99 protein-coding genes and 1 tRNA gene (1 of these 100 running past the window's edge) are annotated in these 115,343 nt (G+C 45.2%); 63 read left to right on the top strand and 37 right to left on the bottom strand.

Annotated features, from left to right (window positions below):
* Together E2R66_RS08520 and E2R66_RS08515 are read left to right on the top strand one after the other, a co-directional pair.
* A protein-coding gene (locus tag E2R66_RS08520; RefSeq protein ID WP_133228739.1) for a HEPN domain-containing protein crosses the window boundary here: on the top strand, positions 1-498 show its 3' portion. It extends 78 nt beyond the left edge of the window; 498 of the gene's 576 nt are visible here — the last part of the coding sequence; its start codon lies off the left edge, out of view; its stop codon occupies positions 496-498.
* A gap of 364 nt (positions 499-862) precedes the next feature.
* Positions 863-1,219, top strand: coding sequence for an RNA recognition motif domain-containing protein (locus E2R66_RS08515; protein ID WP_133228737.1), 357 nt, complete (start codon positions 863-865; stop codon positions 1,217-1,219).
* Between the two features lie 94 nt (positions 1,220-1,313).
* On the opposite strand, the gene E2R66_RS08510 is transcribed toward E2R66_RS08515, so the two are convergent.
* From E2R66_RS08510 to E2R66_RS08500, 3 genes are all read right to left on the bottom strand, one after another.
* Complete coding sequence (locus tag E2R66_RS08510) at positions 1,314-1,844, bottom strand: ORF6N domain-containing protein (protein ID WP_133228735.1); 531 nt, start codon at positions 1,842-1,844, stop codon at positions 1,314-1,316.
* Between the two features lie 67 nt (positions 1,845-1,911).
* Positions 1,912-3,129: a site-specific integrase gene (locus E2R66_RS08505; RefSeq protein ID WP_133228733.1), complete on the bottom strand. Its 1,218-nt coding sequence runs from the start codon at positions 3,127-3,129 to the stop codon at positions 1,912-1,914.
* A gap of 555 nt (positions 3,130-3,684) precedes the next feature.
* Positions 3,685-4,809: an Ig-like domain-containing protein gene (locus E2R66_RS08500; RefSeq protein ID WP_133228731.1), complete on the bottom strand. Its 1,125-nt coding sequence runs from the start codon at positions 4,807-4,809 to the stop codon at positions 3,685-3,687.
* 208 nt (positions 4,810-5,017) lie between these two features.
* Between E2R66_RS08500 and E2R66_RS08495 the strand changes: the two genes are divergently transcribed.
* From E2R66_RS08495 to E2R66_RS08425, 16 genes are all read left to right on the top strand, one after another.
* Positions 5,018-5,329 carry a hypothetical protein gene (locus E2R66_RS08495; RefSeq protein WP_133228729.1) on the top strand — a complete coding sequence of 104 codons (312 nt, stop codon included), beginning with the start codon at positions 5,018-5,020 and terminating at the stop codon, positions 5,327-5,329.
* A 7-nt stretch (positions 5,330-5,336) separates the two neighbouring features.
* A complete protein-coding gene (locus tag E2R66_RS28290; protein WP_158288361.1) occupies positions 5,337-5,504 on the top strand; it encodes a hypothetical protein in 168 nt (55 codons plus the stop codon).
* An 86-nt stretch (positions 5,505-5,590) separates the two neighbouring features.
* Positions 5,591-6,190, top strand: a complete 600-nt coding sequence (locus tag E2R66_RS08490) for an RNA polymerase sigma-70 factor (RefSeq protein WP_158288360.1) — start codon at positions 5,591-5,593, stop codon at positions 6,188-6,190.
* An 87-nt stretch (positions 6,191-6,277) separates the two neighbouring features.
* The gene (locus E2R66_RS08485; protein ID WP_133228725.1) at positions 6,278-7,471 is read left to right on the top strand and encodes a FecR family protein; all 1,194 of its coding nucleotides are present in this window, start codon (positions 6,278-6,280) and stop codon (positions 7,469-7,471) included.
* Between the two features lie 347 nt (positions 7,472-7,818).
* Positions 7,819-11,904, top strand: coding sequence for a SusC/RagA family TonB-linked outer membrane protein (locus E2R66_RS08480; protein WP_133228723.1), 4,086 nt, complete (start codon positions 7,819-7,821; stop codon positions 11,902-11,904).
* Between the two features lie 11 nt (positions 11,905-11,915).
* Positions 11,916-13,313 carry a RagB/SusD family nutrient uptake outer membrane protein gene (locus E2R66_RS08475; RefSeq protein ID WP_133228721.1) on the top strand — a complete coding sequence of 466 codons (1,398 nt, stop codon included), beginning with the start codon at positions 11,916-11,918 and terminating at the stop codon, positions 13,311-13,313.
* 182 nt (positions 13,314-13,495) lie between these two features.
* On the top strand, positions 13,496-14,356 hold the full coding sequence (locus tag E2R66_RS08470) for a DUF1735 domain-containing protein (RefSeq protein WP_158288359.1): 861 nt from the start codon (positions 13,496-13,498) through the stop codon (positions 14,354-14,356).
* Positions 14,357-14,388: 32 nt separating this feature from the next.
* On the top strand, positions 14,389-16,491 hold the full coding sequence (locus tag E2R66_RS08465; RefSeq protein WP_133228717.1) for a carboxy terminal-processing peptidase: 2,103 nt from the start codon (positions 14,389-14,391) through the stop codon (positions 16,489-16,491).
* A gap of 38 nt (positions 16,492-16,529) precedes the next feature.
* Positions 16,530-17,120: a TlpA family protein disulfide reductase gene (locus E2R66_RS08460; protein ID WP_133228715.1), complete on the top strand. Its 591-nt coding sequence runs from the start codon at positions 16,530-16,532 to the stop codon at positions 17,118-17,120.
* Between the two features lie 17 nt (positions 17,121-17,137).
* On the top strand, positions 17,138-18,256 hold the full coding sequence (locus E2R66_RS08455; protein WP_133228713.1) for a TlpA disulfide reductase family protein: 1,119 nt from the start codon (positions 17,138-17,140) through the stop codon (positions 18,254-18,256).
* Between the two features lie 67 nt (positions 18,257-18,323).
* Positions 18,324-19,445 carry a TlpA disulfide reductase family protein gene (locus E2R66_RS08450; RefSeq protein ID WP_240049263.1) on the top strand — a complete coding sequence of 374 codons (1,122 nt, stop codon included), beginning with the start codon at positions 18,324-18,326 and terminating at the stop codon, positions 19,443-19,445.
* Positions 19,446-19,493: 48 nt separating this feature from the next.
* Positions 19,494-20,384, top strand: a complete 891-nt coding sequence (locus E2R66_RS08445; protein ID WP_158288358.1) for a S1 family peptidase — start codon at positions 19,494-19,496, stop codon at positions 20,382-20,384.
* Positions 20,385-20,503: 119 nt separating this feature from the next.
* On the top strand, positions 20,504-21,586 hold the full coding sequence (locus tag E2R66_RS08440; RefSeq protein WP_133228709.1) for a TlpA disulfide reductase family protein: 1,083 nt from the start codon (positions 20,504-20,506) through the stop codon (positions 21,584-21,586).
* A gap of 196 nt (positions 21,587-21,782) precedes the next feature.
* Positions 21,783-23,456, top strand: a complete 1,674-nt coding sequence (locus E2R66_RS08435) for a protein-disulfide reductase DsbD family protein (RefSeq protein WP_133228707.1) — start codon at positions 21,783-21,785, stop codon at positions 23,454-23,456.
* A 622-nt stretch (positions 23,457-24,078) separates the two neighbouring features.
* Entirely contained in the window at positions 24,079-24,438 is a 360-nt protein-coding gene (locus E2R66_RS08430) for a plasmid mobilization protein (RefSeq protein ID WP_133228705.1), read from the top strand.
* Complete coding sequence (locus E2R66_RS08425) at positions 24,413-25,618, top strand: relaxase/mobilization nuclease domain-containing protein (RefSeq protein ID WP_133228703.1); 1,206 nt, start codon at positions 24,413-24,415, stop codon at positions 25,616-25,618. Before E2R66_RS08430 ends, E2R66_RS08425 begins: the two co-directional genes overlap by 26 nt.
* Before the next feature lie 76 nt (positions 25,619-25,694).
* Here the strand turns inward: E2R66_RS08425 and E2R66_RS08420 are convergent, their stop codons facing one another.
* A complete protein-coding gene (locus E2R66_RS08420) occupies positions 25,695-26,291 on the bottom strand; it encodes an RNA polymerase sigma factor (protein WP_133228701.1) in 597 nt (198 codons plus the stop codon).
* 363 nt (positions 26,292-26,654) lie between these two features.
* Between E2R66_RS08420 and E2R66_RS08415 the strand changes: the two genes are divergently transcribed.
* The 3 genes from E2R66_RS08415 (at position 26,655) to E2R66_RS08405 (ending at position 29,392) form a co-directional block, all read left to right on the top strand.
* Entirely contained in the window at positions 26,655-26,885 is a 231-nt protein-coding gene (locus E2R66_RS08415; RefSeq protein WP_133228699.1) for a helix-turn-helix domain-containing protein, read from the top strand.
* Positions 26,886-27,623: 738 nt separating this feature from the next.
* On the top strand, positions 27,624-27,815 hold the full coding sequence (locus E2R66_RS08410) for a hypothetical protein (protein WP_133228698.1): 192 nt from the start codon (positions 27,624-27,626) through the stop codon (positions 27,813-27,815).
* A gap of 11 nt (positions 27,816-27,826) precedes the next feature.
* Positions 27,827-29,392 carry a recombinase family protein gene (locus tag E2R66_RS08405; protein WP_133228914.1) on the top strand — a complete coding sequence of 522 codons (1,566 nt, stop codon included), beginning with the start codon at positions 27,827-27,829 and terminating at the stop codon, positions 29,390-29,392.
* Here the strand turns inward: E2R66_RS08405 and E2R66_RS08400 are convergent.
* A tRNA-Glu gene (locus E2R66_RS08400) sits at positions 29,355-29,426 on the bottom strand. The genes E2R66_RS08405 and E2R66_RS08400 overlap by 38 nt on opposite strands.
* 240 nt (positions 29,427-29,666) lie before the next feature.
* Here E2R66_RS08400 and E2R66_RS08395 point away from each other — a divergent pair.
* The 10 genes from E2R66_RS08395 (at position 29,667) to prfA (ending at position 39,817) form a co-directional block, all read left to right on the top strand.
* Positions 29,667-29,948: a DUF427 domain-containing protein gene (locus E2R66_RS08395; RefSeq protein ID WP_133228696.1), complete on the top strand. Its 282-nt coding sequence runs from the start codon at positions 29,667-29,669 to the stop codon at positions 29,946-29,948.
* Between the two features lies 1 nt (position 29,949).
* Positions 29,950-31,338, top strand: a complete 1,389-nt coding sequence (locus E2R66_RS08390; protein WP_133228694.1) for a mercuric reductase — start codon at positions 29,950-29,952, stop codon at positions 31,336-31,338.
* A 9-nt stretch (positions 31,339-31,347) separates the two neighbouring features.
* Complete coding sequence (locus tag E2R66_RS08385) at positions 31,348-32,310, top strand: ABC transporter ATP-binding protein (protein ID WP_133228693.1); 963 nt, start codon at positions 31,348-31,350, stop codon at positions 32,308-32,310.
* Positions 32,303-33,874, top strand: coding sequence for an ABC transporter permease/substrate-binding protein (locus E2R66_RS08380; RefSeq protein ID WP_133228691.1), 1,572 nt, complete (start codon positions 32,303-32,305; stop codon positions 33,872-33,874). Before E2R66_RS08385 ends, E2R66_RS08380 begins: the two co-directional genes overlap by 8 nt.
* A gap of 5 nt (positions 33,875-33,879) precedes the next feature.
* The gene (gene egtB, locus E2R66_RS08375; RefSeq protein WP_133228688.1) at positions 33,880-35,034 is read left to right on the top strand and encodes an ergothioneine biosynthesis protein EgtB; all 1,155 of its coding nucleotides are present in this window, start codon (positions 33,880-33,882) and stop codon (positions 35,032-35,034) included.
* Between the two features lie 6 nt (positions 35,035-35,040).
* A complete protein-coding gene (egtD, locus tag E2R66_RS08370; protein ID WP_133228686.1) occupies positions 35,041-36,030 on the top strand; it encodes an L-histidine N(alpha)-methyltransferase in 990 nt (329 codons plus the stop codon).
* A gap of 164 nt (positions 36,031-36,194) precedes the next feature.
* Positions 36,195-37,136: an SPFH domain-containing protein gene (locus E2R66_RS08365; RefSeq protein ID WP_133228684.1), complete on the top strand. Its 942-nt coding sequence runs from the start codon at positions 36,195-36,197 to the stop codon at positions 37,134-37,136.
* Positions 37,137-37,158: 22 nt separating this feature from the next.
* Positions 37,159-37,719: a DUF922 domain-containing protein gene (locus E2R66_RS08360; RefSeq protein ID WP_133228681.1), complete on the top strand. Its 561-nt coding sequence runs from the start codon at positions 37,159-37,161 to the stop codon at positions 37,717-37,719.
* A gap of 54 nt (positions 37,720-37,773) precedes the next feature.
* Positions 37,774-38,547 carry a UDP-2,3-diacylglucosamine diphosphatase gene (locus E2R66_RS08355; protein WP_133228678.1) on the top strand — a complete coding sequence of 258 codons (774 nt, stop codon included), beginning with the start codon at positions 37,774-37,776 and terminating at the stop codon, positions 38,545-38,547.
* A 196-nt stretch (positions 38,548-38,743) separates the two neighbouring features.
* Positions 38,744-39,817 (top strand): peptide chain release factor 1, encoded by a 1,074-nt coding sequence (gene prfA, locus E2R66_RS08350; RefSeq protein ID WP_133228675.1) that lies wholly within the window; start codon positions 38,744-38,746, stop codon positions 39,815-39,817.
* Here the strand turns inward: prfA and E2R66_RS08345 are convergent.
* Positions 39,814-40,932 (bottom strand): acyloxyacyl hydrolase, encoded by a 1,119-nt coding sequence (locus E2R66_RS08345; RefSeq protein ID WP_133228674.1) that lies wholly within the window; start codon positions 40,930-40,932, stop codon positions 39,814-39,816. The genes prfA and E2R66_RS08345 overlap by 4 nt on opposite strands.
* Before the next feature lie 240 nt (positions 40,933-41,172).
* On the opposite strand from E2R66_RS08345, the gene E2R66_RS08340 reads away from it, so the two are divergent.
* The 7 genes from E2R66_RS08340 (at position 41,173) to hisS (ending at position 48,107) form a co-directional block, all read left to right on the top strand.
* Complete coding sequence (locus E2R66_RS08340) at positions 41,173-42,099, top strand: FAD:protein FMN transferase (protein WP_133228671.1); 927 nt, start codon at positions 41,173-41,175, stop codon at positions 42,097-42,099.
* Positions 42,100-42,255: 156 nt separating this feature from the next.
* Complete coding sequence (locus E2R66_RS08335; protein WP_133228669.1) at positions 42,256-42,603, top strand: hypothetical protein; 348 nt, start codon at positions 42,256-42,258, stop codon at positions 42,601-42,603.
* 24 nt (positions 42,604-42,627) lie between these two features.
* Positions 42,628-43,539 carry a hypothetical protein gene (locus tag E2R66_RS08330; RefSeq protein WP_133228666.1) on the top strand — a complete coding sequence of 304 codons (912 nt, stop codon included), beginning with the start codon at positions 42,628-42,630 and terminating at the stop codon, positions 43,537-43,539.
* A 6-nt stretch (positions 43,540-43,545) separates the two neighbouring features.
* Complete coding sequence (locus E2R66_RS08325) at positions 43,546-44,229, top strand: response regulator transcription factor (protein ID WP_133228663.1); 684 nt, start codon at positions 43,546-43,548, stop codon at positions 44,227-44,229.
* A gap of 4 nt (positions 44,230-44,233) precedes the next feature.
* Entirely contained in the window at positions 44,234-45,562 is a 1,329-nt protein-coding gene (locus tag E2R66_RS08320; RefSeq protein ID WP_133228661.1) for a sensor histidine kinase, read from the top strand.
* 215 nt (positions 45,563-45,777) lie between these two features.
* Positions 45,778-46,455 (top strand): OmpA family protein, encoded by a 678-nt coding sequence (locus tag E2R66_RS08315; RefSeq protein WP_133228659.1) that lies wholly within the window; start codon positions 45,778-45,780, stop codon positions 46,453-46,455.
* A gap of 278 nt (positions 46,456-46,733) precedes the next feature.
* On the top strand, positions 46,734-48,107 hold the full coding sequence (gene hisS / locus E2R66_RS08310; RefSeq protein WP_133228657.1) for a histidine--tRNA ligase: 1,374 nt from the start codon (positions 46,734-46,736) through the stop codon (positions 48,105-48,107).
* A 375-nt stretch (positions 48,108-48,482) separates the two neighbouring features.
* On the opposite strand, the gene E2R66_RS08305 is transcribed toward hisS, so the two are convergent.
* Both E2R66_RS08305 and E2R66_RS08300 read right to left on the bottom strand, forming a co-directional pair.
* On the bottom strand, positions 48,483-49,682 hold the full coding sequence (locus E2R66_RS08305) for a DUF1501 domain-containing protein (RefSeq protein WP_133228654.1): 1,200 nt from the start codon (positions 49,680-49,682) through the stop codon (positions 48,483-48,485).
* Positions 49,683-49,791: 109 nt separating this feature from the next.
* A complete protein-coding gene (locus E2R66_RS08300) occupies positions 49,792-51,162 on the bottom strand; it encodes a DUF1800 domain-containing protein (protein WP_240049262.1) in 1,371 nt (456 codons plus the stop codon).
* 134 nt (positions 51,163-51,296) lie between these two features.
* On the opposite strand from E2R66_RS08300, the gene E2R66_RS08295 reads away from it, so the two are divergent.
* The 6 genes from E2R66_RS08295 to E2R66_RS08270 all read left to right on the top strand — a co-directional run bounded on the left by E2R66_RS08295 (position 51,297) and on the right by E2R66_RS08270 (position 60,363).
* Complete coding sequence (locus E2R66_RS08295) at positions 51,297-53,222, top strand: DUF3857 domain-containing protein (protein ID WP_133228650.1); 1,926 nt, start codon at positions 51,297-51,299, stop codon at positions 53,220-53,222.
* 1 nt (position 53,223) lies between these two features.
* On the top strand, positions 53,224-55,152 hold the full coding sequence (locus E2R66_RS08290; protein ID WP_133228648.1) for a DUF3857 domain-containing protein: 1,929 nt from the start codon (positions 53,224-53,226) through the stop codon (positions 55,150-55,152).
* A 10-nt stretch (positions 55,153-55,162) separates the two neighbouring features.
* Positions 55,163-55,801 (top strand): leucyl/phenylalanyl-tRNA--protein transferase, encoded by a 639-nt coding sequence (aat, locus tag E2R66_RS08285; protein ID WP_133228645.1) that lies wholly within the window; start codon positions 55,163-55,165, stop codon positions 55,799-55,801.
* A 236-nt stretch (positions 55,802-56,037) separates the two neighbouring features.
* Positions 56,038-56,619 (top strand): crossover junction endodeoxyribonuclease RuvC, encoded by a 582-nt coding sequence (gene ruvC, locus E2R66_RS08280; protein ID WP_133228642.1) that lies wholly within the window; start codon positions 56,038-56,040, stop codon positions 56,617-56,619.
* Between the two features lie 93 nt (positions 56,620-56,712).
* A complete protein-coding gene (locus E2R66_RS08275; RefSeq protein WP_133228639.1) occupies positions 56,713-59,184 on the top strand; it encodes a TonB-dependent receptor in 2,472 nt (823 codons plus the stop codon).
* A gap of 3 nt (positions 59,185-59,187) precedes the next feature.
* Positions 59,188-60,363, top strand: a complete 1,176-nt coding sequence (locus tag E2R66_RS08270) for a PepSY-associated TM helix domain-containing protein (protein WP_133228636.1) — start codon at positions 59,188-59,190, stop codon at positions 60,361-60,363.
* Between the two features lie 96 nt (positions 60,364-60,459).
* Here the strand turns inward: E2R66_RS08270 and E2R66_RS08265 are convergent, their stop codons facing one another.
* The 5 genes from E2R66_RS08265 to E2R66_RS08245 form a co-directional block, all read right to left on the bottom strand.
* On the bottom strand, positions 60,460-61,473 hold the full coding sequence (locus tag E2R66_RS08265) for a ferredoxin--NADP reductase (protein WP_158288357.1): 1,014 nt from the start codon (positions 61,471-61,473) through the stop codon (positions 60,460-60,462).
* 1 nt (position 61,474) lies between these two features.
* Positions 61,475-62,470, bottom strand: a complete 996-nt coding sequence (locus E2R66_RS08260) for a zinc-binding dehydrogenase (protein WP_133228631.1) — start codon at positions 62,468-62,470, stop codon at positions 61,475-61,477.
* A 5-nt stretch (positions 62,471-62,475) separates the two neighbouring features.
* A complete protein-coding gene (locus E2R66_RS08255) occupies positions 62,476-62,835 on the bottom strand; it encodes a hypothetical protein (RefSeq protein ID WP_133228629.1) in 360 nt (119 codons plus the stop codon).
* A gap of 62 nt (positions 62,836-62,897) precedes the next feature.
* Positions 62,898-63,509 (bottom strand): superoxide dismutase, encoded by a 612-nt coding sequence (locus E2R66_RS08250; RefSeq protein WP_133228626.1) that lies wholly within the window; start codon positions 63,507-63,509, stop codon positions 62,898-62,900.
* A 163-nt stretch (positions 63,510-63,672) separates the two neighbouring features.
* Positions 63,673-64,140 (bottom strand): nucleoside deaminase, encoded by a 468-nt coding sequence (locus tag E2R66_RS08245; RefSeq protein ID WP_133228624.1) that lies wholly within the window; start codon positions 64,138-64,140, stop codon positions 63,673-63,675.
* A 214-nt stretch (positions 64,141-64,354) separates the two neighbouring features.
* Between E2R66_RS08245 and E2R66_RS08240 the strand changes: the two genes are divergently transcribed.
* Positions 64,355-64,510: a lmo0937 family membrane protein gene (locus tag E2R66_RS08240; protein WP_133228622.1), complete on the top strand. Its 156-nt coding sequence runs from the start codon at positions 64,355-64,357 to the stop codon at positions 64,508-64,510.
* A 224-nt stretch (positions 64,511-64,734) separates the two neighbouring features.
* Here the strand turns inward: E2R66_RS08240 and E2R66_RS08235 are convergent, their stop codons facing one another.
* Both E2R66_RS08235 and E2R66_RS08230 read right to left on the bottom strand, forming a co-directional pair.
* A complete protein-coding gene (locus E2R66_RS08235) occupies positions 64,735-66,663 on the bottom strand; it encodes a M56 family metallopeptidase (protein ID WP_133228620.1) in 1,929 nt (642 codons plus the stop codon).
* 2 nt (positions 66,664-66,665) lie between these two features.
* Entirely contained in the window at positions 66,666-67,037 is a 372-nt protein-coding gene (locus E2R66_RS08230) for a BlaI/MecI/CopY family transcriptional regulator (protein WP_133228617.1), read from the bottom strand.
* A gap of 135 nt (positions 67,038-67,172) precedes the next feature.
* Between E2R66_RS08230 and E2R66_RS08225 the strand changes: the two genes are divergently transcribed.
* The gene (locus E2R66_RS08225) at positions 67,173-68,576 is read left to right on the top strand and encodes an MBL fold metallo-hydrolase RNA specificity domain-containing protein (protein ID WP_133228614.1); all 1,404 of its coding nucleotides are present in this window, start codon (positions 67,173-67,175) and stop codon (positions 68,574-68,576) included.
* Positions 68,577-68,804: 228 nt separating this feature from the next.
* Here the strand turns inward: E2R66_RS08225 and E2R66_RS08220 are convergent, their stop codons facing one another.
* Together E2R66_RS08220 and E2R66_RS08215 are read right to left on the bottom strand one after the other, a co-directional pair.
* On the bottom strand, positions 68,805-70,619 hold the full coding sequence (locus E2R66_RS08220) for a serine hydrolase domain-containing protein (RefSeq protein WP_133228612.1): 1,815 nt from the start codon (positions 70,617-70,619) through the stop codon (positions 68,805-68,807).
* On the bottom strand, positions 70,606-72,237 hold the full coding sequence (locus E2R66_RS08215) for an amidohydrolase (protein ID WP_133228609.1): 1,632 nt from the start codon (positions 72,235-72,237) through the stop codon (positions 70,606-70,608). Before E2R66_RS08215 ends, E2R66_RS08220 begins: the two co-directional genes overlap by 14 nt.
* A gap of 136 nt (positions 72,238-72,373) precedes the next feature.
* Here E2R66_RS08215 and mutL point away from each other — a divergent pair, with 136 nt between their 5' ends.
* The 7 genes from mutL (at position 72,374) to E2R66_RS08180 (ending at position 80,385) form a co-directional block, all read left to right on the top strand.
* Positions 72,374-74,227 carry a DNA mismatch repair endonuclease MutL gene (gene mutL / locus E2R66_RS08210; protein ID WP_133228608.1) on the top strand — a complete coding sequence of 618 codons (1,854 nt, stop codon included), beginning with the start codon at positions 72,374-72,376 and terminating at the stop codon, positions 74,225-74,227.
* Between the two features lie 32 nt (positions 74,228-74,259).
* The gene (locus E2R66_RS08205) at positions 74,260-74,976 is read left to right on the top strand and encodes a rhomboid family intramembrane serine protease (protein WP_133228605.1); all 717 of its coding nucleotides are present in this window, start codon (positions 74,260-74,262) and stop codon (positions 74,974-74,976) included.
* 37 nt (positions 74,977-75,013) lie between these two features.
* A complete protein-coding gene (locus E2R66_RS08200; protein ID WP_133228603.1) occupies positions 75,014-75,895 on the top strand; it encodes a rhomboid family intramembrane serine protease in 882 nt (293 codons plus the stop codon).
* On the top strand, positions 75,885-76,994 hold the full coding sequence (locus E2R66_RS08195) for an endonuclease/exonuclease/phosphatase family protein (protein ID WP_133228600.1): 1,110 nt from the start codon (positions 75,885-75,887) through the stop codon (positions 76,992-76,994). The genes E2R66_RS08200 and E2R66_RS08195 overlap by 11 nt, the downstream gene beginning before the upstream one ends.
* Positions 76,995-77,025: 31 nt before the next feature.
* Entirely contained in the window at positions 77,026-77,868 is an 843-nt protein-coding gene (locus E2R66_RS08190; RefSeq protein WP_133228597.1) for an NAD-dependent epimerase/dehydratase family protein, read from the top strand.
* Between the two features lie 72 nt (positions 77,869-77,940).
* Complete coding sequence (gene cysS, locus E2R66_RS08185) at positions 77,941-79,431, top strand: cysteine--tRNA ligase (protein ID WP_133228594.1); 1,491 nt, start codon at positions 77,941-77,943, stop codon at positions 79,429-79,431.
* A gap of 87 nt (positions 79,432-79,518) precedes the next feature.
* Positions 79,519-80,385, top strand: coding sequence for a hypothetical protein (locus E2R66_RS08180; protein ID WP_133228591.1), 867 nt, complete (start codon positions 79,519-79,521; stop codon positions 80,383-80,385).
* Between the two features lie 73 nt (positions 80,386-80,458).
* Here the strand turns inward: E2R66_RS08180 and E2R66_RS08175 are convergent, their stop codons facing one another.
* On the bottom strand, positions 80,459-81,421 hold the full coding sequence (locus E2R66_RS08175; RefSeq protein WP_133228589.1) for an AAA family ATPase: 963 nt from the start codon (positions 81,419-81,421) through the stop codon (positions 80,459-80,461).
* Positions 81,422-81,429: 8 nt separating this feature from the next.
* On the bottom strand, positions 81,430-82,866 hold the full coding sequence (locus E2R66_RS08170; protein WP_133228587.1) for a peptidylprolyl isomerase: 1,437 nt from the start codon (positions 82,864-82,866) through the stop codon (positions 81,430-81,432).
* Between the two features lie 152 nt (positions 82,867-83,018).
* On the opposite strand from E2R66_RS08170, the gene E2R66_RS08165 reads away from it, so the two are divergent.
* Together E2R66_RS08165 and rdgB are read left to right on the top strand one after the other, a co-directional pair.
* On the top strand, positions 83,019-83,660 hold the full coding sequence (locus E2R66_RS08165; RefSeq protein WP_133228584.1) for a hypothetical protein: 642 nt from the start codon (positions 83,019-83,021) through the stop codon (positions 83,658-83,660).
* Position 83,661: 1 nt separating this feature from the next.
* Positions 83,662-84,282, top strand: a complete 621-nt coding sequence (gene rdgB, locus E2R66_RS08160; protein ID WP_133228582.1) for an RdgB/HAM1 family non-canonical purine NTP pyrophosphatase — start codon at positions 83,662-83,664, stop codon at positions 84,280-84,282.
* Positions 84,283-84,410: 128 nt separating this feature from the next.
* Here rdgB and E2R66_RS08155 read toward each other — a convergent pair whose 3' ends face one another.
* On the bottom strand, positions 84,411-86,957 hold the full coding sequence (locus E2R66_RS08155) for an OstA-like protein (protein WP_240049260.1): 2,547 nt from the start codon (positions 86,955-86,957) through the stop codon (positions 84,411-84,413).
* Between the two features lie 51 nt (positions 86,958-87,008).
* Between E2R66_RS08155 and tilS the strand changes: the two genes are divergently transcribed.
* Complete coding sequence (gene tilS, locus E2R66_RS08150; protein WP_133228576.1) at positions 87,009-88,343, top strand: tRNA lysidine(34) synthetase TilS; 1,335 nt, start codon at positions 87,009-87,011, stop codon at positions 88,341-88,343.
* Positions 88,340-88,825: a hypothetical protein gene (locus E2R66_RS08145; protein ID WP_133228574.1), complete on the top strand. Its 486-nt coding sequence runs from the start codon at positions 88,340-88,342 to the stop codon at positions 88,823-88,825. Before tilS ends, E2R66_RS08145 begins: the two co-directional genes overlap by 4 nt.
* A 72-nt stretch (positions 88,826-88,897) precedes the next feature.
* On the opposite strand, the gene E2R66_RS08140 is transcribed toward E2R66_RS08145, so the two are convergent.
* From E2R66_RS08140 to E2R66_RS08080, 13 genes are all read right to left on the bottom strand, one after another.
* Positions 88,898-89,536 carry a hypothetical protein gene (locus E2R66_RS08140; RefSeq protein WP_133228571.1) on the bottom strand — a complete coding sequence of 213 codons (639 nt, stop codon included), beginning with the start codon at positions 89,534-89,536 and terminating at the stop codon, positions 88,898-88,900.
* A 114-nt stretch (positions 89,537-89,650) separates the two neighbouring features.
* On the bottom strand, positions 89,651-91,258 hold the full coding sequence (locus E2R66_RS08135) for a gliding motility protein RemB (RefSeq protein ID WP_133228569.1): 1,608 nt from the start codon (positions 91,256-91,258) through the stop codon (positions 89,651-89,653).
* Positions 91,259-91,282: 24 nt separating this feature from the next.
* A complete protein-coding gene (gene gmd / locus E2R66_RS08130) occupies positions 91,283-92,419 on the bottom strand; it encodes a GDP-mannose 4,6-dehydratase (protein WP_133228566.1) in 1,137 nt (378 codons plus the stop codon).
* Positions 92,420-92,511: 92 nt separating this feature from the next.
* Positions 92,512-93,075, bottom strand: a complete 564-nt coding sequence (locus E2R66_RS08125; RefSeq protein WP_133228912.1) for a DUF3109 family protein — start codon at positions 93,073-93,075, stop codon at positions 92,512-92,514.
* Positions 93,068-93,853 (bottom strand): DUF3108 domain-containing protein, encoded by a 786-nt coding sequence (locus E2R66_RS08120; RefSeq protein ID WP_133228564.1) that lies wholly within the window; start codon positions 93,851-93,853, stop codon positions 93,068-93,070. Before E2R66_RS08120 ends, E2R66_RS08125 begins: the two co-directional genes overlap by 8 nt.
* Before the next feature lie 44 nt (positions 93,854-93,897).
* A complete protein-coding gene (locus tag E2R66_RS08115; protein ID WP_133228562.1) occupies positions 93,898-94,413 on the bottom strand; it encodes a DUF2480 family protein in 516 nt (171 codons plus the stop codon).
* An 84-nt stretch (positions 94,414-94,497) separates the two neighbouring features.
* Positions 94,498-96,597: a SurA N-terminal domain-containing protein gene (locus E2R66_RS08110; protein WP_262710294.1), complete on the bottom strand. Its 2,100-nt coding sequence runs from the start codon at positions 96,595-96,597 to the stop codon at positions 94,498-94,500.
* 109 nt (positions 96,598-96,706) lie between these two features.
* Positions 96,707-97,282, bottom strand: a complete 576-nt coding sequence (gene lptC, locus E2R66_RS08105; protein WP_133228557.1) for an LPS export ABC transporter periplasmic protein LptC — start codon at positions 97,280-97,282, stop codon at positions 96,707-96,709.
* A gap of 11 nt (positions 97,283-97,293) precedes the next feature.
* Complete coding sequence (locus E2R66_RS08100; RefSeq protein WP_133228555.1) at positions 97,294-98,610, bottom strand: porin family protein; 1,317 nt, start codon at positions 98,608-98,610, stop codon at positions 97,294-97,296.
* Positions 98,603-99,346, bottom strand: a complete 744-nt coding sequence (locus E2R66_RS08095; protein ID WP_133228553.1) for a type III pantothenate kinase — start codon at positions 99,344-99,346, stop codon at positions 98,603-98,605. Before E2R66_RS08095 ends, E2R66_RS08100 begins: the two co-directional genes overlap by 8 nt.
* A 2-nt stretch (positions 99,347-99,348) precedes the next feature.
* Positions 99,349-100,041, bottom strand: coding sequence for a phosphoribosylformylglycinamidine synthase subunit PurQ (purQ, locus tag E2R66_RS08090; protein WP_133228550.1), 693 nt, complete (start codon positions 100,039-100,041; stop codon positions 99,349-99,351).
* Between the two features lie 45 nt (positions 100,042-100,086).
* Positions 100,087-101,073 (bottom strand): DUF6427 family protein, encoded by a 987-nt coding sequence (locus E2R66_RS08085; RefSeq protein ID WP_133228548.1) that lies wholly within the window; start codon positions 101,071-101,073, stop codon positions 100,087-100,089.
* A gap of 129 nt (positions 101,074-101,202) precedes the next feature.
* On the bottom strand, positions 101,203-102,186 hold the full coding sequence (locus tag E2R66_RS08080) for a glycosyltransferase family protein (RefSeq protein ID WP_133228546.1): 984 nt from the start codon (positions 102,184-102,186) through the stop codon (positions 101,203-101,205).
* A 372-nt stretch (positions 102,187-102,558) separates the two neighbouring features.
* On the opposite strand from E2R66_RS08080, the gene E2R66_RS08075 reads away from it, so the two are divergent.
* From E2R66_RS08075 to E2R66_RS08060, 4 genes are all read left to right on the top strand, one after another.
* Positions 102,559-105,333 carry a TonB-dependent receptor gene (locus E2R66_RS08075; RefSeq protein ID WP_133228543.1) on the top strand — a complete coding sequence of 925 codons (2,775 nt, stop codon included), beginning with the start codon at positions 102,559-102,561 and terminating at the stop codon, positions 105,331-105,333.
* Between the two features lie 5 nt (positions 105,334-105,338).
* The gene (locus E2R66_RS08070; protein ID WP_133228540.1) at positions 105,339-106,751 is read left to right on the top strand and encodes a hypothetical protein; all 1,413 of its coding nucleotides are present in this window, start codon (positions 105,339-105,341) and stop codon (positions 106,749-106,751) included.
* A gap of 63 nt (positions 106,752-106,814) precedes the next feature.
* Positions 106,815-107,993 carry a metallophosphoesterase family protein gene (locus tag E2R66_RS08065; RefSeq protein ID WP_133228538.1) on the top strand — a complete coding sequence of 393 codons (1,179 nt, stop codon included), beginning with the start codon at positions 106,815-106,817 and terminating at the stop codon, positions 107,991-107,993.
* 197 nt (positions 107,994-108,190) lie between these two features.
* The gene (locus E2R66_RS08060) at positions 108,191-109,423 is read left to right on the top strand and encodes an IPT/TIG domain-containing protein (RefSeq protein WP_133228536.1); all 1,233 of its coding nucleotides are present in this window, start codon (positions 108,191-108,193) and stop codon (positions 109,421-109,423) included.
* 78 nt (positions 109,424-109,501) lie between these two features.
* Here the strand turns inward: E2R66_RS08060 and msrA are convergent, their stop codons facing one another.
* The 4 genes from msrA to E2R66_RS08040 all read right to left on the bottom strand — a co-directional run bounded on the left by msrA (position 109,502) and on the right by E2R66_RS08040 (position 112,496).
* Positions 109,502-109,996, bottom strand: coding sequence for a peptide-methionine (S)-S-oxide reductase MsrA (gene msrA, locus E2R66_RS08055; RefSeq protein ID WP_133228533.1), 495 nt, complete (start codon positions 109,994-109,996; stop codon positions 109,502-109,504).
* Positions 109,997-110,194: 198 nt separating this feature from the next.
* Positions 110,195-110,695, bottom strand: a complete 501-nt coding sequence (locus tag E2R66_RS08050; RefSeq protein WP_133228530.1) for an isoprenylcysteine carboxyl methyltransferase family protein — start codon at positions 110,693-110,695, stop codon at positions 110,195-110,197.
* A gap of 2 nt (positions 110,696-110,697) precedes the next feature.
* Positions 110,698-111,840 carry a type III polyketide synthase gene (locus tag E2R66_RS08045; RefSeq protein WP_133228528.1) on the bottom strand — a complete coding sequence of 381 codons (1,143 nt, stop codon included), beginning with the start codon at positions 111,838-111,840 and terminating at the stop codon, positions 110,698-110,700.
* 86 nt (positions 111,841-111,926) lie between these two features.
* The gene (locus tag E2R66_RS08040; RefSeq protein ID WP_133228525.1) at positions 111,927-112,496 is read right to left on the bottom strand and encodes a pentapeptide repeat-containing protein; all 570 of its coding nucleotides are present in this window, start codon (positions 112,494-112,496) and stop codon (positions 111,927-111,929) included.
* A gap of 540 nt (positions 112,497-113,036) precedes the next feature.
* On the opposite strand from E2R66_RS08040, the gene E2R66_RS08035 reads away from it, so the two are divergent.
* Entirely contained in the window at positions 113,037-114,584 is a 1,548-nt protein-coding gene (locus E2R66_RS08035) for a serine hydrolase (RefSeq protein ID WP_133228522.1), read from the top strand.
* Positions 114,585-114,595: 11 nt separating this feature from the next.
* On the top strand, positions 114,596-115,192 hold the full coding sequence (locus E2R66_RS08030) for a hypothetical protein (RefSeq protein WP_133228519.1): 597 nt from the start codon (positions 114,596-114,598) through the stop codon (positions 115,190-115,192).
* The last annotated feature ends 151 nt before the right edge of the window (positions 115,193-115,343 follow it).

Raw genomic sequence — 115,343 nt, 5'->3', positions numbered from 1 at the left:
CCGGTATTACCGGAATTGTCAAAGGAAAGCATTGCAAAAAAAGCGGAACTGGATTATAAGAAATGGAGCAGTCAGGCAAATGAGTTCTGGTTGGGCGCGCAATATTATCAGGAGCGGAAAATTTATAACCTGGCGGCGTTTTGCATGCATCAAGCCATTGAAAGCGGCTTCATCGCCTTGATCAGTTCGGTATTAGGTTATAAGCTGCATGTGCACAACCTATCCCGTATGTTAAGGATCACCCTAATGTTTACGGATGAGATAAAGCAAGTATTTAGACTGGATACGCAAGAGGGCGTGCAACTCTTCGAACTTTTGCGGGAAGCTTATTCTAAAACGCGTTATAGCAGCAGTTATCAATTAGATAAAGCGGTAGTCGATAGCTTGACAAAAATTATCCCTGAATTCCTGGGCACAGCGGAAAAGGTATACAAGGATTTCATCGATAGTATAGAAGGGCAGGAGCATTTATCGCCTATACCTCCATCTGGGCTTTAAGTTTCAGGCTTTGATTTACGAAAATACTATCCATTAAATGATATTGGCAGCACCTGCGGCACGCAGCTTCATTCCACCACGCGCTGCCGCGCCGGGTTCCATTTCGCTGCAAGCCTCGGTGCGGTACGCTGATGTTCGCTGCGCTCACAACAGCGGTATTCAAAATATACGGTAACACTATCCACTGCACTGCTGCCACAAAAATAGCACCGCAGCAAGAACGTAAAGGCTATACAAGCGTGCCGCCGCTTTCAGCGGTGCACGGCCTTGACATTCTTGCTGCTTGCTGCTCTTGGTTGTTTACGCATTGCAATGGATAGGTGTGTGCTGAAAGAATACAAACCAATCTTATATTTGCAGGAGTATGGCAAAACTATTTATCGTCGGATTTCCAAGGGACATGGAAGAGATTGAACTTGTTGAATTGTTCAGCAACCACGGTATAGTTGATAACGTCACTGTTGTTACCAATCAAATTACGGGCGAAAACAAAGGTTACAGCTTTATTAGTATGGCAGGTAGGATAGGGGCTGATCGTGCTGTTGAAGCCCTTGACCAGGCTGAAATTGACGGGCGGGTAATCAGTGTTAGGTTTGCGGAAGATAAAACGCAAGCAGTTCGTTCACCGGGATACCCGGAAGTAGAAAAATCTGCGTCGGCCGGTCGATATCCGCGGCAAGCCACGCCGCGAGGGAAAAGGCCGCGCCTCCCGAAGCGATAAGAAGTCAATCGTATCGAAGTTATATATTTCCGCAACGGGTAATTTTCGGATGTTTTTAATATTTAGCTAGATGGCGTGCTGAATATATAAAGTGCTAAAATCCGTCAGGTTTAAATCCAATGGTTTTACGTGGATTCTGAATTTCTTTGTTATCAATTAATTCATCAAGATAACGGAACACGATTTCCATGCTTTTGTCTTGATTCTCAAGCTTGGACTTAATCTTTTCAATTTCCAACCGCAATTCGGTGTTATCCATTATCACTTGGCGAATATGTGTAAATATGCGTATGATTTGAACGTTTACTTTGATAGCCCTACTGCTGTTTAAAACGCTAGATAACATGGCTACACCCTGTTCTGTGAAAACCATTGGCAAGTATTTAGTATGTTCCCCTTGTTTTAAGGTGCCAATTTGGCTCCTTAAAATTTGATATTCGCCTTGTGAAAGCTCAAACATAAAGTCATCGGGGAATCGTTCAAGATTTCTTCTTACTTGTCTTTTAAGCTGTTTGGTTTCTACTTCGTACAATTTTGCCAAATCAAAATCCAACATTACTTTCTGGCCTCTTATGTAATAGATTTGATTCATGATTATTTCATCAGGTATTAATTGATTTTCCATTATTTTTTTGTCTTTTTAAAAATGATAATCTCTAAGGTCGCAAAATGTGACCTTAGAGATTATAAAACTAAATTCCAGCGTATTTCTGTTTAAGAGCGGCCATGTCCTGGCTAACTTTCAAATCCAATATTTTAGCGTAGTGCTGTGTGGTTTTAATATTCGTGTGGCCGAGCATTTTGCTAACTGTTTCAATAGGCACATTATTGGAAAGTGTAACTGTGGTAGCAAATGTGTGCCTTGCTAAGTGAAATGTTAAATGCTTAAATACATCAGATAAGTCTGCTATTTCTTTTAAATAGGCATTCATCTTTTGATTACTCAAAACAGGCAATAGTAAGCCCTGATTTTCACATTGCGGGTGCTCTTGATAGCGGTTCAAAATTTCTAACGCTGCGGGTAAAAGCGGTATCCTTGAAGATGTATCTGCCTTTTGTCGGGTGGTAAATATCCATTGCTCGCCATCCATGCCAATGCCAATTTCATTTCTTCTTAGCTTTTTAATATCAGCATAAGACAATCCGGTATAACAGCAAAAGACAAAGACATCCCTCACCTGTATTAAACGTTCAACAACAAATTTTTTATTGGCGATCGCATCCAGTTCCTGTTGTGTCAAATAAGTACGTTCTTTTGCTTTTGCAGACGATTTGAAATTGATGAATGGATTTTGTTTTAGCCAGCCATTAGCAATACAATGCTTAACTATTTTTTTAAGATGCTTAATGTATTTGGCAGCGGATACACCGGTGATTTTACAACTTGCTTTCAGGTAAAACTCAAAGTCAGTAATAAAAGCATGGTTTAATTGGCTGATCTCTATATCTGTTTTACCATATTTTTCTTGCAGGAAACCAGTAAGGTGTTTTTCAGATGTGTTATACCCTTTCAATGTATTAGGCTCAAAGCCGTTTCCTATTAATGCCTTAACTTTAGCATTGTGCTCTTTGAATAATTCCATCAGGAAACGGCTTTTTTGGTTCTTCCCTGTGAACTGATTATGCAAGTTTTCGGTTGTTACCTGCTGGTTTGAATCAATTAATACCTGGTGTGCATTCCGAAGTTTGGTTTGCAGGCTGTCGAGATAGTTGTTAAGTGACTTGATGTCTTCTTTGGTTCCAATTGCACGTCCCGCATGATTGTTCCATTTGGCCGGATCGCAATCGCGTCCTACAGATATATCCACGCGTTTGCCGCTAACAGTGATGTGCATGTAGACGGGCATCGCACCCCCTTTGTAGTTTTTTTGCTTTCTCAGGTAAAAAAGCAGATGGAAATTACTTTTCATAATTACAAGCTTAAAAGTGAAACAAAAGTAAGTTTGTAGCCTGCTATTATCAAGATGTTTAATGATTGAACATCTTGATAATCAATTAATTATGAGCAATTCGGTGCGTAGCATTTTCCCATTTAGGTACGCACCGAATTTGCGTCTTTTTTGTTGCAATTGGGTGCATAAAATGGTGTTTGATAGAAACAAAAAAACCTGCAATCATTTGATTTGCAGGTTTTTAGCATCTTTCGATATTGTTTTTCGTAGCCCGTAGGGGAAAGATATCGAACCGCTTTTTGAATGATTTGAAACGACTTGCCAGCTAAGTGAAACGTCGACGACATTAATGTCGTCAATCTTTGATCCTTTTACCTTATTGCTCATTGCTTGCAAACTATGAGGTTGAACTGGGTATCCCGGACTACTTTTCTTTTCAAAGAAAAGTAGCAAAAGAAACAGGATGAATCGCGACTTTCAATATAATGCCTTTTTCGGGTTCGAGTTGTGTTTTGCTAAGATTGGGCGAGCCTGGATTTACTTATTATATATTTAATATATTTATAGAAGTCATCAAATCCCTGTTCCACCCGTATGGAAAGAAACGGTCGGATTAGATGCATTTGATTTAATTGTAATTGGTGAATCAAAGTAACCTTTACTGGTCGGCTTAAAACTTAGGACCACGTCTACACTGCTATTTGCCGGAACTGTAACTGTCTGCTGTAATATTGAAAACGGTGAATTAACTCCAATTCCTGATACTTTTATAGGTGCCGCTCCTAAATTAACTAATGGCAATGTTATAAATTTGCTTGTATTTGTCGATAGATTGCCAAAACTTGTAACTGTTCCATTTTTTATAATCAATTGACCTGTAGGGATATTTTGGGGATTTGCTGTGACAACAAGCATACACATTTGCCCCGCATTTGGGCCTGAATTAATAATGCCCGCCAAAGTCAGGCTCTTAAAGGTATCTCCCTGAGAAATTAGTGATTGCTGAATGTTATTCAAATCCCAGTTTATGGCCGTCGCATCACTGAATAAAGTTACGCCCTGATCCAGTTTAAATACGCTGACGCTGTACCCAACTGCGCCAATATCTACCACATTGTTTAGATTGTTACGCAGCGCTGTTGACATTGGTACCCGCGCAATCACCCTTTTAGCAATTACTTTAGCAGTAGAAACCGTGATAGCGTCGACAAGTGTTGTGAAAAAAACTGGGCAAGCAATTTCAGATGATGGCGGATTGGCACAGCCAATTCCCGAAACCGTTAAAACAGATTTAGTTACCGGAGTGCTCATAGCATCATTCACGATATCCTGACCCAGCGAATTGACTAAATATGCTGCGGTGTTTATGTCAAAATTGGCAAAATTTTGCGCCCTGATGCCCAAAACCAATTGTGCCTGACTAATAGATTCTGGCGAGGCTATATTTAGTACCATCGACGCATGGCGCAGGTAATTGAAACTGGTATTTTTATAAACCGATACAGTGCTTGTCCGAGAATTGCCCCCGCTAAGATTAAAACGGAACATATAAAAGCCAGAAGTTAAAAAGGTCGGCACGTTGCTTACATAGTCGAGCATGCCTTGCGCATTAGCCCTGACCGTAGTGCAGTAACCTAAAACCGGGTCCTCGACATCAACTAACGCGTTAGGCACAACTACATTGCCTGATTTAACCACAAAGTGATGAATAAAGCTTTGACCGGTAGTGAGCGCCTTTGCCGACGACAGAGTGGCGGTTAACGTAGGTGCAGCGGTATGAGTAAGCAGCGTGATATTACGATCAGAAAATCCGGCAGCAGATCGATGAATTAAAAGATGTTGTGGCGACAGTACCGAAAGTTATCCGCGTGAAAAACAGTCATCATTTAGTGCTTGGTCAAAAAATTTGATCATTGGCCTGGTGGTTTGTTTTATAATAACGGCCGGATCAGTCGGCACGGCATTATATTTTTATCATCAAAATGATCACCTGAATCGTGAAGCCTATAATTTCTGGCTATTTAGGGCGCTTTATCCTGACGTAGCTAAGGCTATCGATACAAAGTTGGAGGAAGACCCCAAGGGATTTATAGAAAAGGCAGAAAAAGCAATGGTCAAACAGCAAGCGATTATTGCTGCCGAAGCAGTAGCAGCGCAAGCTGAAAAGGATCACAAAGAGGCTAAGCGAAAGCTTGAAAAGGTTAAGGCAAATAAGTGAAGTGTTTATGATAGAGAGGCCACTCCGCTACGGTAGGTTACTGCATTGCACCACGCGCTACGCGCCGGGTTCCATTGCGCAGCCAGCCTCGCTGCCGCAGATAGGCAAGTATTCGTTTAGTCTGGAGAGCATAAGAACCAATGAGTTAACCATGCTCGCCAGAGTTGGGTTTTGAGTAATAGCGCTCGTTCTGTTTACAAACATGCGGCCCTAAACAAAAATCACATACATTTTACATAACTTTAAAGCTTAATTGACACGGTGGCCCTAAGACCCATAAAAAATGAAGCAGATTTACTTGCATTAGTTGCAACTGGGAGCCAGCGTGCATTTACCGAACTTTTTGATGCCTACTATAAACAAATCGGTGAGTATGTTTATAAACTTACGGAATCGATTGAAGTTACTGAAGAAGTTGTACAAGATGTTTTTATAAAAATCTGGCTTAGGAAAGAAACACTCCCCGAATTGGACAACTTCTGTTATTATTTATTTATCCTGTCCAAAAATCATGCTTTAAACCAACTGCGAAAAAAAGCTAACGATACAGCAAGGCAAATGGAGTGGCTAACACAATTTGAAGAAGATACTTACACGGCCGATAATTCGTCCTTGGCAGAAGAATACCGGATATTGATTGATGATGCGGTTGAAAAACTTCCTCCTCAACAGAAAAAAATTTATAAATTGAGTAGGGAGCAGCATTTAAAGCACGAAGAAATTGCTAACCTTTTAAATATTTCTCCAAAAACGGTAAAAAAACACGTTGCATTGGCACTTCGTTTCATCAAAAATGAACTATCTCCTCAAAATGACATCGTAATTGTAGCGATTTTATCCGCGCCTTTATTTTTTTTATAAAAAAATAAAATTCAATTACTCCCATTTGCACATCAATGTGTCTTTAGTATTAAAATAGCATCAATTTAGGACGCTATTATCAATATTATGACACAGAAAAATCGCTTGGCTGATTTATTTAAGAAATATTTTGATAAAACGGCTACTGCTGAAGAGCGGATTGAGTTAATGCTTTTGATCAGTGCGTCAGATTCGGATGAGGAATTAGCGATGCTGATGGAAGATGCGTATCAGGCTTACGTGCCGGAGCAAAATCCGTTTATCCTGGGTAAAAGGGAAAAAATGCTGCAGCAAATTCAGGCGGGCATCGTTTATGCAGAACAACATGAGGCAGCTATTAAAATCCGCCATAAGAATGGTTGGCTTAAATATGCAGTAGCTGCATCAATATTAATTTTCATGACTGTAGGCGCTTATCTCTTTACCTACAAGCAAACAACCGGCACTTCAAACGCGAAAATCGATTTTACCCCAGGAGGGAACAAAGCGATGTTGACATTAAGCAACGGGTCAAAAATTATCCTTACTGATGCCAAGAACGGAAAATTGGCCAGCCAGGGAAATATCGCAGTTACCAAAACACATGATGGTGAGGTCAGCTACGACGCTTCCGCATCGACAGATCCGGAAAAAGGAACTAAGCCTTCTTACAATACCATTAACACACCAAAAGGCGGGCAATATCAGGTTTTGCTGGCTGATGGCAGTAAGGTATGGTTAAATTCAGTATCTTCTATTACTTTTCCTACCTCGTTTACAGGTAAGGAGAGGCATGTGGAAATTACCGGAGAAGTTTATTTTGAAGTTGCTAAAAATAAAACGAAACCTTTCTTTGTTAAAGCAGGTAACCAGGAAGTTGAAGTGCTGGGTACGCATTTCAATATCAATAGCTATAATGACGAACCGGATATCAAAACAACCTTACTGGAGGGTTCTGTAAAAATACGGCAACTGAATAATAGTTTTTCTGCCTTTCTTAAGCCCGGGCAGCAAGCTGTGAGTAAATTGTCTGGACCTATCCAGATTAGGGACGCGGATATCGAACAGGTAATAGCCTGGAAAAATGGCTTGTTTCAGATCAATGATGCCAGTATAGAAGCCATTATGCGCCAGGCCGCCAGGTGGTATGATGTAGATATCGAGTACGAAGGTAAAATTCCGCAAAGACAATTTTCAGGAAAGATCAAACGCAACGTAAAAGCCTCAGAATTTCTGCAAATGCTCACTTACTTCAATGTGCACTCCAGCATTGAAGGACGAAAAATCATTGTAAAAAACTAACTCAAAAGCACATCATGCTAATTAATTAAATATTCACCCTTAACAATTGAAAATGAAAAAAAATCTACATCTCAAGTAAAGATCAAAAGATCATCATCAGATTGGTTACCAAAAAAAAAACCGGGAAGTGTTGTCGCACTTACCGGTCAATGTCCTGGTTAACCATTAAAAAGCAATTTGGCAATCGAGTATTAACATTCAACCCAAACATTACAAAAGTATGAATTTAAATGGTTTGTCTAAACCCTTGCCGGGCGTATTGGTGCTCCCGGCAAAAAAAACACATTCTGCTACATATCGCTCCGAAAAATATCTTATAAAATACAAACTCAGAAAGGAGAGTTATTATGCGGATTAATTTAACAGCCCTCATAATCACCATAGGCTTTTTGATGTCAGGCATCAAAAGCTATAGCCAGATCACTATTCACGAGAAAGCGACTAATGTTCAAAAGATATTTAAATTAATTGAGCAGCAATCCAAATTTACCTTTTTGTACGATAGCCAGGACATCAAGGGAATCCCCAAAGTAACTGTCAGTATAGATAATGGGTCAATTCAGGATGTGTTAAACAAGGTATTTAAGCCTCTTCCTTTAACATATAAAATTATTGCTCAAACCATATTGGTAAAAAAAGAAACACAAAAGGCCGAGAATGCGGATCAGAACGTACCTGCGCAAAAAAAAATAGCGATACTTCTGCAAGGTAAGGTAGTAGATGAGAATGGATTGCCAATAAAAGATGTTGCGATAAAGGAGACGAAACTGGGTAATGAAACACTTTCAAACGCTAATGGCGAGTTCAAAATACAGGGTGGCAGTTCAGGTTACATCACCTTATCCACTCCTGGTTATTCCAAAAAAACTGTCGGTTATTCAGATAGCACTTATTTGGAAATTGTGATGAAAAAAGGGAACTATCAAACCATAGATCTGGAAGAGGTGAAAATTTTATCAAATGACGTTAAAGAGAATCCTACCAAATTCATCGATCTGGAAAACCGGAGTTATATGAACCTGTCGCAAGTGTTGCAAGGTACTATCCCTGGTTTAAGTTTACAAGTAGTTAACTCAAGTACCAAAACGGTAACTAGTGTGGATGCTTACGTATATAGAGATGGCAACATCCCGGTTAACGCGTTCAGGCGCTTTTCGGTAGAAGATTTTTTGATTTATAAAGGTCAAAGAGAAGGGCAGAATATTATTGATGTTCTGCTAAAGGGCACAAATGTGCCGAAATCTATCAGCGATTTTTACCATATTAATACCATTACTACGGTTAGTAATTCATTGGTGCCTGAAATAAGAGGGGCAAACAATTTTGGGAGCGGTACCTCCAATATGCTCGTGGTTATCGATGGTTTCCCTCAAGATGGGTTTCCTGCTAACTATCCAATGACCAATGTAGAGTCTATAGAAGTAATTAAGGATCCTAAAGAGCTAATCAAATGGGGCTCAAAGGCCGCCGGCGGCGCTATTCTGATCAAGTCAAAATCGGCCAAGGCAGGAAAATTACAAATTAATTACTCAGGCAGCTTTTACTATTCGCCAGCACCCAAATTTAACAGGGAAAAATTAAAATTGGCTAATACACGTACTTATTTAGATTACCTCCGGGATATTGATTCTACTTTAACCAACAGCTACGGGAGCACACAGTTTGGCCTTTCGCCGGCGAAGCAGTTACTTGGTCAAAAAAGGCTGGGTACAATTAGCGAAGAAAAATTCAATACCCAATGGGATTCCCTATCCGGGCTAAATAACGATAGTCAGTTGAACATGCTTCAACAAGATGCTTTTAATCAAACCCATAGCTTAACAGTAAGCGGCGGCAGTCAGGCTTATAAATATACTGCCATTGGCAATTACACTGGTGGGCAAGGTAACGACCTTGGCGGCAAAAACCGTACCTATTCATTTAGCCTTAATAATAGTTTCAAACTGTTAAAAAATAAGCTGCATATACGATGGCTTATCAATTATTCCGACGCAAAAACTAAATCCGGGTATAACTTTTCTCCAACCAATGTAGGGCTGGATCCATACCAGATGCTGGTGGACGGGCAAGGCAATTATGATTATGATTATACCAAGTTATCGGCTACGGGAAATCAATTGATTGAATCCCGTGGGTATAAAAATTACGGGGTAAACCTACTGGAAGACGCGAGGGTGAATAATATTTCCAATAAGGTAATAAACAAACAGTCCAATTTTAACATGAACTGGAATTTGTTACCCGGCTTAACATGGGCTTCGGCTATGGTTTACACCCATAAAGACAACACTGCCAGTAGCTTATACGGCGCGGAATCAAGCTATACAAGGCAATTGGTAGATAAGTATGGGCAATTAGGCACTAACGGTGTAAACTTTTACCTTCCTTACGGGGATATCCTAAATTCCAGCAATTCGGCATATGATAACTGGAACGTACGATCCGGCCTGTCGTACTCCAAGACTATTGGTAAGCATACTTTTAATTTGGGTATAGGAGGTGCAGCTTCCAGTGTTTCTACCAGTAGTCCATCTAATTATATATTGTATGGTTATAATCAAAAAACAAAGACAAGCACACCTGTTTATTTACCAACAAGCCCTTCAACACAATCTACGATTAATAATTTTTACTCACTCTTCACAGGGTCTTCTTCCTCTGAGTACCCCTATTCTTTAACACAACGACAGGGGGGAGATACCTCCTTAACCCGTAACCTTAACGGCAATGCGTCGCTTGAATATAGATTTTCAGACAGAATAAGAGCTACCGGCTCGTATATAGCAAATCTGAGTCCTCTGTACGGGCAATCAGCAATATACTCTGTACAATCATCCTACCAAAGTGACGTTACGGGGCGCGTGGTTAAAAACTGGAACGGCTTTTTAAAAGATGTTTTTTTATCTGTAGGTAATCAAGGCATTCAAATGCCCAATTTGCCGGCACAGTATAGCAACACAAGGTATTTGCAAAGCTATTTTAATAATTACACCATTTGGGTTAACGGCACTACGCCTACACAGCAGCAAGGACAGAGTTCAAAAAATTTATATGAAAAATTAACGCTTGCTTTCGCGGATAGTACGTTTGTTGCATACGGGGCCTTTAATACGCAAAAAACAAAAGGCGATTTATCAACTACAAACTCTAATAGTAGTATTCCAGATAAGGTTGTAACATCAAAATACCTCAGCACTGGCGTGGCTATGTTTTTGAGAAAAAAACTATTGAACTTACGCCTTAATTATGACAAATCGCCGGAAGGGAACGCTCAATATAACGGCAGTTTTAACTACTATCTGAGTAGGGAAAGTTTTTTTAAATCGAAAATTATAAGCACCCTGGAGTTTAACGCGACTTTGCAGGAAATCAGCCCATACCAAGGGTTGTCATTAATGCAGAGTACAAATATTGCAACGGATGGCTCATACAGCCAGGCTATCAATAATGATTTTACTGCGCTTCCGGCAGCAAACCGAACTTTTGAGGCGCATGGTAAAATCGGTATCAGCAATAATAAATATAATTTAGACTTGCGGTATTATGACCAAACCTCCAGCGGTTTAAGTAATAACCTGAATGTTTTAACCGATCCAAGTACTGGCTTATCAAACCATGTAAGCTATAGCAGTATAACCAACAGAGGTGTTGAATTTTTCCTAAATGCTGATCTTATCAAAAATGATAATTTCAGTTATAGTATAACCATAAATGGTGCACACAATACCAACATTGCCAGAAGTGTTCCTGTAACAAATTTTACAGCAACCAGTGATTATACAGTGGCCTTAAGGGATGGTTACGATGTAAGCAATATTTGGGCCCCGAAATGGGCGGGTCTTAACTCGAGCGGCGATCCTCAGATTTACGACAAGAACGGGGAAATAACCTCGACCCTTGACAGCGCTACTGTAGCCGGCGCCTTAGTAAAACAAGGTGTTACTAAGGCCCCCTGGACTGGGGGTTTAATACAGGAGTTCAGGCTGCACCAGTTTTTTGCCCGCGCGGCCCTGACGTTCAATTTAGGGTACGTGATGCGATATTACCGTCCTTACCCGGGAAGCGATGTGGAAAACAGCAGCCTTGTGGCCGACAGGTGGCAAAAACCAGGAGATGAAAAATTTACAGATGTTCCGAGGATAAGCGAGTCTGGTACCAACAGTTATAGGGAGTTTGTTACCCGCTATTCCAGCAATAGTATATTATCTGCCGACAACATTCGTTTGCAGGAGGTGATGATGGGCTTTAACGTACCCAATAAATACCTTAAAAAATACGGTTTAAGCTTTATGGTGGTAACCGTACAGGTACAAAACATAGCCTTTTGGGCAAGGAATAAATATCATATTGACCCGGCAACAATCAGCGCGGATGGAAGGATAGGCAATCCCCTGCCAAGGATCTACTCATGTAATATAAGTGTGAATTTTTAAGTGATATAACGATGTATAAAAGATTAGTATTTTTTGTTTTGACAATTTGTACCCTAGGGTCACTGTCTGGCTGTAAAAAGTTTTTAGATGTATCACCTTCAACAACAAGCATTAACCCCACTTCGGTTAAGGATTTTCAGGAGATGCTGAACAGCGATTCGTTGAGCAAATGCCATTTCTTTATGTTGGACGTAATGAGCGACGACCTTTTGCTTTCAGACGGACAGGTGGGTGCTTCTACCAACTACTACCTGCGAGGGTATTTATGGCAAAGCCTCATCTGGAACCCGTCTGACGTGGACGAGATGTATAATTCTACTTATTCGAGGATATTGCAAATGAATATCATTTTAGACCGGATTAACGCGGCACCTGCCGACAATTACAATACACCGGAGAATAAAAGTAATGTTATTTCAGAAGCACTCATTAACAGAGCATGGTATTATCTGCAGCTGGTTAATGCCTATGGTGCGGCTTATGATGCTACTACATCAGCCACAGACCCAGGTGTGCCGCTGGTTATTACACCTAATAATTACACCTTACTGCCCAGGGCAAGCGTAGCACAGGTTTATGCCCAGGTGATAGCCGACCTGAAAACCGCGGTCAAAAACCCATTTTTAAAAAGTAAAGGATCTGATATTATCCATCCGGGAAAGGCATCGGGTTATGCCTTATTGGCAAGAGCTTATTTATATCAGGGTGATTATACCTCGGCATCCAACTATGCGGATTCTGTTTTAGCCACGCAAAGTACTTTACAAAACTATAGCGCAAGCAGTTATGCAAGCCCCTCGCAACTACCAGATCTGATAACCAATCCAGAGATATTGTTAGGGCGGATAACTACAGACCTCGCTTTTTATTCCTTTTATACCGCTACGATTATGCCGAGTTCGGATTTAACGGCAATTTTAACCAGGTCCGATTTGAGGTACTCTAAAAAATTCATGTCCGCGTCAAGGTATACGCCGGCTTCCTATCTGGTTGCAACCGGTAATTCTATGGTATTCGACAACAGCGTTGGTGTACCTGAAGTAATGCTGATTAAAGCGGAGTGCCTGGCCCGCAGCGGCGCGGTAGACGCAGCCGGAGCATTGCTCACCACACTTAGAGCCAACAGGCTACCTACTTACGTAGACGATAGCCGTACCTACACTGCTGATAATATTTTAGGCTATGTACTGGATGAACGGAGACGTGAATTGTTTTACCACGGCGGGCTTCGGTTATTTGACCTTAAAAGACTGAATAAAGATGCCGCCTTTAAAAAGGACCTTACACGTCTTGACTATTTCGGCAATACTATTTTAGCTACGTTACCTGCGGGCTCTGGTCGCTACCTGGTACCGTTCAGTCCAACGGTTATAGCTGCTAATCCAAACATTATTCAAAATCCCAGATAATAAAGACAACTTTTAATATTCAATTAAAAAAGATCATGTTATACGAAATATATCATAATAATCACTGGCCTATGTTGAGCATAAAAGGGGCTTTGCTTCTTTGTTTGATAGGAATAGGGTTTGCTTCGTGTAAAAAAAACACGAGTGAGGTAGATACACTACAATCCAAATTAGCCAGCGGGATGGTTTCTTATGTTGAAGAAGGCAACGTATTGGCCTTAAACGGCTCTAATTATAGCTTTACACCGCACTATATTGGGGTGCCAGTGTTACTAAATAAAGCTGCAAAAACCAACGATACCGTAACCTCAGTTGTCGACCCATCATTGGTATCTCAATATAATCAAATCTATCAGGAAAAAAACCCGTCTATACCACTAGGGGCGTTCTTGGTTTCCCATAACGGGGCCTTTGCAGTAGAAAAAGGTTCTGCACAAGCCAAAGATTCGATTTATGTTTTATTGGATGACGGCAGCCAGCTGAAAGATAGCACCACTTACCTTGTGCCCGTTACCCTGGCCGCAAAAAAAGGTTCTCAGTTAAAATACTCCGTTTTCTTTTTTAAAGTATTTGTTACCAAGGGCGACCTGAAAGCCAAAATGTATGATGTAAGCACCATTGATGGAACACAAGCCAACAGGCTGGGCAGCGGGGCAATAGATGTTACTTACGATGTTGTTCCGGAGTCAGTTAATTTGAGGACAACACTCACTACCCTGTTTCCTGCCCACGATGTCAGCGTAAAGGCAACCCTGCTTACGCAAGATGAGCTCAACGATGCGATAACCAATGAATTTTTCCCTGGCATACCTATGCCCGACAATACCGCTGCGCTTAGTAAAGATCTGGTTTATGTGCCAGCAAAATCATTATTAAGCGGCGATTATTTAACGCTCCACTTTCCCAATAAGGCAAATTTACAAACCTTTCAATGGTATGTTATGGGGGTAAAAATTGTTACCTATACCGCATCGGAGTATGGGGTGCCACCTGTAGCCAACGACTCGTGCAGGGCTTATATCCGGTTTTTTCTGAGTAACTGATTTATCTGTTTCCGTAATTTAATTTATACCAAATGTTTAAAAAAATGGGCCTTGGGGCCGTAGTTTGTTTGTCCATACTATTCAATAACGTAGCTTTTTCAACAGTTAAGACATACCCGACGGGTGATATACAGCCAGGTAAGAACGAAAGTGAAATATGCCGGTTAGCTGTTAAAATGTTAATGACCAATAATTACAAAAAGGTACCTCTTAACGATTCATTGTCTGTTTTGGTTTTCAATCTGTATTTAAAAAGCCTGGACGAAAATCATAGCTATCTGTTAGCAGGGGATGTAGCCAGTTTTGAGCAATACAGAACATTGTTAGACGATGATTTGCAAAATGGTAATTTAAGTCATGTTTTTGGCATGTTCAATACCTATAAAATGAGATACGAGCAACGCCTGAAGTATGCGATTGCTCAACTCAACGCTGATTTTGATTTCACTAAAAAGGATGTTTATATATCTGATCGCCGAAAAAAGCCTTTTATAAATACTGAGGCTGAGATGGATGCGATGTGGAATAAGCGAGTAAAATATGATTTACTTGGCCTTCAATTGGGCAATTCGTCTATTGCCAAGAACAAGGAGAATCTAAAAAAGAAGTATCAAAGCCTGTTGAATCAATCAGACAAGGCGTCTAGTCAGGATGTTTTTCAATTATTTATGAATGCATTTACAGCTTCTGTTGATCCTCATGCCGCTTATTTTAACCCTTTTAATGCTTCACAATTTAGTGTTGGGGTAACGCGTGCTTTAGAAGGTATTGGCGCAACACTAATTTTGGAGAATGAATATGTAACTATTAAAGGGTTAACTGCCGGAGGTCCCGCCTACAAAACAAAGATGATTAATACGGGCGATCGTATTATAGGCATTGCTCAAGGTAAGGATGGCCAGTTTCAGGATGTTACAGGCTGGCGGCTTGATAATGCTATCGCTTTAATACGTGGGCCCAAAGGAACCGTTGTAAAGCTCAAAGTATTGGCAAAGGGTCGAAGCGACTCTGAGGAGCCCCAGATCATAGAAGTTGTTAGGGATAAGATTATTTTGGACGATCAATCGGCCAAGGAGGAGATACGTACATATAAAGCCAATGGAAAAGATGTTAAAATAGGGGTAATTGTTATACCTGCTTTTTATCTGGATTATAATGCTTACGAAGCTGGCGACCACAACTATAAAAGTACAACGCGGGATGTGAAATTATTGTTGGATACTTTGAAACAAAAAAAGGTAGACGGTATAATGATTGATTTACGCGGCAATGGCGGCGGATCTTTAAATGAGGCGATTAGTCTTACGGGGCTTTTTATATCATCCGGGCCCGTTGTACAAATACGAGAAGTGAATGAGCACATTAAAGTGAACAGCGATATAGATACTTCGACATATTATGGTGGCCCCCTTGCCGTTTTAGTTGATCGTACGAGTGCATCTGCTTCAGAGATATTCTCAGCCGCGATACAGGATTATGGACGCGGCCTGATATTAGGATCGCAAACTTATGGCAAAGGTAGTGTACAAACTCAAATTGATTTGAATAAGGTAGCTATGAAACTGGCTGCCCAAAACGGAGCTGATGAGGAGGACGAAGCGCCAATCCAGTTTGGACAATTGAACGTTACTATCGGGAAATTTTACCGCATTAACGGCAGTTCAACGCAGCATAAAGGCGTTACGCCCGATATTCAGCTTCCGTCATATATAGCTCCGTCAAAATACGGTGAAGATAACGAACCTTCAGCTATGCCATGGGATACAATAGGCAAAAGCGAGTACACCAAAGTTGGATCATTTAATAGGGTATTACCCGTGTTAACCAACCTTTACCGAAAACGTAATCAAACAAACGTAGCCTATGAAGCCTATAATAATTTGGTTAAAGCTTATCAGGAAAATGAAAAGCCTAAGCCCTTTTCGTTAAATGAAGATGAGTTTAAACGGACCCGAGATAGCAATACCCAAAAAGCATTAGATCGAGATAATAAATTACGCGTAGCAATTGGGTTTACTGCATTAAAAAAGGGGGAGGTAAAATCCCAAACTGATGACCTTGACTTCATGAAAACAGAAGCAGGCCAAATACTTACAGATTTTATTTTACTAAATAATACAACCACCGGAATTTAATATAAACAATAAGCTATTCCACTGTAAATTAAATTGATATGTTAAAGGCAACTCTAATTACTGCTGTATCTGCTATGCTATTTAGTGTTAGTGGGTATGTTAAAAATGCTACTCCACGCAATAAAAGTCAACATACAAAAACCTCATTTCAATCATTGGCTACCCCAACAAGGGCTAATAACATAGCCGATTCTGCCTTACTTAAGGTTGGCGATAAATGCCCCGAATTTGTATTCAGGGATACAAGCGGATACGACGGGCGCAATGTTAAGCTTAGCGATCTGAAAGGCAAATACGTACTTATTGATGTATGGGCCTCGTGGTGCGCACCATGCCGCGCACAGTACCCTTATATTGTTTCTTTGGAAGCGAAAATGAAAAACAAAGCGATAACCTTTGTTAGCATATCCATTGACAGCCATGTTTGGAGGTGGAAAGGGCCTAACCTAACCCAAATGGGTGGCATCCAGTGGATGGTTAGAGACGAGGTGTTTGAGAAAGCATTTGGCATTAATGCGATCCCCCGGTTTATCTTGTTGGACAAAGATGGCAACGTTTTAAACCTTAAAATGCCCCTGCCATCACATCCCGAACTTGAGCAAGAGTTAAATAAGCTTAACGGAATTTAAAATATTAATAAATTAAGATGATCAAATACATTATTATGCTACTGATTGCCTTGCCCTTAGCCGCAGTAGCACAGCAAAATTACACTATCAAGGTGAACGTTAAAAATGTTGACGCTGGGGCAAAAGTGTACCTGAATTATAAGGTAAATCAGAAAATAAACCAGGACTCTGCAACTTTAGTAAATAACCAGTTTGTTTTTAAAGGCGTGCAAATCAATAAAATGAAAGCCTTTGTTTTATTGAGCCATACCGGAACTCCGATTAAGGACATGGACGGATCGGATATGGTTGCTGTGTATCTTGAAGATGGAACGGTTACCGTTAATGCCACAGATTCATTGGTGCATGCTACCGTAAGCGGTACAAGACTTAATGACGACCAGCAGCAAATGATTGACTTGTTGGAACCCTACAAAAAAAAGGGTAAAGCTCTGGTGTCTGCATATGATAATGCTATAGGTAAGCCCGATGAGCAGGAAAAACTTAAAACTGAATTTGCCGGGATCCAAAACGAGCAAAAGGAGGCTACAGAAACTTTTATTGAAAATCACCCTAACTCATTGGTGAGTTTAAACTTGCTTCTTACAACGGTAGACCCGGCTCAGGATATGGTTAAGGCCCGAAGCCTTTTTAACAGCTTAACCGAGGATGTGCGAAACTCAGCCAACGGCCAAACTTATAAAAATGTGATTGAAGAGGCCAAATCTGTTGAGGTGGGCAGCCAGGCTCCTGGTTTTACAATAAAAAACACCAAAGGTGAGGATGTCTCCCTCGCATCTTTTAAGGGTAAATATGTACTGGTTGATTTTTGGGCAAGCTGGTGCGCGCCGTGCAGGGCAGAAAACCCAAACCTGATTGCCTCTTTTCACCAATTCAAAAATAGAAATTTTACCGTTTTGGGCGTGTCATTGGATGGTGGCAAAAATGCCAAACAGCAATGGATGGATGCTATTGCTAAGGACGGGTTAACCTGGGAGCAGGTATCTGAGTTGCAGGGATGGCAGAGCCCGATTGCTAAACTTTACAAAATTAGCACTATACCAGCTAATTTTTTAATTGATCCTACAGGTAAAATCGTAGCTCGTGATTTACGCGGAGATGATCTCAATCAAAAGCTAAAAAGCATTTTCTTATAATTTTTCAACAGCGCGGCGGTATAATACAGGCGCGTATTTTCCAACAATTCACAAAAAACTTAATACATTGAAAAAAGCATTAATCACGGTACTGGCAGCATTACCTTTTGCCGCAGCAGCACAGCAACAATACACGATTGACGGTACGATAGGAAAAGTAAAATTCCCGGCTAAAGCTTATGTAGCTTACCAGGACAGAGGCCAGATGAAATTTGACTCAGCCACGGTTCAGCCGGACGGCAAATTTATCATTAAAGGCAACGTATCTGTACCCATGAAGGCCTTTGTTATGGTGGCACAAAACGGAGAAAATTTAAATTCGCGACCGAGCCCCGATCAGGTAGGGGTTTATTTAGAGAACGGGACTACAGTAATAACTACGCCCGATTCGCTGTTCAGAGCCAACGTTGGTGGCACGCCTTTGAACAAAGATCAACAGGAGATGATCTCGCTATTGCTGCCTTTTAAGAAAACCGAGGCCGAAATGAGTGCCGGCTTTAAAGCAGCAGAAGGCAACAGCGATGAGCAGGCGCAAATACAACAGGCATTTGAGAGCATGGCATTAGCAAAGCTTCAGATTCAGATGGGTTTTATAGAGAGTCATCCTAAATCGTTAGTGAGTTTAAACCTGTTGCGTTCGGCTGTAGATCCTGGTAAATATCCCGAAAAAGCGGACAGCTTGTTTAACAGTTTTAGTGAGGAGTTGAAAGCTTCTCCTGCAGGCCAATCCTATTTAAATAAAATAGGAAAGTCAAAGGCTCTAACGGTAGGTGGCATGGCACCTGATTTTGTTTTAAAGAATACCAAAGATCAGGATGTAAGCCTTTCTTCATTCAAAGGTAAATATGTACTGGTAGATTTTTGGGCAAGCTGGTGCGGCCCCTGCAGAAGGGATAACCCCAATGTAGTTAAAGCCTATAAAAAGTATAAGTCTAAAAACTTTACCATACTTGGCGTTTCATTAGATGGTGGCGATAACGCAAAAGCAAAATGGATGGATGCGATAGCTAAAGATGGATTGACCTGGGACCAGGTATCAGACCTCAAGGGTTGGGGAAGTTATGCCGTTCAACTTTACCACATTAATGCTGTGCCGACTAATTTTTTGATTGACCCCACAGGAAAAATTATCGGAAAAGACTTGCACGGTGACGAGCTTGAAGCAAAATTGGCAACCATACTTTTATAGCCCATGTCGAGTTTATTTAATTTCAAAACAAAAATAAAAGGGGCCATCATGGCTCCACTTTTTATATTGCTGTGTCTGTCGCACTTATCCGGGCATGCTCAAACTGAAAAAAATACTGATTATATTGATTATGAAGAGCTCACCGGCAATGTATTACAGCACCTGAAAGAAGCACAGGCCAAAGTGCGGTTTATCGGATCTGCCGGTTTGAGGGAACAAGCGCTTAAACTCCCACTTGATTCAAAAGCCCGGGTATCATTATTAATCGCACCCGGCAACAAACAAATGCAGGGCACCCAAATAGTGAATTACCGCAAGGATGGTGTTTTAATGATCTACAAATATTTTACAGCTACCGCAAGAGAACCTGAAAAGGTACAGCTTTATGCAACAGCTACCGCACTAACCGAAGATGGCGTATGTGTATCAAACTGGCATGTTTTTATGGGCATGGTGCAACCCGAAGAGATGCTTGCTGCTAACGATAGCGTTACATTTGTGGTTACCTTAAAAGGCGATATTTACCCTATTGAGCGGATTTTATCATTTAATAAAAATGCGGATGCCGCTATCTTCAAGATCAAAACCGGGACTGATCACCTTAGCCCCATACCACTGGGGAAAGAACTTGCCGTTGGAGAAACCGTTCACACCCTTACCAATCCCGAGCAATATGTATATTATTATAGCAAGGGCGTGGTAGCACGTAAAACGGCCAATCATAAAATTGGGCCGATGGGTAACCGGATGGAGATTACTGCCGACTATGCAAAGGGCTCGAGCGGTGGCCCTATCTTAGATGATAAAGGTAACATGGCGGGCATGGTATCTACCACTTACTCTATTTATGCCCATGACCAGCCGCAAATGAACTTGCAAATGGTAGTCAAAAAAACCATTCCGGCGCAGTCCATCCGAATGTTAATACAGGTTCAGTAACGTACCTCGATACAATAAATCTTATTATAAAAAAACGAAGCTGCGTGTTAACTAATCAAAGATTTAATTATAGCATAACCGGGATTCGGGGTTGCTTCATTTAAAAATATTTAAACGATATGAAACTTTTTTCAATCATAACCTTTGTCGCATCAATTTGCTTTTCCGGGAGTTTATTTGGTCAGGTCCGGCTAAGCGGAAATATCAAAGCATTGGGAAGTGACAGCCAGGTAATCATAGAATACAATGAGGGTAACATCGCCAAATCTGTTACTCAAAAAATTATTAATGGAAAATTTACCTGGGAGGCCCCGGTAACTGAAGCACAGAAAATAACAATGATTTTTCCGGGGCGGGCAACCTACATATTTATAGAACCAGGTGATATGACTATAACTGGAAGCAGAGATTCAGTGGAAGCACTTAAAGTAACTGGTTCTAAAACAAATGACGAGGCAGTAACTTATGCGCTATTAATGAAGCCGTTAAAGGAAATGGAAGAGTCTCTTTACCTTCAATACCATAAATTAAGTGGAGACCAGGAAGTGGAATTGGAAGAAAAAATTGCTGGTATTGCCAAACAGAAAAATACAATTGCCAATAACTACATTGCCGCCCACAAACAAAGTGCTTTCAGTTTAAACCTGGTGACTGAATATAGCAGAATAGGTACATATGAAGATGTTGCAAAAATGTATGACCTATTAAGCCCTCAAATAAAATCAAGCTCAGAAGGTAAACGCGCTGCAGATCGCCTGGCAATCCTCAGGCGCAGCGCCATTGGTGAAAAAATGATGGACTTTACAGAAAAAGATAGCAAAGGTAATCCGGTTAGCTTTTCAGCTTTCAAGGGTAAATATGTGTTAGTGGATTTTTGGGCAAGCTGGTGTTATCCCTGCCGCGAGGAAATCCCGAATGTTATACAAGCTTACAACACCTTCAAAGACCATAATTTTACAGTTGTAAGTATTTCGCTCGATGATGATAGCAAACGGTGGTTAAATGCGCTAAGTGTACATAATATGCCCTGGACACAATTGTCCAATTTAAAAGGATGGGATGACGAGCTGCCGGTTTATTATGGAATAAAGGGCATCCCAAGTACTATTCTTGTAGACCCTAATGGAAACATTATAGCAAAAGATCTAAGAGGGATAACATTAAACAAAAAACTAAAAGAATTATTTGGTAACCTGAACTAAATGGTAGGTAATAGGCATAGGATGGCTGGTAACAGCAATGTAGCGCTATCACCGTATGCTGTTAACCGGCTAACAGTTAATTAGGGCTATTGCTCCAATATCATCTTGATAAGCTTGATAAGGTACAGAAATTACCTCATGAACTTAGCTCTACAGAAATTGTATCAAATATCAGGATCAAAAAAAACAAATATTAATGAAGCGGTTCATATTATTTATTTTACTAATTACAGGGATCGTGTTTGCCCAAAATGTGGTAAAAGCACAAGACACTGCTTCAATCTCAGGGATAGAATTTACGCCTATTAATCCATCCCCGGCTGCAAAAACCACCGGGACAACAAAAAAAGACGGCAGTCGGGAAAAAGCATTGGACAAAAAAAGCGGAAAGGCCGCATTAAAAGCCACTAGCAAAAACCAGAGCAAACAAACCCTATGGGCCATATTTTTAGCCGGTTTAGCGGGTGGATTTGCCGCCCTGTTAATGCCCTGCATTTTTCCGATGCTCCCGTTAACGGTTAGTTATTTCACCAAATCGGGCGATAAAAAGGGGAGCCCGGTAGGTAAGGCCGCTATTTACGGCATCAGTATAATAGCCATATATGTGTTGATGGGACTCCTGGTAACCGTACTTTTCGGCGCCGATGCCTTAAATAGTCTATCAACCAACGGCATTTTCAACTTTGGTTTTTTCCTGTTAATTGTGGCGTTTGCCACATCTTTTCTGGGTGCATTTGAAATTACCCTGCCCTCGGGCTGGGTAAATAAAATGGATCAAAATTCAGATAAAGGCGGCCTGGCCGGGTTGTTTTTTATGGCGGCTACATTAGCGCTGGTGTCCTTCAGCTGTACAGGCCCTATTATTGGTACACTGCTGGTTCAGGCTGCCACTACTGGGGCCTTACTGGGGCCATCTATTGGCATGCTGGGTTTTGCGCTGGCGCTAGCCATACCTTTTGTATTGTTTGCTATGTTTCCCAGTTGGCTTCACTCGTTACCAAAATCAGGCGGATGGCTTAATAGCGTTAAGGTCACTCTAGGCTTTTTTGAGCTGGCGCTATCGCTCAAATTCCTAAGCAATGTAGACCTGGCTTATCATTGGCATTGGTTTGACAGGGAAATATTCCTGGTATTGTGGATCGTGATTTTTGCGCTGATGGGGTTTTATTTGTTGGGTAAACTAAAATTCAGTCATGACAGCGATCTGAAGTTTATTTCGGTGCCAAGGCTTTTTCTGGCCATTATTATTTTGGCGTTCACCATGTATATGGTACCGGGATTGTGGGGTGCGCCGCTCAAATCAATCAGTGCTTTTCTTCCGCCGCAGGCTACCCAGGATTTTGACTTGTCAAATCCGGGTATAAACACTGGTAATCAAAATAGTAATAATATTACCGATACCCAACCGCATAAATATGCCGATCTTTTTGATAGGCCAAAGGGCTTTAATCCCTATTTTGATTATGATGAAGGTATTGCATATGCAAAAAAGGTACATAAACCGGTAATGATAGATTTTACAGGCCATACCTGCGTAAACTGTCGCAAAATGGAAGCTAACATCTGGCTCGATAAACAGGTATATCAAAGAATTACCCAGGATTACGTACTCATCCAACTATATGTTGACGATAAGACAAGTCTGGCTGAATCAGAAAAGACCACCACGCCCGAAGGAAGAAAAATACAAACTATCGGTAATAAATGGAGCTACCTGCAAATCTCAAAATTTGTATCCAATTCGCAGCCGTTTTATGTATTGCTTGATCCGGATAAACAAGAACCTTTGGTAGCGCCTCAAGGGGCTGACTATGATGCGACCAGCTATTTGAAGTACCTGAACAGCGGATTAAAAGTATATCAGAAATGAAAGTGTTTGTGATGATAAAAGTCTTCAGTTGTTCTTACATCAGTTAATCTCGATACATGTCAGCATCTTAGAACTATTTCCTGCCGACTAAAATATCTTAGATGAAACGTTTCCGTGCATTTCTCGAAGCACTTAAACTTAACAATTAGAGAAGAAAGTGTTGTACCTATGTTGTACCTGCAAAAAAAACAGGCTTTTAGAAGTTAATCTAAAAGCTGATAATCAAAAAGTGGAGAATATCGGAGTCGAACCGATGACCTCTTGCATGCCATGCAAGAGAATTGAACTATACTCTTTGAGGGTTAAAAGTCAAAAGCAAATTAAATTATACTTTATGGTTTGAGTACGTAAGAAATTACGCAAAGCACACTTAACTAAGTTGAGTAAAGCAAGCCATGTTTTGGTCGGACCAAAACGCTTGCCGGGACACCCGGACCCGGTATGCTTTCACTTTGTTCTGCATAAAATTTGGATGCGGAGCAGCAAATAAATATCTTTGAGTACGGCATAAGTGCCGGGTCGTTTTCACGGCTGATAAACGCGGGGTTTCCCTGCGGCCCTCGCTGGGTTTAAAATTGCTCATTGCCTTGAGCAATTCCAACAAACATTTTTTTGAGCACTTATGGCAAGGCCAAAAGTTTCTCCATCAGAAAAGCGGTCTTTAAAGATCACTTTCAGGGTAACCGAAAAACAACGGCAGCGATTGTTGGCCCTTGCAGATTCGTGTGGTACCAAGCCGGGCGACTTGGTCAGGACTAAGATATTTAAAGGTCATTTTCCTGCTACCCGGTTGCCCAAAATTGACGAGGACACCTACGTCGAATTGAAAAGGATCGGCGTTAACTTAAACCAATTGACAAGGCACGCCAACTCAGGAAAGTTCCCTTTTGGTATTGATAAGACCCTTGCTGTGCTGTTGCGGCAGGAGGAAAAGATCTTAAGGCTTTTACTAAAAGATGATAGCGGATCAGAAGATAGGTAAAAGTTTTATAGGGGCGTTAGGTTACAACCTTAAAAAGCTAAATCACAAAGACAGCACCCAACAAGCCGAACTGCTTGAAACCAATTTTGCATCGCTGGATGTAGCGCTTATCAAAAAGGAAATCGACTTGGTAAGGCGCAAACGCCCCGCACTTGGTAATTACGTTTATCATACTAGCCTTAACTTCTTACAGGAAGAAACCGAAAAACTCGATAATGGCAAGTTGCTGGCAATCGCCGGTGATTATTTACAAGGCATGGGCTTTACCGATAACCAGTATATGATCTTCCGTCACCATGATGCAGGACACCCGCATATTCATCTATTGGTCAACCGCATCACCTTCGATGGCAACGTAGTTTCAGATAGCAATAACTTCAAGCGTAGCGAAGCTTTATTACGAAAGTTAGAAAGGGTGCATCATCTTAAACCGATGGCACAAAGCAAATTCGTATCAGCGCAGGTGTCTGCGCAAAGCGTTAAGGTATTCCCAACGGGCAGTAAATTTAAACGCGCCCCAAAGAAGGACGAAATAGAAATGGTCGTACGAACCGGAAAGGCATCAAACAAAATGTTGGTTCAGGAAAAGCTATCGCTTATCCTGAACCAACCGAAGCGGAGCATGCAGGATTTCATCCAGCATTGCGAAGCTGAAGGAGTGCATTTACTCTTTAACCAGGCAACGACCGGGCATATCAGCGGCGTTACCTTTTTTTACAACGACTTTAAGGCAAAGGGACAGGCGTTAGGCGGTCGCTTTAAATGGATGGAGATAGCAAAGCAATTAGACTATGAGCAAAACAGAGATCGCCAAAGCGTTAGCGAAGCTAACTGCAGAACAAAGGCCAAATACGGAGAACTTACACCAGCCGGAAGCGGAAATCCACGGAACGGAAGACGAAACGATGCTAAATCTTATTTACCTGATGCAGAAAAACTCGTTGAACTCGGCCAGTCATATCACAAAGATAACGAAGACACAGAACGAGATCCTACAACGGATGGAAAGGCTGGAAGCGGCGGTAACAACACAGGCGGCTTACTTGAAACAACTACGGGTAATGCTGATGGTAATAATGATCTTACTGCTGATTGGCATGATGCTGGTTATGGCATCCAAATTTCAGATGATGAGGATGATGCACTAAAACGACGGAAGCGAAAATCCGTAGGCAGGTGATTTTAATAAGCCGCGTGCCGATTCATTTTTTTTGTTTTTTGCTGGCTGAGAGTGCTGGGTACGGTTTTATACCAATTTAATTGATATGCCTGAATAGGCCGGCAACGATCAGGGCTATCAACAGATCATCGTTTGATTTTAAATAATCTCTTAGCGATTTGTTAGCCTGGACGATCTGATTACGAATAGTTGAAGTGGCTATGCCCATTTCTAAACTTACTTCCTCATAGCTTTTACCTTCCAACTTACATAAAGTATAAACTTGCTTTCTTTGAGGCGGAAGGCTTTCTATGGCTTCTTTAAGCAGATCCTGATTTTCTTTGGTAATAATAGCTTCTTCTGCATAGGTATCAAAAGCAGTAGACGATAGAATCAGGCGTTCTATCAAACGCTTGTCCTTTGCCATTCCGCGAAAATGGCCATACACTAAATTTTCAGCGATCTTGTATAGATAGGATTTAAAAGAACTTTCAGGGTTTATGCTATGCCGTTTTTCCCATATCTTCAGAAAGAGGTCTTGTAACAGTTCCTGGGCGATATTATCATCTTTGACCATACGCAGGATATTCCTGTAAAGCCTGTGGCTGTAAAGGTCATAAAGCTGCGTAAAAGCCAGTTGGTTATCTTGCTGTAGTTGGTTGATTAAAAGCTGATGTTCATTATCCGAAGCCATTTCATACTCTTTTGACCAATGGCAATTAGAGTATTTACAAGTGAATTCCCCAATTGCCGAAGGTGTGAAACCAACGTATCACTTTAGGTCTTGTAGATGTGTGGGAACTCATGTTTCTGCACTAAGCAACAATTATCCAATTTTCATTAAAAATTTTCTACTCTTCTAAAGTGAGACTTCAATGCGCGTATGTAATAGATACAACCCGCATTATTTCAATTCCTAAATATCTATTCAATTATTACGATTGTTTAGATATTATATACAAGTATATAGAATAAATATCCAAATTTCAAATTATTGGGCTAATAAATTAAACAGATGTAGCTTAACTCTAAATAAATGTATTGACTTTCTAAATCAATGACGGAATTAGGGCTATATCTAACAAAAAAGTCAGTTAACAAGGCCGAAATTTCAAGGCGAACCGGAATAAGTAAAGCCAGGTTAACACAATTATCAAATAATAAATCGACAAAGTTAACGGTTGATGAATTGTACAAAATTGCTTTGTCAATAAACGTTGATCCTTGTGAACTTTTAAGTGCCCTTGGTAAACATATCTCACTTCCAACACCATCAGGTCAGCAATAATCATCCCTATATCTGAAAGGATTTCTAACATCACCCATGTAACTATTATGGATTAAGATCAATAGATTTGATCAAATTATTTATATAGTCAGCTCAATTGGCTTTAGGGGTGTAAATGGCATAGCAAAGGCAAATTGCTACATTGCGCCACACGCATCCGCTCCGGGCTTCATTTCGCAATTAGCCTTTGCACCCACGGCTGTAATGTTATTCGTGCCTCAAAACACCACTGCCTTTCCTATTGCCCTTAATTCACTTATAAGACTGGATAACTGTTATTATTCATCCGTTTGGTTTGCATGACATTATTTACACATCACACCGTCACCACAAAATTAGCAACGCCGGAAAAAAGTAAAGGGTACATAAATGGCGCATTGTTAATTGTTTTTCAACCGATGCGCCACCCTTGACATTTTTCCGGCTTGCTGCTACCAGTTGTTTAAGCGGTGCAATGACTTGGTATGGCCTGATTTTCACCTTTCCTGTAACAAACTGGATTTACATGCGTTTAAAGAAAAAAGGCAATTACCAACTGCTGTTCGTTTATTGACCCGTCATCTGTCAGGTCGTATATGGTGTTTACAAATGAGGTTAGCTGGTTGCTAACCTGTCTTCCCTGTCTACATCGCAATAACCGCTCATTCTGGATGCCATCTTATTCATCGGGACACCCGCCTGGTATTGTTACAGGTGACAAGTGATCGCCGATCAGACGCACCTTCTTATTGTCTAAACATGAAGGCCGGAAATTCCGAAAAAAGGAATGTTACTCCTGAACAAACCATTAAAACACTTCGTGAAAATAACATCGAAGTTTCTGAAAATGATGCCAAAGAAATTTTGGATTTCTTATACTTTTTAGCTAAATTAGCTGTAAATCAATACATTAAAGACATGGGTGGCCTTGAAAATCGGCCATTCGATTAAATTACTCTATTATGAATTCTGCATACTTATACGTGCGTGTTAGCACTGATGAACAAAAAAGAAAGGGTTATTCCTTACCGGAGCAGGAAGATCGTCTAATGCGTTATTGCGAGCAAAATAACATAGAGGTAAGGGGCATTTACAGGGAAGACTATTCTGCAAAGAACTTTAACCGTCCCGAATGGACGAAGTTATTGAATGTTGTAAAGGGCCGTAAGAAAAAGGATCAGGAGAATATATTGTTTATCAAATGGGACCGCTTTAGTCGTAACATTGAATATGCTTATCAAATGATCGGCATTCTGAGGGGAGTTAATGTACAAGCGATGGCCATTGACCAACCAATTGATTTTAAAATACCAGAAAGTACTGTAATGCTTGCGGTTTACCTTGCTGTACCAGAGTCTGAAAATACAAGGCGCGCACTTAATACTTTAACCGGGATGCGCAGGGCAAGAAAAGCAGGACGGTGGATGTCTACGGCTCCAAAGGGTTATCAAAACTTAAGCCATTCAGATGGTAGAAAGTTTATTGCTCCCAAGCAGCCAGAAGCGGCAGCGATGCAATGGGTATTTACTGAACTATCAAAAGGTGTTTATAATGCTGAACAAGTACGTAAACAGGCTTTTAGCAAGGGGCTAAAGTGTGAGCGAAACAATTTTTGGAAGATTATCCGAAACCCCGTCTACTGCGGAACTATAGTTGTTCCTCCATACGAAGGGGAAGAAATGTATTTTGTGAAAGGCCAGCATGAGCCGTTGGTTACTGAAAGCCTTTTTTATGAGGTTCAGGACGTTTTAAACGGCAATAAGCGTATTCCCGCAACAAAGGTCACCTCCAATGAAATGTTGCCTCTGAGAGGCTTTTTAGAGTGCCCTTTGTGTAGCCGCATGTTGACCGGCAGTGCTTCTAAAGGAAGGCATAGCCGTTACTATTATTACCACTGTTCTGATAATACTTGCAAAAGCCGCTTCAAAGCGGAAGAGGTCAATAAATACTTTGAGGATGACCTGATAAACTTTCAGCTTCACCCAGGCATTAGCAACCACTTTAAAGCGATTGTATTAGATGTGTTTAAATCTGAACATAGGGACGGCTTGGATGAGCGTAAGGTCATTGCAGATCAGATGGAGGAGCAGGAAAAAATGTTATCTAATGCGCGTAAACGCTTTATGCTAGAGGAAATTGATGCGGAAGACTTTAAGATTATCAAGTCAGAATGTAACGATGCCTTAAGGATGCTTGAAGCGAAATTAACTGATCTCCCAAATAAGGCTGATAGCTTGAAAACAGTTGAAAACCTCCTTAATTTGGTTGTAGAAAAGTACTCAAACATTCAATTACACTACAAAGGGGCAAGTGTAGCGGAAAAAAGAAAATTGATTGGTTCGATTTACCCACAAAATCTATGCTTTGACGGAAAGCAACATCGAACCGCTTATTTGAGTGAGCCATTGTCGCTTATTATGCTGATAAACAAGCAATTACAAGGCATAAAAAAAGGGGAAAAGTTATCTTTTGATAACCTTTCCCCTAAGGTAGCCCGTAGGGGAATCGAACCCCTGTTTCTAGAATGAAAATCTAACGTCCTAACCCCTAGACGAACGGGCCATTTCTGAGTTGCGAAATCTAAGTTTTTAGATTTCGTTTCCCTTATTTTGGGAATGCAAAGATATGCGTTTTCTGAGAAATTAAAAATAAAATTAAAAATATTTTTACTGTAAGGTTCGTGAGATGCGCGCTACCAATTGTGTAAGGTATCTCATTTTTGACATGGTCAAACAAAAAATGCATTTCGCTATTTATAATTCCGATGCCGTTGCGGTATCTTTATACACAAATCAACCTAACATGAAAGCTATTTGGAACAACGAGGTTATTGCCGAAAGCAACGAAACGATCGTTGTAGAAAACAATCATTATTTCCCGCAGAATAGTATCAAGCCGGATTTTTTTAAGGAAAGTAGTACACACACCACCTGCCCTTGGAAAGGCATTGCATCTTACTACACACTGGAGGTAAGCGGTATGCAGAATCGCGATGCAGCCTGGTATTACCCAGAGCCCAAGGCTGCTGCCGCCAATATCGCCAATCATATTGCCTTTTGGAAAGGCGTAAAAGTTACCGGTTGATATGAAGCATTACGACGCTATAATCATCGGCTCGGGGCAGGCGGGATCTCCATTATCGAAAAAACTGGCCAATGCCGGTATGAAAACGCTGCTGATAGAGAAGCGCTTCATCGGTGGTACCTGCGTTAACGATGGTTGCACGCCTACTAAAACCATGGTGGCCAGTGCACGGCTCGCTTATTTGGCGGGCAAATGCAACGATATGGGCATCAATATAAAAGGCTACACGGTAGATTTGAAACAGGTGGTGAAACGTGCCAATGGTATCGTAATGAAATCGCGCAATGGCAGCCAGGCCGCCATGGAGAAAACAAAAAACCTCGACCTGCTTTTTGGCGAGGCTAACTTCATCGATAAAAAGACTATTTCCGTAAACCCCAAAACTGGGAAGAAGCGGCAGTTTACCGCCGACCAGATATTTATCAACACCGGCTGCAAAACCATCGTCCCGCATGATATCGAAGGGCTAGACGATATCGAATACCTCACCTCAACTAGCATCCTCAAGCTGGAGAAAGTCCCCGAGCATCTGTTGATCATTGGCGGCAACTACATTGGGTTGGAATTTGGGCAGATGTTCCGCAGGTTTGGCAGCAAGGTTACCATCCTGGAAAAATCAGGCAGGCTGCTTTCGCGCGAGGATGAAGACATCTCTACTGAGATAACCGGTATATTAGAGGTGGAAGGCATAAAAGTACTCACCAATACAAAAGCCCTAAAGTTTAAGAATAAAGGCAAAAGCCAGGTTACAGCAACGCTGGATACCGGCGGTAAGGAAAGCAAACTGAAATGCACACATGTACTGGTGGCCATTGGCCGCGCTCCGCAGACTGATACCCTGGGGCTGGAAACAACCGGCGTAGCGGTAGATGAAAAAGGGTACATTAAAGTAAACGATAAGCTGGAGACTACGCAGCCAGGCATTTATGCCCTGGGCGATGTAAAGGGCGGCCCGGCTTTTACGCATATCTCTTATAACGATTACACCATCGTTTACCGCAATCTGATAGAAAAACTGGACCTAAATACCAGCGACCGCCCAATACCCTATTGCATGTTTACCGACCCGGAATTGGGCCGCGTAGGCATTACTGAAACTGAAGCCCGCAAGCAAGGGTTAAATATAAAAGTGGCCAAATTGCCAATGGCGCATGTGGCCCGCGCGCTGGAAACCGGCGATACGCGCGGCCTGATGAAAGCCATTGTAGATGCCGATACCAAAAAGATATTGGGTGTGGCCGTAGTAGGTACCGAGGGTGGCGAAATCATGACCGTACTGCAAATGGCCATGGAAGGCGGTATTACTTACGACAGGATACGCTATTGTGTGTTTGCGCACCCCACGTACTCCGAATCGTTGAATAACCTTTTCATGACTTTGGAGGATTAATTGCCCGATATGATAAAGGTTGATGGGCTTGTAAAAACATTCGGTACCACAAAAGCGGTTGACGGAATTTCCTTTGAGGTAGCCAATGGCGAAACCTTGGCCTTGCTGGGCACCAGCGGCTGCGGCAAAACAACTACCTTGAAAATGCTGAATCGCCTGATAGAGCCCGATAGCGGCAGCATCTACATCAACGATAAAAACATTCTGGAAGAAAATCCCGAGGCACTTCGCCGGGGCATTGGCTACGTATTGCAGAACAATGGTCTTTTTCCGCATTATACCGTTGCCGAAAATATCGCCATTGTACCCCAACTGTTGAAATGGGATAAGGCCAAAACCGATAGACGCATTAATGAATTGTTGGGCAAACTGCATCTGGATAAAGGGCACCTTACCGCCTATCCAAGCGAATTGAGCGGTGGCCAGCAGCAACGCATAGGCCTGGCGCGCGCCTTGGTTGCCGACCCGCCCGTGCTACTGATGGACGAACCCTTCGGCGCGTTGGATAACGTTACCCGCGCAAAGATACACGGCGAATTTAAGGCGCTGGATGAACTAAAACGCAAAACCATCATCCTGGTAACACACGATGTACAGGAAGCCTTTGAACTGGCCGACCGTATTGCACTGATGGATAAAGGCAAGATAGTGCAGATAGGCACCCCTGCCGAATTGTTGTTTGCGCCGAAGAACAACTTTGTGCGCGATTTTTTGCAGGAGCAGCGCCTGCAACTGGAATTCAGGGCCATCAAAATAAGCGATTTGTGGGAGCATTTGCCTACGGGCGGCGACAAAGTAAAATCCCCGGCCCTTTCTACCGAGCTTGATCTTTGGTCGGCATTGGAGCAATTTAAATTTAGCAAAGCCGAAACCATACAGGTTAAGAACAGCGAGGACGTGATAAAGGCCATCAGCTTCGAGCAATTGATGGCCGCGTACGCACAATATAAAACCCTGCAGCCGCATGAATGAGCAACAGCAACCCCTTTGGGGCTTTATGGCTCAGCAGGCCGATAAACTGGCCGCGCAAACGTTGCAGCATATCGGGCTTACGTTTATCTCTTTGTTTATCGCCGTGCTGATAGGCCTGCCTTTGGGTATTTACATCACCCGTAAGAAAAGCCTTTCGGGTTTGGTGCTGGGCATTGCAGGCGTTTTGCAAACTATCCCCAGCATCGCATTGCTCGGGTTTATGATACCCTTGCTGGGTATCGGCGCAAAGCCTGCTATTGTGGCTTTGTTGCTATACGCATTACTGCCAATCATCCGCAATACCTTTACGGGCATTACAGGTGTAGATGCTACGGTAAAAGAAGCGGCGGTTGCCATGGGTATGAGCAAATGGCAGGTATTGGTCAAAGTGGAGCTTCCGTTGGCTATGCCGGTAATTTTGGCTGGTATCCGTACCGCCACGGTGATTAATGTTGGCGTGGCTACGCTGGCATCATACATTGCAGCGGGCGGCTTAGGCGAGTTTATTTTCGGGGGTATCTCGCTTAACAATACCAACATGATTTTGGCGGGAGCCATACCTGCCGCACTGCTAGCCATTATATTCGATTTCCTGCTATCGCTGGTGCAAAAGCTAAACTTTAAAAAGATAAAAGGTGCCGTGAAAATTGCACCGGTTTTGTTGCTGCTTTTATCCTGCCTGTATTTTGTGCCATCGGCTTATGGCAGCAAGCTCACAGCGGGCTTTACGCCCGAGTTTATGGGGCGGCAGGATGGCAACCTTGGGCTGCAAAGTAAATACGGTTTAAAGATACATACGATAGTGATTAGCGATGCGGTGATGTACAAGGCCGCGCAGGAAAAGGAACTGGACGTCATTAGCGGCTACTCTACCGATGGCCGCCTGAAGGCTTACGACTTGGTGGTGCTGGATGATGATAAGAAGATCTTCCCGCCCTATTACGCTGCGCCGGTGGTACGCGAGGATGCCCTGCGGAAATTCCCTCAGCTGGAAAAAACGCTGAACCTGCTCGCCGGCACCATTACCGATTCGGTAATGACAGAGCTGAACTACAAAACCGATTACCTGCACCAATCGCCCGAGCGTGTAGCCAAAGATTTTTTGGTGGCAAAGAAATTGTATAGGGTAGACAGGGGTGGTAAAAGCGGTGTGGTGCGCATAGGCTCTAAAATATTCGGCGAGCAATACATTTTGGCCAGCATGTACACCATGCTGATAAAAGGCTATACCGATTACGATGTGGCCACCAAAACAGGCCTGGGAGGCACCAAAATCGTTTTCGATGCCCTCACCAACGACCAGATTGATTTTTACCCCGAATACACCGGTACCGGCCTGTTGGCCATACTGCAAGCCCCTACAAAAACGGTGGAGCAGTTGCAAGTAAGCAAGGATAGCACCTACAATTACGTGACCCGCGAGTTCGTGAAACGGTATCAGTTGAAATGGCTCAGGCCCATCGGCTTCAACAATGCCTATGCTTTAATGATGCGCCAAAAGCAGGCAAAAGAGCTTCACATCAAAACAATTACCGACCTTAAACGCTATTTGGATAGCAAGTAATACCAATGGATTTAGCAGACAGTTATAAAAAAGTACGCCAGCGCATCGAAGCTATATGCGCGCCCCTGCAAACAGAAGATTACGTGGTGCAGCCTGTGGGAGATGTGAGTCCCCCCAAATGGCACATCGGGCACACCACCTGGTTTTTCGAAACCTTTATCCTGAAGCCTTATTTTATGGGCTACCAGGAGTACGACTCTAATTACAATTACGTCTTCAATAGCTATTACGAAACCGTCGGCACACGCGTTATCCGCACGGATAGGGGCAATTTAAGCCGCCCTACGGTTATCGATATACAACTTTACCGCAAGTATGTGGATGATGCCATGCAGAACTTTATTGCGGGTGGCCCATTAAGTGCCGATGTGCAGGAGTTGTTAGTACTTGGCCTCAACCACGAGGAGCAGCATCAGGAACTGCTGATGACCGATATCAAATACATACTGGGCAATAATCCGCTGTTCCCGGCCTATTCCAAAGATTATGTAAAGCCTAAAGTCGAAGAGGTTGCCGACACTGCATTCCTTAGTCTGGCCGAAGGCGTTTACGAGATAGGTTTCACAGGCGAGGGATTTTCCTTCGATAATGAGCATAACGGCCATAAGGTGTATTTGAATGCGTTTGGGATTAGTCCGGCGCTGGTCACCAATGCCGAGTACCTGGAATTTATAGATGCCGGGGGGTATCACGATTTCCGCCACTGGCATGCAGCAGGCTGGGATTGGGTAAACACCAACAAGGTAGAAGCCCCCATGTACTGGCATTTGATTGATGACAAATGGTATTATTACACTTATCATGGTTTGGAGCCGTTACATCTGCACGAGGCGCTTTGCCACATTAGCTATTACGAAGCTTACGCCTATGCTTCCTGGAAAGGTATGCGCCTGCCGACGGAGTTTGAGTGGGAGGTAGCCGCCACGCAATTCAACTGGGGCAGCCGCTGGGAGTGGACAGAAAGCAGTTACTTACCATACCCGGGTTTTGCCAAAGCTCCAGGTGCCATCGGCGAATACAATGGCAAGTTTATGGTAGGGCAAAAGGTTTTACGGGGGGCATCAGAAGTAACGCCGCCCAACCATAGCCGTATTACCTACCGCAATTTTTTTCAACCCGAATTACGCTGGCAGTTTACCGGCATACGCCTCGCAAAATAGAAATCAATGGAAACATCTACCTGTACCCTGAAAAACCCTGAAGCGCAACTCAGCACCAACGGACAGTTCTACAAGGACGTGATAACCGGTTTAAGCGCAACGCCAAAACGACTCGACTCCAAATATTTTTACGATGCAATCGGCGATAAGATATTTCAGGAGCTGATGAACTGCGCCGAATATTACCCCACCAATTGCGAGATGGAAATATTTACCCAAAAGACCGGGGAGCTGGCCAAAGCCATCATGGCCGATGGCGACGCATTTGAACTGATAGAGTTGGGCGCGGGGGATGCTACCAAATCGAGCCACCTGTTAAAGTATTTGATTGATGAGCAGGCAGATTTTACCTACTTACCTATTGATATCTCGGGAAACGTAATATCGTACCTCAACATTACCCTGCCGGTTACCTTGCCGGGCTTAAAAATAAATGGCTTGCAGGGTGAATATTTCGACATGTTGAAAAAGGCAGCATCCATATCCGATAAACGCAAGGTGGTGATGTTCCTGGGGTCTAACATCGGCAATATGCAGGTGAAGGATGCCGAGGCATTTTGCAAGGTCCTGCGCGAACATCTTTCGCCCGGTGATATGGTACTGATAGGTGTAGACCTGAAGAAAAACCCGCACACCGTTTTGGCTGCTTATAACGACAAGGAAGGCATCACCAAACGTTTCAATCTGAATTTATTGGAGCGCATTAACCGCGAACTGAACGGCAATTTCGATGTTTCCCAATTCGACCATTACGCCATGTACGACCCGGAAAGCGGAGCCTGCCGGAGTTACCTGATTAGTTTGCAGGAACAGCAGGTGAATATCGGCGATGAGCTTATAAGCTTCGCCAGAGACGAGTACATCTACATGGAAATATCGCAGAAATTTACCGTGGAACAGGTGGACAACATGGCAGCGATTGCGGGTTTTAAGCCTTCAAATAGATTTTTGGATACCAAAGGTTGGTTTGTTGATGCCGTTTGGGTGGCGGAATAATTCTTGTAGAGACGCAATATTTTGCGTCTCCCGTTTGCAATTCCACCATTCAGATTCGTTTTTCTTATCGGAGACGCAAAATATTGCGTCTCTACTTCCTGCTTTTAAATTTCGCATGAATCTATCATAAATAAGCCTATATTTATTTCAAATTATAAAGCCAAATGGAAGCTACATCTATTGTTTTTTACATCATCCTGTTTCTTGTTTTTGTCGGGGTAGCCTCGTCGTTCGTTACGGTAAAACAGGGCACCATCGTGGTGATAACCGTTTTCGGTAAATACCGCCGCATATTAGCCCCCGGCTTGAATTTTAAGATCCCTTTCATCGAAAATGTCTACTCTAAAATATCCATCCAAAACCGCTCGGTAGAGCTGGAGTTCCAGGCCGTAACGTTCGATCAGGCCAACGTTTACTTTAAGGCAATGCTCCTGTACTCTGTGCTCGATCAATCTGAAGAGGCCATAAAAAACGTTGCCTTTAAATTCGTAGACGAGCGTAACCTGATGCAGGCGCTCATCCGTACCGTAGAGGGTTCTATCCGCGCATTCGTAGCTACCAAGCGCCAAAGCGAAGTGCTGATTTTGCGCCGCGATATCGTAGAACACGTAAAAGACCAATTGGATACCATACTGGAAGGCTGGGGCTATCACCTGCAAGATTTGCAGCTGAACGATATCACCTTCGATGATGTCATCATGAAATCGATGAGCCAGGTAGTGGCCTCCAATAACCTCAAAGCAGCAGCCGAGAACGAAGGGCAGGCATTGCTCATCACCAAAACAAAAGCAGCTGAAGCAGATGGTAACGCCATCAAGATTTCTGCCGAGGCCGAACGCCAGGCGGCACAATTGCGTGGCCAGGGTATAGCTTTGTTCCGCGAGGAGGTGGCCAAGGGTATGACTACGGCCGCCAAAGAAATGCAAGGCGCCAACATGGATACCTCGGTTATCCTCTTTACCATGTGGACTGAATCTATCAAGCACTTCGCCGAAAATTCTAACGGCAACGTTATTTTCTTGGATGGCTCTACCGCAGGGATGGAGCATACCATGAAAGAAATGATGGCATTAAACCTTCTGCAATCGGATAAAGTCAAAAAGTAAAATTACTTTTTAACCCCTTCTGATGATGTTGAGATTATTACGTGCAGGCACGGTATCGGTGTTGTTGCTGCTTGCTACTTTTACGCTTTATGCCCAGCCTTTCAGGCAGCTTACGGCGGATGATTTTCAGGGCTATCCACGTGCCAATAACCGCGGCGTGGTGGCCTACACCAATTGCACCCTCGATTTCCGTTTCCAGGCCACGCACCAGGATGGTGAATATATTCTGCATTTTAACGTGCGGCTGGATATGAACAATTACAAATCGTGGATAGACCGCTCGCGCATTACCTCGCAGCAATCTATGGCCGAGATACTAAAGCACGAGCAGGGCCATTACAATATCGCTTACCTGGAACAACAGGAGGTATTGCGGGTAGTAAACCGCACCCGTTTTACCGCCAATTACAAAAACGAGGCGATGGATATCTTTAACCGTATAGACGCTAAATACAAACAGCTGAATATTGATTACGATGAAGACACCGGCCACAGCACCAATAAACAACAACAGCACGCCTGGGATTTGTATTTTGTCAAGCGTATTGAGAATATGCCGCCGCTTACTGCCGGGGCGTATTAGGCCTGCATAATTCCAATTTGCTGCTTTGGATTATTGCTGTATTTTTGATGCTATATGCCAACCGGTAATAAATTATACTTTGCTTCTGATTTTCATTTAGGCGTGCGTGGTGCCGAAACCTCAGCCGTGCGCGAGGCCCGCATCATCCGCTGGCTGGATATGGTAAAGGTGGATGCCGCCGAACTTTTTTTGGTGGGCGATGTGTTCGATTTTTGGTTTGAGTATAAAACGGTAGTTCCAAGAGGTTACATCCGCTTTTTGGGCAAACTGGCCGAACTGGCAGATGCCGGCATAAAGCTTTATTTTTTTAAAGGGAACCACGATATGTGGATGTTTGATTATTTTGAGAAAGAATTGAACGCCACCATCATAACCAATGAACTGGAAATGGAACGCAACGGTAAGACTTTTTACCTGCATCACGGCGATGGCCTTGGCCCCGGCGATAAAAAATACAAATTCCTTAAGAAGATCTTCCGCAGCAGGCTTTGCCAGTGGATGTTTGCCAGGTTGCATCCAAACCTGGGTATTGGGTTGGCCAATGCATGGTCGCACGATAGTAAGCAAACCAATGCACGTATAGGCGAAGCTAAACTGCACCCACAGGAGTGGATACAAGTTTACTCGCGCGAATTGCTGCAAAGCAAGCATTACGATTATATGGTTTACGGGCATCGCCATAAGCCGCTTGATATTGCTTTAACCGAGCGTTCCCGTTATGTTAATCTTGGCGATTGGCTGTACAATTCCTCTTACGCCGTTTTCGATGGTACAGAGTTGACCCTAAAGTATTTCGAGCGTGAGGCAATACCCGTTTGGAAACACTAATCTATTTACAATCTGCTGAATAAATTATATCCCTTAATTTGCGTATTTTTGCATGTTTTTAGCGACAAACTGCGTAGCGTAAACCCGATTGGAATAGAAAGCCTTTTGGCGTAGCCTGTGTAGAAAGGAAAAAAAGGCTTAATAAGAAGCGGGGCTGGCCTAACCAACAAGCGCTGCGATTGATTTTCGAAATAAGATGTTAGAAAAATTAGAACTGATATATCAGCGCTGGAAAGCGGTTGAAGTTGAGCTAAGCAGCCCCGACGCGATGAGCGATATGAAGCGCTTTGCCCAGTTGAACAAAGAATATAAAGACCTTGCCAAAATTGTTGACGAGTATAATGTTTACAAAAACATTATGAGCAACATTGATTCCAATAAAGAAATTTTGGCTACCGAGAAGGACGAGGAGTTCCGCGAGATGGCGAAGATGGAATTGGACGAATTGTTGACCAGGCAGGATGAAATGGAAGAAAAGATCCGTTTGATGCTGATACCGAAAGACCCGGAAGATTCTAAGAATGCTATTATTGAAATACGTGGTGGTACGGGCGGCGATGAGGCAGCGTTATTTGCAGGCGATATGTACCGTATGTATATGCGTTATTGCGAACGCCGCGGCTGGAAAACTGAACTGGTTGACTATACTGAAGGCACCGCCGGAGGCTATAAAGAAATTGTGTTTAATGTAAACGCTGAAGATGCCTACGGCAATTTTAAATACGAAAGCGGTGTGCACCGCGTACAGCGCGTGCCCGATACCGAAACACAAGGCCGCGTGCATACATCGGCAGCTTCGGTAGTGGTACTGCCCGAGGTTGACGAGTTCGATATCGATTTGCAGGTGAGCGATATCCGTAAGGATTTGTTCTGCGCATCTGGTCCGGGTGGTCAGTCGGTAAACACAACTTATTCTGCCGTGCGTTTAACACACATCCCAACAGGTATTGTTGCGCAGTGCCAGGATCAAAAATCTCAATTAAAAAATTACGATAAAGCTTTAGGCGTGTTACGCTCGCGCGTTTACGAAATGGAGTTGCAAAAACACCTGGAAGAGACTTCAAAAAGGCGCAAAACGATGGTTGCCACAGGTGACAGGAGTGCCAAAGTACGTACCTACAACTATCCGCAAGGCCGCTTAACCGAGCATCGCATAGGCTTAACCATATACAACCTTAACGGCGTAATGAACGGCGATCTGCAGGAGATTATGGAAGCCCTGCAATTTGCAGAGAATGCAGAACGCTTAAAAGAAGGCACCGCCGCTTAGTGCGCGCGGAAAATTAAACCGCCGCCCAAATAATCGCAATCGCTGCCGTGTATGTAAGCCTTAACCTGTAGGGCCACCCATGGCAGCACATAATATTTTACGCCGGGGCTCCAATAGCTGTTGATTTTAGTGGTGCTTTTATAATGCAGGTAAAAGCCATAGTTGGCCATAATAGCCAACCGCCCCATCCATAAATCGGTACCTCCGCTAAGGCCGTACCGCCATCTGTCGAAAGATGAGCCATGGTATTGATAGCTCGGTTCCAGGTTGGTTTTCGGGTCGTCGTCCGGATGATAGATAGAGAAATAATACACGGCATCTGCACCAGCCTTTAAGCTTACCGCCGGGCTTATGCGGTAATTATAGGCTGCCGAAAAGCCCGATTTATACAAGCCCCCGTCGGCCTTTTGTACGCCCCTGCGGCCCGCATCCAAACCAATTTCAAACGAATGTTTAAAATATGTGCTAAAAGCCTTGCTGCCGGTTTGCGGCCCCGGCGTGTTTAGTGTTTTGATAAGGCCAAACGATGCCTCTACCGTATTGATACCCTTGTTTGGCACGCGGGTGCCACCATTTGAATAGTGGAAAATATCTATCCCGCCTTTTAAAGCAATGGTATTGCTAAGTGGCGTTGTTATAAATAAGCCTGCCTCGGTTGCCAAATTAATATGGCTGCCTATTAGCGGGTTGCCGTTAGAAAAATAACTACCGGTAGCATAAGCAAAGCCAAGCCCCGGGGCAAATATCAGCTGTGTACCGCCTGCCTTAATAACCGGAATTTCTAGCCGCCCCAGCACGTTGTACACCTGCCCAATGGGGTGGCTTACCGTGCTGTTGCTATCTATAACACTTACCTTGCTAAAGTTGCGGAAGCCAGCTACCACATCGATAGATTGTATATGGAGCAGTTGGATATATGGAGCCTTGTTATTACCCATATCAAAATGGTAAATTGCTTCGGCACCGGTCATGTGTCCTGGTGTTTTGTAAAATCCGGAGGTGAAAGTATTAAGCCCATACAAAGCGTTGAGCTCGATTTTATTGGTATTGCCGGTTTGCGCCACCAGGCGCGCAAACGATAGCAAAAGCGAAAGCGAAAGCGCAATTTTTTTCATGACAGGTTTAATCCGCAGTTGAATGTAGTGTGAATAGTTTAAATTATTGGGGAATTATATGTATCGATATTGAAATATTGATACATATAACGCCTGCAAAATAATATTTTATCAGCACATATTTACATTTCATCTCAATTTCATAATGCTGCGCTACTTTAGCAATGTTAGGTTAGGTGTTTGCCCTGTTTTTTCTAAGTCGGCTGCAACTAATTATCACGGTAAGAAATCTTGAAGCATATGCTGGCAGTAAAAAATTTAACAGGTATCAATACAATTTTCGCGCGCGAAGTACGCCTGATGGGTAATGGTTTTGCAATAAGCCTGGTGGCTAATGATGCTAATTGGGCCAATGAGCGCATTGATAGCGCGATAAACGAAATCAACCGCGTGGAGAAACTCCTGAGCACCTTTACCGACGACAGTAAGCTGAATGAGATTAACCGCAATGCCGGCATACGCCCCGTACGTGTAGATGCAGAAATTTTTAAACTGGTTGATAGGGCGTTGCAAATATCAGAACTTACTTACGGCACTTTTGATGTTACCTATCCCGCCAACCAAATTGCTGCTGCCGATACCAGGGCGGCCAAGCGCAAGCTAAGCCTCACTAACTACAAAAACGTAGTGCTTGATGCGGCAAAACAAACCGTGTTTTTAAAGAACAAAGGTATGCGTATAGGCCTGGGCGCCATAAGCCGCGGGTATGCAGCCGATAGAGCGAAATATATTTTACAGATGGATGGCGTGAGCAGCGGCGTTATTAACGCTGGTGGCGATTTGCTTAGCTGGGGCCTCCAGCCGGATAATACGCCATGGACGATAGGTGCCGCCGATCCGTCGCAAGCCGGGCAGCCTTTTGCAGGCGTAAATATCAGCAATATGGCTATCGCTACATCCTTCAATTCAGAAAAGCTTAATTATACCGGCGATGCTATGCCTGTGGGCAATATACACCCCGATAGCGGCTTTGCGGTGAGCAAAATTAAAAGTGTAAGCATCATTACCCCCGGTGCAGAGCTTGCCGATGCCATGGCTACCCCTATTATTGCCATGGGTATAAATGCCGGGTTATACCTCATCAATAAACTTAACCAAATGGCCTGCATCATTATTGATGACCATGCCCGGGTTTATACATCAAAAGATATTAAATTAACGGCCTAAGCGCTTGGCGGCTCAACAGGCTATTTATATATTTACCAATATTACTAATCAAGCCTCTATAAGTTAATTTTTACCCTCGGCTGTTATTATTAAGATAGGCAATTACCCTATGGTTTTTGTTTATGTTGATAATAACGAGATTGTTTTCCTCCTGAAATGATAAAGTGGTTTTTGTATATTGTACTCCTGTTGATATCCGCACCACGCCTTTTATCTGCCAGCTCCAACACCAGCAGCAATCATAATTTTCGTGGCGGCGCCATGTATATGGGCATGCGCCCTGCGTTTCAACAGCGCGATACAACCACCAAAGACAAAAAACGGCAGCAGGAAGAAGATAAAAAGAAAATAAAAGAGGTAGCCAAAGCAAAAAAACAACCCAAGCCCGAAAAAGTGGAGGAGATAGATCCACTTACCGGCAAGCCAAAAGTGAAGCCAAAACGCCAGCGACGGCCGGATGGCATGGAGCGGCCACCCGAAATTCCCAGAAGAAACGATAATTAGTATTAAGTTTACCGCGTTTTATAAATGAGATACTTCGGCATATTAATTTTAGTAATAAGTTGCAATGCGTTTAACGTAGCATTGGCAAAGCCAGCGCTTTTTGCCAGCCTGCAAACCCGTTTGGTAGCCGATACTGATACTGTTGCCAAAGCCGCTGCCGATACCAATGTTATCGTGCGTAAAAACTCGCTTTCTGCTGGTATAAACTACGGCAGCGATGCGCTATTCTTCGGGCGTACCGGCCCCAAAAAGTATCCGTTTTTGGCTGCTGATTTGGTAGTGAATTATAAATCGGGTTTTTTTATATATGGCTCCGCACTTAAGGTGCTGGGTTACGAGGTGCCTTTGGTTGATGAGATTGACGTGGGGGGCGGCTATTTCTACCGCCTGTCTAAAAACTTTACGGGCACGCTAAGCTACACGCGGTTTATTTTTAATAATAAGTCGGCTATCATCAAGTCGGCCTCATCCAACGATATCAACTTCAAAAACTCGTACGATTGGGGCTTCGCGAAAACCAGCCTGGTGGCCGATTACCTTTTCGGTAAATCGTACGATGTGTTTACTACCATAAGCAACTCCAAATACTGGGAGAGCAGTTGGAGTATCTTCGACGATCAGGATTATCTGTCCATCAACCCCTCGTTCAATTTTATATTGGGTACGCAAAACTTTGTGCAGCGGTACTCTATCGATCATAAGTACCAATTAGAGGCCGACAATATTTATGTTCGCAACGAGAACGCAACGGGGGCACGTGCCAACGCCAAATTCACAATGCTCAATTACAGCTTCAAGATACCCGTGTCGTATAACAGGCCGCATTACACACTGGAGTTCTCGTACAAGTATTCTATCCCAGTAAATGTGGAAGGAGCCTTGCTCAACCGCCGCGAATCTTTTTATAATCTTACATTTTATTACGTTTTTTATTGATGCACGATGAATGTTTTAATTATAGAGGATGAAAAAGCACTGGCTTACGAAATGGAATTGTTCTTATCCAAGAACAACTATATCTGCGAGGTGTGTTTCAACGGCGTTTCTGCATCTGAAAAAATTGCCGTAAACCTCTACGATTTTATACTCATTGACCTTGGCCTGCCGGACTATGAAGGTTTAGACTTACTTAAAGAAGCCAAAAAGAGTCGCCCCGAAGCAGCCTGCATTATTCTTACCGCCCGCGCCGAAGTTTACGACCGTATAAAAGGCCTCGATCTGGGTGCCGATGATTACCTGGCCAAGCCCTTTTCGCTGTTGGAATTGCAGAGCCGCATGCAAGCCATAACCCGTCGCAAGTTTGGATTGGTAAACCAGGTTGTGGACCTTGATGGTTTTTTGGTAAACCTTACCGACCGCACTATCACTTACATGAGCAATGCGGTAAATGCCATTACCAAAAAAGAATTCGACCTGATTGCTTACCTTATATTGCATAAGAACCGCACCTTAACCCGTGCGCAGCTAAGCGAGCACATTTGGGGCAGTGTAGTGAACGACGATTACGACAGTAACTTTATTGATGCCCACATCAAAAACATACGTAAAAAACTAGGAGCCTTTGCCGCTGCCGACTGGCTGGAAACTGTGCGCGGCCTGGGCTATCGCATAAAAACAAACGTTTAAGCATTTGAAGCTAAAAACCAAACTAACGCTGTTTAATGCCTTATCAAAACTGGTAATTGTAACCCTTTTTGTGCTTTTGCTGCCCTCCATTATCGAAAGCATCAACCGCAACTATACCGATGACCGCCTCATTAAACAAAAGGATAAGCTACTGCAAATAGTAAAGGAGAAAGGCATCCAAACTTATATCGAAGATGGGCAAAGCTACGGTAGCTACCTGCCGCTGAAAGAAGAGTATATAAGTCTGGATGAAGCGGAACCCGATTACTATGCCGATACCATACAAAACGAACGCCGCTCGGTTGAGCGCGATACCATAGATTACCGCATCCTGAGCCATACCTTTATGGTTGGCAAAAAAAATTACCTGCTGGAGATTGGCAAAAGCACCGAAACTATTGACGATACCACCGGCCCCCTGCAAAACATCGCTTTCCTGATACTGCTGGGTATGATATTGCTCACCATACTGGCCGATCTGGTATATTCTAACTATATCCTTGCGCCCTTAAGCCGTATTATACGCACCAAGCTGGTTGGTGCCAAGTTTCCTAGTTTTACCTCGTATGCGCAGGTTAAAACCACCACGTCAGATTTTCAGCACCTCGATCTCAGCATTCATAAGATGATTGTAACTATTGAGCATGCATTTCAAAAGGAGCGGGAATTTATCTCTAATGCCTCGCACGAACTGATGACCCCAATCTCTATCCTGCAATCGAAGATTGAGAATATGTTTCAGCAGGAAGATATAAACGATGAGATGAAGGTGCGCATGCTGGAGATGCAGAAAATACTTAACCGGCTCAAGAGTATTACCAAAACGCTGTTGCTGATATCGCAGATAGAGAACGAGCAGTTTTTAAAGGAAGACGAGATATCGCTAACGGATATGCTGCAGGATTTGTATGAAGAGATATCTATACGCCTGCAGGAGAAAAACATAGGTTACGCGCTGGCACTGAGCGAGGATGTAACACTGGTTAATGTAAATAAGTTTTTGTTGTTCAACTTGCTGTTTAACCTGGTAAATAACGCCATTAAGTACAATAAGCCCGATGGTTCCATTATTGTAAATGGCGAGAAGGTAAAGAATTACTACGTCATCAGCATAAACGATACCGGCATAGGCATCGCGGAAGATGAGTTGCCTTACATTTTCGACAGGTTCAAAAAAATAAAGCAATCGCCTAAGCAGGACAGCTTTGGGCTGGGGCTGCCCATCGTAAAATCGATAGCAACTTTTCACGAAATAGAGCTGCAGGTGCGTTCTGAGGAGGGCGTAGGCAGCACCTTTACGCTAATCATCCCGGCAAAATTGATCAGGCAATAGGTGTTTTTAGCGAATTTTGTCCTAAATTACAGTCAATAGTTGTTGAGTGTATTTGTGGTAACTGCCATTTTTACCTTTCGGATTTCCCTTGAATTAAAAAACTATAGTTTTGGTAAGGTTTTTTAAGCCTTGTAGATAATGCCGGTGATTTCCCGCCAAACACGGCATTTGGCATCTGCTTTGCAAGTAGCTAATCAAATACACAACTATATAACATGAAGACTTTAAAATTAAAGATAGCTACTTTCAGTATTGCAATAGCTTCGTTAGGCGTTATCGGCAGCAGCTGTAACTCATTAACCAAAACACAAAAAGGCACCGCCATTGGTGCAGGTGCAGGCGGTACCATAGGTGCAATTATTGGCAAAGCAGCCGGTAACACTGCCTTGGGTGCTATTATTGGTGGTGCAGTGGGTGGTACAGCCGGTGCATTTATTGGCCGTAATATGGATAGGCAAGCTGCCGAGATAAAACAAACCGTACCGGGCGCAACAGTTATCCGCGAAGGTGAAGGTATTTTGGTGAAATTTGATTCGGGTATTTTATTCGATACCAATAAATCAGACCTTAAAGCTGCAGCACGTACTAACCTGCAAAACCTTGCAGCATCATTGGTAAATAACCCGCAAACAAATATCCTGATTGTTGGCCATACCGATAGTACTGGTGGCGATGCGCTTAACATGGCCCTGTCTATACGCAGGGCTGAAGCCGTGAAAGCTTTTATAGCCGCAGCCAATGTTGCAAGCTCCAGGTTAACCACATCGGGTAAAGGCGAATCAGAACCGATTGCCGATAACACCACTGTTGACGGACAGGCACAGAACCGCCGTGTAGAAATCGTGATTGTTGCCAACGAGCAAATGAAGAGCCAGGCACGTACCGCCCAATAAGCTTTAAAAAAGACAGATTAATAATAGTTTCAGCATAAGCCCTTCCGAACATTCGGGAGGGCTTTGTTTTTTAAACTAAGTTTTACTCGATCGAAAACTAAACGTCATGCCGATTACTTGTTTCGATACCCCATCATAAGAGTCACCACAATACTAACCCGCCATGCACGCCCGTTACCTGCCGTGTGGGGTACCGAAACAAATTCGGCATGACGGGTGATTTAAAGCCGTTCCCCGGAATCAGTTTAGCTTAACCTTGTTTTTTGTACATTTGCGCCATGGCATCTATTAAACCATCTGTACCTAAGGGCACCCGCGATTTTTCTCCGGCCGAAATGGCTAAACGTAATTTCATTTTCGATACCATTAAGGGCGTGTTCCGCAAATATGGCTATCAGCAGATAGAAACGCCTACCATGGAGAACCTGAGCACCCTAACCGGTAAATATGGTGATGAGGGGGATAAGTTGATATTTAAAGTATTGAATAGCGGGGATTATCTGGCGAAAGCCGATACAAAGCAGCTAGACGAGCGTAACTCTAATTTGCTCACCAGTTCTATCTCCGAAAAAGCGCTCCGCTACGACCTTACCGTGCCTTTTGCCCGTTACGTAGTGCAGCACCAAAACGAAATCACCTTTCCTTTCAAACGTTTCCAGGTGCAGCCCGTTTGGCGCGCGGATAAGCCACAGAAAGGCCGCTATCGCGAGTTTTACCAATGCGATGTGGATGTAGTGGGTTCTGCTTCGCTGCTGAACGAAGCGGAATTCGTAATGATATACGATGAAGCCTTGAGCTTGCTAGGACTGAAGGATTTCACCATAAAAATAAACAATAGAAAAATACTATCAGGAATTGCGCAAGTAATAGATAAATACGATAGTATAATTGACCTCACTGTAGCCATTGATAAGCTGGATAAAATAGGCCTGGACGGCGTGATAAAAGAGCTGCTGGAACGCGGCTTTACCGAGGCTGATATCGACAAACTGAAGCCTGTTATTTTGCTGGAAGGCAGCAACGAAGAGAAACTGCAAAAGCTTCGCGAGGCATTGGCCACATCTGAGATTGGCCTGCAGGGCTGCGACGAACTGGAAACTGTTTTTAATTACCTGCAATACACACCACTTAAACGTGCCACATTAGAACTGGATATCACCCTGGCCCGCGGCTTGAATTATTATACCGGCGCTATCTTCGAGGTGAAGACCAATGAAGTAGCCATGGGTAGCATCGGCGGCGGCGGCAGGTACGACGACCTTACCGGCATGTTCGGCTTGAAGGGTTTAACAGGTGCCGGCATCTCCTTCGGGGCCGACCGTATTTACGATGTGATGGAGGAACTGAACCTGTTCCCGGCATCGGCAGAGCAAAGTACACAGGTGCTTATCATTGGGTTCGATGCAGCGGCGGAAGCTTATGCATTGCCCTTGCTGCAACAACTACGCAACAACAACGTTAATGCCGAGCTTTACCCCGCAGGTGCCAAGCTGAAAAAGCAGATGGAATACGCTAACAACAAACAGATACCTTACACTATCCTAATTGGTAGCGACGAGATGCAAAGCGGCTTGCTCAGCTTTAAAAATATGCAAAGTGGCGAACAGGAAAAGTTAAGTGCGGACGCCATTTTGGCGAGGTTAGGGGCGTAGGTTGAGTTCATTTGTCTGAACTCTAATTAAACGAATTTTATGAATTCCCAGAAAGCCTTAGTGTTGGTGAAGCAATTCTGTAAAATTCATTAATTCTCCCAAATTCGAGTTCAGAAAAACACTGGTACCGCAAATTAATTTTAAAAGCAGTCCCTTTACCTAACTCGCTTTCTGCCCAAATCCTGCCCATAAAAGCCTCTATTGGTTTTGGTGATGAACGACGCTATTCCCCTGGTATCGCGGTTGCTGTGGAATGTTTTACTTATGCCTTATAAACCGGCATGATTAACGGATGTTAGCTTGGATCTACCAATGCCACATGGGTTTTCCCTGTCGTTTTCCTCGTTTTTTGCATAACCTCAAACTGGCAACCCATTATACAAAATCCAGTCCGGCAAAATTCTTATTAAGTACCTGGCTGTTGTTTACATTGAGCCATTTATCTAAAAGCGTGGCGTACACCGAACGGAAATCTATCTCGTATTTCAAGTCGCCGTTATCCAGTTGAGCAAGATTGGGGGCATCGTTGTATATCCCTGCCTTTTTCAACTTGCCGCCAAATAGCATGATGTTGTTGGCGGTGCCGTGGTCGGTACCATTGCTGGCGTTTTGCTCCACGCGGCGGCCAAATTCAGAGAAGGTCATCACCAGCGTATCATCCAGTTTGTTGGCCTGCTTTAGGTCTTTAACAAACGCCTCTACAGCATCCGCATAAATCTTTAGCTGGCGGCCTTGCTGGTTCTGCTGGCCGGTGTGTGTATCAAACCCGCTCAACGATACATAATACACCCGTGTTTGCAAGCCCGAGTTGATGAATTTAGCCACGCTTTTAAGTTGATTAGCAAAGGGTGTTTGTGGGTAGGTGGCAGTAGTAATATAGGTTTTTGACGTTTGCTGTATATAATCTGCCGAAGAGTAGGTCTCTATCATGGTTTTATAAAGATAGCCCAGGTTATCCTCGTTGAGGTTTGCAGCGTCGTGCCCGTGCACCAATTGCTTAAAGAATGGCTGCCGTGTAGCCTGATAAAGCTTGCCCGGATCCTCCACAGCTATGCCCTTCATTTTTGCACCTTTGAGGGCAAGGGAGAGCGTATCATCAACCTCTATAGCGGTGTAGGGGTTATTACAGGTAGCGCAGTTAGAATCCAGGTAGCGGCCTATCCAGCCGGTGGTTAAAAACTGGTTGGCGTCGCTGCCGGTTTGCCATATATCCATCGAACGGAAGTGCGACCTATCGGGGTTGGGGTACCCTACGGAGTTGATGACGCTCATCCAGCCTTGGTCGTAAATTTCTTTTAGGGCAGCAAGGTTTGGGTTGAGTCCCTGCATATCGTTCAGCTTGATTATATCGGGCTGCTGTATGGCAATGGTTTTGCGTTTTTGGTAATAAATGTCGTTGCCGAAGGGCACGATGGTATTAAGGCCATCATTACCACCGGAGAGCTGTATCACCACCAAATTCTTGTACCCGGAGATATCGCCCATGGCCATAGCCTCCAGCGGCTTCAAAAACGAAGGGATTAAAAATGCCCCCGAAGCCAATGTGGTGTTCCTTAAAAAATCTCGCCTTTTCATAATTAATTATTGAATTAGTGGAGGATTGAATTATTGAGTTTGTAAAATTGAATGACTAGTCTTGTGTAGCTCCATCAATAATTCATTAATTCAATTCTTCAGTCATTGCTTAACACAGTTGATACTCCGGTGTAGATACCAGTTCTATAGCCAGTGCTTTTATATCCGTAGTTTTATTGATGATGTCTGTAATGCCCGTGCTCAACGGCGCTGTTAATAAGGTTTGCGCTATTGCGGCCTTGCCGGTGCCGCGCGGTATGCTGTTCATGAATTTAGCCCAATCGGCCTGTGCCTGTATTTTTGTAGTTACTGCTTCCTTTTGTTTGCGGGTGGTGGCTATAAAGGCTTCGTCTTCGGGGTCTACCTTGCCGCTAAACTCAATTACGCCGCCATTCAGCACGGTCGAGGGTATCTTTAAACGGTACATCAATGATGAGCTGTCTATCCAGTTTTTACCACCCGGCCACCCGGCTACATTAGGAGGGTTAAACAGCACCTGCCCCAATGCCCGTTCAAACTGTAGCACCACATCGGGGTTTTGATAAGTGATGTAAAACTGCCTGTTTAAACCCACTATAAACTCCACCGGGGCTTTGATCAGGTTACCCATGTTGTTATCGGTATAAAACCAATCGGCTGTAAAAATATATTGCAGCAGCGGTTTTATCTCATAATTGCCGTTGTAAAAAATATCTGCCATGGTGCCGATGTGCGCATTGTTGGGTACATCGTTCACCAGGTACCTATAGAGTTTTTTGCAGATGAACAAAGCGGTTTCTTTTTTGGCGAGCAGCATATCTATAATATCCTCGCCTGCAAAATTGCCGGTTTTCCCCAGGAAGGTTTTTTGCCCGACATCGTGTTGAAGGGGGCGGGCCGCAAAGCTGCCGTCTTTCTTAAAACTCCAGCCGGTAAATGCCCGCGCCGATTCCTTTACGTCCTGCTCGGTATAGTTGCCGCGGCCAATGGTAAAAAGCTCCATCAGTTCGCGCGCAAAGTTTTCGTTGGGGTGGTTCTTTTGGTTTTGTTGATTGTTCAAAAACTGCAGCATAGCAGGCGTTTTTGATACCTCCATCAACAGAGTTTTAAAATTGCCCAGGGCGTTGCTGCGCTGTATATTATTTAGTTGTTGGGCATACCAGGCGTTTTGCGTTCGGCAGGCAAAATGGTTATGCCAAAACAGCGTCATCTTCTCGCGCAGTTGCGCATCGGTACTGCTCATTTTGTTCACCCAATCAATATTCAGGGCTTTTTCCTGCTGGCGTTGCTCCTGCAAAAACATCTTCTTGGTGCCTTCGTTGGCCAACAGAAAATCTTTATAGTTGATGTTGCCGGCAATGATGGCGGTTGGGTCGCTGTTTTCTGATGCACGGAACACCGCCGCTACCGCCTCTTTTACAGATAGCTTCCCAAGCGTATCCAAATCCTCAAACCTGAGGCTAAAGCCAGCCCGCGCATACAAGTGGCGGATGTTTTTCATGTTGGCTGTCATATATAGGTATGACAGGCCCGAACTAAAAGGGTTTAGTTTTTTTTTTATTTTATCGTCAAAAATTGTGGAATGTTCCTTGCAGTTATTACATTCGTGTGGCCTAATCACAATTTAGCTATCACATGAACAAAACCCTTACCTTACTACTGGCTTGCCTGCTTGCCATTACCGTTAAAGCGCAAACGCCCCCTACCACACAACCTTTCGGAAAAGTAGACGTTGCCGATTTGCAACTAAAAGCCTGCGATTTCGAGAAAGATGCCAACGCCATGGTACTTTTCGATAAAGCCGATGTATTCTTCGATTCGCAGTACCAGATTGTTAGCAACTTTCATAAACGCATCAAGATATTCAACACCAACGGCAAAGGCGAAGGCGATATCCGGATAGAATACTACAGCCAGGATCATGCCGAATACATTAGCGGGCTGCAGGCCCAAACCATTAACATGGTTGATGGTAAACCGGTTATAACCAAGGTTGATAAAAAACAGATATTTACCGAAGCGGTTGATAAGTATAGCTCGGCGCTGGTTTTCTCGTTCCCCAACGTGCAGGCCGGGTCGGTGCTGGAGTTTAAATACACCTTAACAGCGGCCAACGTTGGCGATTTCCCGGATTGGTATTTCCAAGGCCATTTGCCTACCCGTTACAGCGAACTCAAAACCACCGTCCCCGATTTATTATATTACAAAAATCTGGAGACCCGCACGCAGCCCTGGGCGGTAAACAAAGAAGAAGGCAGCGGCACCAAAATCAGGGCCATTGCCAATCTCCCGTCTATTCCGGATGAGCCGTTTATGACCTCGCGCGAAGACAATTGTGAACGTCTTTTATTTCAGCTGCTGAGCATAAACATACCGGGTAGTTATTCCCGCAATTTTTCTGACACCTGGGCTAAGGTGGGCGATAATATGATGAAGAGCGAAGATCTGGGTATGCAATTGGGTAAAAAGCTCGTCGGCGAGGAGGTGATTATTGCCAAAGCAAAAGCCCTTAAAACTTTAGATGAAAAGGTTGCTTACGTTTTTGGCGAGGTAAAAAATGCCATGAAATTCAGCGGCACTTATGATAAATATACTACCGACGGTGTAGGAAAAGCCTGGGAAAAGAAAGCCGGCAACTCGGGCGAGATCAATATGATTTTGTGCCACCTGCTTAAAAAGTCGGGCGTAAATGTGCAGCCTATGCTGGTAAGTACCCGCGGCCATGGCAGGGTTAACCCCGCATTTCCAAGCTCGTATAAATTCAACAGTGTGGTGGCTTACATACCGATAGATACCGTAACCAACTATGTGCTCGATGCCACCAACAAGTACAACCTGTATAATATGCCACCAGCCAATGTGCTGAATACCTTCGGACTGGCGATGGATAAGGATGCCGAAACGTACGATATGGTTTTCGTGGCGAACAAAAAAGCCGTAAAATATTTTGCCATAGTAGCCGCCGAGATAAAGCCCGATAGCAAAGCAACAGGATCTGCCAGTTTAGTTAGTTATGGCTACCGTAAAGTTAATACGGTGCAGCGGTATAAAACCGATGGCGAGAAAAAATACATCGACTATATGCGCAGCGGAGACAACGGCTTGAAGATAAACTCGTTGAAAATGGAGGATATGGAGGTTGACACCCTACCGTTGAAGCAAACCGTAGACTTTAGCCTCGACCTTACCGGATCGGATGAAAACTATATCTATTTTAACCCCAATGTATTGGGCGAAGCCAAAACGAGCCCCTTCCTGGCAGCAAACCGTTTTACCGATGTTGATTTTGGTTACCTCAACAGCTTTATGCTGGTAGGGCAGTATAAGTTGCCCGCAGGTTACAAAGTTGAATCACTGCCCAAAAGTGCTAGGATGGAAATGCCTGATGGCAGCATAACTTTTAGGCGGGTAATGGGCGAGCAAGGCGATGCTGTATCGGTGCGTTACCAGGTAGATGTAAAGCAAACCATTTATTTCAAAGAGAACTATCCGGAATTCCAGGACTTCTACAAAAAAATGTACGAGATGCTCAACGAGCCTATTGTGCTGAAAAAATCGTAATATGAAAAGGCATCAATTCCTTTTGGCAGTGCTGGCTATTGCCTGCTCCTTTTCGTTTGCCACTTATGCCCAGGATAAAAAAATCCTGCCCGAGCTTTATATTGCTGCTACCATCCCCGATTCGTTGAAGGAGGATGCACATGCGGTTACACGTTATGAGTACGCAGAGTACGTTGTTAAAGGTCCGGAAAAAGTAACCTATAAATATCATAGCATCGTTACCATTCTAAACGAAAAGGGCGACCACAACGCTGGATTTGGCATGGATTACAATAAATTCAAAAGTATTAACGGTTTTCAGATGATTATCTATAGTGCCGCCGGTCTAAAGATAAAAAAGTATGGGAAAAGTGATATGTACGACCAATCCGCTACAGATGGGTCTACTATGGTAACTGATGACCGCATACTTTCAATCAGGCATACCATTGCATCGTACCCCTGCACTATAGAAATCATAATGGAAACCACCCAAAATAGTTACTTGAATTTAGGAGGGTGGACACCGCAGGTGAACGAAGAATCCACGCAGAATTCTATTTGTTCGGTTACCGTAAGCCCTACAGCTGGTTTTAGGTATGTTAGCCGAAACACATCCGTAAAACCTACCAAAACCACGCAGGATGGCCTGGAGACTTATACCTGGATAGCCAACAACATAAAAGCCGTTAAGGTAGAAGACAACGCTGTTGCCTGGCAGGTGTTCCCCAAAGTTACCTTCGTGAACAATGCATTTGTTTTCGCCAACATCCCCGGCGATTTCAGCACCTGGCAAAACTACGGCAAATGGCAATTAGGCGTAAATGCCGACGTTTGCTCTTTGAGCCCACAGCGGGCAAGCGAGATACAGGCAATGACCGCAGGAATAAAAACTGATAAAGAGAAAGCCAGATTTTTATACCAATACATGCAGAAAAACATGCGGTATGTGAGCATACAACTGGGCATTGGGGGGTTAAAGCCTTTCCCGGCCGGCTTTGTTGACGATAAGAAATACGGCGATTGCAAAGCATTGTCAAATTACATGTATGCTTTATTAAAGGCGGTAAATATACCTGCTTATTATGCTATGGTGCGCGCTGGCAGCAATGAAGAGCCTGCCGACGCGAATTTTCCTACCGATCCATTCAACCACGTTATTTTGTGCGTGCCTTTTAAAGGAGATACAACCTGGTTGGAATGTACCAGCAGTACGCATACTTTTGGCAAGCTTGGCCCATTTACCGAGAATAGGAACGCCTTGCTGATAACCGAAGATGGTGGTAAACTGGTAAATACACCCCGCAGCAATGCCGCCGATAATCAATTCAATAGCAGCGTACACATTGTGCTGGATGCCGATGGTGGCGCAAAAGCAACCGCGAAGCTGATGAGCACAGGCGAATTTCGTGAACTATACCTGGAGATAGCCTCTGAAAAAACCGACGAGCAAAAGGAATACCTGATCAAATCGCTTAATATCAAACAGCCATCGGACTTTGTTTTCAAGCCTTTAAGCGATAATGACGGTACCGACGAGGTAGAGCTAATGATGGAATATGATAAGTTTTGCGATATAGCCACAGGCAACAAACAATTTTACCGACCCCGCATATTTGATTTATGGCAAGCTACCTACCCCGCGGTGGATAAACGGAAATCAGATTTCTTTTTTAAGTATCCATCCCAGCGTTCTTGCGTTACTACCATTGATTTGCCCGCGGGTTTCGACGTAGAAACTCTGCCAACCAACCAAATGCTTAAGTTTACTTACGGCAATTTTGAGGTGAACTATGCGTACGATGCTGCAAAGAACCAGGTAACCAGTACAGCCAAATTTAACCTGAATAGCCATATTATACCGGCAGCTAAGTATGCCGAGATGCAGCAATACATGGATAACGTGGCCCGGGCGCAAAATAAAAAGCTGGTAATACGCAAGAAGGCATAAATTTGCCGGGATGATATTCCGGCTTGACGAACGCATCCTATTTCCCGAACCCGCCCTTGCTGAAGAGGACGGGTTGCTGGCTGTTGGCGGCGACTTAAGTACCGAACGCCTGCTATTGGCTTATGCAAGTGGTATTTTCCCCTGGTATAGCGAGGGCGAGCCTATCTTGTGGTTTTCGCCACATGAGCGTTTTGTGTTATTCCCCACCGAGCTGAAGATATCCAAATCTATGCGAAAGGTTTTGCGCAGCAGCTTGTTTAGTGTTACTACCAACCAGTGTTTCGATGATGTAGTCGCCGCTTGTTCCACCACACCGCGGGAAGGGCAAGACGGCACCTGGATAACCGATGACATGAAGGCTGCGTATTCGTTGCTCCATAAAAAGGGTTATGCGCATTCGGTAGAGGTTTGGCAGCAGGGGGAACTGGTGGGCGGCTTGTATGGTATAAAAGTGGGCAGGGTGTTTTGCGGCGAGAGCATGTTTAGTCGGGCCAGTAATGCATCAAAAACAGCGCTTATCTGGCTTTGCCAAACCGGTAATTATGAGCTGATAGATTGCCAGGTTTATACCGAACACCTGGAAAGCATGGGTGCCCGAATGATAAGCCGGGAAGAATATATGGGCATTCTGCATAAATCCATCGCTTAAAGCTTAGTTTTGCGGTGAGGGGCAATGCTTCCATATGCCATCTGATTTGTTCAATGCGTGTAGGCGTCGCCAGTCGACTCCCCCCGCCCCCTCTTTGCGAAGCAGAGAGGGTCGACGCCCGCGAATGCGGGTCGTCGGGCCTGCCTGTCGGCAGACGGGGTGAGTCAAATATGCGAGCGATAATAAATGAGTATGACATCCGGTATTACAAGGCCATTCCCCCTAGCTAACAACACATGGACGAAAATAAAGAGCGCATCATTTTAGGTATAGACCCTGGTACCGCAGTAATGGGCTATGGCCTGGTGCTGGAGAAAGGACCTAAAATTGAACTGATAAGTATGGGCGTGGTGAAGATGGAAAAGATAGACGACCATATGCTGAAGCTGCAGCGCATCTTTGAAAAAACCGTTGCCCTGATAGATAACTACAACCCCGATTGCCTGGCCATAGAAGCGCCTTTCTACGGTAAAAACATACAGGTGATGTTGAAACTGGGCCGTGCACAGGGAATGGCCATTGCCGCAGCCCTATCACGCAACGTGGTAATAACGGAGTACGCCCCCCGTAAAATAAAACAATCTATAACAGGCAATGGCAACGCCACCAAGGAACAAGTTGCCGCCATGCTGCAAACCCTGCTTAAATTTAAAGAAACGCCCGATTTTTTGGATGCTACTGATGGTCTTGCAGTTGCTGTTTGTCATTCCTTCCAACGTGTACCCGTTTCATCGGGCGGCAAGGCCAAAAAATCGTATTCGGGCTGGGAAACCTTTGCGAAGGATAATGCTTCACGGGTAAAAGGAACAACCAAATAATCACCGTATTATTTAGAATAATTATAAATAACTTGCAAAGTTGGGCGACTTGACGTACTTTCGCATCATTATTTATAATTAGTCCAAATAAACATGCAGAAACCCCAACCTCATCTTTCCCTATGGATTGCAGCGATTGCAGTTATTATTGCCTTAATAAACCCCTTAAATACAGCCGCGCAATCGCGCGGGACAATTACCGGTAAAGTAACTACAGCCAAAGGCGAAATTGCCGACAATGTTTCCATCGGCCTAGTAGGTACCAGCTACGGCAGCACTACCAACAACACAGGCGAATTTTCATTTAGAGCTCCTGCAGGCAGCTATACGCTCATTATATCATATGTTGGCGTAAAGCCGGTAGAAGTGCCGGTTACCGTAACAGCGGGCCAAACTACGGTGGTGCCAACGATTACCATAAACGCAAGCCTTTCGCAATTGAGCGAGGTAAATGTAATAGCCAATCGCGCCAACCGTTTTACCCGTAAAATAAGTGTGGATGCCGCAAAGATACCCCTGGCCAACCTGGAGAACGCTCAAAGCTACAGCACCGTTACCAGCGAATTGTTGAAAGAGCAGCAGGTGTTTAATGTAGAGGATGCTTTGCGCAACGCAAGCGGCATACAGAAAATGTGGGATGCTACCAACCGCGCAGGCGATGGTGGCGGCTACTTTACTTTGCGTGGCTTTGTTACCCAAACCCGTTTACGTAATGGCATTGCCGGTTTGGTTACCAGCGGCATTGATGCGATAAACATCGAAAAACTGGAAGTGATCAAAGGCCCTTCGGCCACCTTATTTGGCAGCGTGGTAGCATCTTATGGCGGTTTGATAAACAGGGTTACCAAAAAACCTTACGAAAGCTTTGGACTGGAAATTGGCCACACCGTGGGCAATTATGATCTTAGCCGTACCACTGTTGATTTGAATACTCCGCTGGGTTCAAACGTTGCCTTCCGTTTAAATACTGCTTACAATTACGAGGGTAGTTTTCAAAATTATGGCAAGAGCCGCTCATTTGCTGCTATGCCAAGCTTGTCGATCAAGGCGAACGATAAATTATCTTTCTTATTAGAGGCAGAAGTGTATGCCGGCCGCAACTCAGCCAAGCCTTTCTTCTTCTTTTACAATACCCCTAAAGATATGGGTATAACCGATGTTAGCCAGTTGAACATCGATTACAAGAATGCCTATTCTAACGATAACGTGACCTCGTACGCCCGTAGCTCAAACTACTATGCAGAAGCTAAATACAAATTTTCTGATAAGCTTACGTCACAAACTGTTTTCTCCAATACACACAGTTTCTCTAACGGCCCCAGCCCATATTACTACCTGATTACAGATGAGACAGCCGTTGCGCTTGATCCATCTAAACCAAATCTTCCGGGCAACAACAACTATATTTTCCGTAACGACCAATCTACCGCCGACAGTAAATTCGAGGCTACCGAAATACAGGAAAACATCAACGGCGATTTTAACATAGGCGGTATGCGCCACCGTTTTGTGGTTGGATTAGATTTTCAGCGCCAAAACTCACGCCAGATTTATTATGGCAATAGCTATGGCATTGCCCCGATAAACGACCCCACCTTTGATTATGGCGCTTTCAACAAACAATTGGTTGATGCTACCGTTGCTGCAAACCCGCTTACCAACGCCAATACCTATCCCTACATCTACCGCACAAATACCTATAGTGCCTATGCATCTGACGTTATTAACCTTACCGACAGGCTCATTGCTTCGGTAGGTTTACGTGTAGACAATTACCAAAACAAAGGCAGCTACCTGTTAGATGGTACGCAATCGGCCAAGCCATTCAACCAAACCGCATTCTCGCCAAAATTCGGTTTGATATTCCAGCCCGTTAAAGATCAGGTGTCGCTGTTTGCCAACTACCAGAATGGTTTCTCAAACCCGGGTTTATACACGGATGCCAACAACCAATCGGCAATAGCCAAACTGCAAAACGCAAACCAGGCTGAAGGTGGCGTAAAACTGTCGCTGTTTGACGGTAAATTGAGCAGCACCCTTAGCTACTACCGCATCAGCGTAACCAATACCCTGCGGTCGATAGCTGGTTTAGCCTACTATGCGCAGGTACAGGATGGTACGCAGGTAAGCAAAGGTTTCGAGGCAGAGGTTGTCGCTAACCCGATACCTGCTGTGAACATCGTAGCCGGTTTTGCCTATAACGATTCTAAATACACCGGTGGCGACGCATCTATCATTGGTTATCGCCCTAATACCGCAGGCTCGCCATACCTGGCTAACTTTTATGCAAGCTACCGCTTGCCCGGCAGCGCCTTAAAAGGTTTAGGCCTCGGTTTCGGCGGCAACTATGCCAGCAAAAACAAAATTATCAACAGTGCTGCCGAAGGTACCTTCTCGCTACCTGCTTACACCATACTAAACAGTAACCTGTTTTATGATAAGGCTAAATACAGGTTCGGCTTAGCCGTAAACAACCTGGCTAATAAAGAATACTATACCGGCTATACCACTATCAACCCTCAGCGTTTACGCCAGGTTGTACTGAGCGCCAACTACAAATTCTAAAGCATGACCAATTTCAAGAAAGTAATGCTTTTTTGCCACCGCTGGCTCGGATTCATCTCCGGGCTGGTGGTGTTTATAGTGAGTATCACCGGCTGTATCTTCTGCTTTCAGGATGAGATACAGGATGCTATGCACAGCTACCGTACAGTAGAAAATACGGGTAAACCTTATGTGCAGCCATCGCAGCTGGTGGCAACAGTAAAAAAGGCCTACCCCAAAGGGAGTCCCGATTATATTTATTACTTCGGTACTGAACGGCCCGCTGCGGTACTGGTTAATACGGGCAAAGAAGGCTTTGATTATGTGTACCTTAACCCCTACACCGCCCGGATAACCCACCACGAAAAACCGCAAACCAACTTCTTCATTATTGTAGAATATATTCACCTGTACCTGCTACTGCCACCGGCTATTGGCAAATGGGTGGTAGGTGTGGCTGTTATTATTTTTGTGGTATTGATGATTACGGGCATCATCCTGTGGTGGCCCAAACGCAAAACCGACCGCAAACGCAGCTTTACCATCAAATGGGGTGGCCGCTGGCGTAGGGTTAACTACGATTTGCATAACGTGTTAGGCTTTTATGCCACGTCCATCGCCTTGATACTGGCCATCACCGGTTTAGCTATCGCGTTCGAGCCGGTGAGTAGGGCCATCTACAATATGGCCAACCTTGGGAAGGTAGATTATAAAACCGAAGTAACGGAGCCAAAATCTGATTCGTTGAAACAGGCAGGTGTAGCTGCTAAGCCGGTGATAGACCTTGCATTTGCCTATGCCCGCAAAAACGTGCCTCAGGCCGAGATGTTCCTGATACATAACGACCCAGCCGTTTCGGGGGCTATCGGTGTTGGGGCGTATGCAAAATCGATGCACTATTCCCACGCAACAGGCTTCGAGTTTGATAAGTACAACGGCAAGTTGCTGAAGGCTTACATCTACGACAAGAAGAGCGCGGGACTGAAACTAAACGAGATGAACTACGATATCCACGTGGGGCAAATATTCGGGCTGACCACAAAAATCATCGCGTTTTTGGCGAGCCTTATCTGTGCCAGTTTGCCGGTCACCGGGTTCATTATATGGCTGGGGAAACGTAAAAAAGCGAAGACCAAAAGCAAGCCGACACGCGCGGTATCGCATCGCAAAACGCACCGGCATTTGCAAACTGGTCAATAGCCGGATTTATTTTGATACCCAAAGAAAAACACCGAAAAACCTCCGATTTTTAAAGGTTTTTTGGGGTAAAAATACACGTCACACTTTAGGTTTTTGTTACGGATATTCGATAACTACATCGTCGGTAATAGGGTGCCCGGTGCAGGTGAGGATGCGGCCGGCGGCGATATCAGCGGGGGTGAGGACCTCGTTCCTGGCCATCTCCACCACGCCGGTTTTGCAATTGGCAACACAGGTCGAGCAGATACCGTGGCGGCAACTATAGGGCAGGGGGATTCCGTTTTGTAGTGCCGCCTGCAATATCGATTGGTTCTCGCCAACCGGTATGTCGTGCCACTCGCCCAGGTAGTTAATGCGGATGTTTTGGGGTGGGTAAGTTTTGAAGGTGCCGGTGACCGGTACGGTTTCCAATACGAAGTTTTCCCTATGTATCTGCGCCGGCTCTATGCCCATGTATAGCAGGGTGAGGCCAATCATGCGGATATAGGGGAATGGCCCGCAGATGTAGAATTCGGCCAGCGATGCACTAAACTGTAGCTGCTGCTTCACCAGTTGCTCTACTTTATAATTGTTAAGCCGGTTGGCATCGCTGCTGAGCAAATAGGTAATATTGAGCCTGTCGGGGTATTTATGCTCCAGTTCGGTTAATTCGTTGTGGAACAGGATGGAAGCCTTATCCCGGTTGCTGTAAAGCAGGTGCAACTTGCTGCTTCCCTTTCTATTAAGCATATATTTAAGGTGCGATAGCACCGGCGTGATACCGCTGCCGGCGGCAAAATATACTATGTCTTTTTCCGCCTCGTAGTTGCCTACGGTAAATACGCCCGCCGGTTCTATTGCCGTAAGGATATCGCCAACCTTCACCTTGCTCAACAGGAAGCGGGAGATCTCCCCGTTACTGATGCGTTTCACCGTGATGGCCAACCTGCTATCATCAGGTGAGGAACTGAGGGAGTATGACCGCCTTATCTCCTCGCCGTGGTGGTCGAATACAAAAGTAAGGAACTGCCCTGCTTTGTAAGGCACGGGCCGTACTATCTTCTCCACCAGGTAAAAGGTCGCTGTATTGGGCAGCTCCCATTTGATGCCATCTACCCTTAATTCCAGCATGTTACAGGGCGATAACCAGTTTACCAAACTGCGCCGAATTGCCCATTTTGGCAAAAGCCTTAGCGGCATCTTTCAGCGGGAATACCTCATCAATTACCGGGACTATCTGGTGTTCGGCTACAAAATCTAACATGCCTTTAAACTCTTCCTGCGTACCCATCGTAGTACCCAGTATCTGTAGCTGTTTCCAAAAGATGGTGCGGCCATTGAGTTCGGGAATATTGCCTGCCGTGCCACCGAAGAATACAATGCGGCCACCGGGGTTGCACAAATCGGGTATCTTGTTAAAATCGGGGCCGAGGGCGCTATCTACCACAATATCGAATCCACCGCCGGAGACGTGCTTTAACTCTTCGGCCCAATCCTGCGCTTTGTAATTTACACCTGCTGCTGCGCCCAAAGTTTTGGCGCGCTGCAACTTATCGCCGCTGCCCGATGTAACGAACACCTGGGCACCTGCCGCAACTGCCCATTGCAATAGGAAAGTGCCCGTACCTGCACCAACGCCAACAATCAGTACCTTATCGCCTTGTTTTAAATGTGCCTTGGTGAACAAAGCGCGATATGCGGTAAGGCCCGCTAAAGGCAAGGCAGCCGCCTCTTCCCAGCTTAAGTGGGCGGGCTTAGGATAAAGGTATTCGGCTTTTACTTTTACGTATTCCGCCAGGGTGCCATCATCGGGCAGACCCAAAATCTTGAATTTTTTAGATTGGAATTCCGGGTGCTCGCCCCAGTTATGCGACGGGTTAATGATGACCGATTTACCCAGCCATTCTTCTGCACCCTCGCCGGCTTCGGCAACTATGCCCGCGCCATCGGCACCTAAAATCGTAGGATATTTAAGCCCCCCATATTTACCTATGCTTATCCAATAATCCCGGCGGTTTAAAGCTGCGGCTTTTATCTCCACCAGCACCTCGCCAGGCCCGGCGATTGGTTTATCTACTTCTTTATATACAATAGGGTTTTCCGCGGATTCGAGGACGATGGCTTTCATGATATTTATTTTATTAGGGCTATTTCCCAACTTTCATTCCGTAATTTTCGGTGGGCGCAATATCCAGCAGCTAAATCAGCAATTTCCAAAACGCTGCTGTCAAGTGCGATAATCTCCTTAAGGCTAACCACTTTGGCGACAGCTTCATAATCGTCGAATTTATCGTCGCTAAAAAATTCCCAGGTATTATCGTCGCTATTATGTTTTACCAGCGTAATGGCATGTTTGTCGGCTGTAATAAATTTCGTAGTGAAGACGGCTGTATTTTCCGGCTCCTTAAATTTCTTATATGCCGTTTTAACAGTTGAGCTTTCTGACGAACGGCCAATAACTTGCGCGATGTATGACAGTATATTTTTTTTCATTTTTTTTATTCAAAAAAAAACGGCAACATTTTACTGCTGCCGTTTTAAAAAGTTATTTGATATTAAGCTGTCGCTTTAGCGTAAAGCTCTGCTACATGTGCCCAATTAACTACATTCCAGATCGCTGCCAAATAAGCAGGGCGTAGGTTTTGGTATTTCAGGTAGTAAGCGTGTTCCCAAACATCAATACCTAAAATAGGCGTGCCTTTTACTTCGGCGATGTCCATTAAAGGGCTATCCTGGTTAGGGGTAGAGGTTATGGCTAATTTTTTATCGGCAGTAACGATAAGCCATGCCCAGCCCGAACCGAAACGTGTTGCGCCGGCATCAGATAATTTAGTTTTGAAATCGGCAAAGGTGCCGAAAGTGCTGGCAATAGCCGCTGCTAAAGCACCTGTTGGCTCGCCGCCACCGTTTGGCGAAAGCAAGGTCCAGAAAAGGCTGTGGTTATAGTGGCCACCACCGTTGTTGCGTACAGCAGCAGGGTATTTAGAAATGTTTTTGATGATGTCTTCGATATGCGCATCAGCCTCTGGTTTGCCTTCCAAAGCTTTGTTTAAGTTGGTAACATAAGCGTTGTGGTGCTTGCCATGGTGTATTTCCATGGTCAATTTATCGATGTGTGGTTCCAGTGCATCGGTAGCGTAAGATAACGCCGGTAGGGTAAATGCCATAATATTCAGTTTTTAAGTTTTACGTGTTGTGATGAGCAAATATAAGCGTGGAATTGGCTTTTTGTTCTAAATTAATGTCATTTCTTTAGTCCATGGACCATAGTCAATAGTCCATAGAAAAACCTTTCCTGCTATGGACTATAGTCCATCGACTATGGACCACCTATCTCTTCTTCTTAAAGAAATCTTTCACCAGCTGCGCGCATTCGTTTTCGAAAATGCCCCCGGTTATTAGTGTTTTGGGGTGAGTGATGGTTTGGTTGAGCCTGCCGAAGCCGCGTTTGGCATCATATGCCCCAAAAACTATCCTGCCTACCTGGAACCAGTAAGAGGCACCGGCACACATTACGCAAGGTTCCAGCGTAACATATAAGGTGCATTCGGGTAAATACTTGCCACCCATGTAATTGGTTGCGGCGGTAAGTGCCTGCATTTCGGCATGGGCCGATACATCGTTCAACCGCTCGGTAAGGTTATGTCCACGCCCAATTATTTTGCCCTGGCAAACCACTACGGCACCAATGGGTATCTCGTCTTCCTGCAGCGCCAGCCTCGCCTCTTTGAGGGCTTCGTTCATAAAAAACTCATCGGGCGATATGGCGGGCTCATCGCCAAAGGTGTAATATTTCATGGTATCTTATTGCGGCGGTTGTTTGTAGGGCGGTACAAATTTGGTTATTAACTCCCCCTGAGGGAATCGCACATCCCCCGGCGCATTTCAAAGCTTTCGAACACTCAAGATGTTGCCTTGCTTTTGCCGCTGCAAATATTTAAAACATTTTTCAATCTGCGGCTATTATATCTACTCAACAAACAAATAAGCATAAACATTTAAATCATTAACCATGAACTCATTACTGTATATTATCGCTGTTATCCTGATTATAGGTTGGGCAATCGGCGTGTTTTTTACCGCTGTGGGCAGCCTTATCCACGTGTTGCTCGTTATTGCCATTATTGCCGTGATTTTGGGTATTATACGTAAGCCTACTGCTATATAATACGGCGCACGCTATCTCAAAACCTGCGAAAAACTATCGTGATGTTGAATTTATTTCAACACCCCATCATAAAAGTGGCGGCTTTGCTTAGCTGCTTTGCATTCTGTAGACCTGCCACGTAGGGTGCTGAAACAAGTTCAGCATGACGGTGGACGGTTTTATCCCACAAAAAAGCCGGCAGGTTTTACGCTGCCGGCCCGGGTTTATAATTAACTAAACTGAGCTTATTTTGCTTTTTTGGTAACGATTAATACCACGCCATTCTTTCCTTTATCGCCGTATAGTGCGGTTGCGCTATTGTCTTTTAACACACTGATGCTTTGGATGTCGTCGGGGTTAATCTGGTCTAAGCCGATGACTTCTTTACCATCTAACATGTATAATGGTTTAGCCGGTCCTGGTAACTCAACGAAAGTTGCGGGATCTGTTTTACCCTGCAGGTTTAATTGTTTGCCGTTTAAAGTAAAAGCAATAGGCAGCGTGTAACGCACATTTACCGGTATGCCGTTTTGCATGCCCGGAAACCATTTGGGCATGTTTTTGATAACCCTTATGGCTTCTTCATCGGCGCCAAAACCAATACCCTTTATTACTTTCACATCATCAAGCGAGCCGTCATCTCGTACCACAAAGCTGGTTATTACGCGGCCTTGTATGTTGTTTTTACGGGCCTCGGCAGGGTATTTAATATTGGTAGTGAGGTATTTTACGCAGGCCTCGTTGCCACCTGGGTAGCCAGGCTGCTGCTCTACTTGCGTAAATACGGCATTATCTACGCCCAGCATCTTTATTGCGGAGCTTGTGTTTAAAGCGGTTTCTGGTGAAAGGCTAAATGCTATCGGTACAGCGAATTGAACCCGCACTGCCTTGCCTTTTTGTTTCCCGGCAATCCATTTTGGCGATTGTTTCAGTGCGCGCACCGCTTCTTCATCGCAGCCACTGCCTATGCCGCGCAGCACTTTTATATCGGTAATGGCACCATCTTTTTCTATTACAAAAGTCAGTATTACGCGACCTTGAACATTGTTTTTACGCGCTGTTTGCGGGTACTTGATGGTTTTGCCCAGGTAGGCCGCAAAGGCTTTATCGTCGCCGGGGAAGCGTGGCTGTTGCTCTACGGCTAAATAAACCTTTCCCTTTTTAGTAGTATCTATGGCAAAAACCTTCCCTTTTAGCAAGGTTGCTTTCTTTGGGCTGGATTTGTCGGTACTCAGTACGTTTACCACCTCGGGGTACAGTGCCGATGCTTCTGTCTCCGAAACTATGGCTGATGCAGGCTGCAAAAACAATTCCTCGGCGTTGTTATTGATGCTTTTTACGGCTTTACTATCGTTTATGGTGGCCGATGATAAGATCAGCATCATGATGAACAACGGTGCCGACAGCCCGTATTTCAATAGTTTAATGCGCTGCGATTTGTTTTTTTGTAACATCATGATGCGTTGTTTTAATAAGCTGTGGTTATAAAAAGGGTTAACTAAACGATGCGCAGGCGCATTAAAGGTTTGGCTCAGCAGCAGCATAGCGTATTCGGCTTTATCGTTACCCGCTTTTATGGCCTGCCTGTCGGCAATGTATTCGTGTATATGCTTAATGGCCGATCGGTACAGGTACACTACCGGGTTAAACCAGCTGAGTATCATCACCGCTTCCACAATAAGTACATCGGCAGAATGCCATTGTTTGGCGTGTACCTCCTCATGTGCCATAATTACCTCCTTGCTCTCGGTATCATCGGCAACATATATCATGTTGAAGAACGAATACGGCACGGTTGGCAGGGCCTGCTTAAGCACCCGCTTCAGTTGGATAAATTGCCACATCAGCCGTAGGGCAAGTACCGTTACGCCCGCCAGGTACAGCATCACCACCAACTGGCCAAGCGTGTAAGGGCTGTCTTTTATAGGTGCGAGTGCTGTGATGTTAATATCTGCGCCCGAGCCATAAAAGGTTGCTTGCACCTCCCGCGTAATAAACAGATCTTTTAACCAGTCGGATTGTATAAGCGGTATAAAAAACGATAGCAGTGCAGCGCCTACCAGGTAAATGCGGTTAAGCTGAAAGAAAGTTTCGCGGCGTAGCAGCAGCGCATAAAAGCCAAAGAACAGGGTGAGGTAAATATTTACCAGCAATAAATAATTCCACCAGGCCATAACTATTTATCTTTTAGTTTTTCAATCAGTTTCATTATCTCGTCGGCTTCTTTCAGATCTATCTTCTCTTTCTTCACAAAAAAGGAAAGCATCCTGTTTACCGAGTTATCGAAGTAGCCGCTAAGCAGCTTATCGGCAGCAAAATTTTGGTATTGTTCTTTGCTCACTACGGGGTGGTATTCGTGGCTTTTGCCGTAAGCCGTGTGTCCTACAAAACCCTTCGTTTCCAGTATCCTGATGATGGTGGATACCGTGTTGTATGCAGGTTTGGGCTCAGGCAAAATATCTAAAACATCTTTTACGAAGCCCTTCTTTAACTGCCAAAGCACCTGCATAATCTGTTCTTCGGCGCGGGTTAAATCTTTAATTTCCATGTTGTGTGAGATAAACTAAGTTATTAGTTATACGAAGTTAAAATATTAAAATGAAAATTACAACTAAGTGCTTAGTTTTTTATTTATCAAACTTTTATGTGCATGTTTGGTTCTTCTACGCACAATATATTATACATGGATATTACTTTTCACGGTGCTGCCCGTAATGTAACCGGCAGCAAGCACCTTTTGCGCCTGCAGGATGGCACAAGCGTACTTTTAGACTGCGGTATGTTCCAGGGCATGGGCGAACAAACCGAAGAGATGAACGAGCATTTCGGCTTCAACCCCACTAAGGTTGATTACCTGATCCTCTCGCATGCGCATATTGATCATTGCGGACTGATTCCGCGCCTGGTTTCTGAGGGATTTGAAGGGCAGATATTTTGTACCGCCGCTACAATGGACCTTTGCAAGATATTGCTTGCAGATTCTGCCAAGATACAGGAGCAGGATGTGGAGTACAGCAATAAGCACCGGGAGCGTAAAGGCCTGCCTTTACTGGAGGCTTTATACACCGAGGATGATGTGATCAAAGCGCTGGGTCTATTCAAGATTGTAAATTACCACGAGGCTTATCATATTACCCCCAACCTTAAATTTAAGTTTACCGATGCCGGGCACGTGCTAGGTAGCGCCGCTGTACACCTGGCGGTACAGGAAAACGGCAAAACCACCTATATCACCTTCAGCGGTGATGTGGGCCGCTATGGCGATATGCTGCTAAATAACCCACAGACTTTCCCGCAGGCAAATTACATTTTGCTGGAATCGACCTATGGCGACAGCCTGCATAAAGATATTGGCCCTATAGAGGATGCCCTGCTGGAAATTATCAAACAAACCTGCGAGGTAAAAAAAGGCAAAGTAATTATCCCGGCCTTCAGCGTGGGGCGTACGCAGGAATTGCTGTATGCCTTAAATGCCCTGGAATTAAAAGGCGTGTTGCCCGATGTGCCGTATTATGTAGATAGCCCGCTATCTGAGAAAGCTACGCAGGTATTGAAGGCCCACCCCGAGGTGTATAATAAAGACGTGAAAGAAGTGATGAAGGTAGATGCCGACCCCTTCGGCTTTAAGGGTTTAAAGTTCGTGCAGTCTACCCAGGAATCCATCGCGCTGAACGATGATGTGCGGCCCTGTGTGATCATCTCCTCATCGGGCATGGCCGAGGCCGGCCGCGTGAAGCACCACATTAAAAACAACATCAACAACCAAAAGAATACCATACTGATGGTGGGCTATGCCGAGCCCAATTCGCTGGGAGGCCGCCTGCTGCGTGGCGAAAAGGAGGTGCGCATCTTCGGGGACGAATATACCGTTGTAGCCGAAGTGCAATCGATAAAAAGCATGAGCGCCCATGGCGATTACGACGATTTGCTTCATTTCCTCAACAGCCAGGACCCTAAACTGGTAAAAAAACTTTTCCTGGTGCATGGCGAATACGAGGTGCAGCAGCACTTTGCCGAAAAGCTGAAAGAGAAGGGCTTTGCCGATGTAGAAATACCTTACCAGCATCAGAAAGTAGTGTTGGAGTAGGGGGGAGACCACAACAACGCTACTCTATGTCATTTCGAATCCTGAAGCGCTGGGTGGTGCGGGACTGGGTGAGAAAACTTGTTAAATATGCAAAGCCGCCAAGCAGCTACACTAAGCATAACGCAACTATCGCGCTAACAAGATTTCTCGTCGCTCCTGCTCACAACCCAGCCTTTCGCTCGCTCGAAATGACGAATTGGGATGGACGTATGTTTGATGAGGGAACTTTTACATCCCCTTAGTTATCGCTGCATAAACCACATCCTGTATCCTTGGGCGGATGTTGAGGCTGCCCAGCTTACTGCTTACATTGGGGTGCACACGATTAGACAGGAAAACGTAAACCAGGTTGTACTTAGGGTCTACCCATACGCAGGTGCCGGTAAAGCCGGTATGCCCGTAGGCCTGATCTGATGCCAGTTGCGAGGGATATTTATGCTCAGGTATAGGGTCCCAACGGTCGAAACCCAGGCCACGGCGGCTTACGGCACTTTGCTTGGCCGTAAACAAATCCACTGTCTCGGGTTTAATGTACTGCACGCCGCCATAGCTGCCGCGGTTCAGCATCATCTGGTACATAATACCAATATCGTTTGCGCTGGCAAACAGGCCTGCATGGCCTGCCACGCCACCCATCAGGGCCGCAGTGGGGTCGTGCACGTAGCCATCTATCACGGTACGGCGGTCTTTTTTATCGTCTTCGGTTGGCGGTATCCTGTCAACAGGGAAACGGTATAAGGGCAGGTAGCCTGCGGTTTGCATGCCCAGCGGGTTATAAAACTGCTGCTGCACATAGTGGTTAATAGGCCTGGCCGTAACGGTTTCTACTATTTGCTGCATAATGCACATGCCTACATCGCTGTACACGTATTGCCCGCGGGTTTTTACAGGGGCGTTCAGCATATCAGGCCACATCACTTCTTCAAAGTAATTTTTGCGCAGGTAATAATTCTCGTTCACCTTGGTGGGGAAGTTGGCCGAAGAATCTACCGTATAATCAGTAGGTTTTATTTTGCTGAAGGTTTGTATGTCGGGTATCAGGCCGGCCTGGTGCTCCAGCAGTTCGCGCACGGTAAGGGTTTTGATATTGCTTTTACGCGCCAGTGCCAGGTAGGTGCCGGCGGTAGAATCGAGCGCCAGCTTACCCTGATCGTAAAGCTGCATGGCTTCCATGGTGGTGGCCGAAATTTTAGTCATACTGGCCACATCGAAGATGTCGGTTATGCGGTCGGGTATATCGTTGCGGTAGGTATGGTAGCCATAGGCTTTGTTGAAGATTACTTTGCCATCTTTTATCACCATCACCACGCAACCGGGAGTAGCCTGGCTACCGATGGCTTCCTGGGCAATTTTATCGATGTCTGTTAAGTTTTCGGCATTAATACCCGCATCTTCGGGCACAGTGTATTGCAGGCGTATTTTTGCCGTGAGCGCGCCTGTGCCATTGGCGTATTTTGGGGTATAGCCTTTTGTAAGTTTTTGCGTTACCGCCACCCCGCCGAATATGGCCTGGGCGCTGAACATAGCGGATACCGGCGTAACTTGGGTAGACCATAGCAACGGCCCTGCAACCTCATTCAGTTTAGCCAGCGATTTATCGCTCCCCAAAAGCGAAACCACTACGTTCTTTAGCTTTTGATTGGTAGTGATAAAATCGAGTATCTGCGGGTTGTTCAGGTCCGCATCGGCCAGTTGTACAATAAGGGTATTGTAAAACTTGGTATCCAGCGATAAAGCATCGAGTGACTTAAGGCCGAGGTAATCATTGCCTTTAAAGAGATCAACCCTGGCGTACTTGTTCAGCAGGCTATCGAATGCTGCAGTGTAGGCGCCGGAGAACCGGATGCTGGCTATCTTGGCAACATCCAGGTTTTGCAGCGGGATAATTTGCTTATCGTTGTTGAGCAGTACGGTGCTTTGCTCGGCGGCCTTTTGCTCTTGCAAAAAGGCTTTGCCATTGGGCGGGTTTTGCGCGCATGCCGAATTGAAAATAACGAACCCCGATAAAAGCAGCAGATAAATGCGCTGCCTATTTTTGGTCATAAACCTTAACACCATTGATATATGTCTTTATTACTTTCACATTAGGCAGCTCGCTGCCATCCACCTTCATTATATCCTTATCCAGTATCACAAAATCGGCATATTTGCCTACTTCTATGCTGCCCTTTTCTTTCTCCTCAAAGTTGGCTTTGGCCGCCCAAACGGTCATGCCCCGTAAGGCTTCAATGCGGCTGAGGGCGTTATTCATTTGGAAACCTGTGGCAGGCGAGCCCTTCAGGTCCTTGCGTACCACGGCAGCATAAAACGTGTACATGGGGTTAATATTTTCTACCGGGAAATCGGTACCCAGCGGTATCCAGCCGTTTTGCTTCATCAGGTCTTTATAAGCGTAAGCACTTTTAAGTCGCTCGGTACCCAGGCGGTTGATGGCCCATGCCATATCAGATGTGGCATGCGTTGGCTGCACCGATGGGATGATGCTGTACTCGCCAAAGTATTTTACATCCTGCGGGGATACGATCTGCGAATGCTCAATACGCCAACGTTTATCGTTCTTGCCTTTCAGTACATCGGCATACACTTTCAGTATCACCCGGTTGGCCGAATCGCCTATGGCATGCGTACACATCTGGAAACCGTTGGCGGCTATCTTTTTGGCCACTTCTTCAAAATGCGCCTTGCTGCTCAGCAAAAAGCCGTTCCAATTCGCTTTATCAGCATAAGGTTTTAAAAGGCAGGCCCCGCGCGAACCGAGGGCACCATCGGCATATACCTTAAACGCACGTACGTTCAGCGATGGTGTTTTGTAGGCACCACGTTTAAACAGGTATTCGTAATTTTCTTCTTTGTCGGCCAGCATCAGGTACATGCGCATCTTCAGGTCGCCTTTGTGCTGTAACGATGCAATGGTGCTTACCATGGTGTAGGGCAGGCCGCAATCATCCACGGTGGTTAAACCCACGGCAAAGCAGTTGCGCTGCGCATCCAGTAAGGCCGATTGCACAATCTGCTCGCTTGGCTCGGGTATTTTGCGGGTTACTATGCCCACGGCATTATCAACCAGTATGCCGGTAAGTTCGCCGCCGATGGTTTCTATCTGCCCGCCGGTGATGGTTTGGCCGGGTTTAATGCCGGCTATATTTAAAGCAGCCTGGTTGGCTATGGCGGCGTGGCCGTCTATCCTGCTCAGAATAACCGGGCGAACCGGGAATAAGGAATCGAGTTTGGCTTTGTTGGGGAATTGTTTTACGGCCCAGATGTTTTGGTCCCAGCCATTGCCTATGATCCAGCCTTCGGAGTTTTTGCGGGCGTAAGCACTTACGGTATCCACCACCGCCTGCCAGCTTTTGCTGCCCACCAGTTTTACTTCCTGTAAGCCCAAGCCATATTCATAAAAGTGCGCGTGGGCATCAATAAAGCCGGGGTAAACGGCTTTGCCGCCGGCATCAATGGTTTCTTTGGCTAAATATTTTTGTTCGAGGGTATCGGCGTTGCCTACGGCTATTATTTTGCCGTTGCTAATAACGAAGGCATTGGCGGTAGTAAAGTTGCTGTCGACAGTGTAAACGAGGGCATTTTTTACGAGGGTATCGGCATTGTATTCTTTTTGCTTACAAGCGGCAATCAGAACAAACAGCAAGGGCCAGAGTTTCTTCATATAAAAAACAGGTGGATGTAAATTAGATAACGTTGAAAGTATATACAAACATGTAAAGGTAAAGTTATGCAATCAAATATTTAATTTAGCATCGAAATTGATCCCGGGAAAATCGGGAGGAGGGAAATACGTTTAAATGCCAGATATAATACAGCTTTTACCCGATTCGGTAGCCAACCAGATAGCCGCAGGCGAAGTGGTGCAGCGCCCCGCATCGGCAGTAAAAGAATTGATAGAGAATGCTATAGATGCAGGTGCGGATAAAATACAGCTGATATTGAAAGATGCCGGCAAAGCATTGATACAGGTAATAGATAATGGCTGCGGCATGAGCCTTACCGATGCCCGCATGTGCTTTGAGCGGCACGCCACATCAAAAATACGCAAGGCGGAGGACCTTTTTGCCATCCGTACCATGGGTTTTCGCGGCGAGGCGATGGCATCTATTGCCGCCATTGCGCAGGTAGAACTGAAAAGCCGCCGCCACGAGGATGAACTGGGTACCTGCATTTGCATTGAAGGCAGCGAAGTGATAAAGCAGGAACCCTGCTCGGCCAATACGGGTACTTCTATATCCATCAAGAACCTTTTTTATAATACGCCCGCCCGCCGCAACTTTTTAAAAAGCAACCCGGTGGAGATGCGCCATATTATAGATGAATTTCAGCGCGTGGCACTGGCCAACCCGGGTGTGTTTTTAACCATGCACCACGATGGGCAGGAAGTTTACCACCTGCCTGCTGCATCGTTAAAGCAACGCATCATACACTTATTAGGGAATAATTATAACCAGCGATTGGTGCCTGTGGAGGAAGATACCACCATCATCCGCCTGAACGGTTACGTAGGCAAGCCCGAGTTTGCCCGCAAAACACGCGGCGAACAGTTCTTCTTTGTGAACAACCGTTTTATTAAGGATGCTTATCTGAACCATGCGGTGCTCACGGCATTTGAAGAGCTGTTGCCCGAGGATGCCTACCCGCTGTATGTGCTGTTTATCGATATCGACCCATCCAAGATAGATATCAACGTACATCCAACCAAAACGGAAATTAAGTATCAGGACGAGAAAGCCATTTACGCCATCATCCGCTCGGCCGTGAAACGTTCGCTGGGTAAATACAATATAACGCCGACCTTGGATTTTGACCAGGAGAACAGCATAGGGCACCTTATTACGCAAAAGCCTTTCGAGGAAATCGTTCAGCCTACCATTGCCTTCAACCCCGATTTTAACCCCTTTGCAGCAGAGAAACGGCCCGCACGCGAATTTCCTTTCCTGCGCGATAGCGGCAGTCCGCAGCAAGCCATACCCAAAAACTGGGATACGCTGTACGAAATTGCCCGGCGCGATGAGAACCTGCAGCACGAGATGCACGAACAGCAAAGCACCTCGGTGAATGATCAGGAGATAAGCAAAAGCAGCGAGAAGCAGTTTTTCCAGGTGCATAACCGGTTTATCCTCTCGCAGATCAAATCGGGATTCATGCTCATACACCAGCAATGGGCACACGAGCGTATTTTGTACGAACGCTACCTGCAGCAATTGCAGAACCATAGCGGCGTGAGCCAGCAGAGCTTATTTCCGCAATCGGTTACACTAAATAGTGCCGATTTTGAGTTATTGAGAGAGCTTTTGCCCGATATACGCGCCCTGGGTTTCGATATACGCGAATTTGGCAAAAACACGGTGGTGGTAGAGGGCATCCCCGCAGATATCAACAATGCCAACGAGCACGAGCTGCTGGAACATCTGCTGGAGGGGTTTAAAAACAACCTGGCTATTTTAAAGTTAGATAAACGCGATAACCTTGCCCGCTCGCTGGCGCGCAACGCTGCCATAAAAACCGGCGTAAAATTATCTATGGAAGAGATGAACCAACTGATAGACCAGCTTTTTGCCTGCCAGATGCCAAATTTGGCCCTGAATGGCAAGCCTGTAATTACTACCTTTACATTGAACGAATTAGCCGAGCGGTTTGAGAAATAACCTGAAGGCCTTAAATATATTTTAACATACACATGCAATCACCATTTGCCAATTTAACACCGGTTGTTAAAAACCTTATCATCATCAATATTCTTTTCTTTGTAGCAACCTACGCCTTGCAGCAATTTGTTGAACTTGAGAAGCTTTTGGGCGCTTTTTACCCGGCATCGCCGTTGTTTAAACCATGGCAGCCTATAACTTACATGTTTATGCATGGCGGATTTACACATATCTTCTTTAATATGTTTGCCGTCTTTATGTTCGGCCCCATACTCGAACAGACAATGGGTTCCAAGCGTTTTTTTAATTACTATTTCATTACAGGTCTTGGTGCATTTGCGCTATATATGGTCGTGCAAGCGATACAACTGCATGGGATAACCGGAACATTTACTATACCACATCCCGAAGTTGAAAGTTCTTATTTTAATTATGGCGGAGGGCAGGAACAGGCTATAAAATTATACAGCATTTATAATTTCCCTATGGTTGGTGCCTCGGGAGCTGTATTCGGTATTTTAGTTGGCTTTGGTTTGTTATTTCCCGAACTTGAAATGATGATCATTTTTTTACCAGTTCCTATTAAAGCTAAATATTATGTCATTGGCTACGTTATTTTGGAACTTTTTTCTGGAGTAAGGCAGGCACCCGGCGATAATGTTGCACATTTCGCTCATTTGGGCGGTGCGCTTATCGGCTTTATTTTAATTAAAATATGGGGTATGAAAAAGACAAACAATTACTATTAATTTTCATTTGTTAACATAGCAAATACCGCTACCGTTTATGAACACTCTTTGGCGAGATATCCAATATAAATTACTAAAGTCGGGCAATAAACTCACATTGCTTATAGGCATAAATGTGATTGTTTATTTGGGTATCAATGTACCCGCTATCATCGAGCAGTTATTCCGCGGGTTTGGTAATAGCGCTATTATTGCACTATCAGAAAAATATCTACTGTTACCAGCCGACCTGCACACCCTGCTTTTCCGTTTCTGGACACCATTTACCTACATGTTTATGCATGCAGGCGTGTTGCACATTTTGTTTAATATGCTATGGCTGTATTGGTTTGGGCAAATATTTGAAGAATTTGTGGGCAATAAGCGTACAATTGGATTGTACCTCTTGGGCGGCCTTACAGGCGGGTTTTTATTTGTAGCCGCTTATAATATATTCCCTGCTTTTACCAGCATGAATGCTGCGGCAGGAGGTGTTATTGTTGGCGCATCGGCCAGTGTAATGGCCGTTATTGTGGCCACTGCTACGCTACTGCCCGATTATACCATATCCATCATATTTATTGGCCCTGTTAAGCTAAAATGGGTTGCCCTTTTTATTGTTTTGTTAGATTATTTGAGCATTGCCGGCGGCAACGCTGGCGGCGAAATTGCCCACCTTGGTGGTGCTTTATTCGGTTTTGTGTATATCAAGCAAATGCAAAAGGGCAACGATTGGATAATGGGTATCAACAAACTGTTTGCCCCTAAACCCAAAATGAAAGTGGTAAGCTTTAACCATCCGCAAAAAAAAGCGGCTAATATGCCCCGGCAAGACGAAATCGACCGTATTTTAGATAAAATTTCCGCATCCGGCTACGATAGTCTGAGCAAGCAGGAGAAAGAAACACTGTCCCGCGCAAGCAACCATAATGAAGGATAAAAAAAGCTTAGGGTTTTTCGGCAAGATATTGTTGTGGTGCAATTATGCGTTGTGCCTGGCTTTGTTGCTGAGTTACCTGGCCCCCTACCTCGATCCGCGAAAGGCCTGGCTCATCGCGTTCTTCGGGTTGGCTTATCCGCCTTTGCTGTTGTTCAATCTGATTATGGTGGTTTATTGGTTGTTCAGGCGCAGGCTGTATTTCGCGCTGTCGGCAATCACTATCCTCATGGGGTATAAGGTTTTGGTCAATAATATCGGCTTCCGCACGCAAAAAGATATCGCCAGGCCAACACAACCCAATTCGCTGCGTATCATGACCTACAACGCGCACGATTTTAAGCGCTACGGGGCCAATAACGATATTTCTACCAAGCATGAAATACTGGAACTCATTGCCCAGAATAATCCTGATGTAATAGGCATACAGGAGTTTTATACCCGTCGGCGCGGGCAGTACGATATGATAGACTCCATTAAAAAGATATTGAACAGCGAGTTCTATTATTTCGAACCCTTCGATGTAAATTACGACCAGGCATCGGGCATGGCTATCTTCTCGCGCTACCCTATTTTTAACTTCGGGCTGGTTTCGCTTTCGGGTAAAATGACGGGAAACCAATGCCTCTTCGTCGATATTCAGAAGGGCGACAAGAAGATAAGGCTGTATAGTATGCACCTGCAATCCATCAAGTTCGAGCCGGAAGATTACAAATACCTGGGCGAGGTATCCAAAAAAGGCAAAACCAATATGACGGCCACCAAGCGCCTGGGCACTAAACTTAAGATAGCTTTCCTGAAACGCGCCGATCAGGTTTACACCGTAAAGGCTCACGCCAAAGAGTGTCCCTATCCATACATCTATTCCGGTGATTTTAACGATACGCCAGCTTCGTTTGCCGTTAACACGATGGCGCTGGGCATGAAAAACGCTTTCCTGGAGAAAGGCTCGGGCCTGGGGCGAACCTATAACGGCGATTTCCCCAACTACCAGATAGATTATATTATGGTGAGCCCGCAGTTTGATATATTGAACTATCAGATCATCCAAAAGAAACTTTCGGACCATTACCCGGTATGGGCCGATGTACTGTTAAAATAAATTAGATTACCCCGCTATACATACCCCCTTTATGAATGTTTTGGTTACCGGCTCCTCGGGCCAGTTAGGCAGTGCAACCGTAAGGCAACTTAAAGCATACGGCCACCAGGTTGCCGGTATCGATTTAATACCGGCCGATACCACAAATGCACTTATAGATATACAAGATAAGGCAGCGGTAGCCTCCGCAGTAAAGGGCTTCGATGCCATTATCCATACAGCGGCCCTTCACGGCAAGCATTATGAGCTGGGCTATCCCCGCGAACCGTTTATACAAGCCAATATCCTGGGTACACTGAATTTGCTGGAAGCCTGTGTAGCGCAGGGTGTTAGTAAGTTCTTGTACACCAGCACTACATCCATTTATGGCGAGGCCATGGTAGATAAGGATAAAGCCGTTTGGGTTGACGAAACACTTATAGAGCGCCCACGCGATATCTACGATATTTCCAAGCAAGCCGCAGAACAGCTTTGCCGCGATTTTTTCAATAAGGAAGGCCTGCAGGCCTCCGTTTATCGCGTTGGGCGGTTTTTGCCCGAAGATGATAATCTTAAGCTGAACCATCGTCTCTATCGTGGACTGGATGAACGCGACGGTGCCGAAGCCCTGCGCCTGGCGTTGGAGGCAGATTTCGCCAATTTCGAGCTATTCAACATCAGCAGCGGTTCGCCGTTTAGAAGGGAAGACGTTGTGGAGCTTAAGCATAATCCGCGAGCGGTAATCCTGAAATATTACCCGCAGGCAGAGGCTATCTACACGGCTAAAGGCTGGCAATTTCCGCAAAGCATTGATAGGGTTTATGATTGTGGGAAAGCTACACGGTACTTCGGCTATCAGCCCAGGTACACTTTTGGTTTTTTGCTGAATAGTTAAGTTTGGGTAATATTGAATGAGATAGGCCGGGATTTATCATACTTGAACCCTAAAAATTGTAAGTTTGCGCTCATGGAACAAAAATTGTTTGTTTACAACAGTTTAACACGTAAAAAAGAAGAATTTATCCCACTTGATGCGCCCCATGTAGGGATGTATGTTTGCGGGCCTACCGTATATAGCGATGTGCATTTGGGCAACTGCCGCACCTTTATCAGCTTCGATTTAATTTTCAGGTACCTGCTGCACCTGGGTTACAAAGTACGCTACGTGCGCAATATTACCGATGCCGGCCACCTGGAGGGCGATGCAGACGAGGGCGAGGATAAAGTATCAAAAAAAGCAAGGCTATCGGCTTTAGAGCCTATGGAGATAGTGCAGCGCTACACCGTGGATTTCCACGATGTGATGAAGATTTTCAACGCCCTGCCGCCGAGCATAGAGCCTACCGCCACAGGCCATATCATCGAACAGATTGAGCTGGTGAAAGTGATATTGGAGAAAGGCTACGCCTATGAGGTGGATGGTTCGATATACTTCGACGTAGAGAAATACAACCAAACCCAGGATTACGGTATATTAAACGGTCGCAAGCTGGAAGATATGCTGAATAACACCCGTGCTTTGGGCGGCCAGCACGAAAAGCACGGCAAGCTGGATTTTGCCCTTTGGATAAAGGCCAAGCCCGAGCACCTGATGAAATGGCCATCGCCATGGGGCGTAGGCTTCCCCGGCTGGCACCTGGAGTGCTCGGCCATGAGCAATAAATACCTGGGGCACCAGTTCGATATCCACGGTGGCGGAATGGACCTGATGGCCACACACCACACCAACGAGATTGCGCAAAACGTAGCCAGTTGTGGCAATACGCCCGCCCGCTATTGGTTGCATACCAATATGCTTACGGTGAACGGCCAAAAAATGTCCAAATCTTTGGGAAACAGTTTCTTGCCGCACGAGTTGTTTGAGGGCACGCACGCCTTACTAAAAAGAGGTTATAGCCCCATGGTGGTGCGTTTTTTCTTTTTGCAGGCAAGCTACCGCAGTACGGTCGATTTTTCTAACGAGGCACTGGATGCAGCCGAGAAATTCTATAAAAGACTGGCCGAAGCCGCTAAAAAGTTAAGTGCATTGCAACAAAACCCCCTGGTTGCTGTTGATGACGAGGCAGAGAACGAGATTGCATCGGCATGCGAAGATTGCTATAACGGCATGAACGACAATTTTAATTCGCCAAAGACGTTAGAGGCATTAAACAACCTTTCCAAGTGGGCAAATTCATTTGCTGATGCTACCCGCAACTCGGGTGCTGTGTCGGCCGCAACTTTCGAACGGATGAAGAAAACCTACAACGATTTCTTTTATGATGTTTTAGGGTTGAAACAAGAAGATAACGAAGGAGGCGACACAGCCGGTTTGCTTGGTTTAATTGTAAACCTGCGCAACCAGGCAAAGGCCAATAAGGATTACGCCACTTCTGACAAGATAAGGGAGGGGCTAAAGCAAATAGGTTTCCAACTGAATGATAACAAACAAGGCAATACCGATTGGATACGGATTTAACCTTTTTTAACGATCATAACACATTGAATGTAAGCCGGGTATGCTTACATTTATAATGCGAACAATAAATATTGCCCACTACACACTATGAAAAAATTATTGATAGCTGCCTTCGTTTTATCTGGACTTGTCCAGCACGCATCGGCACAAACAAAACCTGTTGAAGTAAGCAGGATAGTAAATGCCGAGATAGACTTCAACAACCTGGTTGAGCGTAAAGGTATCAAAGCAGGCTTTTTGGCCGTTGCCGATCCGGAGGGGATAGTTTTTAAACCAAACGCGGTAAAGATATCTGAGTTTTACGCCACAATAGATAAACAACCCGGCAAGCTTACCTGGAAACCAAAAGTTGCCCGTGTATCTGCCAACGGCGATCTGGGCTTTACCGCCGGCCCATACGTTTACCAAAACGGCAAAACCGACGATGATAAGGTTTTTGGCCAGTACGTTTCGGTATGGAAGCTTGACCCAACCGAGAACCGCTATAAGCTGTTGATAGACTTGGGCATACAACACCCGGAGCCGGAGAGCGAAGCGGCAACTGATTTCGAGGAACCCGACCTTACTAAGCAGGTTGCGGCAAGCAAGGACCCATTCAACGGCAAAAGGCTGATAATGGACTCTGATAAGATCCTTAACCAACTGCAGGGTATGTCGGCCAGGGCGGCTTACAAAGAGTTTTTAAGCCCTGGTGGCATGTATTATTTCCCGGGTTTTGAGCCTATAAAGGGTAAAGAGAAAGTTTCAGATTTCATAGCCAGCGAGGGCATCAGCATTTCATCGCAAACGGTAAATGCAGGCCGTTCTACCAGCAACGATATGGCCTACAGCTACGGCACCGCCCGCATACGTAAAGGCAATATCGTAAACAACTATAACTACGTGCGTATTTGGGAGATGGATGCCACTCACAAATGGAACGTATTGCTGGAGATATTTTCAACGGTAGAATAAGCTATAGGAAACTTAACTTATAACAAAAAACGCTAAGCTTATCGGCTTAGCGTTTTTTGTTATATAACGTTTCTTAAAATAATTGTTCGATAATGTCGCTTGCCGATAAACCTTCGGCTTCGGCGTGGTAGCTGCGCACGATGCGGTGGCTTAATATAGGCTTGGCAACCGCCTTCACATCTTCAATGTCGGGGGAATACTTTCCGTTGAGTACAGCGTGGCATTTGGCCCCCAGGATAAGGAACTGCGATGCGCGAGGCCCAGCGCCCCAGTTAAGCAACCGTTTTACCTGCGGGGTTGCGAACTCGCTATCGGGGCGGGTTTTAGATACCAGCTTAACGGCATACTCCAACACGTTATCGGTAACCGGTATATTGCGCACCAACTGCTGGAAATAGATAATCTGATCGGCGTTCAATTGCTTGTTTACCGTAACCTGGTGAGTGCTGGTAGTATTTTTTACTACCTGTAACTCTTCTTTAAAAGAAGGGTAGTTTAAGGCCACGTTGAACATGAACCTGTCCAGTTGTGCTTCGGGCAACGGGTAAGTGCCTTCCTGCTCTATGGGGTTCTGGGTAGCCAGTACGAAAAATGGTTTGGCTAATTTGTGCGTAACGCCCGCCGCTGTAACGGCTTTTTCCTGCATGGCCTCTAATAAGGCAGCCTGCGTTTTTGGCGGGGTACGGTTTATCTCATCGGCCAGGATGATGTTAGAGAACACCGGGCCGGGGATGAATTTAAAGTTGCGGTCTTCGCCCAGTATTTCAGATCCGATGATGTCTGAGGGCATCAAATCGGGCGTAAACTGTATGCGTTTGAAGTCGAGGTCGAGCACCTGGGCTACGGTTTGTACCAGCAGCGTTTTGGCCAGGCCGGGTACGCCAACCAACAGACAATGCCCGTTGCTGAAAATAGAGATCAGGACGAATTTAATAACTTCGTCCTGTCCTATGATTACTTTTCCAATTTCTGCACGTATTTGCTCGTAAGCATGTTTCAGTGCATCGGCGGCCTCTACATCAGAGCGGTGTTGCATATGTTATATTATGGTTTTGCCTGCGCCGAGGTAACCGGCATTATCCATTTTTTTAGTATGGGGTAAGCCTGGTATTCAGGGTCTATCTTGATAAAAGTTTCTTTACGACGTTTTTCGAACCACTGGCTTACGGTACGGTCAAGCTTATCGTCCAAAGCCATCTCTTTCAGCTTAGCAAAATCCTGCTCCAGGTTGGCCTTGTGGGCATCCGTAACCGATTTAAGGTATAAGATCTTATAGCTTTTTTTGCCGGTTTGGGCATCTGTAAACAAAATTGGCTTTGATATGCTGCCTACCTTCATGGTATCAATTACCAGGGCAACCTGCGGATCTAAGCGGTTTGTAGGTATATAAGTTGAGCGGGTTTGCACGTTATCAGCGTTCAGCATCATCCCGCCGTTGTATTTGGTTTCTTTATTATCAGAGAACAGGGCTGCCGCGCTCGAGAAATCGATGAGTTTATTGGTTTTCATTATGGTGTACAAACTATCGGCACTTACCTTGGCCCTGTCTAAACTGGCTGGGGTTGTAACCGGTACAATCAGTAGGTGGCGGGTGTGTACCTGCTCGCCCCTGCGCTCTATCACCTGTAAAAAGTGAAAACCGAAATCGCTCTCGAAAACGGGCGATATTTCGCCGGCTTTAAGCTTAAAGGCTACGGCAGAGAACTCTTTTACGAAACCATTACGGTCGTTAAAACCCAAATCTCCACCGTCGGGTGCCGAACCCGGATCTTGCGAGTAAAGCCTGGCCATTGCGCCAAAATCTTCACCTTTTTTAACCCTGTTGCGTAACTCCTCGGCTTTGTCTTTATAATACTGTTTCTCGTCTTTAGTAAGCTTCGGGTCGAAGACGATTTCGCCAACTTCCACTTCTTTGTTAAAAGTAGGCACGCTATCCTTCGGCATCAATTCGTAGAAACGTTTGATATCCTGCGGGGTAACGTTTACCTTTTCAGTGATTTTTTGCCTCATTCGCTGTGCAATCATCGATTCTTTGATGTCGGGGCGTATCTCATCTTTGTATTGGATAATTGAGCGGCCCAAAAAAGCTTCCAGCTTCTCTTGCCCACCAGCACGCTGTATAAAGGTACGCATACGGCGCTCTACATCGGCATCAACGTCTTCATCTTTTACCTGCACGCTATCTATCACCGCCTGCTGGGCAAGCAGTTTTTGTGTTAGCTGGTTCTGCAATAAAACAGCTTTGAAATCTGCAGGGGGCTGCTGGCCGCTTACCAGGTATTGGGCGTATTGCAACTCGATATCTGATTGTAAGATGATGCTGGAGCCAACTACTGCAGCAATTTTATCAATGGTGCGTACCGGGCCGGTAGGGGCTTTTACAGTGGTATCGGCTTTAATTTGTTTTGTAGTATCTGTTTGTGCCTGAGCTATGGTGGCTACTAAAAAAATATTTACAATGAATATCCCTAATTTTCTCATGAACTTTGTTAAAAAATATGACGGGCGCGCAGGCCGTTAAATCGCAAATTTCGGTAAAATTTATTAATAATAATATATAATTAAGCCGTAGTGCGAATATGCCTATAATGCTTCAACTGCTTTAGGTACTTTTGGTTAAAATATGTTAAATAATGATGAAGGTTGATAACCCCCTGGCATTCCGTTTTATACTGCATGACGAGCTTTACCTGCTGCCCGAGGATAAAGTTGCCAGCCCCATTGCTGCACCCGAAGTAACCAGCCAGGTTCCCGCGTCTGCTGAACTGCCACCTGCACCGCCGGTTAACCAAGCACCAATTGCAGCCACGCCGGTGATTCCACAAGCCGTAAAGGTAACAGAGCCTGCAAATACCGCTACTCCTATGATTCCCCAGCCAATACAAACGCCCCGGCCCGAATTTAATTATCTGGGTGGCAATAATAAGCACTTTGTTATACTGGTGAATTACGCAGCTGACGAGCATATCCCTGCCGCACATTTAGCGGCCCTGGAAAGCATGCTTAAACGGAAAGATTTAGGATTGGATGATGTGGCGATATTCAACATGCATCAGCACCAACCGCTTGCTATTGCCAAAGTTGCCGAATGGTTGAAGCCGCTTAAAATGGTGATTATGGGTAAAGATGCCTTGCCGCAGGGTATTGGCAATTTGCCTTTTAACAGCCCGGTGCAGGGCAAGAAAACTACGGTGCTGTACAGTTTTGGTTTTGATGAGATGATGAGCAGCAACGAAAACAAGAAGGCCTTTTGGGACCAAATGAAAACACTATAATATGCAGCAATTAGTATTTGCTACCAATAACCGCCACAAACTACAGGAAGTTGCGGCTAAGATAAAAGGCCAGCTTACCCTGCTTACGCTTGAAGACATTGGCTGTACCGATGAGATTGCAGAAACCGGCCTTACCTTTAAAGCCAATGCATCTATCAAAAGCCGCCATATTTGGGATCGTTACAAGCTCAGTTGCTTTGGCGACGATAGCGGGTTGGGAATTGATGCCCTTAACGGCGAGCCGGGTATCTACTCGGCGCGGTATGCGGGCACGCACGGCAATCATAAGGCTAATAACGATAAGGTGCTGGCAAACTTGTTGGGTGTTACAAACCGCAAGGCGCAGTTCCGTACAGTTATCTCCTTAATGTGGCAAGGCGAGGAACACTTTTTTGAGGGCGTGGTTGCGGGCACCATTCGTACTGAAGTTTGTGGTACCGATGGCTTTGGTTACGACCCCATTTTTCAGCCGGATGGTTACGATATTACCTTTGCCGAAATGAGTATGGAAGAGAAAAATGCCATCAGTCACCGTGCCATAGCAGTTGAGAAGTTGATTGTGTTTTTGAATGAGAATGCTGGCGGATTAAACTTTACAGCAAAAATTCTCACGTCATGTTGAAATTTTTTCAACATCCCATCATAAAAGTAGCCGACATGCTAACGAACTTTGCTTGCCGGTTTGCATTGTTCAATACCTGCCCTGCGGGTTACCGAAACAATAATCGGTATGACGGGGGTACCCCCCCCCTATGGTCGTTTTTTGACCGTAGTGTCCGGCTTTTGCTTAGGCTTCACTGTACTGCTATCGCTCTTAGGTGCCAACACCGGCGCGTTGTTTGGTTTCAGTGCAGTGCTATCTGCCTTCCCCTTAACTATCGGTTTTACGCCCGTAGTATCTTTACCGGTTTTAAGTGGCATCAATGCCGGTAATTTAGTTGCCGTGCTATCGCCAGGCACGGGTTTGCCGCCGGGCGGTTTAGCCAATGGCTGTTTATCTTTCCCGGTTTTTTTAGGTGGGGTGCTGGCCGGTTTTACCGTAGCAGCTTTTTTGCTATACGATGGGATGATGGATTCCTTAGAGAAAGGTCGTTCCTTAGGCTTCCAGATAAAGCCTTTCAGTATCTTCTCCTCTTCTTTGAATTTACTTATCGGGCCATAACGGTGCTCGGGCTTTACTAAAAAGTAAACGTCCGTAGCACTATTGTCTTTAAATAGCACTCGCATTCGGCTGGTGAGCGAGCGCTGCATCTCTGTCACTTTTTTGGTACTGTCGCGTGCAAAGTAAAGGCTCTCGGCGTTGCCGGATATAAACATCTTATCCAGTTTATCATCCTTAAAAAAGCCCCGCATGCGCTTGCCGGCGATCTGGTTAAAGGTGGTAGAGTCGTCCTTTTCGATATTGACGATGAACGCCGAAGGGAACAGCATCAGGTTATCCATCTTTTTGTTGCGCATTTGCATAGTGATGGTATCGCCTGATAGCTGCGAACCTTGCGTCCATATAATCGGGTTTACGAACATGCGTAGGGTGCTGTCGCTATAACTGTAAAACATCGAATCGGCCTTTGCCTGCAGGTCTGATTTAAACAGTTTAGCATGATGAAAGGCTTTGATGATCCTTATCCTGGCGGTATCCTTCAACACCACCGTGCGGACCACAAATGCAGGGTCGTTATCGTCGGGTTCGTCCTCGGGCCTTTGTTCGGGGGCGCCTTCCGGGTCGTTGTCCTGATTTGTCCGCTGAACCTTTTTTTGCGCAGATCGGCCCTGGGCGTCGGGCTTTCCTGCGGGCGCAGGGATAGGTTTGCCGTTTTTATCGAGCTTTGGCGGTGCCACTACTACAGGCGGGGGTGGGCCAAACTGCATGGGGTGTAATATCAGGCTATCTTTCGGCAACCAAAGCGAGGTAGCCACCAAAAATTTCGACGCTTTTTTATCGGCAGCTTTCTTATCTGCGGCAGTTGGTGCCTTAACTTTTATAGAGGTATCCCTTATGCCGGCCAAACGCTGTTTTTCCTGCATAATATTTAAGTCTTTGTAAGTTAGCATTTGCGTTTCCAGCGAATCTGCAGAAATGTATATCGAGTCGCGCTTTATCTTTTCGGGCTTTTTTACTTTCAGCAGGCTGTCCGGCATTTTGCTTATATCAGGCTTTGCTGCCGCAGCCAAGCGGGCTAAAGAATCGGTAGCGGCCTTTAATTTTTTGATGCCGGGGTTAGTTATCGGCGTACCCATAGGGGTTTTAACAGGCACCCTTAATGGCGGGGCTTTTACCGGCGAGTTCCGGGTGGGGGCCTTAACTGTACCCAGCGACGGCGCTTTGATAGGTGAGCCTTTTTTTACGGTAGCAGGCTTGTTGTTTGCCGCATTAATGGCAGTGGCATCGACAGCAGTGGCTGTGGTGTCTTTTTCTTCGGTTACAATTACCACATACGGGTCTTTGGTAACCACCGTGCGTTCTTCGTTTTTGTAGTAATTGGCCAAATCGCCCAGCAGTGTAATCTTCTGCTCGCTATCGGTAAATACTACGTGCTTAACCGCACGGCCGAAGCCGGCTTTTTTATCGTAGAACAAGCTATCGCCTTTGAGCCTCTTGGTGCCCGATTTGTAGAGATTCTTCTTACCAAAGAAGGCCTGTTCTACCACGGTATTGTAAAGGCCGTTCTCGGTATAAAGGGTGTCTTTTTTATCTTTGGTATCGTAAATATTGGTGGGCCCGTAAAAATAGGAGATGCGCGTGCCTGTATTGTAGCGTAGCGTATCAGTTTTGATGAGGGCATCAGGCGTTACCAAAACTACATCGTAGCGAAAGTACGAATCGCGCGAGTTGGCAAAATAATAGCCGTTTTTGCTGGTGAGGGTGTTGTCTTTGTTCACCACTTTGCCACCGCCGGTATAGGTGCCAATGCGGGTTGCCGTATTGTAGGTAAGGTAGTTGGTGGTGAGCGTGGCATCTTTATCCACCATCTTCACGTTATCGGTAAGTATGGCAATTTTGGTATTGCCGTTGTAATTCAGCTTATCAGAAAAAATATTCAGCGTATCGCCTTGAGAAATGTTTACGTTGCCAAAGGCATCAAAGGCATTATCCTGTACGTAAAAGTAAGCGCTGTCCGACCGCATGATGGAGTAATCCTGCTGGAAGGTACCCTTGTAAACTTTGATCACATCCTTGCCGTTTATTTTGATACCCTCGCTGCTCTGCGAACGGATAAGCAGCACTACGGATTTTTTCTGCGCCATTACGCGAGCAGATAGCAGTATAAAAAGAAGGCTGAAGGTGTATTTTATCACGAGGGCAAAATTAGTTTTTTGCAGGGGTTATTAAATTAATAATTTTGGGATATGCTTCCTGTTGAACGCTTTATTGATTTTGCTGTGCAAAATAAGTTATTTGAGCCCGGCACCAAAGTGCTGGCGGCAGTAAGCGGCGGTATCGATTCGGTTTTAATGGCTCATTTGCTTAAATCTGCGGGTTATCAGTTTGGCATTGCGCATTGCAATTTTATGCTGCGCGGCCCCGAAGCCGATGCCGAGCAGGAATTTACCTGCGGGCTGGCCGCACAGTTTGGCGTAAGCTTCCACACCACCAATTTCGATACCAAGCTATACGCAGCAAAGCATAAATTATCTACGCAGATGGCTGCACGCGAATTAAGGTACCAATGGTTTGCCGGGCTTTGCCAAACAGCGGGTTACGAAGCCGTTGCGCTTGCACATCATCAAAACGATACGATAGAAACAATATTGTTGAACCTTACGCGCGGCACAGGCATAGCCGGCCTGCACGGCATTATGCCCCGAAACGGCAACCTGGTGCGCCCTCTGTTGTTTTTGGGGAGGGAGGAGATACAGGAGATCGTAGCCAACGAAAAGCTTGCTTTTATGGAAGACAGCTCAAACGCATCGGTAAAATATGCACGTAACAAATTGCGGCATTTGGTGGTGCCTGTGCTTAAGGAATTGAACCCTGCGCTGGAACAAACCTTTGAGCGCAACCTGCGCAACTTCCGCGAGATGGAGCAATTGCTGAACGAAAAGGTGGAGGCCCTGCGCGGCGAGATCATGACTACTCATAGCGATGAAGTACACATCAGCATAGACGGAATCAAAAGACTATCGCCGCAACGGTTGTTGCTGTTTAAACTATTGCAGCCTTACGGATTTGTAGAGCAGGTGGTTGATGATTTGATCAGCGTGCTGGATAAGCACGCAGGCAGGGTGTTCAACAGCAATACCCATACTTTGGTGGTAGATAGGGGGATGCTGGTTGTCGTTGGAATTAAAACAGCAGCTGACATGCCTGTTGTGATAAACGAGGGGGAAACTTCCGTAAATTACCATACGTTTAAGCTAAGTGTTTTGCAAGATGATAGCCCGCTAATCATTAAAGATAACCCGCTGGCTACATCGGTAGACGCGGAACTGCTGGTTTACCCGCTTACTTTGCGCAGTTGGCAGATGGGTGATTATTTTTACCCGCTGGGGATGAAAGACAAGCAAAAGCTGAGCGATTTCTTTATCCATCAGAAAGTACCGTTGCATCAAAAAGGCGATGTGCCTGTTTTGGTAAATGCCAACGGCGATATTATCTGGCTTGGCGGCTACCGGCCCGACGAAAGGTACAAAGTGGGTAAAAACACTAAAAAAGTTACTATATTCGAATTGATTAAATTATGACCGACAAAGCCGATTTTACCGAAAAACAATACCTGGGCCGCGAGTGGATACCAATTACTATCCGCCTGATGTTAGCGATGTTTTGCTTTGCCGCCTACTTTTTTACCGACGAACGCGAACGCAATGGCGATTTACTGGCAGTGGTGGGTTTCGCCATCATCACCATATCTATTATCCTGGGGTTTGTTTTGCACTTTAAAACCGTAGTGGCCAACAAAAGCGTTACGCTTGATGGCCTCTGGACCACCCGTCGCGTAAAAATAGACCTTAACAGCATCGTAAAAGCGGAGAAAGGCACTTACAGCCGTTACCTGTTTAATAACCCCGTTTACAACCTGCACTCCAAAGGTACCATCCGTTTCTATACTGCCGGTAACGATGCCATCCACCTTACAGATCGCGACGGCCTGCTTTACATCATCGGTTCGCAGCACGCCAACGAGTTTTTGCGTGCGATACGAGAAGAAATGAAAGCGAAATAGAGAATTTATTAAATCTATAAAACGAGAGAGGAGCATGATTGTGCTCCTCTCTTGTTTTATAATTGCTTGCCTTTATTTAGAATACGGGAAGTTTCTGGATATTTTCCTCATCTGGCGTTCTATCACATCATCCGTCGACGTCAGCAGGCCTTCGTTCATCTTTTTATTATAACGCCATAAAAGTTCACCGTCGCTACCGTTGGCTATCTGCATGGTAATGCTGCCTTCCCCGGTTTTGCTGAAGCCAAATAACGCCGTGGTAACTATAGCGCCTGCTTCAGATTTAGTGGTCTCCTGTTCATAGGTGCCAAATATTACAGCATCCACACCCAATACTTTTGCTATTTCGTCCTTGGTGTGTATTTCAAGGCTGTCGGTATACTTTGCACGGTTTAATAAAACCATGGTTTTTTCTATGTCCTGAAAGCTAACCGAGTAGTTATCTGCCTTTCTGAGTAAATAAGTGTACATGCTCGATTGTATGCTTTTACCCAATTTCAGTTCCTGATCATGATTTGCTGCGGCATCAAAATTTTTAGGGGGCCTTTTATAGGATATGGTCACCTTAAAAGGCAGTATTGCAACAAGTTTATGCGTTTTAATGGCATCTTTCAACTTAGGGCTTTCATAAATTTGTTTAGAGCTTTCAAATTGCGCGAAGGCATGGATACTGAATACAGATATCCCGATAAATAGGAGAAATTTTTTCATATTTTCTTTGATAAGGTTTAGATAACGCCGATTACCGATCGACATTAAAATGAACGCGATGTTACCAAAAAAAATCAATATGCCGATTAAAATAACCGACTAATACGATTTTTTTTAATGCGACTTAAAGCTAGCCAGATCGGTATGCAAATCGCGGAATGAGCTGCGGATGCCGAAAGTAAGCATGCTGGTTTTATCGTTGAAGGCGGTGTTCTTTTCCGTGCGGTAGATGCCGCCAAGCTCCAGCCTCAGGTTGTATTTAGGGTTCAGCAAAAAGGCTATCTTTCCCTGCAGGTAAACCATGTTGGTGGTTAAGCCCTGGCCTATGTAGTTGCCGTCGGTTTTTGCCGGGTTTTGGTAGTTAAGGAAAGGGTTTTTACCGTAGTTGAGGTTGTTGATGTCTAAACCATAGTGGCCAAAATCGCCCTCGCCGGAGAAATCGAAACGTTTGTAAGAGTAATTCAGCATGCCCACATACTCGCGGAAGTTGGCACCAAAGGGATGCGCAAGTGGCTCGCTGTTGGCGGTGTAGTTAAGCACCGATGCGCGCTCTGAGTAGGTATATGGCCTCGCAGAATTTGTTTCGGCAAGGTAATTCAGGTTTTTAATGCCGAATAGATCGGCACCCCTGATGCCCAGTTGCCAGCCGAATTTATTACGGTAGCTGCCCGGGTTATGGAAAAAATTCTTCGACTCGAACTCATCCAACGAAAACTGGCCATATAGTGTAAGTCCGTCTACCACCTTCAATTTACTGGTAAGGCCTATCAGCGCGTTATCGGGCGAACCGTTAGCCGCTTCTACAGGGCGTAAGAATATTAGGGGATTGATGTAGTTGAAATCGAAGCCACGTGCATGGCCGGAATCATCCTCGCTGGCCCATATTACCGAATCGAAGAACCCGAATGATAAACGGTTGCTTACGTTCCAATCCAGATAATGAAACACGCCGAACTTTTTGCGGTTGATTTGATGATCGCTGGTTGCTGCAGGATCCTCGAACAAGGCCCACATCGACATGTATTTTACGTTACCCACATTGGCCGTTACCCTAAAGAAGGGGTAAGGCGAAGTGTTATCTGACAGCAACACCGAACGGTAGCCATCGCCGATAAAAGTTTTATCGCGCCCGGCACTGATGTTAATGAATTTTACCGGCGTGTACGAGACATTTGCCGTAATGTACGACCAATTGTACGCGTCGGCGTCATCGGTTAAGCGGCGTGCGTAGGCCTGCCCCGGAACAATGCCCACCTGGTTGATGTAGGTGGAAAGGTAATCGGGGAATTTGGCGTTGCTTAAATAGCCCGCAACGTTGTAAGTAAATTTCTTACCCGCGCTACCACCAATTTGCAAACCCAGCGAGTTGTAATGGGTTGTTTTTTTATCGGTAAAATCGCGGCCAATATTGAAATCGGGCAGCAAATCGGCATAAAAAGTTGATGAAGGGCTTTTATAATCGATTAAATGCTCGTTGAATATTTTGGCATATGCCCCGTTTTTCACTATACCGTAGTTGAGCAGGGCGTTCATGCGGGTGGCCAAAAGCGAGTCATCGGCAAAGAAGGGTTTCATTGACGAATGTACGCGCGTTTTGGTTGAGTAAACATCGGCATCCAGCTTCTGGTAAAACTGGTAATTATAGGGCTGATACACAGATTGTGCTTTGGTAAGCCCGAAAGAAGCCAGCAATACAAAACTGCTGAATAAAATTTTCTTCATATAAATGCCGATGGATCTTCTGTTCTATTCGAAATAATTCAACGTTTTATAACCGCCTTTGCGCAAGTGTTCATCTTTCTTGGCCAGGTCAAGGTCAGAATGTACCATGTCTTCTACCAATGCTGCCAGGTCGTACTTAGGTACCCAGCCTAGTTTCTCCTTAGCTTTTGTGGGGTCGCCTATAAGCAGGTCAACCTCGGTAGGCCTAAAGTATTTAGGATCTACTTTTACCACAGTTTGGCCGGGGTGCAGGGCTGCGTAGTTAAGACCCAGTTTTTGTACTTTCTCCTGGTTTACGTCTATAATCACGCCTTTTTCGTTCTCTTCTTTCCCGCTGAATTCTACCTCTACGCCGAGCTCCAAAAAGGCCATCTTGATGAATTCCCTTACGGTAGTGGTAACACCGGTAGCAATTACAAAATCCTCCGGTTTATCCTGCTGCAAAATAAGCCACATGGCCGCTATGTAATCTTTTGCGTGGCCCCAATCGCGCTGGGCGGATAAGTTGCCCACGAATAGGCAGCTTTGCAGGCCTAAGGCTATTTTGGCAACCGCACGGGTAATTTTACGGGTTACGAAAGTTTCGCCACGTATTGGGCTTTCGTGGTTGAACAATATACCGTTGCAGGCGTACATGCCGTATGCTTCGCGGTAGTTTACAATTATCCAGTAGCCGTAAAGTTTGGCCACCGCATAGGGCGAACGCGGATAAAACGGTGTTTCTTCGCTTTGCGGTACGGCTTGTACTAAACCATAAAGCTCTGATGTTGATGCCTGATAAATGCGGGTTTTTTGGGTAAGGCCTAAAAGCCTGATGGCTTCCAGTATGCGCAGCACACCAATACCATCTGCGTTGGCGGTATATTCCGGGGTGTCGAAACTTACCTTAACGTGGCTTTGGGCTCCAAGGTTATAAATCTCGTCTGGTTGTATCTCTTGTATCAGCCTTATTAAGCCGGTAGAATCGGTTAAGTCGCCGTAATGAAGGTGCAGCTTAACGCCTTTTTCGTGTGGATCGTGGTACAGGTGGTCTATCCTATCGGTATTAAATGAAGACGACCTGCGTTTTACACCGTGCACTTCATATCCTTTTTTCAATAAAAATTCAGCTAAGTATGCGCCGTCCTGACCTGTTATGCCTGTGATTAAAGCTTTTTTCATTAACGAATATTGGAGTAAGCAATTATTTATTGCAATATTACCAAAATAATCGAAAATGGAGGTATAAGGTTATATACAAACCTGTTAATATTTTAGATTCCGGCAACGAAGTCTTCCAGCTCGCGGTACCATTCTTCGCCGTATTTTCGTATAAGCGGGCCTTTTAAAAACTCGTGTACTTTTACTTTCAACTGGTCGCCAAAGCTGCAGGCAGGGCTGCATATGCTCCATCGGTCGTAATTCAGCACATCAAACTCGGGGTAGGCCGTTATACGGATGGGATAGAGGTGGCAGGATATGGGTTTTTGCCAGCTTATTTCGCCCTGTTCGTACGCTTTCTCTATGGCGCATTTAGTAATGCCGTTTTCCCAGGTAACGTAAGCGCATTCTTTATTGGTATCTACGCAAGGAGTGGTGTAATCTCCGTCAAAATCGGTAACGTGGGTGCCCTCCCTTTCAATGGTGGCGATGCCTTTTGCCGTCATGAAGGGTTTTACCTTGGGGTATATCTCTGCTAAAATACCCAACTCATCGTGGTTGAGGGGCGCACCAGAATCGCCTTCCAGGCAACACGCACCTTTGCACTTATTAAGGTTGCAAACAAAATTCTCTTTTACTACATCTTCGTGCAGTAAAACGCTTCCTACTTCAATCATCATTTTTCTTTACCGGGTTTAAAGCATATTTGAGCCCGCTTGCTTGTGTCAAATCCATTACCAGGCTACCAACAATCAGTTCTACGTGGGCTTTAACGGGGATACGGTTCTTATCATCAGTGATCCACAAATATAGCTTACTATTTTTGCGGAAGATGCGCCCCGGGATAATAGTTGGGTTGAATTTTAAACAATTGAAGGTGCCCAGCCCGCATTTTACCTGCTCTTTGCCCAGGTAGGTGATGGTGAGCGTGTGGATGCCATCCTCCAAAAAGTAACGCATGTCCAGCTTATCATTTATTTTAAGGCCCGAAACATCTACGTTGCGCGCAAAATAATACGCCGACAGGAAATCGAAAACACTGCCGCTGAACGGGTATTTGCCACTGTTAGCGGTTATCTCGCCCTTATCATGATCAAATATCACTTTGTCTGAATGTTTGTAGCCACCTTCCTTGCGCTCTTCAGAATAATAATAGGGTAACAGGGTATGCGGATCTATAAAAGTTTGGTATTGATTACGCACCTTAAACAGTAAATTGAAGGTGCCCAGCGTAGTTGCGGTTGAGTAGATGCGTAACGCGGGTTTACCGTCGAATTTCTGTGCGCTGTTCTCTACCTTTATTACCGCTTCAGCAGCACTGAATATGCCATATTTTAGTTTATAGGTAATTTGCTCCCCTGCCTGGAAAGCAACCTCGTCGGTCTTTTGGGCTTCCTGGGCACGTGCCATAGCGAAAACTGCCAGCAGCAATAGCACAATATAGTATTTTTTCATTTATTCTATTTAGAACCCAATAGACCGTATTGTGCACCAAGGGTTTAATCGCGCCGCTTATAAATAGGTACAGTTGAACAAGGCTCGCCAAACATAATGCTTTTTGCAACCGGTGTGAGTATTTTGGTGAGCTCTACGTAGGCAGATACCGGCACTGGTATATCCCCGCAACCTTTTATTACCAGGCGTTGCCCGGCGTATTGAGTTGCATCCATAGCCGCTATCTGTTTGATGAACAAAACGGTTTCCAGTACTTCGGCATCACCAAAAACAACTTCTTTAGCATAGGGAGCCATACGGTTGGCCAGCAGCATATAAGCCCATGCCGGCACAATGGCATCGGCACTACAGTTTACCGCCACCAGCTTATCCTGGTACTGGGCCCAATTGTGCTCCTTTACAAATTCGCGAAAATCCTTTTCGCGCAGCATCAGCCCATGGAATAAATTATCCTTTATATCGTACACCACACGCTCGCCTTGCGTATAAAACTGGGCGGGATCCAGCGTAACCAGGCCGCTTTGCGCAACTTTATTGATGAAATTCTCCTGTATTTCCATGGCGTATTTGTTCTGTTTATAAGCAAAAAAAATCCGGCAACAGTATAACGCTGTTGCCGGATGCAAAATTACTTTAAATTTAGCTTATAAGAACTTAGCGCGGTTATCTTTTACATTCGCCTTATCTTTCAGCGCATCAAGCACCTGCCCATCGGCACGTTGCGTTAACGTCTGGCCAAGGGTTTGTTTCTCCCTAACGGCATTGGTTAAAGTAGCCGGGTTGATAAAGCTCTCCAGCGTGAAAACATAAACGCCCGCTGTACCTGCTACAGGCTTAGACAGTACATTCGGTTTAGAACCGAAGATGGTACCGATAAGCTTATACTCGGGGCCAGAACCTGGTATAACTGGGTTAGCCAACACGATGTTTTGCACCGGTACTACTTTGCTACCTGCTTTTGTAGCAACCTGATCTATGTTGTTTGCGCCGCTCGTGGCAGCTGCAAGCTTTTCGGCAAGCATCTTACCTTTTACGATGTTTCTTACGGCAGGCTCTATTTGCTTCTTAACAGCATCCAGGCTTAAGTAGCCAACAGGTTTTATCTCGGTAAGCGAGCCAACTACGTACTGATCGCCAATTGGGAAAACTTCTTCAGAGAAATCGCCTTTTTCGGCTTTGAAAGCCCATTTAACAAAAGCACGTGCGTTATCCAGGCCTGGCAGAGATGCCGATGTGCCGGTAATGTCTTCTGCTTTTTTAACGGTTAAGCCTGCTTTTTTGGCTTGTTCCGCAAAGTTGTCTTTGGTTAAGCCGCCCAGAAAAGCTTGCGATTTGTTGTAAACTTCGTTCTGTGTTTTTTGGCTAGGCTCCAACTGCTTGTCTACAGTAGCTATCTTAACTACTTTAGATGCGCCTATCTGCTTCTGTATCTCTATAAGGTGAACGCCAAATTGGGTGGTGAGTACCTTTATCTCGCCGGCTTTGCCATCAAAAACTGCATCGTCGAAAGCAGGTATCATGGTATTACGGCCAAAAGTACCTAAGTCGCCGCCCTTTTCGCCCGATGACCTGTCAGTAGAAAAATCTTTAGCAAGCTCGGCGAACGTTTTGCCTCCTGCCAATAGTTTCTTTAAAGAATCGGCCTTGGCTAAAGCTTTATCTAAACCACCCTCTTTGCTAGGATCGATAAGGATGTGGCGCGCCTGTACCGAATCGGGGCCAACTTTAACAGCAAGCAATTTGGATATTTTGTAGAAGCCGTTTGAGAGGTATGGGCCGTAAACGAAACCTTTTTCTGCCGAGAACATCACCGAATCGAGTTTCGGATCTAACTGACCTTTCTTCTGGAAAATGAGCGGTGCTTTGTTAACGGAGTTTATCTGCACAAATAATGAGTCGTTGGTAGACGCCTTGAAATCGGCAGCCAGCTTATCAGCCTGTGTTTTGATAGCCAGGGTATCTTCTTTAGAAGGAGCTGCGTTGAAGCTTACGTAATCGAAGCTGCGCAGTTCCTGCTTGTTTTTGAATTCGGGCTTGTGATCGTTATAGTATGCACTATAATCGTCATCAGTAAGGGTAACTTTGTTATCCGGTATGGATGCGTAATCAAGCACGGTGTATTTGAAATTGGCAAGTTTGTTTTTGCCGTTGTAATCATCTTGCGCATCAAGCGAGTTTACATACAGGCCGTTGCTCACCAGCGCCATGTATTTTTGCCTTTTCTTATCCTTTATCAGTTCGGTAAGGAAAGTACCCCACTGTTTTAGCTGCGCGGTATCTGCCTGCGGGCTTTGGATATAGGTAAGGAACTGGTTCAAGCGTTCGCGGCTGAATTGGCCGGTTTGCTGATCGGTAAACTGGCGCATAATCTGCTGATCTGGCGTGGTACCGCTGATCATGTTCTGCCTTTCGGCATCGCCTACGGTGATACCCAGTTTCTCAACCTCTTTGCTCAATAATTTGTCGGTGAGGAACTGGCCCCAGGTGCTTTCCTGCAAATAAGTAGTAATCTGCGGCGAGATGGCCTGGCCCGATTGTTGCTGAAACTGACGGGTAGATAAATCTAACCTCTCGCTGAATTCTTTGTAGCTGATGGTAGAGCCATTCACTTCGCCTATTTCGGAACTGCTGTCCCTGAAAATTGAACTGCCCGACTTAATAACTTCGCCGGCAACGAACGCTAAAAGCGCAAAACCAATAAAAACTGCGAGGATTGTTCCCATCCTATCCCGCAAGTAACCCATGATACCCATATAACTCTTATATCTATTTTATATTTCTCAAAAAGAGGCGCAAGATACAACTTTTACTAAAATTCTATAGCACAATTTTTTGCGCCCTTAATCCTGGTAATTATTGCGATAATCCATCGCCATTAACGTGTATGGTACCGGTGGCATTTTGGAAGATGGGGTGCTTAAGCGCGTCATCGCTTTTAAAGCTGGTGCCCCGCATAATATCGCCACCCACCTTGGTCATCTCCACCTGCTTGTTAGAATAAATTTGTTTGAAGGCCATGTCCCAGATAAGTTCTTCTGATTTGTAAACCGTGCCCTCGGCATTGGTGGCTACTACATTATGATGAAACTCAATGAATTTATCGTCGTTGCGGGTAAGGGCTGAGTCGGCGGTTATTGTCCCCGCCGGTTTGGCATCTTTATCAAGAAAGGTGATTCTGATTCCTTTTGGCAGCACCTTATACGGCTTGGCAATCATATATTCAATCATCAGCGGCGCGTTCAGCCTGAATTTCACCAGGGCCGAATCGCTGTAAATTAAATCTATGTCGGTAGTTTGCTGTATGGGTTTGGTAGAATCGGCAGCCGCTAAAGCTTTTATTTTATTGATATCGTTTTCGCAGGCCACCAACAGCATCGCTATAAACAATGCCGGTAACCCTATCTTACATACCAATAACCTGCTGCGCATGCGGCTGAATATTAATCGAAGCGATACTTCACAAACCACTGATCGTTAAGCGTAAACGACAGGTGTAAGTTGATGTAGTTTTCTTTTACCAGCCCGTTAGTTAAAGTGCCGCGTTTGCCGTACTCTGCCGCAAGGTTTATTTTGTAGAATGCGGTATTGTTACGTGGCAAGGGCAGGCCCATGCCAAATGTGGCGGCATACTTTTTTATATTGGTGTTGTTTACGTTGAGGTAAGTCTGATCGTATATCAGCCCAAAGCGGTAGTCAACCCTGGAAAAATAGTTGGATAGCGAGTACATATTTGGTGTTACCTGGCCGCCAACATTAAGTGTTTTGCTGTTTTGCAGGCCTTTGTTTATGCCTGCCACGGTAAGCGAGCTCCAGTTGCCTATGCTATAATCGGCACCGATGATGTATTTGCCATCGTGCTGGTAACTGATGCCGAAGTGGTTTATCTGCGGCAGGTTTATCTTTGCTTTTGCATCCTTACGGTTGATAAGGCTATCTGTGGCAACACCTTCGCTGCCCGATTCGGTAAAGTAGCTACTTACGATATAGCTGTTTTGGGTATTAAGCTTTGAATTTGCCGATGCCGAGTAACCGAATACGAGGTGCTTCTTTTCAGAAAAATCGAAGCTGTACTGCGCGCCGTAATCGTAGTTAAAGCCATTGATGCTATTGCTCTCTTCTATGCGTGAGTTAAGCGTGCCGTACAGATCGGGCACTTCGGTAGACCGGGTTTCTTTAAGGTTACCGAAAATGTACGATGCGTTGGCGCCGATAGATAGATGCTTGAACAAGCGCACGCCGTAACCAATGTAAGCTTTTGTTAAACCGCCATCGCCCTGGTAAAGGTAGTTAACGGTATTGGTATCTGCCGGCAGGCCGGTACCAAAATTGCTTTGTTGCTGGCGATAATTGTAACCCAACTCGGTGTAAGGGCGCATGCCAAAACTAATGGCCGATTGCTTTGAAACCGGTATGCCAAAGGCAATATGGCTAAGCCTGAAGCTGGAGTTGGTTTGGTTGCTTTGCCCGCTTTTGCTAAGGGTGTTGAAATTGCTGGAGATGCCTGCATCTATCACCACATAATTCATGGATGAGTAGGCGGCAGGGTTTAAAAAGTTGATGTAGTTGTAGCTGTTTATCTTATTAATAGCAGTACCTATGCCGCCCATGCCGATGTTCTGCGGCATAACCGAGGAGCTGAGATCGCCAAGGCCATACCTGGAATATGGCGAGCTGGTAGTTGCAGTAGATTGTGCGTTTGCACCCAGTGCGGTTGCAGTAAGAGATACTATTATAAAGAGCCTTATATATTTAATCATTATGCTTTTGTATAGCTGCGTTTAATCCTTTAAGAACCAGGTAAGGCTCATTTTTAATATAGGGGGCAAAGATGCTATTTTTTAACAGCGTATCAAAAAAAATACCATCGCCCCCGTGTAGTATGATATTGTACGCTTTTTGTGTTTTTATGTACTCGTTTATAAAGCCTGTAAGCTCGTATTTGATGCCGTTTTGCACGCCCGATATGATTGCCGAGGCGGTGTTGTGGCCTGTGCTATCCTCAAAGTTGCTGTCGGCCTCTATCAGCGGCAAGCCGCCTGTGTAATGATTTAAGGCTTTATAACGCATTTTTAAACCCGGCGATATGCTGCCTCCAAAATAATTTCCCCCTGCATCAACATAATCGTAAGTGATGGTGGTGCCCCCGCCTATAACGATGTTGCCTGTCTGCGGGTATAAATGGTGCGCGCCTGTTACGGCTGCCAGCCTATCGGGGCCGAGCGTTTTGGGTGTTTTATAATGGTTGTTTATGCCTGTAACTACGCAGCTGTCAAACTTTATTACCTCAAGCTTTTGCTGCAGCGCGGCCTGCCAGGGTTCGGCCATTGGCTTTACCGATGAGGCTATCGCCTTTTCGATGGCGTATTTGCCCAACAACGCGTTAATCTCATCTTCGCCGGGTTGCTGGTATTGCTGCACCTCCAATAGGTCGTAATCTTTAAAAACGGCTATTTTGGTGAGGGTGTTGCCAATATCAATAACCAGCGACGTCATTTTTAGGCCTTATCCAATGCCAGTATCGATTCGAATATCGCCAGCCCGTCCTCATTGCCTACCAGGCTTTCAGCAGCACGTTCCGGGTGTGGCATAAAGCCGAACACGTTACGCTCTGCGTTGCAAACGCCGGCAATGTTTTCCAGCGAGCCGTTAGGGTTGCTTTCGTCGGTAATGTTGCCGGCCTCGTCGCAATAACGGAACAGCACCTGGTCGTTATCGTTCAGCGCCTTCAGCACATCAGCATCTGCAAAGTAATTGCCTTCGCCATGGGCTATAGGTATTTTTAAGGCACGCTCCTGATCGAGCTGGCGGGTAACCAGCGAGTTTGCGGTTTGCGGCTTAAGGTAAATATTGCGGCAGATAAATTTGCGGTTTTTATTGTGCAGCAATGCGCCGGGCAGCAGGCCTGCTTCGGCCAATATCTGAAAGCCGTTGCAAATGCCCAGTACTTTGCCGCCTTTTGCGGCAAACTGTATCACTTCCAGCATAATGGGAGAGAAGCGTGCGATAGCGCCCGAGCGCAGGTAATCGCCAAAAGAGAAGCCGCCGGGCAAAACAATGAACTCTGCACCTTGCAAATCATGGTCTTTATGCCACAGCCTAACTACTTGCTGGCCCATTACGTTTTGCAAAACGTGGATGATATCTTCATCGCAATTAGAGCCGGGGAATATTACTACGCCAAATTTCATGCTACAAAACTAACACATCAGTCGAAATTTGAACGAATGTAAAAGTTAAAAAGTGTTAAACTGTAGGTATATTATGCTGATAAGCAGCAGTAAATAGAGGCTTTCGTAAAACCATTTGGTAGTTGCGTTGATGAAATAGTAACTACAGAACACGGCAGCAGGCACGGCGCACAGCAAAAAGTGGTTGATGTTGAACACGCTTTTGATGTAAAAACTGAGTCCTGTGATCAGAAACATCACGAACAGCAGTTGGAACGACTTGCGCACATGCACGTAGCTTTTTAAGAAGTTTTGCTGCAGTTTTACGAAATACAGGCCGATGATGATGATGACCGGGATAAGCACCAGATAATCGAGGTACCGGATGTGGATGCTATTGGGGAATTTGGAACCTAGCGGTGCCCAGATATCGTAAAAACGACCCAGCCTGCCATTGAGATAATATAATACTGCCAAAAAGAAGAACACGGTGATATAGCCCAGTATGCACGAAATCCATTCGCGCCAGTTGAAGGGCTTGAATATCAGGAGCGCTATCCAGATAGCCAGGAACAGGAAGATAAAAGGGAAATAGATAAGCGAGCCTACGGCTACAATCATCCCCAGATCGTAAGCGGTAGATTTGGCATCCTCGCTTTTATAGAAACTGAACAGCTTGAAAAGCATCCAGATGACCAAAAAATTGCAGATAAGCGGCGCGCTCAGCACCATGAACGGAGTAAACAGCGCGGTGAGCGTAACGTACATGAGCGCCGGCAAAAAGCTTGGCTTGCTAAGCAGGTTGAAATGGTTCACCAGGTAATTGAGCAGCACGGCCTGCGCCAGCACCAAAATGCCTGCCAGCATCATGTTTAAGGCCGGCGTAAAAACATACTCGTAAGCTATAGGTATCAGCAGGCGGGCAAAGGACTCTACAAAGGTAAACTCCAGCTTATCCGGCACGTGCACCGTGTAACCGATGCGCAGCACGAAAAGCAGCACGGCAAGCCATAAAACGTTGACAGGATTGTATGCCTTGAAGATCTTGATCATATGCCTTGCGTATGGCGGCAAAAATAGCGCATTGATTTTGGATTTCGGACTTTCGATTTCGGATTTAGATTAGTGGGCTTGCAGTATTTGGCAAATCCGAAATCCCAAATTCGAATTCCGAAATCAAAATCACCTCGCATATTTCTTCACCATATTATCCACTATCTGCGCGGTTTCATCCGGGAAGTTTACGTTGATGCGGGTTGGGTCGGCCAGCCAGGCGTTGATTTGCAAGGGGAACTCATCGGTAATGGTGCTTACCACCTTTACGCCCAGCTTTGATGCAGAGAGCGCATTGCACTGCTGCTCGTACTGGCCTTTCATGGGTATCATCATCACCTTTTTGCCCAAAAACAGGGCTTCGGCGGGGCCCTCAAAACCGCCGCCGGTAAGCAAGCCTGCGCTGCTGGCCAGGCTGTTGTTGAACCCGTCGTTATTCACCGGGAACACCTGTACGTTGCCCTCGCGGTAAGGGCTTTTGGTACGTTTAGAGAATATATGCCATTCGGCATCTGTGCCGCGCAGGTACTTTAGCAGGGTTTTATCGCTATAGGCGGGTAAGTAAACACTGTAGTGGCCCAGGTTGGAGGTCTCCAGGCGGCGGATATCGCTACGGATAACGGGCGTGTGGATGAAATCATCGTACCGCTCAAAGTGGAAGCCAATATGATATGTGGTGGGCGAATAGTATTTAAACAGCCACTCTGCCCAGTCCCAGCTTTTGGGGCGTGGTGTTTTTGGCGACACGAAGGAGCATTGATGGCTCAAAGATACCGAAGGCACCTTTTGCAGGTGGCATGCCCAGGCGGTAACGGGTTCAAAATCGTTAATGACCAGGTCGTAATCGCCCAGAGGGAGGCTGTGCATATCCTTCCAAAGCTGGCGCAGGTTCATGAGCTTGAAGGTGGCCCAATTATCCACCCCGCCATTTTTGCCGAATACGAAGCTGAAGCCATGGAATTTATGCAACAAAGGCTGGCTCAGGCTCACCTCGGCCTCGGTACCGCTCACGATGAGGTCCACCTGGCCGTATTGCTGCAGCAGGGGCACAATTTCGCGGGCGCGACTGATATGCCCATTCCCGGTACCCTGTATGCCGAACAATATTTTCATAAGCGTAGAATTGCGGGCAATTTAGCAAAGAAAAATTTAGGGAAGATTATTAAATGATGAAATGAGGCTAAAGGCATATGGATGTTGTTTTATATACCTACTTAACCGGCGCACCTTGAATTTGATGTGGGTGCTCGTTAGCGTTGGATTAATAGTATCAACTACAGGCTTACAACACATCACCGCTTGTGGTATCAAATTAATGTTAATTAGGTATAAATAAAACACACCGTGTTAATGGGTGTAATGGCCAAAATTTTGCCCCCGTGTTAACTGGGTGTTAAGGTTTAGACAACATATTCAAAATGGCCTAAAATTCAGTTTTGATACAGATTTGTCGGGGTTTCTTTGCGGAATAATTAACCCCCAGATATGAAATACTTTTACTTGTATAACAAGTTTTTGCTCTTCCTTTCCATTGGCTTGCTCATTTCAGCAGCCTCCTTTTCACAATCCATAAAAGGCAAGGTAACTGATGCATCATCCAAGGAAACGCTGGTAGGTGCCAGTATTCTACTCAAAGAAACCGGCAAAAGCCAGGCCGTACAGCTCGATGGCTACTTTGCCTTTAAAAACCTTAGCCCCGGCGTTTATAACTTGCAGTTCCGGTTTGTATCGTATAAAACCAAAGAGCTTAAAGTAACTGTTGAGGCCGGTAGGCAAACTACTTTAAATGTAGCAATGGAGCCCGATACGCGCCAGATGAATGACGTAATCGTTGTAGCCAATGACGCATCTACCGATAAGCGCGCCCGCACATTGGAGCGAAACGCAAACCAGGTGGTAAACATTGTTTCGGCCCGTAATATCGAGATCTCGCCGGATGTTACCGTGGCTAACGTAATGCAAAGAGTTTCGGGTGTAACCATAGAGCGGAGTAGTTCGGGCGAAGGCCGTTATCCCATCATTCGCGGTATGGAGAAACGTTACATCAACACTTTGGTAAATGGCATTAAGATACCTAGCCCTGATAACAAAAACCGTTTCATTCCATTAGACTTGTTCCCGGCCGAATTACTGGAACGCCTGGAGGTAAGCAAAACCCTTACGCCATCAATGGAAGGTGATGCCATTGGCGGTACTATAAACCTGGTGATGAAAGATGCACCCGCCCGTACCTTGTTCCAGGCTAATTTTGCAGCCGGGTACAATGCCGTGTTCAGTGGCGGCCGCGATTTTCAGCAATTCGACAGATCGACTATCAACAAGCGCTCGCCGGCAGAAATTAATGGCAACACCTATGCTGCCACACCGGCCGATTTCCCGGTTAAGAATTTAAACTTTACACCAAAAAGCGCTCCGGTTAACACAAATTTCGGTTTAACCTACGGCGACCGTTTTGGTAAGGATGATAAATTAGGTTTCCTCATCTCCGGTAGTTTCCAAAACAATTATACCGGGAATAACTCCACCTTCTTTTTGCCAAACGCACAGCCAGGCTTAAATAATATCCCGCAATTTATCGAACTGCAATCGCGTAGCTATTCGCAGCAAAGCAGGCGGATAGGGGTTAACAACAAATTCGATTATAAATTCAATAACCGCAACAAAATCTCCCTGGTGAATATATTTGTTAGGTTGGATGATTATCAGAGCCGTCTGATTAGCGATACCATTGCCTTAAACTCATTGGTTAATGCACAGGCCCGCACCAGGTGGCAGTACCAGTCTATCTACAACTCTACCTTGCAGGGTGTACACCAGTTAAATGATGCTTTGAAATTTGATTGGTCGTTAGCATACTCAACTGCTAACAACCATATACCCGACCAGGCCGATTTTACACACGAGTACCCGGTTACCAAAACAGCAAACAGTACCGATATTTTACAAGGTATGACCCGCATCTGGACGCGCAACAGCGATAAGGATTATGCGGCTTACCTAAACTTAACCGATAACTTTAACCTGTTTGGCAAAAAGTTTGAATTGAAATTTGGCGGCGTTGAAAGAAACAAAACCAGGGATGCCTACTACAATTCGTACAGCCTTACGCCCTTTTTAGGTACAGGTACATCGCAAGCCTATACCGATATTAATAGCGCGCAATACGTATTTAAAAGCTCGGGCGCATCGCTTTACGTACCGGATGGTAACACCTACACCTTTAAAGAAAACGTGGTGGCCGGTTATGTACAGGGTAAACTGCAGTTAACCGATAGGTTAGAAGCGTTAGGTGGTTTGCGTGTAGAACACACCCAGCAAAATTACGACACCCAGTTACCCGATGCAGTTGCATACAAATCGGGCAAGATCCACTACACCGACTTCCTGCCAAGTGGTATATTGAAGTACAAATTGAAGGAAAATCAAAATTTAAGGCTATCGTACTACCGGGCTTTAGCAAGGCCGGGCTTTGCAGAACTGATCCCGGACGGACAGCAAGGCGAAGTATTCAAAGAGTCGGGCAATCCGGCAGGTTTAAACCACACTACTGCTGATAATATCGATTTCAGGTACGAGTTGTTCCCGCATGATGCCGACGAAGTGTTAATTGGCGCGTTTTACAAAAAGATCCAGGATCCGATAGAGTTTTCTGCAGTGAAAACAGGCGTTACCTCGCAAACGCTTATTCCGCAAAACTTCGGCGATGCACGCAATTACGGTTTTGAAGCAGTAGCAACCAAGTATTTCGGTCCCTTTGGTATCGTGGGTAACTATACTTATACCAAATCAAAGATCACATCAGATAAACTTTTCTCGTACCGTACCGATGCTGGGCAGGTAACTTCCCGCATCCAGGCAGAAACGCGTCCGCTGCAGGGCCAGAGCAACCATATTGGCAACATTGCACTGGTTTACAAAAATCCTAAAATCGGGCTTGATGTACAAACAGCGTTTGTTTATACCGGTGCACGTATAGCCCTTGTTAGCCCATATTATGGGCTGGATTATTGGCAGGCACCAACCAAACAGCTGGATATATCTGTAGAGAAGCGTTTTGCTAAAAAGTTCTCGTTCTATGGTAAAGTAAACAACCTTACCAATACCCCTTATATCCTGGAGTTGCACCAATCCTATACCGATTATTTAACAGCACCGGGCGCAAGGCCATTATCGTTACAAACAGATGTAAACAACAAGATCATTGTGCAGAAAGACTTGTTTAAAACCAATTTCTTATTCGGCATACGCTATAAATTATAATCATCATGAAAAATAAAATATATCTCCTCCTCGCACTGGTTTCGGCAGGGCTACTGCTAAACTCCTGTAAAAAAATAGCCGATTACAAAGACCTGTCTAAAGCAGTTGTACTTGTAGCTTCGCCCATAAGTGATGCAGGCTGTTTAATACCCACAGGGTCTGCAACATCGTTAGCCGTAAAGGGAACGATGCTTGCAGGCAAAACCTATAACGTATGCGGTAACCTTATTGTAAACGAAGGCGACACCCTAACCGTACAGGAAGGTGTTACAGTTAACTTTAAGGGCAATTATGGTATTGGCGTTAAAGGCAATATGGTAGTTTTAGGCACACAGGCCAAGCCGGTTTATTTTACTTCTCCTGATGTGGTAAAAACCGATCAGATTGGTGCTAATCCCGCTTCAGACCCTGCGTTTGTTGGCAAATGGACCGGTATTATTGGCGGCCCCAACTGCAAAATGCTGATCATTAAATGGGCGCATATCGAGTTTGGCGGCGGAACTCCAAGCGGAGACATTGCTGTATTATCTAAAAGCCCATATCCCATTTATTTTCAAAACCCTTTCGGCATATTTGTTTTAGAAGATTCGTGGATGTATGGCAGCGTAGATGACCCCATCCGTACCATTGGTGGCAAAATAGCCATCCTGCGCAACACTTTTGAAAAATGCGGTTATACCGGTGGCGAGGCATTAAATGCTAAAGCCGGCACCGTTGGCGATTTTGCTTATAACCTTTGTATCGGTATGGCCACCAACGGCCCTAAACTTTCAAACTCCGGCGCACTAACCGGCGTGCCGGGCTCTAACGTGCGCATGTATAATAATACCATTGTAAACTGCGGTTTCAGAAGAGCAGCAGCAGGGCGTGGCGGTTCTATTAACTTTGAGCAAGATGCCGCCGGTATGGCTTACAACAACCTGATGGTGAATTGCAAATTTGGGTTGCGCGTTGTGCAAAACCCAATAGCCGATACGGCCAACCTTAAATATGGTTACAACTTCACCTATGCCGATTCTTTATCTGTAGCTAACCAAATTTATCCATCGTTATCGGTGAGCACAGCTATATCAAAAGCACCGGCAACAGATTTTCCATTGCCATCTTCATTTTTGCCTTCCGGTTGGAAACCCGGCGATGTGTATTCAGCAAATCCAGCGATACTTAAAGCGAACGATCCGCAATTTATCAACGGCCCGGTGCCCTTGCCAACCGGTGCAAGGCTGCGGGATATTGCCACGGTAGGCACCTACAATTTTGCGTTGAAACTGACATCGCCATGTATAGGTAAAGGCTTTACCGGCTTTACACCAAAGGGCGAGGTGCCCGTTGATCCTAAATTTGGGGTAACAGAGTTAACCCCTCCCGGCAGAGATATAGGGGCTTACCAGGTAAATGGTACCGGTAATCAACACTAATTAACCCAAAGCCATAAGGGGTTGAACGCAACACGTTCAACCCCTTTTTTAATATCTACTGATATGGAAAACATAAAACTAACATCAGGGCAATTGCTGCGTTTGTTGTTGTTGCTACTTGTAGCGCAGGCTGCTAGCGCGCAAAAAAAAGAAACGCCAAGGGTAGTAAACATGCTATTTAGTTCTGATGCGCACTACGGTTTAACCAGAGCCTTCCGGGGCGACACGGGGGTAACAGGGCATAGCGTAAACGCTACCATGATAGCGCAGATGAACACCATGCCGGGGATTATTTTGCCGGCCGATTCGGGCGTTAACAGCGGCACAAGGGTAGGGGCGGTAGATTATGTGGTGCAAACGGGTGATATAGCCAACCGTATGGAAGCTGGCGTGCAAATTGCGGCAGCTTCATGGGCGCAATTTGAGCAGGATTACCTGCATGGCCTTAAACTGAGAGGGCATGATAGCAAAAGGGCGCAGGTATTGGTGACGCCGGGCAATCACGATATATCTAACGCGATCGGATACGGAAAGCCGATGACACCGGCTACAGACCCCACCGCTATGGTGAAGATATACAACCTGATGTTGAAACCAAAACAGCCCCTTACAAACGAAACGTATAACTATCATACCCAAAAAGTAGACTACTCGCGAAACATTGGAGGTGTGCATTTCATGTTTTTAACCCTGTGGCCAGATTCCGCCCAGCGTATTTGGATGCAGGCGGACCTCGATACCGTATCGGCCACTACTCCGGTGATCATTTTTACGCACGACCAGCCCACCTGTGAAGCTAAACACTTCACCAACCCGGTTGCACCGTTCACCATGACCCAGGAGAACAAATTCGAAAACCTCACGGAAGAACGTTACAAAGAAGGCTTAGTAGCTACAGCCAACGGCGGCAATACGGCAATAGAGCAAAGGGGATGGGTTGCGTTCCTGAAAAGACATCCTAATATCAAAGCATATTTTCATGGCAACAGCAACTATAACGAGTTTTATACCTATAAGGGGCCGGATGACGATGTTGATTTAAAGGTATTCCGGGTAGATTCTCCCATGAAGGGCAAGTATTCTGCAAAGGATGAAACTAAATTATCGTTCCAATTGATCTCTTTGGATCCCGATAAGCAGATTTTAACGGTGCGTGAATGTTTATGGGATACCGAGCCATTGCTTAAATCTCAAAAAATCAGTTTCGGGGCTACAGCTACCGTGTCGTTAAAGGTGAATTGAGCGTAAGTCTGCTGCGCAGGCATCCCTTGTTTGGGTGTATATTTGTGCTGACTGCGGTAGGGCGCTAAGAACTAAGGCAAAATGCCGGTATGATCCTGCCGGGTTATCATCTTCCTTAAAAATTTTGCCCGCGACAAAAAATCATTTACTTTAGCCTTCATGAATTTCCTAAACCTTAAAAGAGCCATTGCGTGGTAATGGCCGTTTTTGTATCATTCGTATTGTTCGTCTCTTGCTCCAAATCGGGCGAAGGAGATAAACCTGTCGAAACATCAGTCGCAATCACAGCCGTGTCGCCCGCCAGCGGCTTGCCTAATACTGTGGTTACCATTACCGGCAGTAATTTTAATACCGTAACCGCAAATAATATTGTAAAGTTTAATGGGGTAACTGCTTTGGTAAATTCGGTATCGGCGACAGAGCTAGTGGTAACCGTGCCCGAATCGGCAACTACCGGTAAAATTACGCTCAGTAGTAATGGTAAAGACGCAACCTCGGCTGCGGATTTCAAGGTAACCACAGCTACCATAAGCGATTATGTATCGCTTGGAGCCGTTGGCATAGACCAGATTGCATTTGATTATTCGGGCCAGCTATATGGCGAAGACGGGAACAATATTTACACCATCGGCACGGCGGGCGTTAGTTTGCGCCTCCACGTCCCTTCTAACCAGTTCAGGGGGATTGCGGCCGACCGCGCCGGTAACCTTTACGTGGCACCTGGAAGCAATGTAACTAAAATAGCCCCCGACAATACCGTTTCTCTTTTAGCCGGGCAAAGCATTAGCCCGGGCGGCCTAGCCAATGGCACGGGTGCCGAGGCGCGTTTCTCGGGCAACTCTTATGGCATTGCAGCCGATGCGGATGGAAATATTTATTATGCGGATGCGTCATCCATGCGGAAGATAACGCCGCTGGGCGTAGTTACCACCCTTGCAGGCAATTTAACTTTTGATCGTGGTTATGTAGATGGAACAGGCGGCGCGGCCAAATTTGGCGTGATGACACGCTACACTGTTGACCAACCCACAGGCGATATCTATGTGGTAGATTCGGACCATTACTGTATCCGCAAAATAACGAAAGACGGTGTGGTTACTTCAGTAATCGGCAGCACTATAAATGGCCTAACGGATGGCGAAAGTACAAACGCCAGGATTTTTGGTCCGCAATCTTTAGCTACCGATGGGAAAGGAAATGTGTTTTTTAGCGACGCAGATTTTATAGCCCCGCTTTACAAAATCAGGATGATCAATAAATTAGGGCGGGTAAGCACTTTGATAACCGGCACATCGGCTACTACCGCGGTTAATGGGCCCTTAGGCACCGGTACCACAAGCCGCCCCCTAGGCATTGCGTTCGACGCATCGGGCAACTTATTTATCGTTAACTCGGGTGCCCATAAAATAAGCAAAGTAGCCTTTAATTAACCTTTGCTACCTCAAACCAACAATGCCCCAAATCTTCCGATTTAGGGCATTGTTTATCCTAATATATTTCCGGCTGGCTTATTCGCTCAGCGTCCATTCCGGTCGCTCGAAGTGGCAGGTGTAACCGTATGGGTTTTTTTGCAGGTAGTCCTGGTGTTCGGCTTCGGCGTTCCAGAAATCGCCGGCTGGCTCTACTTCAGTCACAATTTTGCCGGGCCATATGCCCGAGGCGTCCATTTCTGCTATCAGTTGAATGGCGGTGTCGCGCTGGGTATCGTCTAGGTAAAAAATTGCGGAGCGGTAAGAGGCACCGATATCGTTCCCCTGCCTGTTGCGGGTGGTAGGGTTATGTATCTGGAAGAAATATTCGAGCAATTTGCGGTATGATATCACGGCCGGGTCGAATATCACTTCGATGCCTTCGGCATGCGTGCCGTGGTTACGGTAAGTAGCGTTGGGCACATCGCCGCCGGTGTAACCTACAACGGTTTTGATAACACCCGGCTGTTGCCTGATGAGTTCTTCTACGCCCCAAAAGCAGCCGCCGGCCAATATGGCTTTTTCAGTATTCATTTTCGTTTTATGGTTAAATCCTAGAACAAACGAATTGTTTGTTGTTCGAAGTTAAAGATTATTTTGCTGTGGGTGAACGCAGAGTGGTCATACGCGGGTAATAAGTTTATGGACGTTTTTGAAGCAACAGGAATGGCAAGCAATTGCCCAACGGCAGATACTATTACGTCATAAAATTCGAGTTCAGACAAAATCCGTTCAATCCTGAACTCCTGTTCCCCATATCCGCTCTTCCTCGCGTATCCTAACCGTTAGCATAACGGCATTCAAAAGCGTGAACACGATAGCCGTAGCATAGAGGTTGAACACGAGTGGTATTACTATTATCTCGCAGATGACGATGAAATAGTTGGGGTGCTTGAAGAGTTTATACGGCCCTTTTTTAACAAAGATGGAATTGGGGATGCGTAATATCTTGGTGTTCCAGTACTTGCCCAGCGAGCCGATGGTCCATATTTTTAACGAGATGAGTACCAGAAAAATCACCAGCATCATCATGTTGAATTCGCCGTTTTGAAGTAAATAATACTCGGCTATCATGCTGATGATGAACAGCGTGTGCAGTGCCACGATGAAGGGGTAATGCGCCTTGCCAAACTCTTCTGCGCCCTGGCTACGCGCCCAGGCCTCGTTGCGTTTGGCTACTACTAATTCTAAAAGGCGCTGAAAAATCACGAAGCCAATAAAGAGGATAAACATATTTAGTTTTTCATATCTAATAAAACCATCTCGCTGCTAAAGCCCGGGCCCATGGCCAACATCAGGCCGTAGCCGTCCTCGTAACCTTCGGTCAGGAATTTTTCCAGTACGTAAAGTACGGTTACGCTACTCATGTTGCCGTTCTCGTTCATTACCTGGCGGGTGTTGTGCAAAAAATCGCCCTCTACTGCCAAGGCATCCGCATAGGCATCCAGCACCTTCTTGCCACCCGGGTGGAACACAAAGTTCTTGATATCGCTTAGCTGCAAATTCTGCTTGGCCAAAAAGGAATCGATATCGCCGCGTATGTTCTCGTGGATGAAGGTAGGGATATCTTTGGAGAAGAGTACCTTAAATCCGGTGTCTTTAAAATCCCAGCCCATTACTTCCAATGAGTCGTAATAAAGCTTGCTGCTGTTTGCGAGGATGTTGATTTTCTTTTCGGTTTGGTGATGATCGCCTTTCACAATAACGGCCGCTACACCATCGCTGAACAGACTACTGCCGATAAAATTGCTTTTGCTGTAATCGTTTTTAATGAGCGTGAGTGAGCATAGCTCCACTGCCACCAACAGCACGATGGCATCGGGGTTTGCCTTGGCCAAGGTATTTGCTTTGGCCATGCCCGATACGCCGCCGCCGCAACCCAGGCCCCAAACGGGTATGCGGTTGATATGCGGATTGAGGCGCATTTTGTTGATGATCAAGGCATCCATACTGGGCGTGGCCAGGCCGGTGGTGGATACGAAGATGAGGTCGGTAATATCATCTTTATTAATGCCGGCTTTTGCTATAACTGCTTCAATAGCTTGTACAGAATATAGCAATGCATTGGTTATATAATCATCATTACGCTGCTCAAATGTGTTCGGTTCGGCGTAATAGGTGATGGGCTTGCAAAAATTACGGGTTACAATCTCCGTGTTGTCGAAAGCGGGCATTAGCCGGTCAACCTGCGGGAAATGCTCAACAAACAGCGCGCGGGCCTGGGCCTTTACATCTTGTTGTTTAACTTTATAGGGGAGGCTTACGCCTGATACTGAAGCTATAGAAGGCATATTAAAGGGGCGTATGATATTGATGTAGTAATAGAATAAAAGGCAAAATTGTTTCTCCAAGACTAAAGTATCCCATAACGATGACATATACGTAAAATACAGTAGCGATGGTTTAGCCAATACGAACAACTAATGCCAACAGTTGCTTGTAAAGCAGCACCCGGCCCGTTTGCCTACCCCTCAATCTTAATATCGTATTTTCCCAAAAGGCCCGGTAAGCCATGCAACGAGAAATGTGCTTTCTTCACCACATTATCGTCAGGGTCGATGCTGAAGTTGTAGGAAGAACGCAAGTCGGCACCTTTTAAAATGGTGCGGCTGAAGAACGCCCGGTGCAAGTTGCAGTTAATGAATTTAGCTTCGGTAAGATCGGCCTCGGTGAGGTCAGTTTCTATCATGGCGCAATCGGTAAACTTTGCTTTCTTGTTCTTTTTTTGAGAGAAGATGGCGTTATCCAGTATGCAACTCTCAAAATTCACCTCGAACAAAAAATCGCGGGCCTTGCCAAAGTTTACGCCGCTTAGCTTACAGCCTTTGAATAGTACATTTTGAAAGCCGGTATTGCCCACGCTGGCCAGCAACAGGTTGCAATCATGGAAGGTGCAGTCAATAAAAACAAGCCCGTCTAATGTGGCGTGATTGAAATCGCAGCCGATGAATTTGCAGTGTTCGTAGGTTTGGGCGGCTTTTAATTGTGCAGCGGGGAGTTTAGTGAACGTTTGGTCTTCGAGGTGGGATTGCATGGAGCAAAGATAAGGGTGGCAATGGGTTTGGCTAAATGGAAGTTCAATTTTATATAGGCAGGGTGATTTCTCCCATTAAGGTGAATTTCTTTTAAATGAAAGTATCGGCTGCTCATTGCCTCAGGGGCTACTTCTTTTTTCTTGATAAAAAATAAGCAAAAAATCAAGTCAGCAGATAGGCTTCTTTGCCGCACGGGCCTTACCCTGCAAAGCGGGCAGAACCACGGGCTGCAAAATCTTGCCCCGCTGTCGCGTCCCGCACGCCCCTCCCTTCTGCAAGTATTGCTATGCCCTTCCCTCCGCACATCCCACCACGTTCTGCCCGTTTTGGTCCGAAGCTTATCTGCTGACTGTAGAAAAAAAAATCAAGTATATCTATAAATCCTAAAAATCAAGGTTCAGACAAAATCTCGCCGCGCTCTGCCCGCTTTCACCCGAATCTCTTCTGCTGACATTCAAAAAATTCAACGGAATCATTTAATCATTTCAATCAGCGGTCCTTTTCCTTATATTTAGCTACTCAACAAAACCATTGTCAAGATGAAGTTCTGCCCAATACTTACCCTTGCTTTTGCGGCCCTGGCGCTAGGCACTGCAAACGCCCAGATGGCTCCGGCAAAGATTGATAGCCTGGCAAACCTCGCGCTTAAAACGTTCGACGTGCCCGGCATTGCCGTAGCTGTGGTGAAGGATGGGAAATTAGTTTATGCCAATGGTTATGGGGTTGCCTCGCTGCGCACACAGAAAAAAGTAGATGCCAATACGCTGTTCGGTATCGCATCAAACAGCAAGGCTTTCACTACCGCCGCAATAGGTATTTTGGTTGATGAAGGCAAACTGAAATTGGACGATAAGGTAACCGACTACATCCCCGAGTTTAAAATGTTCGACCCGTACGTTACGGCAGAGTTCACCATCCGCGATTTGCTTACGCACCGCAGCGGCCTCGGTCTGGGTGCCGGCGATTTGATGATATTTCCCGATTCTACTGATTTTACGGTGAAGGATATCATACACAATCTGCGCTACCTGAAGCCGGTGAGCAGTTTCCGTAGTAAGTTCGATTATGATAACCAATTATACATTGTTGCAGGTGAGGTGATTGCCCGCGTTAGCGGCATGAGCTGGGAAGATTTTATAGAAACCCGCATTATGAAGCCCCTGCAAATGACAGGTAGCTTTGCATCCTACAGCCGCATCAAAAACACCAAAAATTACATCGATGCCCATGCACCAGTTGATGGCAAGGTGGTGGTGATCCCCCGTAATACCAGCGAACCAACCAATGCTGCAGGCGGTATTTACAGCAGTGTGAACGATTTGGCCAAATGGGCCATTATGCAAATGAACGATGGCAAATACGGCGACGATTTGAGCAAGCGTTTATTTAGTAGCAGAATTCACCGCGACATGTGGACTGTACAAACGGTGTTACCTACCGGTCCCGGCGTGTACAATACGCACTTTGCCGGGTACGGACTGGGTTGGTTTTTAAACGATGCAAAAGGCTATTTAAAAGCCAGCCATACCGGCGGGTTAGATGGTATGGTTACGCAGGTAACACTATTCCCGGAGTTGAAACTCGGCATCATTGTGCTCACCAACCAGCAATCGGGTGGAGCGTTTAGTTCTGTTACCAACGAGATTATTGATAGCTACATTGGTGATAGCGGTAAAGACTGGGTAAAACTATACAGCGAGGCCGAAAAGGCGGGCTCGGCGGGCGCAGGCAACGTGGTTGCTGGTGTTTGGAAACAGGTAGAAGAACAAAAAAAAACAGCTATAGATGCAAGTGTTTACGCAGGTACTTACCACGATAACTGGCTTGGCGATGTTACCATCAGCCAAAAAGACGGGCAGCTTTGGTTTGTATCGAAACGTTCTCCGCATTTAACCGGGCAAATGTTCTACTATAAAGGCAGCACTTTCGTTGTAAAATGGAATAAACGCAGTATGGATGCCGATGCCTTCGCCATGTTCACTACCGACGAGAACGGCAAACCTACTGGCCTTAAAATGAAACCCATCAGTCCGGCAACAGATTTTAGCTACGATTTCCAGGATTTGGATTTTGCGAAAACGAAGTAAAGAGTTTGACCATGAAAAAAGTGCTTTCGGTTATATTATTATTCATGTTGGCATGTTTCTTTGCCCAGGCGCAAAGCTTAACTGACGACCAAAAATGGGACAGTCTGATTAGCAGCCTTGAGGCGGAAGACTGGATGCCTGCAAATCAATTGTCACTATCGCTTTTGAACAGCATCCCTGCAGCGGAGCAAAATGGCAATCAGGCGGCCATGCTTAGGTATATGTATATACTTTCCGAATCGGGCTTGATGGATTTAGGGAAGGTTGATAAACCCGAAGCACTCAAGAAGGTGATTGGTTTTGTGGGCAAGCCAATCATGCTGCCAGGGCATCCCGTTTCTGTAAAGCAGGGTTTTAACAGTATTACCAGCACTTCTAACGGGGCCGATACCTTATTTGTTACAGCCGCCAACAAGAAGGCTACATCTATATTTGCGTTTGAATACATCGTACTTAAACAGAAATGGACAGATGCGGACCTCAACGCCAATGCTGGTAAAATATGGCGACTGGGCGGCATACTTAAATCTATCAACGTAGAAGGCAATATGTTTAAACGTTTCAAATTGTTGATAGACGAAGGCACCGCCGAGGAACAGCAACCTTAATTCAGTTTACAGTGGGCGGTTTTTCCGAGCAGACTGCCTATAGAAAGCCGATTTTTTCTGCAAACTGCCCACCGGAAACTGCAAACTGCCCCTACATATTTCTCCTGTACTGCCCCCCAACCTCGTAAAGTGCATGGCTTATTTGCCCAAG

Origin of the sequence: Mucilaginibacter psychrotolerans (assembly GCF_004519315.1) — a bacterium.
Classification (GTDB): Bacteria; Bacteroidota; Bacteroidia; order Sphingobacteriales; family Sphingobacteriaceae; genus Mucilaginibacter; species Mucilaginibacter psychrotolerans.
The sequence above is the reverse complement of the archived record's forward strand: the minus strand, read 5'-3'. Positions and strand labels throughout refer to the sequence as shown.

What these genes read in the sequence shown, in the direction of transcription:
- E2R66_RS08515 (WP_133228737.1), top strand. Translation starts at nt 863, where the DNA reads ATGGCAAAACTATTTATCGTCGGATTTCCAAGGGACATGGAAGAGATT.
- E2R66_RS08510 (WP_133228735.1), bottom strand. Translation starts at nt 1,844, where the DNA reads ATGGAAAATCAATTAATACCTGATGAAATAATCATGAATCAAATCTAT.
- E2R66_RS08505 (WP_133228733.1), bottom strand. Translation starts at nt 3,129, where the DNA reads ATGAAAAGTAATTTCCATCTGCTTTTTTACCTGAGAAAGCAAAAAAAC.
- E2R66_RS28290 (WP_158288361.1), top strand. Translation starts at nt 5,337, where the DNA reads ATGATAGAGAGGCCACTCCGCTACGGTAGGTTACTGCATTGCACCACG.
- E2R66_RS08485 (WP_133228725.1), top strand. Translation starts at nt 6,278, where the DNA reads ATGACACAGAAAAATCGCTTGGCTGATTTATTTAAGAAATATTTTGAT.
- E2R66_RS08480 (WP_133228723.1), top strand. Translation starts at nt 7,819, where the DNA reads ATGCGGATTAATTTAACAGCCCTCATAATCACCATAGGCTTTTTGATG.
- E2R66_RS08475 (WP_133228721.1), top strand. Translation starts at nt 11,916, where the DNA reads ATGTATAAAAGATTAGTATTTTTTGTTTTGACAATTTGTACCCTAGGG.
- E2R66_RS08470 (WP_158288359.1), top strand. Translation starts at nt 13,496, where the DNA reads ATGGTTTCTTATGTTGAAGAAGGCAACGTATTGGCCTTAAACGGCTCT.
- E2R66_RS08465 (WP_133228717.1), top strand. Translation starts at nt 14,389, where the DNA reads ATGTTTAAAAAAATGGGCCTTGGGGCCGTAGTTTGTTTGTCCATACTA.
- E2R66_RS08460 (WP_133228715.1), top strand. Translation starts at nt 16,530, where the DNA reads ATGTTAAAGGCAACTCTAATTACTGCTGTATCTGCTATGCTATTTAGT.
- E2R66_RS08455 (WP_133228713.1), top strand. Translation starts at nt 17,138, where the DNA reads ATGATCAAATACATTATTATGCTACTGATTGCCTTGCCCTTAGCCGCA.
- E2R66_RS08445 (WP_158288358.1), top strand. Translation starts at nt 19,494, where the DNA reads ATGGCTCCACTTTTTATATTGCTGTGTCTGTCGCACTTATCCGGGCAT.
- E2R66_RS08440 (WP_133228709.1), top strand. Translation starts at nt 20,504, where the DNA reads ATGAAACTTTTTTCAATCATAACCTTTGTCGCATCAATTTGCTTTTCC.
- E2R66_RS08435 (WP_133228707.1), top strand. Translation starts at nt 21,783, where the DNA reads ATGAAGCGGTTCATATTATTTATTTTACTAATTACAGGGATCGTGTTT.
- E2R66_RS08430 (WP_133228705.1), top strand. Translation starts at nt 24,079, where the DNA reads ATGGCAAGGCCAAAAGTTTCTCCATCAGAAAAGCGGTCTTTAAAGATC.
- E2R66_RS08425 (WP_133228703.1), top strand. Translation starts at nt 24,413, where the DNA reads ATGATAGCGGATCAGAAGATAGGTAAAAGTTTTATAGGGGCGTTAGGT.
- E2R66_RS08420 (WP_133228701.1), bottom strand. Translation starts at nt 26,291, where the DNA reads ATGGCTTCGGATAATGAACATCAGCTTTTAATCAACCAACTACAGCAA.
- E2R66_RS08415 (WP_133228699.1), top strand. Translation starts at nt 26,655, where the DNA reads ATGACGGAATTAGGGCTATATCTAACAAAAAAGTCAGTTAACAAGGCC.
- E2R66_RS08410 (WP_133228698.1), top strand. Translation starts at nt 27,624, where the DNA reads ATGAAGGCCGGAAATTCCGAAAAAAGGAATGTTACTCCTGAACAAACC.
- E2R66_RS08405 (WP_133228914.1), top strand. Translation starts at nt 27,827, where the DNA reads ATGAATTCTGCATACTTATACGTGCGTGTTAGCACTGATGAACAAAAA.
- E2R66_RS08395 (WP_133228696.1), top strand. Translation starts at nt 29,667, where the DNA reads ATGAAAGCTATTTGGAACAACGAGGTTATTGCCGAAAGCAACGAAACG.
- E2R66_RS08390 (WP_133228694.1), top strand. Translation starts at nt 29,950, where the DNA reads ATGAAGCATTACGACGCTATAATCATCGGCTCGGGGCAGGCGGGATCT.
- E2R66_RS08385 (WP_133228693.1), top strand. Translation starts at nt 31,348, where the DNA reads ATGATAAAGGTTGATGGGCTTGTAAAAACATTCGGTACCACAAAAGCG.
- E2R66_RS08380 (WP_133228691.1), top strand. Translation starts at nt 32,303, where the DNA reads ATGAATGAGCAACAGCAACCCCTTTGGGGCTTTATGGCTCAGCAGGCC.
- egtB (WP_133228688.1), top strand. Translation starts at nt 33,880, where the DNA reads ATGGATTTAGCAGACAGTTATAAAAAAGTACGCCAGCGCATCGAAGCT.
- egtD (WP_133228686.1), top strand. Translation starts at nt 35,041, where the DNA reads ATGGAAACATCTACCTGTACCCTGAAAAACCCTGAAGCGCAACTCAGC.
- E2R66_RS08365 (WP_133228684.1), top strand. Translation starts at nt 36,195, where the DNA reads ATGGAAGCTACATCTATTGTTTTTTACATCATCCTGTTTCTTGTTTTT.
- E2R66_RS08360 (WP_133228681.1), top strand. Translation starts at nt 37,159, where the DNA reads ATGATGTTGAGATTATTACGTGCAGGCACGGTATCGGTGTTGTTGCTG.
- E2R66_RS08355 (WP_133228678.1), top strand. Translation starts at nt 37,774, where the DNA reads ATGCCAACCGGTAATAAATTATACTTTGCTTCTGATTTTCATTTAGGC.
- prfA (WP_133228675.1), top strand. Translation starts at nt 38,744, where the DNA reads ATGTTAGAAAAATTAGAACTGATATATCAGCGCTGGAAAGCGGTTGAA.
- E2R66_RS08345 (WP_133228674.1), bottom strand. Translation starts at nt 40,932, where the DNA reads ATGAAAAAAATTGCGCTTTCGCTTTCGCTTTTGCTATCGTTTGCGCGC.
- E2R66_RS08340 (WP_133228671.1), top strand. Translation starts at nt 41,173, where the DNA reads ATGCTGGCAGTAAAAAATTTAACAGGTATCAATACAATTTTCGCGCGC.
- E2R66_RS08335 (WP_133228669.1), top strand. Translation starts at nt 42,256, where the DNA reads ATGATAAAGTGGTTTTTGTATATTGTACTCCTGTTGATATCCGCACCA.
- E2R66_RS08330 (WP_133228666.1), top strand. Translation starts at nt 42,628, where the DNA reads ATGAGATACTTCGGCATATTAATTTTAGTAATAAGTTGCAATGCGTTT.
- E2R66_RS08325 (WP_133228663.1), top strand. Translation starts at nt 43,546, where the DNA reads ATGAATGTTTTAATTATAGAGGATGAAAAAGCACTGGCTTACGAAATG.
- E2R66_RS08315 (WP_133228659.1), top strand. Translation starts at nt 45,778, where the DNA reads ATGAAGACTTTAAAATTAAAGATAGCTACTTTCAGTATTGCAATAGCT.
- hisS (WP_133228657.1), top strand. Translation starts at nt 46,734, where the DNA reads ATGGCATCTATTAAACCATCTGTACCTAAGGGCACCCGCGATTTTTCT.
- E2R66_RS08305 (WP_133228654.1), bottom strand. Translation starts at nt 49,682, where the DNA reads ATGAAAAGGCGAGATTTTTTAAGGAACACCACATTGGCTTCGGGGGCA.
- E2R66_RS08300 (WP_240049262.1), bottom strand. Translation starts at nt 51,162, where the DNA reads ATGAAAAACATCCGCCACTTGTATGCGCGGGCTGGCTTTAGCCTCAGG.
- E2R66_RS08295 (WP_133228650.1), top strand. Translation starts at nt 51,297, where the DNA reads ATGAACAAAACCCTTACCTTACTACTGGCTTGCCTGCTTGCCATTACC.
- E2R66_RS08290 (WP_133228648.1), top strand. Translation starts at nt 53,224, where the DNA reads ATGAAAAGGCATCAATTCCTTTTGGCAGTGCTGGCTATTGCCTGCTCC.
- aat (WP_133228645.1), top strand. Translation starts at nt 55,163, where the DNA reads ATGATATTCCGGCTTGACGAACGCATCCTATTTCCCGAACCCGCCCTT.
- ruvC (WP_133228642.1), top strand. Translation starts at nt 56,038, where the DNA reads ATGGACGAAAATAAAGAGCGCATCATTTTAGGTATAGACCCTGGTACC.
- E2R66_RS08275 (WP_133228639.1), top strand. Translation starts at nt 56,713, where the DNA reads ATGCAGAAACCCCAACCTCATCTTTCCCTATGGATTGCAGCGATTGCA.
- E2R66_RS08270 (WP_133228636.1), top strand. Translation starts at nt 59,188, where the DNA reads ATGACCAATTTCAAGAAAGTAATGCTTTTTTGCCACCGCTGGCTCGGA.
- E2R66_RS08265 (WP_158288357.1), bottom strand. Translation starts at nt 61,473, where the DNA reads ATGCTGGAATTAAGGGTAGATGGCATCAAATGGGAGCTGCCCAATACA.
- E2R66_RS08260 (WP_133228631.1), bottom strand. Translation starts at nt 62,470, where the DNA reads ATGAAAGCCATCGTCCTCGAATCCGCGGAAAACCCTATTGTATATAAA.
- E2R66_RS08255 (WP_133228629.1), bottom strand. Translation starts at nt 62,835, where the DNA reads ATGAAAAAAAATATACTGTCATACATCGCGCAAGTTATTGGCCGTTCG.
- E2R66_RS08250 (WP_133228626.1), bottom strand. Translation starts at nt 63,509, where the DNA reads ATGGCATTTACCCTACCGGCGTTATCTTACGCTACCGATGCACTGGAA.
- E2R66_RS08245 (WP_133228624.1), bottom strand. Translation starts at nt 64,140, where the DNA reads ATGAAATATTACACCTTTGGCGATGAGCCCGCCATATCGCCCGATGAG.
- E2R66_RS08240 (WP_133228622.1), top strand. Translation starts at nt 64,355, where the DNA reads ATGAACTCATTACTGTATATTATCGCTGTTATCCTGATTATAGGTTGG.
- E2R66_RS08235 (WP_133228620.1), bottom strand. Translation starts at nt 66,663, where the DNA reads ATGGCCTGGTGGAATTATTTATTGCTGGTAAATATTTACCTCACCCTG.
- E2R66_RS08230 (WP_133228617.1), bottom strand. Translation starts at nt 67,037, where the DNA reads ATGGAAATTAAAGATTTAACCCGCGCCGAAGAACAGATTATGCAGGTG.
- E2R66_RS08225 (WP_133228614.1), top strand. Translation starts at nt 67,173, where the DNA reads ATGGATATTACTTTTCACGGTGCTGCCCGTAATGTAACCGGCAGCAAG.
- E2R66_RS08220 (WP_133228612.1), bottom strand. Translation starts at nt 70,619, where the DNA reads ATGACCAAAAATAGGCAGCGCATTTATCTGCTGCTTTTATCGGGGTTC.
- E2R66_RS08215 (WP_133228609.1), bottom strand. Translation starts at nt 72,237, where the DNA reads ATGAAGAAACTCTGGCCCTTGCTGTTTGTTCTGATTGCCGCTTGTAAG.
- mutL (WP_133228608.1), top strand. Translation starts at nt 72,374, where the DNA reads ATGCCAGATATAATACAGCTTTTACCCGATTCGGTAGCCAACCAGATA.
- E2R66_RS08205 (WP_133228605.1), top strand. Translation starts at nt 74,260, where the DNA reads ATGCAATCACCATTTGCCAATTTAACACCGGTTGTTAAAAACCTTATC.
- E2R66_RS08200 (WP_133228603.1), top strand. Translation starts at nt 75,014, where the DNA reads ATGAACACTCTTTGGCGAGATATCCAATATAAATTACTAAAGTCGGGC.
- E2R66_RS08195 (WP_133228600.1), top strand. Translation starts at nt 75,885, where the DNA reads ATGAAGGATAAAAAAAGCTTAGGGTTTTTCGGCAAGATATTGTTGTGG.
- E2R66_RS08190 (WP_133228597.1), top strand. Translation starts at nt 77,026, where the DNA reads ATGAATGTTTTGGTTACCGGCTCCTCGGGCCAGTTAGGCAGTGCAACC.
- cysS (WP_133228594.1), top strand. Translation starts at nt 77,941, where the DNA reads ATGGAACAAAAATTGTTTGTTTACAACAGTTTAACACGTAAAAAAGAA.
- E2R66_RS08180 (WP_133228591.1), top strand. Translation starts at nt 79,519, where the DNA reads ATGAAAAAATTATTGATAGCTGCCTTCGTTTTATCTGGACTTGTCCAG.
- E2R66_RS08175 (WP_133228589.1), bottom strand. Translation starts at nt 81,421, where the DNA reads ATGCAACACCGCTCTGATGTAGAGGCCGCCGATGCACTGAAACATGCT.
- E2R66_RS08170 (WP_133228587.1), bottom strand. Translation starts at nt 82,866, where the DNA reads ATGAGAAAATTAGGGATATTCATTGTAAATATTTTTTTAGTAGCCACC.
- E2R66_RS08165 (WP_133228584.1), top strand. Translation starts at nt 83,019, where the DNA reads ATGATGAAGGTTGATAACCCCCTGGCATTCCGTTTTATACTGCATGAC.
- rdgB (WP_133228582.1), top strand. Translation starts at nt 83,662, where the DNA reads ATGCAGCAATTAGTATTTGCTACCAATAACCGCCACAAACTACAGGAA.
- tilS (WP_133228576.1), top strand. Translation starts at nt 87,009, where the DNA reads ATGCTTCCTGTTGAACGCTTTATTGATTTTGCTGTGCAAAATAAGTTA.
- E2R66_RS08145 (WP_133228574.1), top strand. Translation starts at nt 88,340, where the DNA reads ATGACCGACAAAGCCGATTTTACCGAAAAACAATACCTGGGCCGCGAG.
- E2R66_RS08140 (WP_133228571.1), bottom strand. Translation starts at nt 89,536, where the DNA reads ATGAAAAAATTTCTCCTATTTATCGGGATATCTGTATTCAGTATCCAT.
- E2R66_RS08135 (WP_133228569.1), bottom strand. Translation starts at nt 91,258, where the DNA reads ATGAAGAAAATTTTATTCAGCAGTTTTGTATTGCTGGCTTCTTTCGGG.
- gmd (WP_133228566.1), bottom strand. Translation starts at nt 92,419, where the DNA reads ATGAAAAAAGCTTTAATCACAGGCATAACAGGTCAGGACGGCGCATAC.
- E2R66_RS08125 (WP_133228912.1), bottom strand. Translation starts at nt 93,075, where the DNA reads ATGATTGAAGTAGGAAGCGTTTTACTGCACGAAGATGTAGTAAAAGAG.
- E2R66_RS08120 (WP_133228564.1), bottom strand. Translation starts at nt 93,853, where the DNA reads ATGAAAAAATACTATATTGTGCTATTGCTGCTGGCAGTTTTCGCTATG.
- E2R66_RS08115 (WP_133228562.1), bottom strand. Translation starts at nt 94,413, where the DNA reads ATGGAAATACAGGAGAATTTCATCAATAAAGTTGCGCAAAGCGGCCTG.
- E2R66_RS08110 (WP_262710294.1), bottom strand. Translation starts at nt 96,597, where the DNA reads ATGGGTTACTTGCGGGATAGGATGGGAACAATCCTCGCAGTTTTTATT.
- lptC (WP_133228557.1), bottom strand. Translation starts at nt 97,282, where the DNA reads ATGCGCAGCAGGTTATTGGTATGTAAGATAGGGTTACCGGCATTGTTT.
- E2R66_RS08100 (WP_133228555.1), bottom strand. Translation starts at nt 98,610, where the DNA reads ATGATTAAATATATAAGGCTCTTTATAATAGTATCTCTTACTGCAACC.
- E2R66_RS08095 (WP_133228553.1), bottom strand. Translation starts at nt 99,346, where the DNA reads ATGACGTCGCTGGTTATTGATATTGGCAACACCCTCACCAAAATAGCC.
- purQ (WP_133228550.1), bottom strand. Translation starts at nt 100,041, where the DNA reads ATGAAATTTGGCGTAGTAATATTCCCCGGCTCTAATTGCGATGAAGAT.
- E2R66_RS08085 (WP_133228548.1), bottom strand. Translation starts at nt 101,073, where the DNA reads ATGATCAAGATCTTCAAGGCATACAATCCTGTCAACGTTTTATGGCTT.
- E2R66_RS08080 (WP_133228546.1), bottom strand. Translation starts at nt 102,186, where the DNA reads ATGAAAATATTGTTCGGCATACAGGGTACCGGGAATGGGCATATCAGT.
- E2R66_RS08075 (WP_133228543.1), top strand. Translation starts at nt 102,559, where the DNA reads ATGAAATACTTTTACTTGTATAACAAGTTTTTGCTCTTCCTTTCCATT.
- E2R66_RS08070 (WP_133228540.1), top strand. Translation starts at nt 105,339, where the DNA reads ATGAAAAATAAAATATATCTCCTCCTCGCACTGGTTTCGGCAGGGCTA.
- E2R66_RS08065 (WP_133228538.1), top strand. Translation starts at nt 106,815, where the DNA reads ATGGAAAACATAAAACTAACATCAGGGCAATTGCTGCGTTTGTTGTTG.
- E2R66_RS08060 (WP_133228536.1), top strand. Translation starts at nt 108,191, where the DNA reads ATGGCCGTTTTTGTATCATTCGTATTGTTCGTCTCTTGCTCCAAATCG.
- msrA (WP_133228533.1), bottom strand. Translation starts at nt 109,996, where the DNA reads ATGAATACTGAAAAAGCCATATTGGCCGGCGGCTGCTTTTGGGGCGTA.
- E2R66_RS08050 (WP_133228530.1), bottom strand. Translation starts at nt 110,695, where the DNA reads ATGTTTATCCTCTTTATTGGCTTCGTGATTTTTCAGCGCCTTTTAGAA.
- E2R66_RS08045 (WP_133228528.1), bottom strand. Translation starts at nt 111,840, where the DNA reads ATGTCATCGTTATGGGATACTTTAGTCTTGGAGAAACAATTTTGCCTT.
- E2R66_RS08040 (WP_133228525.1), bottom strand. Translation starts at nt 112,496, where the DNA reads ATGCAATCCCACCTCGAAGACCAAACGTTCACTAAACTCCCCGCTGCA.
- E2R66_RS08035 (WP_133228522.1), top strand. Translation starts at nt 113,037, where the DNA reads ATGAAGTTCTGCCCAATACTTACCCTTGCTTTTGCGGCCCTGGCGCTA.
- E2R66_RS08030 (WP_133228519.1), top strand. Translation starts at nt 114,596, where the DNA reads ATGAAAAAAGTGCTTTCGGTTATATTATTATTCATGTTGGCATGTTTC.